Here is a 115,343-nt window from a genome sequence, read left to right on the forward strand (position 1 = left end):
CCATGGTAAGCCGTTACCTTACCATCTAGCTAATAGGACGCATAGTCATCTTGTACCGATAAATCTTTAACTAAAAAATGATGCCATCTCTTAGCATTATGGAGTATTAATCTTCATTTCTAAAGGCTATCCTCCTGTACAAGGCAGATTCTATACGCGTTACGCACCCGTTCGCCGGTCGCCGTCAGATTGCAAGCAATCTACGCTGCCCCTCGACTTGCATGTGTTAAGCCTGCCGCTAGCGTTCATCCTGAGCCAGGATCAAACTCTTCATTGTATAATCTTTAATATTATCTAATGTAAAGTCTTCAAAAGAATTTTCAGTGCAATCCAAGGATTGCGTTGTGGTAATTCTACTCTTTAATTACGCTGTCAATTTCAATATTTTCAATGAACTTTGTTAACTCTCGTTAACCTCTTGTAGAAATGTTAGAATCGAACTAACTGATTTTTTTTAAACCTTTCCAAAATTTCTTAGATCGTGTTGCTCTCAAAAGCGGATGCAAAACTAGAAAATACTTTTCGATTTTGCAAAACTTTTTTTAAAGTTTTTTTTCTTCTTTTCACCAGCCAAACACTTTGTGTTCCCAGTGAGAATCGGACTGCAAAGATACTCACTTCTTTTTGACTTATACAAGTTTTTTGAAACTTATTTTTAATCTTTTCTTAACCTCTCTTTGCCACGATATTTTAATGAACTTTACTACTTTTCAAACTTGCGTTTTTCCGTTAGCGGGTGCAAATATAGAAGCTCTTTTTGAATTGGCAATGGGTTTACCTTACTATTTTTTTTGTTTTTTGATACAGAAAAATAAGGCATTAATAATCAAACGGATAACCCCTACCCTATTCATTTAAGCTACGACACCTCCACTAATAGCAATTCCCAGTGTATCACTTTTTCTTCTTCTTCCTTCTTTTCTTTTGTTTTGCAAACATTCTTTTATACTCTTCAACATCAACAGTTCCCTTTTTGTCAGCAACAATTTCTAAGTAATTCATCTTTAACTTAGGTTCTTGAAACGGTAATGCTTCGTCAATATATGCTCTTTGCAAAATATCTTCTATCAAATAATCTTCATTCACCACAGCAGGATCGTACTTTATTTTAAGAGACAGCTTAAACAAGTTTGCCGTAGTATTATACCAAAAGGCTTTCCATCCACTTCTCAAATCCTTAATATTATTGTAAGCCGTTTTCCCAGTTTGTCTGTGAATTAGTTTCAGCAGCACCCTTCCTTCTGTCCTTGTCAATTTTTTCAAAGGATCGGTCAATTCCTTCTCTAAATACTTTTGAACTCGTTTCACATAGGCCCTTTTCTTTCTTTTCGATTTAATCCTGCTCAATCGCAAATGCAAGCTATCGATTCTTTTCGACGCCAGCACAGCGTATGGGTAGGCTTTAAACACCTTCCGCTTGAACCAAAAGTAATAATGGACATCTTTTTGTCCTGTAAACTTGTGTTTTGGCAACACAGCTACTTCTTTTAATTGTATCATCAAAGAGTCTCCGTCTTTGACCAGGTAATAATCCTCTACAAAACTGGGAATACTATCTCTTATTTGCGCATCCACAACACCACAAATCAACATAAAGGACAGTAACACTAAATTTCTCATGTAATTCGAATACTATAGTAAAATATCTTTTTCTAAAATCAGGCAATAAAGTTACTGATTTTAAAATTTCCCCAATTTCTTTTTTGTTTTATTTATTAGTTACCTTTGCTTTTCTATGAAACAGTTTCGAGTTTATCAATCATTGAAACACATTAATGAAACATCCTCTAGAATTGAGGATGCTACCGTTATTGAAGCTCCTCTGCAAATCAATATTAACAAAGAAAGTTTTACCGTTGTAATGCGAACCCCAGGTAATGACGTTTCACTTATCAGGGGGTTACTCTATGCCGAAGATGTATATCGGTCCGATGCTACCTTAGCTATCGAACAAATCGAAAGCACTGAGAATCATCACGATGTATACAATGTTACTATTCCGGCCTCAAGCCTCGGTAAAGGATATTTAACCAAAAGAAGTTTACTTTCTGTTTCTTCATGTGGAATATGCGGAAAACAAGAATTAGACAACCCGATGCCGTGTGACACGCCTTTAAAGAATTCACAACCATTAGAAGCTCGCCACATTCACGAATTATATCGTGTTATGCAGGCCGAACAAAACTTATTTAACGATACGGGAGGATCACATGCATGTGCTCTTTTTTCAGGTCAGCGAGAATTCTTGATTTGCCATGAAGACATAGGTCGTCATAATGCCGTCGATAAATGCATTGGAGGACTACTTCAACAAGGTGTGTTGGCTGATGCCAAAATTATGATTGTTAGTGGACGTGTTTCTTATGAGATCGTAACCAAAGCTTTTTTTGCCAAAATTTCTATTATTATTGCCGTATCGGCATGTTCGAGTTTGGCTATCGATTTTGCCAAAGAATTTGGCATTTGCTTAATTGGTTTTTGCCGACAACCTAAAATGACTATCTACTCAAATCCTCAATACATACTACTATGAGTACACAGAAAAACACCAAGGCTCAACCGCCAGAAAAATTAACAGGTATCGAATTAACAGATATTCCTAAAAGTGCGGTAGGCACAAAGGCCATAGCCTCAGCACTGAATCACGTATTTACAGAAACCGGTGTGGCAAGAGGTATTGGGCTATTAAAAAATTTAAACCAGACCTATGGCTTTGATTGTCCTGGATGCGCTTGGCCTGATCCAGACGAAAAACGTGCATTTTTAGCAGAGTACTGTGAAAATGGTGCCAAAGCCATTGCAGAAGAAGCTACTAAAAACAAGGTTAGTCCGATGTTTTTCAGTACTCATTCCGTGGATGAGCTTGCCGAACTTTCGGACTATGAAATTGGGAAAAGCGGTAGAATTACCCATCCCATGCTGTTACAACCAGGCGCTAGTCATTACGAAGAAATTTCGTGGAACGAGGCTTTTCAGTTGATTGGCGAGGAATTAAATTCTTTGAATTCACCCGACGAAGCCATCTTTTACACTTCTGGAAGAACGAGTAACGAAGCCGCCTACTTATACCAACTTTTTGTAAGGCAATTTGGGACTAACAATTTACCAGACTGCTCGAATATGTGTCATGAGAGTAGCGGTTCTGGACTCGCAGAAACCCTTGGTATCGGAAAAGGATCTGTAACCTTAGACGATTTTAATCATGCAGACCTGGTTATCGTGATGGGACAAAACCCGGGCACCAATCACCCGAGAATGCTCTCTGCATTAAGTGAAACGAAAAAGAACGGAGGAAAAATTATTACTGTAAACCCACTCCCAGAGGTGGGACTACTCAATTATAAAGATCCACAGAATCCCCTAAAATGGATAGGAAAAGGTCAAGATTTAACTGATTTATTTCTGCAAGTTAAGATAAACGGAGATGTTGCGCTACTTAAGATTATCCTGAAGTTAATGAAGGAAAAAGAGGAAGAACAACCCAACTCCGTGTTTAATCACGAATTTATACAAGAGTACACCGATGGATTCGAGGCTTTCATTGCCGACTTAGACAATTACACCATTGATGAGCTCTTACCTCAAACTGGATTAAAACTTCCGGAGATTAAAAAAGCTACGCAGTTAATAATGAATAATGACAATATTATTATCTGTTGGGCGATGGGGCTTACTCAGCACAAAAATGCTGTGGATAATATTCGAGAGGTTGTCAATTTGTTATTAGTTAAAGGTAGCATTGGTAAAAAAGGAGCTGGTACCTGTCCGGTTAGAGGACACTCCAATGTTCAGGGTGATCGTACCATGGGAATATGGGAAAAACCCAAAGAAGTATTTTTGCAAGCCTTGGAAAAGGAGTTTGAATTTAACGCTCCAAGAAAACACGGTTATGACGTAGTACATGCCATCCAAGCGATGCACGCAGAGAAAGCCAAGGTATTTATTGGTATGGGCGGGAATTTTATTTCTGCTACTCCAGACACGGAGTACACCGCAGAGGCACTTCGCAATTGTTCGCTAACGGTCCACGTGTCAACGAAACTCAACAGAAGTCATCTTATTCACGGAAAGCGCGCACTGATACTGCCATGTTTAGGCCGATCTGAGCAAGATCACCAAGCTTCAGGACCACAATTTGTTTCCGTTGAAAACTCTATGGGTGTGGTACACCAATCATCGGGTCATTTAAGCCCTTGCTCTCCTGCCCTGCTCAGTGAGCCCGCCATCGTTGCTGGGATGGCAGCCGCCACCCTAAAAAACTCAAAGGTAAACTGGTCACATTTGGTAAGCAATTACGATTTTATTCGTGAAAAAATCGAAGCGACCATCGCAGGATTTGACAACTACAACGAGCGCGTCCGACAAAAAGGAGGTTTTTACCTTCCGAATAATGCGAGAGCCAAGGATTTTAAACCAACACATACAGGAAAAGCCAATTTTACTATAAACCAACCTTCAGACATTGCACTTCAGGAAGGGGAATTTATTTTGATGACCATTCGAACTCATGACCAATACAACACCACTATATACGGACTAAACGATCGTTATCGCGGAGTGCTTAACGAACGTCGTGTTCTATTTATGAATAGTGAGGATATGAAAGACCTAGGATTATCAAAAATGGATTTGGTTGACTTGACTAGTCATTTCGAAGGTACCAAGCGAACCGCTGCTAAGTTTTTAGTTATTCCTTACAGTATTCCGAGACAATGTACTGCCACCTATTTTCCAGAAGCCAATGTTTTAGTACCGATACGCAGCACAGCAAGGATCAGCAACACGCCTGCCTCAAAAGGAGTAGTGATTACCATAGCAAAACACAAATAAAAAAAGATTTGTATTTTAGTACGCAGAAATCAACTTATTAAATACAGGGGTTATGCCATTTATTGAAGAATCTAAGTATCAGCTCATGCAACAAGACATGGATGATACGAAGTTAAAATTAGAAGCTGCTGAGCGAGAAATCACAGAATTTGAAGAGCAATTTGCTCATCAAAAACAAAAATCGAGAACATTTATTATTCTCTTGGGAATATTCTTTGGTTTGGCCTGCGGTATTATCTTTTTAATGTTAAACGGAACAATTGGCACCTCTGGAAAATCGGAAGCAAAAGAAATAAACATCACGGCTATCAAAGCCAAAGAAGCACAACGCGTCATTGACAGTTTACGCCGCTTGGAGCGCAGTAAAAAAGCAAAAACAGTAGACAATAACAGTTTAACTGCTACCAACATTGACTCCCAATCGGATAAGGTGCGTTCAAAAACCAATGGAAAAACTATTTACTCTGTTCAAATTGGCGTTTTTTCAAAATCAAAAAATCCAATGATCTCTTCTGATCTGACGGCTGGAATCATCGCTCCTGCTGACGGATATTTTAAGTATTCTGTGGGCTTGTTTACCACCTTAAAAGAAGCAAAAAATATGCGTCGAGAGTTAGTGAAAATTGGATTTGACGATGCCTTTGTCGCTTCTTATATCAACGGAAAAAGACAAAAAATTCACCATTAAAATTTAGATTTTAACCTTAATGTTAACAAACTTTTTAAAGAGAACACTCATGCTAGGATGTATCATGAGTGTTCATTTTTTTTACGCTCAACAATTAGTACCCAGCAAAAAAGAACAAAAGGCTTTTGCCCAAATTGATTTCTTACCAATAAAAATGCCTGGTAATGAAGTAGCCATGGATTATGCTGGAATTCACTACAACGCTTTTCTGAACGATTGGAGTTATGCAGGACTCGGTTTTTACGGAGCTGTTGGAGGTATCAGAGGAGGCTTCTTTACCCTTGGAGTAAATCTAGGAGTACGTCATCATATTACGAAATCACTATTCGTAGACGGAGGAATCCACTTCGGAGGTGGTGGAGGCGCCGCAGCTCCTGACGGTGGTGGAGCCTTCATACTCCCCCATCTAAACTTGGGGTATGATTTTGGTAAGTTTTCTGCTACCGCTGGATATAGTTATGTGGATTTCTTTGACGGAGGTACTATTCAAAGCAGTCAGGTAAATGTAGCGGTGCAAATTCCCTTAAATTTCAGTCATGCTTCCCTTAAAAATCGAGAAATGCGCTTGGATGAGGCAACACTCACTGCATCTCCTTGGGGGCAGCTGGGTAAACGCGCTTCCCTCCTCGTTCACTTAAACAATTTAAGAGTAACCAAAGGAAGCTATACAGGTCGTACCATACGTCTTGCTGGTTTTGAATTCAATTCTTATTTTACCGATAACTTCTTTTATTTTATTAAAGCCGATGGAGCCTATCACGGGATACGTGCCGGTTATATGGACATCTTAGTCGGTGCAGGGTATCACCTTTCAATGAATAAAAATCGAACCAATCTCCTCGCTAAATTCGGTATAGGTGCTGGCGGTGGTGGCGGTGTCGATACCAAAGGTGGTTTTTTAATTTACCCAGACATTTCGCTTGAACAAAAATTATACGACAATCTATACCTAAGTATCAATAAGGGGTATTTGATGAGTCCTGACAGTCATTTTGTTAGTTCTTCATACGGTATTGGGATGAAGTATTACGTTGATCAAGGAGGAAGTAAATCAAATCAAATAGCCTTTTCAGAAGGTGTATTCAAAGGAATTGAGGTGATCGTAAAACACGATTATTACCCAGGAGCTCAGCGCGATCCTGGATACTCGCAAGACATGCATCAAATAGCCATGCAATTAAACTTCTTCTTTAACAAATACATTTACGGAACCGGTCAGACTGCTTTTGCTAATTTCGGTGATGCCGGAGCATACGCAGAAGGAATTGTAGGTTTAGGAGTCAAAAGTCCGATGTTGTTAAACAACCGTGCATCTTTCTTTGCACAAGTTTTAGGAGGAGCTGCTGGTGGTGGTGGCATTAGTACCGGCCAAGGTTTGATATTTAAACCTAGTGTAGGGATCAACTATGAAGTTTTCGATGCCTTAGCACTACGTGCGGGAGTTGGATATGTCAAAGCTAGAGGTGGTGCCTTAAACACTCACTTCTACAATTTTGGACTGAGTTATCGCTTTTCACTACTCAGCATGAAAAAATAGCCATTCCCAACATCATAAATCACAAAAAAACGCTCGTACTATCCAGGTCACGAGCGTTTTTCTATTTGTTTTGAACTATACTTCTATTATTTTTTCCTTTTTGCTGCTTGTACTAAAAACATAGGTATAGAGCCACATGAGTGTAAATGTCGGGATGACATCCAAGCCAGGCATGGCTTCTTCGATAAAGGAAATAGCCGCCGCTATTTTCCCTTTTCCTCCTTTGTACATCTTAGCCATTATCAAAGCCGATACCGGTGCCCAAACGATATCCGTGAACTCCGCTAGTACAGGAATCACAAAAGACAGGTATCCTATGGCATCCAGCAACAAACTGAATACCAGTTTAAGGTATTTGTTCTCTTTATTCATGTATTTTTGTTAGATTATTTACTGAGTAAGTTACAAATTTCGCGCCAAAAATAATTGTCGATTCCGACAGAATACAATAAGTTTGTTTTATAAGATATATTTTAATGAAATTCAACGATTTTTTAGATCATTTAACCCATATCAAGAACAAAGAATTAGGAGGACTTGATGCTCAGTTTAAGTTGGCTCCTGCATTGAGAAAAAAGTACTCTGAATCAATGATTCGCTCCAAGTCGCCAAGGAGAGCTGCTGTTTTAGCACTGTTTTACCCTGATGAGACGCAAACCACTCGTTTTTTACTCACGGAGCGTGCCAGTTACAAGGGAACCCATTCAGCCCAAGTGAGTTTTCCGGGTGGAAAAACAGACCTTACAGATATAGATTTACAAGCTACGGCTTTACGAGAAACTGATGAAGAAGTCGGGTTAGTACCGAGTGAAATAACTGTTTTTAGACAATTGACAGATACCTACATCCCTCCTAGCAATTTCCTAGTGGCCCCTTTTATGGGCTATTGCACCAACAAACCTAGCTTTGTTCCGAATGAAGAAGTAGCGAACATTATTGAAGTTCCACTACTAGATTTGTTAGATGAGCAATCTCTGACAAGCATGACAATGCAAACATCGTATATGGACAAAATTGAAGTACCTTGCTTTAAATTAAACGATTACATTGTTTGGGGAGCTACAGCCATGATGTTAGCAGAAATTAAAGACCTAATTAAGTAATGTCATCTTCATTTTCTTTTGTAATTTAGCATTACTAATAAAACTTAAGTTATATTATGCCCTTATTTAAAAGGAATCCTTTTGGTCATATTTTATGGATAAAAAAATGGCTCATCCGCATACTCGGTGTTATTTCACACGGACGTTACAGACGTTTTAATGAATTGCAAATCGAGGGGTCTGAAATTATCAGACAATTGCCAGAGCAGAACGTTTTATTCATCTCCAATCATCAAACCTACTTTGCTGATGTTGCGGCTATGTTTCACGTTTTTAATGCTGCTTTAAAAGGAAGAGTCGACAATATCAAAAATATTGGCTATATATGGCACCCTAAATTAAACGTTTATTATATCGCTGCTGGGGAAACAATGCGATCGGGATTGCTTCCGAAAATTTTTGCCTACACGGGTTCCGTTTCTATTGACAGAACTTGGCGTAGTGCTGGAAAGAATGTAAACAGACAAGTGAAGTTGTCAGATATTTCGAATATCGGTAAAGCGTTAAATGACGGTTGGGTAGTAACCTTTCCTCAAGGAACTACCACGGCTTTTAAACCGATTCGACGAGGAACGGCTCATATCATCAAAACCTACAAACCAGTGGTAGTACCTATTGTAATTGATGGATTCCGAAGGTCTTTTGATAAAAAAGGACTGCAAATCAAAAAGCGCAACGTATTGCAATCAATGATCATTAAAGATCCCTTAGACATCGACTATGACAACGAGAGTATTGAAAGTATCGTTGAAAAAATCGAGTACGCAATCGAGCAGCATCCATCATTTTTAAAGGTTTTAACCCCTGAGCAATTAAAAGAACAAGAAGAGCTTAACGAGAAGAGAAAATTCTGGAGCTAGTTCACCTAATAAAGAGATACAGTTATGGCGAAAGACACCATTTTAAACGAACAGTCATTAGACTTTTTAGAACGTTATTTAAACAACGCCTCTCCTACGGGATACGAATGGAGTGGTCAAGAAATATGGATGGATTATTTACGTCCTTACGTAGATGAATTCATTACCGACACTTATGGAAGTGCTGTTGGAGTGATTAATCCAGATGCTCCCTACAAAGTTGTCATTGAAGGGCATGCAGACGAGATTTCGTGGTATGTAAATTACATCACAGACAACGGATTGATATATGTAATCCGCAACGGAGGAAGTGATCATCAAATAGCACCGAGTAAAATCGTAGATATTCATACCAAGAATGGGATTGTTAAAGGAGTGTTTGGATGGCCAGCAATTCACACCCGTAACCGAGCAAAGGAGGAAGCTCCAAAACTCGACAACATCTTTATCGACTGCGGATGCTCAAGCAAGGAAGAAGTGGAAAAATTAGGGATTCACGTGGGCTGTGTTATCACATATCCCGATACCTTCCATGTATTAAATGGAGATAAATTTGTTTGCCGTGCCTTGGATAACCGTATGGGTGGATTTATGATTGCTGAAGTAGCGCGTTTACTTCACGAAAACAAAAAGGAATTACCTTTCGGGCTTTATATTACCAATTCGGTTCAAGAAGAGATTGGTTTGCGCGGTGCAGAAATGATTACAGAAAGAATTAAGCCCAATGTAGCTATCGTAACAGACGTTACCCATGACACTACTACACCGATGATCGACAAGAAAAAAGAAGGTCATTTGGAAATGGGTAAAGGTCCTGTGATTGCCTATGCCCCAGCCGTTCAACAAAAACTTCGCGATTTAATTATCGATGCAGCCGAGGCCAATGCTATTCCTTTCCAACGATCAGCACTGTCAAGAGCGACCGGAACTGACACCGATGCTTTTGCCTACAGTAATGGAGGAGTTGCCTCAGCGTTGATATCACTACCATTGCGCTATATGCACACCACTGTTGAAATGGTACACCGAGAAGACGTCGAAAACGTTATTAAAATGATTTACCAGAGTCTTTTAAAAATAGAAGCTGGTGATGATTTTTCTTATTTTAAATAGTTAACCAATGAAAATGCTATCTCAAACACCTTCTTGTGATAGCATTTTTTATTTTCATTTATTATGAATACGAACTCCTTTTTAGGCCTTCGGACCACTATCTATAAAGTTTCAGATTTAAATACGGCAAAGCAATGGTACGAAAAGGCTTTTCAGTGCTCTCCCTATTTTGATGAAGACTACTATGTAGGATTTTCCGTTGGTGGCTATGAGTTAGGATTACAACCGAACACCGGAGCCAACTCCAAAGAATCCTCACACAATGTAGTGAGCTATTGGGGCTGCGACGCTATCCATGAAAAGTACGATTATCTGTTGAGTATTGGCGCAAAGCCACATGAAGCTCCTTTTGACGTCGGAGGAGGCATAATTACCGCCACTGTGCTTGATCCTTTTAACAATATACTAGGGCTTATTTACAACCCTCATTTTAACTCAGACATAGCAAATTAATGGATGAACTCATAGATATACTGGATGAACACGGTCGATATACCGGTAAAACTTGCTTAAAATCGGAAGCACATGCCAAAGGCTTTTTTCATCCAACCATACACGTTTGGATTTATACCCAAGAAGGGCAACTGCTCCTACAAAAAAGATCCATGCAAAAAAAGGTTTTTCCTGGACTCTGGGACATCTCTGTAGCTGGACATATAGGAGCTGGCGAAGCCATTACGACGGCCGCTGTACGAGAAATAAAGGAAGAAATTGATTTTGACATACCAGAAGAGGCCCTGTTAAAGATAGGTACCAGAAAGCACGAAGTTAAGCACCCAAATGGCATCATCGACAATGAATACCACCATGTCTTTATCGTTGAATTAACCGTACCCATATCTCAATTAAACCGTCAAGTTTCAGAGGTAGATGCCATAGAATTATTTGACTTGGACCTACTTTTACATACTGCTGATCACGAAAATATACTGCTACCGCAATATCAAGAATACTATGATTATGTGCATTCTAAAATTGAAGCACAAATAAAAAAGCGATAATCGGTAAGACTATCGCTTTTTTACTATATAGATGACTAGTGTTAAGAACTTCGCGGGATTAGTATCGTGATAGTTGTCCCTTGACCTATTTCACTATCAAACAGAAGTTTTCCTAAATTCTTTTTCACTAAGGTTTGACATAACAACAATCCCAGCCCTACTCCTTCCGATCTATTAATTTTATCGATGGTAAGATCGTTTAGTGCATTTATTTTTTCTAACTGTTCAGGGGCAATCCCCATTCCAGAATCACGCACTGAAATAAACGCCGTTGACTCATCATGAATACCAGTAGCCACATGAATTTCTCCAGCACCGCCCATGTACTTTACTGCGTTGTCAAGCAGGTTTCTCAGTACTATTTTTATGGATTCTTTGTCCACTACTACTAAGGCATTTTCCAAATGCTCCTGCATGGAAATAGCATTTGCCTCTAGTAGGGACTCATAATCATAGCAGACGTGCTGCACCAACGGACGCAATGCGTACTCCTTTGTTTCAAACAGCATCTGATTACTTTGTTCCAGAGACCAATGCAATACATTATTCAACAAACGGCTCGTACTATCGGTAACAGCAATCGCTGCATCAACAGTTGTTTTAGCCGCTTCCAAATCTCCATGGGTAATAGCTGTTTGCAAGGAAACCTGCTTCGCTTTGATCGTATTTATAGGTGATCTCAAATCGTGAGAAACCACTGAAAATAAATAGTCCTTCGTTTTATTTGCGAGGTTTAACGCTTCCTTTTGCTCCGATATCAGCTCGTGTTGATGCTTCAATTTACGATACAGATACACCAAAAAGCCAATAAACACCAACAAGCCAGAAGCTCCGATGATTAAACTGGTTTGCACCACTCTGTGTCGTTTAATTTTCTCATCCTGCAAGGCTATTTCTTGTTGCTTTTGTGCTACTGCCGATTTTTTATCTTTTTCGGTAAGCTCCCATACACGATCACGATTCCAAATTGAATCTTTCCATCGAATGAGTTCTTTATAATACCTGACGCTTTCCTTGTAATTTTTTGCATTACCCTCAACAATTGCCATGTTATAAGCAGTATTTTGCTTTAACTCCAAGTCGGAGTACTTATTGGCTAACTGATAGGATTCTTTAAAAAGCTGTATTGCTTCATCATCTAAATACTGATTGTAATACAGATTTGCAAATTCCATTTTAGCCTGCAAAATTGCCGCGGTATCTGTAGGTTCAATAAGCTCTAAGCTTTTATTAAATTCAGTTTTAGCTGCCGGATATTGTTTTTGATGAAAATAGCACAATGCCAAATTGTGCAGCATGGCTCTCTTTTGGTTTGTTTTCCCTTCTGAGTACGCCTTTAACCAATAAGTTATGTTAGTTGTTGCCTCCTCGTATTTACGCAAACTAAAATTGACATTTCCTTCCAAATAGCATTTGGTATCGACATAACTAGAATTATCCTCGATTTCGCTCAGTGATTGCAGGGCTTTTTTATAAAAACCTTTCGAGTAAGCACTGTACGCAAGAATACAATTTAAATAGTTTCTTTCCTCCTTGTTTTTGGTTATGCTCAAAGCTTGGTTGGCATATGTATAGCAAGAATCAAATTGCTGAGCGACATAAAACTTATGCGCTTTACTAAAAAAAGGAGAAGTACTGGTTTTACGAATACGTTCTCCCTTTTCAAATAAGGTTAATTTCCTCTCTCCCATACCGCTTTGAGCATACCCAGCTGTGCTCATGATTATCATTAGCACAACGAGTATTTTAAATCTCAAAAGCTTTGTTTTATAAGGTTGGAGGTGGTACTTTCACAGGTGTCGTAATAGTACCTCTGTCCGTTTCCGGATCATCATTTTGCTCTCTTACATAAATCATATCAACAGGAGTAGTTCCTTCTGGCAATACGTAGCTAAATTTAATATAGTACAAATCGTAAAGCTCGCTTGTATTTTTCATATTAAATTCAATTCTAAAATCGCGACTCAAGTTTTCCTGAATTCCCCCTTCTCTGTTTTCAGTTTTTACAACAGCTACTCCGTAGTAGTTTAAATACAAAACATTTGACATCAAAGCTACTGAATTTACAACCTCAGGTCCGATAACAACAGGATTAAACTCTCCTGACGGAATATAAGCTAATGCTGTTACTGTAAAACCTGATTTCCCTTCAATTGTAGTAGCTTCAGCATTGACCAATGGCCCATCAGCTATTAAATTTTGAGGAATGTTGGTATCAAATGCTTGAAATGCGTCGAGCGTAATGTTCAACTGCTGAGTGTTTACCGCGTTTTCCATACTTTTTAGATATTTTTGGTTTAACGTTTGTCTCAAATTTACAATAAAAATTGAATTTGGTTTGCTAAGTAGTAGAGTTTAACGAAAAAAATCCAAAGTACCGAGTAAACGATACTAGCTTGGCCTTTCGGAGGCCATTATTTTTCGACAATGCTTCTAAATGTCAAATTAATACGGGGAGTCGTTACCTTTTTGGTCGGAGGTAGTCGGTGCAACCAGAAATCTTGTGTTTCATCTTTCATAACTAACAAAGATCCGTTTTGAAGTACCAAAGAAACCACTTGTTTGGTGTTTTTATGTTTAAAGGCAAATTTACGTTCCGCTCCTAGTGTTAGTGATGCAATGGCTCCATGTTTTTTTAAGTCCTTTTCGCCATCTGAATGCCAAGCCATTCCTTCCGAACCATCGTGATAGAGGTTTAGTAAACAAGAGTTGTAGGTTTCATTGGTTTCCTTTTCTACTATTTTTTTTAACTCCAACAAATCTTCTGTAAAAGGAAGTGCTGTTTTGGTTGTATTGGAGTACGAATACTCAAAAGCTTTGGAAGCATACCACGCAACTTTTCTTTTTGTCACCATCCTTTTACCAAAAATAATGGCTTCGTCATTTTTCCATTGAATTGTCTGCCACAGTTTTTGATAATAGTGTTTACAAGCCTCGTTGTCTAACACCAAACCGTAGTACAGCACTGTACCTTGTTCGGGTAACAAATTTTGAGGTTCTCTTTCAAATTGAGTAAATAAATCCATACGACTACTTTAAATCAAAGATAGCATTTCTGTTTGAGTTGCTGCTATCTATTTTGTATACAGCTACCTTAGAAATTAAAACCAGGTATGCTTGATTTCGATATGCTACTGCCTTCTTACCCACTCAAAACCACGATAAAGAACCAATCATCGACACTTATAGATGCCTCGGCTATAACTCCACAGCTCAACCGAGAAGGCGTTGTATCTTTGAAATGTCAATGAAACATAAAGTAAACGGCGCCGAACAGAAAAGCCGTCCCTAAAAAGAAACATTGATCGCTAAACAAGAGAAAACATCGAAAAAGAAAACAGGTAGCTCCTTCGTGAAACATAAAGTAAACAGTAGCACTGTCCCTAAAAAGAAACACGATTTTGAGTACAGCATTTGACTGTGGAAATGACTACGTTTTGCCTGAAATATTCCTAGTTGTCATTTCGCTCTGAATGGATATAAGAAAAGTAGCATCGACCCAACAGCATTATCCTACTCAATGTCAAGGTTGTTTGTTGTTAACACAACACCCCTTGTCTAAATATTCGCACTTTTATTCAATTACTTTACGATTTATCACTCAAACTTATCAGCTATTTCTCATACTAATCATTAATTGAAATTTCTTCAATAACGATCTCAGCCCTTCCCCTTCTGGCTACATTTTACATTCCATAATGTGCAAACCACAGCATTTTTCATAGAGAACTCCTCTTAATTTATTAGGTGTTTTTTCGGTGTCTAGCATTGACATTGTTGTTTTGTTTTTATAATTTTTGATTCATAAATCAAAAGAATCACTCAACGCTAACTACATCTACGCTTTTCAATTACTTGCTTGTCGTTGATTATTGTTATTCAAAGAATATTTCATTGTTATTACCTTAACAATAAACTATTTAAATGGGGAATGATTATTAGAACTTCAATCCCTCCAAACTAGGTTACAAAAAAAACACCTCATAAAAGGTGTTTTTTTGTTTAGTATATGATAAAAGCACAACTACTTTTTATCTTTTAATAATTTCTGAACTAGTGATTCAAGTTTTTCAATTTTCTTTGCCTGATCTTCAGGCTTTAATTGCTGTTTTATAAGCGCTATTTTGCTTTCTTTTAATTCTTGAATTTCTTTTTCTTGTTCAATAGTGTATAAAGTCAGCTCCTCTATTTTTTTAATAATTGGATTTGAAAGCTTCCGACATTCACCCCATTCTTCTTTATTTCCTTAGCTGATGCAATTTCTGGTAAATGCTTTCCTTTTTTGAACTATCTAGGAAGTTTCTGGCTTTAACACACTAAATTACCTCTAGAAAAAACCTCTAAACCCCCAATCATTACCAGTAAACAAAAGCTAATCCCACGTATTTCCGATAAACATACAAGAAGCTAGCATTATGGGTTATCTAGGAGTCATGGTAATTTGGGAGGGATGCTTATAGTCCTCAATTTTTCAGCGTAGAAAGCGCTACAGCAATTTTACCATTTTCGTTAAGTAAGGTAAAACCTTACTTTTTTTACGGTTTTTTAAAAGTTTTCTTATTTAATTTCTCCTATGTTTGAGAAACTTTAAATACTAACCATTATGTTAAAAAACATTTCAAATATTGGTACTCCTTTAAACAAATCAGAACAACAAGAGATTAAAGGAGGCTTTCGTCTTATCGTATGTCATTCTTGTGAGCCTTTACCTCCAGGATATGCTTGTATGAATGATGTTATTTGCGGAGATATATAATCCTTTTATGAATTACTCCTACTTATTAAGTAGGAGTTCATTTTACTCCTGTTATAGTACACAATTGATTTGAATCACAGATACATTCTAATACTGTTTCACTTTCTCTCTTTGCTGTTTTTCTGTGATTAGAAGCTATGCTACAAGCACATCTTTGCAACCACCTCATTTTTAGCATTATTAAAACCAGCTCAACCTCGCTAAGAATACCCTCAAACAATTATACATTTAAAGTTAATTTCAGAAAATGAAAAACTATTTCAAATAAAATCCATTATTTTCTTTAAATTTGAAAATAAACCTATATTTGCAAGGTTCAAGTTGAACACCTTTTCAATTTTAGGGTAGCATTTAGTTTTTTTGAGTCTTATCTCTTCTTACCTGTTTTATTTCATTTTACTTTATTTTTTTAAGTGTTAAACATATTTTAACCGCATTACTTATTCTGTTGTTTTTTAGAAACATTTTTATTTAAGGCTATTGGTAGTTCTTCTTTAACAATACAAATATTTACAATTTAAAATTCAACCATCATGCAAGAAGGTACTGTAAAATTTTTCAATGACTCAAAAGGATTCGGGTTTATTACATCATCTCAATCAGGAGAAGAGATCTTTGTCCACACCACTGGTTTGATTGATGAAATCAAAGAAAACGATAAAGTCCAATTTTCTACAGAACAAGGAAGAAAAGGATTAAATGCTATTAATGTAGCGTTAGCGGCCTATTAATCAAGCAAGTAACAAAAGACTATTTTCTAGTTATTTCAACTTAAAGCACTACTTATCACAACATGAGGGCTGTGAAAAAGGGATGAAAAACCTACAAACACCTGGGTATTCTTTTCTTCTATTTCGTACCCTGTACGTGTCTAAAAACAGTAGAAACTATTTCATAAGGTTCTTCAATACAAGAACACTCCCCCTAAATTATCAATATTTTTTGATTACTTCTTACTTATATTCTCAAAACATCAAGTATGAGTTAAGAAAAACTCAATCACTTTAGACCAAAAAAATGACAAATAACATAGAGTTCTAATTTCAAACTCTTTCCAATAAAAAACAACAATGAAAAAGATCAAGAATAAACCTAAAATAAAAAAATTTCAAGTATAAAAAACCCTTCGAGCCTAGTAAAAAAAGCAACCGCAATTAAAAGGGTACTTTCATTTTAGAATCTACTTTTGATACTTCATCACTTCACTCGAAACTAAAGGCTAACATTAAAGCGCAAGGTTACAAACATCTTACCGAAATTCAAGATCGATCAATTGACCACATACTAAAGAAAAAAAACCTAATTGGAATTGCCTCTACGGGAACAGGAAAAAATGGAGCCTTTTTAATTCCAATTATACAGCAAATTTTAACACATAGAAACACTTCTGCATTAGTTATAGTTCCTACGAGGGAACTGGCTCAACAAGTTCAAGATGAATTCCTTTCCTTAACAAAAGGACTTGACTTATACTCCTCTTGCTTTATAGGAGGAATCAATATTAAAAAGGATATTTCAAAAGCTAAAAAGAAAAACCATCTAATAGTCGCTACTCCAGGAAGATTAAATGATCTAATCTATCGCAATGAAATCAATATTAAACACACGAGTATTTTAGTTCTAGATGAATTTGACAGAATGTTAGACATGGGCTTCATAAATGATGTACGCAAAATTTCTTCGGAAATGTCCAACCGAAATCAAACAGTTCTTTTTTCTGCAACCGTTGCAATACAACAAGAAAAACTCATTAAAGAATTTATAGAAAATCCAATCCGAATAAATGCATCGTCGGTTCTGAATTCTAGTGATAACGTTGACCAAGAAATCATTAAGGTGACTGAATCACAAAACAAGTTTGAACTACTCTTAAAACTACTCAATAAAAACCCTCTTGAAAAAATAATTCTCTTCGCAGAAACCAAAACAACTGCTGATAAAATAAGTAAAAAACTCATAAAATCAGGTTTTCTCTCGGACGCAATACACGGTGGTAAATCACAAAATTATCGCAATAAAGTTATTTAAGTCAGGAAAAACTAACATACTGGTTGCTACAGATATTGCAGCACGAGAAATAGATATTGACAATGTATCACTTGTAATTAATTACCAAATCCCTATGAGTATGGACAGTTACATCCATCGAATTGGAAGAACAGGAAGAGCAGGAAAAACTGGGGAAGCATTTACTTTTATTAACTAATCGAAAAAACGATGTCAACAAAATCACAAATCACCTTCAATAAAAAACAAAAAGAAAAACTTAAAGCTCAAAAGAAGAAGCTGAAGTTAGAAAAACGTGAATCTAAAAAGAAACAAAACAAAACAGGATTAGAAATCAACTGGGCTATCGCTCCGAAAAACAACACGTTAACACCTATAGAAAAGGAGTTAAAAGAATCAAATAGGCTGAACCATTTAAGCAAGTCATAGCATAACGCTTTGCAATGGTTCGATATTTGGATTGAAAACGGATGCATACCTTAGTTGTTTTAGCAATAACAACCAACTCCGCCAAGACTTAACTGTAAAATTGAATGTTCAATTCTTTAGCTAAGTCTTTGGTATTTATAAAGCGCTTATTAATTAATTAATAAATAAACTAATCCTTCCTAGTTTAACTATAAACACCGAGTCCTGAAGACAAAAATAACCTCCGTACAAAATTAACAGGAACCAGCCCTCCTTATTTAGCAGAAAAAATGTTTAGTAAGTAAAATCAATAAGACTACTATTGTTTTTTATTTTTGATTACACTATTTTAATTTTGTAGAAAAGGAAAAATCAGTTGAAACCTCTTCATTTACTCTCTTAGACTTCTATGAGCGTTTTTAACTGAATGGATAAACCAATTTTAAATTAATGATTACTATAAATATTACGGCAAAAGATACCAAAGGAACTGTTCATCAAATTCAAGACACCATTGGTGGTACTATTACCGAAAACTGGGGCGAGTATGTTTTACATGTCAACAATGAAATTGCTTTTGGTACTATTTCCTTTATCATGTTCGAATGGGGAGGTAGTCTTTTAGAATATAATATTACTTTTTTTGAGGATATCAAATTGGTCATGGACACCTCTGAATTCAACCCTATACATTTCACGTATACAACGGAAGGTCACTGTTTTCACAAATTTGAATTAGAAGACAAAAAAAGAAAGCTGGAGCAATTTCAGTCCGTTATCATAACAAGTAAAGACGGAGGCTATAATTATGGGTATTTTGACAAGAATGTAAAAATACACATCAACGTCATTCAGGTGAGCAGAGTAAAATTTATAAAAAAGAGACTCAATGACGCATCTGTATTAAACCAAAAGTTGTACGAAGTATTCCATGATCAACATCATGAAAGAGTATTTGCTTATTACGGAACCTATAATTTAAAATTAGCCAATCTCATTAAACAGTTAAACGCCATTAAACAAAAAGGGATTATTCGTATTATGATGAAAGAAGGTATCGTTTATCAAATTTTATCAGCTCACATGGTACAACACAATAGAGATGTAAATAAGAAAAAAGAACCCACAACTTCCCTTCTAAAAAAAGAAATAAAACTCGTCCGAAAAATTGCCAATAAGATATCAAAAAATGTATCTGAAGATTATAATGTTGAGGACATAGCTAATGAGTTAGGGATTCCCCAAGCAAAGTTACAAGAGGGATTTAAACTGTTATTTTCCAGAACCGTAATAGAATACATTAGGCATGTCCGTTTAGAAAAAGCTAGAGAACTATTGAATAGCACAGATTATAATATTTCTCAAGTAGTATATTCTATTGGCTTTAGTAGCCGAAGTTATTTTTCTAAAATTTTTAAAAGAAAATACGGTATTAGTCCAAGTGAGTTTTTAAAAAATAAACAAGAATCGAAGATAAAACTCAGTTAATTTTCTAAAAAATATCACCAGAAAATAATAAACGGCCTTTTCGACCGTATCTTAAAAATACATGCCTTCATTTAGGAAGCTATTTTCTGTATATCGAACTTTGTCTCATAGGGTTTTGAAATCAAATAATCAATTTCTTCTTTGGTGGACTCCGTATTCAGCCAAATTCTTTTAAATACATCAGGAATCTGCAATGGCATTGTTTCGTGCAAATTATTTATAGAATTTAGTTGTTCACTGGGATTGACACTAATAATTGAACATGTGTAAAAACCATCACGAGTATAGTTGTATACACCCGCGAGATAAAAAGGTTTCCTATCTGGTTTTTCTACTAAGTACTTCTCTACTGTATTTGCACGTAGCTCATAGGTATAAAAACCTGTTACGACCACCAAACACCTTCTTTTAAGCAAGGCATCTCTATACAAAACACTGTTATTAATCTCATTAGCCCTAACATAGAGAGTGGATTTTAAACGTTGAAATTTACGCCAAGACTCCTCATACATTTGCGGTAAAGCTCCCCAAATTCCAAAAGAAATTTCCAGTGGAGTTTCCATTAGTAGGATATTAATGTTTTGCTCTTTTAAGCCATCAATTTTCCGTCTTGGCCTATAAAGTTTTGGGTATCTCAGTTTTGATCGCGTGAAATCTTCTATTAAAGACTTACTTGCCAGATTTGATAATTTATACATTTTAAAAACTATTATTATTTAGGCAATACAAAATTAGCCTCTCGAATTAAAACATTTTAACGCTACAAGGATACATATTAACTCATATCATATAACCTTACACAGTTCCTTTTACATCTATACATTAAAAAATTGGTCAAATACACTCTTGACCCTAACTATAGATTAGTTGTACTATTAACACAAAAAAAGCCAAACACCGGGTTATAATTCAACAAATTAACATTTTTAGACAGTCTTTTTATTAAATGAGCAAAGGTCTACACTAAATGAGTCAAAACACCATCTAGAATCTCTCTAATTTTGTAATGAGTTTATACTTAAGCTCAACTCTATCAGATGTTAATAAAGTACGCATCTTAATAAAGAAGTTACTTGTAACTAAAACATAAACCTCATGAAAAATTTAATTATTGGTTTGGCTATTTTAATTCCAACCGCATTAATATCACAAGAAAATGCATCTAACAACGAGTACATCGAAACTACGTCCATTGAAAAAATCACTGCGCTGGAAGACGGAAAAATTACCACTAAAAAAGTGAAAATTGTCACTCGAGAGGAAGAAGCCGTGCTGTTTGATCCTCACCAAAAAAATGAATTAAACCAAGACCGGATTGCATCTCCTATTGAAATTACCAAAGTGCTGATGACGGATAAAGATGAGGACAGCTATTACGATACGGTAGATAAGCTTGATATCGTTCTTGCTAAAGAAAAAACTGCACTTGATGGAGAGCCTATAGACTCGATTAATCATCAAGCAGTTCAAACCATTGAAACCAATCGTCTTAATCTTACCGGTGAAGGATACTTTAACGAACAAGGAGACTATCTCTTGATCTATTTTGATTCCGACGACCAGGAACAGAAAGTTCTTAAATTAAGTGATGTTTTCTAATCCTCGGTTACACTCCACTTCCAAAAACAACAAGCAAATAGCCTTTTTTGAAACCATTGAATTCAACAAAATTAACGCTATAGGCACATAGGAAATGAGCTAATAACTCTAGGAAAAGAGCAAAGGTAAGCACCTATATACAGGTACTTTTGCCTTGCAACAAATTATTAACTTTTAATAAAGCAAATTATGACATACTTAAATATAAACGAAGAAAACACCTTATTAGTAGCGAAAGAATTAAACCAATTATTAGCGGATTACCACGTTTACTATCAAAAATTGAGAAATTTCCATTGGAATATTGTCGGTAAAAACTTCTTTGAATTGCACGAAAAGTTCGAACAAATGTATACCGATGCCAGAACCAAAATCGATGAGATCGCAGAAAGAATCTTAACCTTACAGTATCACCCTGTGAGCCGATATAGTAGGTATTTAAAAATATCATCTATCACGGAGGAAACTCCTTTCCAAACCGATACTGATATGGTAAAAATTTTATTAGACGACCATAAAACACTGTTAAAACAAATGCACAGCGTTGTAAAAAAAGCCAATGAAGTGGAAGACGAAGGGACCTTAGATCTTATAGGAAAATACATTGGTGAATTAGAAAAAAACAGCTGGATGTTAAACGCCTGGAATACAAACACAGAAGCTCAATTAAAGGAAGACATCATTCTGTCCTAACGAGAATAACAGCTAAAAATATGCATAGCGTAGGTTTAGCAATACCTTCATAAGGTCAAGCTATTCTTGTCAAATTCGTTTAAGAGCAGGAAATAAATTTTCAATTAAACTACTTACAACACAAGCTGCCTTTTATGAAGAGCAGCATACGAAAGTAAAAATCACCAATTAAACACCACAGGCATCAAACACATGAATTTTAAAGACACACTAAATAAGTTACATCAAGCTTTACTCAACCATTGAAATGAACTTATCGAACAAGTTCCCAAATTAATAACAGCAATTATAATTCTTAGTATAGGTTTTTTACTAGCTAACTTCATCTCGTCTCTTTTCAAAAAGACAATTTCAATCAGAACACAAGACCCTTTAATTATTAATTTTTTAACTAAAACGGTCAAACTATCATTAATTACGATTCTAATACTATTTGCTTTGAAAATTGCAGGTTTGGGCTCAATTGCTACCGGATTAATTACTGCGGCAGGTGCCTCTGCTGTAATTATTGGATTCGCTTTTAAAAACATTGGTGAGAACTTTATTTCTGGAGTAATACTATCATTCAACAAGCCCTTTTACATTAATGATACCGTAATGATTGGAGATATTTTTGGTAAAGTCAAAAACATTGAATTTAGATATACTAAGTTAAAAACTTTTGACGGTCGAGATGTTTACATTCCCAATAGCGATATTATCAAAAATGCTGTTTACAATTACACTGAAGACGGTTTTTTCAGATCGGATTTTATCGTAGGAATAGACTATAATGACGACATAGACATCGCAAAAAAACTCATTATTAATGCAGTGACAAACACAAAAGGTGTCGTCAACACGAACAGTCATCAATGTTTTGTAACAGTCGACGCATTAGGAGTTAGTACTGTTGATTTAAAAGTACTATTCTGGACTAAAACAAAAGAATACAAACGTGCGGCTTCCGAAATTAAGAGTGATGTTATTAAAAACGTGAAAAACACATTGACTAACAGCGGAATTTCTATGCCTGCCGATATTAAAGAAATTAAATTCTATGATTCGAATAAAAACATTGCTGACACTTTAAGAAAGGTATAGTATACAGCTTTTGTAAAAATACCTCTACTCACAATTAATTAGAATTATATGATACGCTTTCAAACAAATAATAAACCTATAACTAAAGTAGTCACTAAACTAGAGTCTTGGTGGGAAAACTTCGTAAACAACATTCCGAATATAACGGTAGCAGTACTCGTACTTGTACTTTCTTTTTATGTAGCTCAAAAAATCAGTTCGTGGTTGTACAAACTGATTATCAAAAAAATACAAAAAGCAGCGATTAGTAATGTTATTTCGAAAGCTACAGCTGTATTTATAATAGTTTTAGGTTTGATTTTAGCTTTAAGTGTCTTGAACTTAAACGAAGCACTAGCCTCTTTATTGACCGGTGCTGGTATTGCTGGTGCCGTGGTTGGTTTGGCTTTACAAGGTACATTGTCTAATACTCTTTCAGGAATAATCCTGTCTTTTAAAAGCAAAATTGGTATTGGCGACTGGATAGAAACCAACGGTTATTCAGGTGAAGTAATGGATATTAATTTAAAGGAGGTTACCTTAAAAAGTGTTGACAATCATACCGTAATCATTCCTAATAAGATGATTATTGAAAACCCTCTAAAAAATCTTTCTTTAACGAACAACATGAGGGTATTTATAAACTGTGGAGTTGCTTATGATTCCAATCTTGAAAAAGTAGAAAACCTGACTAAAAATACGATCCGGACCACTGTCGAGCAAATAGACTCAAAAAAGAATATTGAATTCTATTATACAGAATTTGGGGCGAGCTCTATTAATTTTGTATGCCGATTTTGGATTCGTGGGGGAAGCATACTAGACAGAAAAAAAGCAAAAAGTATTGCCATAAAGAATATCAAAAAGGTGTTTTCAGAAGAAAACATTTCCATACCATTCCCTATAACTACTATTCACTTAAAACAGCCTGGTTTTGCAAAAACCACTATTTCAAAACTGTAAAAAACATTTCAGAATATGAAACTTATATACATAAAAAGAAAAACACAAACAGAAAATAGGTTTTCCCCCGGCATGGGAAGGCTGATCACGAAAGTTACCTATATAAGAAAATACTTTCTAGGCCTTCCTTTTAAAACACTACATAAGTACAGAGAAACCTATTATGGTAAAGTAAAGGATTGCGATGAATGCAATTTATACGCATAATAGTTATGGCCCCCGGATTACTTATGTTAATGGTTGTAAGAAGCTTCTTACAACCATTTCTTTTTTCTAAAATACAATACAAGCGCTGCGAATATCAACAGCATAGCTCCTAGCACACAATAGTAACCGTATTTAGTTTTAAGCTCAGGCATATTTTCAAAATTCATTCCGTAAACACCTACTATAAATGTCAGTGGGATAAAAATTGTAGAAATGATGGTCAATACCTTCATAATACTATTCATTTTATTACTTACCGTTGTCATATACATATCCATAAGTCCCCAAATCATTTCTCTTGTAACATCGATATTCTCACTTATAAGTACGATCTGATCTTGCAAATCCCTGTAATAATTAATCGTTTTTTCATTAATGATTTCCGATTCTGACTTGACGATTCGTCCGATAACTTCCCTAGAAGGAAAAATATTCTTTCTAACTCTTAATATTTCATTCTTCAGTAATTGGATATCTTTAGTAACCGTATCACTAACATTTTCAGTGAATAGTAAATTTTCTAAAAGCTCTACCTTATCCCCTATAGCGTCTATTACAACAAAATAATTATCGATAATAGCATCCATCAAAGCAAAACCTAGGTAGTCAGCTCCAGAATTTCTAATTCTAGACTTTTCCTTTCGTAATCGCGTTCTAACACTTTCAAAGACATCTTTTTCAGATTCTTGAAACGTCACCACATAATCGTCTCCTATTACCATAGAAACATGTTCACTGACCATGGTTTTTTGATCATTTAAATACAGCATTTTCATGACGATGAATAGGTAAGAATCATACTCATCAATTTTAGGCCTCTGGCCCGTATCCACAATATCTTCTAAAATTAACGGATGCAACTCGAAGAAGTTCCCCAGCTTCACAATACTTTCGGTATTACTAAGTCCATTTACATTAATCCACGTAATGGCTCCGTCTTCTATACTTTTAATTGCTTCATCAACGAGTTTTGTAGTTACAGTACTGCAGCTAGCGCTTGCGTAATTAATTATATCGATACTTACCTTTAGATCTTCTTTACTTCCTTGATAAATAACTTCTCCTGGAGCTTTTCCAATACTTTTACTTCCTTTCCTTCTAGATATTTTACGCATACTTACTATATAATTGGGTTATCATACACCGTTACCATCGGCTACAAACTAATCATCTGATTCATAAACACATTACCACACTATCCTGGATAATCATGTAAACAAGTTATCAAGAGCACGTTTAATGCTCGAAATTAGAGTGCACAAATAGGCAATCCATATTTCAAATTGGTCTTGGATACCCTTGTTCAGATTCTCCGAAACTAGGATAACAAAGATACCGCCATATAACTTTTCAGTTTACTGCCTCCGTACTTTTGGAGATTTAAACTACTCGTTACCAAACACATTACTACAGCCGCTTTTGGTTGCATACAACGAATACCTAATACAATCAGACTAGGCACAGCTCAGAATACAATTTTTAGAGCAAATTCCAATTAAACGGCTATATCTTCGGTTTCAATTTTATTATTAAGAACAGGGACTTTCGAAACTAAAGCGAGTCCAAAGGTCAACACTCCTAATCTACCTATAAACATTAAAAACGAAATGACAATTTTACTTACAGGGGTTAATTCAGGAGTAATTCCTGTCGACAGACCGACAGTACTCAACGCAGAACTACATTCAAAAACTATTTGTGCCAAACTAAAATTCGCTCCATCAAAAATCAAAACTATCCAAACCCCTAAGATAAGAATGACAGTATAAAAAATACTCGAAGCCACTGCTAAATATATTTTTGTATCTGGTATTTGTTTGGATAAAAAACGAATCCTTTTTTGTCTTTTTAAGATTGCAACCAGAACAGCATACAGCGCAGTAACTGATGTTGTTTTAATCCCGCCTCCTGTTCCCGCTGGCGATGCTCCGATTACCATTACAATTATCAAAATAAATACCGAAGTAGATTTTAAACTACTTAAATCATAAGTATTAAAACCAACCGTGGTATGAGCTGAAACCACTTGAAAAAAAGAAAGTTCTATTCCATCGGAACCTTGGGCGAAGAAATTCACATCGGATACAAACATCATCAATGTTGGAAAAATTATAAAAGTAATGGTCGCAACCAGGATGATTTTTGAGGTTAATGTCACCTTACTTCTTTTTCTCCACAATTTCAACCAAAAATCAGACAGTACTATAAATCCTATTGACCCGAATAATGACAAAACCACTATAGTATTCGTAATGAGACTATTTGTATTAAAATCAACCAGAGAATTGTTAAAAAGGCTAAAACCCGCAGTACAAAAAGCCGACACGCTATGAAAAACTGCATTCCACAAAGGATTTGCAACACCTGCATCTTTAAATCCAACATACAAAAATACAGCGCCGATTATCTCTATTAAAAGAGTAAAAACAAATACTGAATAAATAAAAGCTACTTGTGGGTACTTTTGAGGTAAACTGAACTCTAAATTTAATAACTTCTTTGAAATCAAAGGTAAGTAACTATGTTTTCTTAGTAAGATAAAGGAACAAAGTGCCATATAGCCAACACCTCCTAATTGAATAAAAAAGAGACTAATCAATTTTCCAATAAAGGAATAGGTTTCATTAAAGTTACCAGGGGCTAACCCAGTTGTACTTACTATTGAAACTGAAAAGAAAATATGGTCTATCAGAGAAACATCTTGCTGTCTTGAAAAAGGAAGCAATAATATAAAAAAGCACAATAGCGTCAATAAGAAATAACCACCTATCAAAAACAGCACGAATTTTTTTTCATTCCTTAATAAAGCTCTTATGTATGTAGATATTCTCATTTTTTTAGGGTATAATACAAAGATAAAAATACAGATGAAAGTACTCGAATTGTTTTAGGTATGGCTGAAAATTCCGCCAGGCGAAAAAATGCAGCGCTCAAACTCGGCAATATATTTTAGAGCTAACGAAAATTAAGATTTATTATAATCACAAAAGCTTTAAATAAAAACACCCTTCTTTTTCAATAAACAGCCTAGATTAACGTAAACTTTAGCCCCCCGGAAAAGGAGATTCCCTGCTCCAAATCTAGGGCAATATAACCAACTCATTACTACTCGTAAACCATGCTGTTATGTTTTCTAGTTTTCATGTAACGCACATTAAACTAGTATACTGCCCTCTGCACAGACCTCTGTCACTTGTCCAAACACCTATATCACATACAAGCAGTCCTCCTGTTTTTTTGTGTCAATGGAACATTAAGTACACAGCATTATAGGAATTAAGAAGTCAGAATAACGCATTTCTTCATACCTTAAAAATACGACGCACTAGTTTATAATAAACTAAAAACAATTGTAATTTTGAGAAAATTCTAAAATTAAACAGTTCTAAACCGGGCAAGCCTACAAACGTTGTGGAAATTTCCTTTTAACTAATAAAGATACTTAAACATGGAGGCCTATACGACATAGTAAGAATGGTAAAATCAGTAAGCAATATTTATATGCTTATGTGAGCACAATTACTTTAGTTTTCAACAAATTGAATTCTAATTCTCGATCTGTCTTCTATATGATACAGTTCCATTTCTTTTGTAATGTTTTTCACAATTTCATCAGGAGACACTCCCATACTTTTCGCGTAAAAATCATTTCCAGAAGTATAAAAATTCAAATAGTCGGTATCCTTCAATTTTTTAAAAGTATCCCAAGCTGCTATTGTCAGTGTTTTTTTGTTATTAAAGAAATGAAAGGCAAAAAATTCTCTTTCATCTTTCATATCAATTCCATATTGAGTAAACTCTTTTGCCGTACCAACTTGAAAAAGAATTTGGTCATCAATCCATAGATTAATAGCTATATACTTTATATTTCTTTTTCTAGAATCAATTATTCCATTTAAAATAAAATCTGATAAACTGTCTTTTTTAGTTATCAGCTTTCTTAGTATGCGTAACATTTCTGATTTTTGTGCTAGCTTGTTATATCCAATCAAATATAGAGGTAATCTGGCATCTATTAAAGATATTCAAACAAAACAGTTAGGTGCGTCCGAAAAATGTATCCTAACAAAATGATGTCAGATAACAATTCTGCTCTTGAAACATCGGAGAACCTACTCTTTTATCATGTCTTGTTTTTTCTATTTTAGCTAAAAAATTCCACTATGTTAATACTTGCTATAATTGCCCTAATTTTGACTGCTCTATGTATACGTCCAAATAGGAAATCTCATAAAACTGAATCAAATTATTTCAAGAGAAAATTCAAAAAGTAACTACTATTATTCAACTTTTTGATTAGTTATCCAATGCTATACATTGACATTCAAAACCAGTTAACACTGTCATAACTTTATTGCTTTACTTTAACATGAAGGCTTCACGTCCTTTTGGTTGGTTTTCGCTTCATCAGGATGCTACTATTTGTCTTATTGGATTGTGTATCGTACATCGCATGTATTACAATTTGAGCTAAAGTCATGAGGTTTTCACTAGTTCTCTTCATTGTAACTAATTTTTATATACTTAACTTATTAAATCTCGAACATAAAAAAACACCTCATCAGAGGTGTTTTATGGTAAGAAAATGTTGTTTTATTAACGTTATAACTCACCTAAATTTTAATGTAGATTAGGTTCTGTTGTAAAACGATTTTTTATAACACGCAGTATTACATAATAAGCATAGGCGAAGAGAATATAGATTAAAATTCTCAATGCTATATGTTTAAACATATAAAACGCTGTAAACTTATCTAAAACACTACTTTTATACTCAGGATCCAATGATTCCCAGTGCTTTCTACTGTCATAAGCTAAAAATCCACTATAACGTTCCCAAGTAAAGGCTAATAAGAACACCAAGATCAATCTCGGCAGTATGTTTCTTTTAATTTTGTTCAGGCGTAGTAATTGTGTCAGTACTACATGAATTAGAGGAATCATCCAATAACCTAACCAATGCTCCCCAAACAAATTATGAATTTCTTCAGCGCTATTTGGCAAGTCAGTTATTGTTAACAGTAAAATTGATTTTGTAATTAAGATTCCAACAAAAAAAAGTCCAGAATGAATCAAGAAATCCGTGCATACGTCATCAAATTGATGTCTACTCTTGTTTCTTATAAATATAGAAGCAAAAAAGAATATCACGGTGTAATAAAAATATGATAGAAAAATATCAGATTCAATTACTTTTAAAATGAGGTTTAAATTTTCAATCATCTACTGTATTTCATAGCGTTTTGTACAATTGTTGTTTAAGAAATACGTTACGAATTTCGTTTAAAAATTAGAGCTAGTAGTTACCTGGTGTGGATGTAACAACTTCAGATCTACTGACATTGTCGTTCTATATGGTTTCCCACTAACTTCTTACTCAGTCCCTATTCCATTTTTAAAAAGTTGAAACCAATTTTTAATATCCTTTACTCCACACAATTCACTTTTTTCAAAATCTCACCTGCAAATTCAATCGGTGTAATTCCTTTAGCCGTAACTAAATTATTGTCAGTTACGGCAAATTCATCTTTATAGTATTCCTTTCCATTATATTATTTGTAAAATATGTATTACTAATGACGACTTGCATAAGTAGTAGTAGTGGGTAGCGATTTCGGCTCATGAACTTTCTAGTTTTACACTAAATTTTGTTTTCTTCTTTTGCTTTATCACTAAAACCACTATTACTTACATCTATTGTGTTACTTGTTATTCTGCTTTTAATTTAAATAAATCAAAAGCATTTGCCTTAGGCTTATACCCCACTTTTTCAATCGTTTCAGTAATGTCTAATCTTTTATATCGATTATTGGAGATTGCATTTAGTATTTCGTATTTCAAGTTTTCTGTTTGAATACATTTATCCAACAATTGATTACAATCATCTGGATGCAAAAATGCGCTCAAATCTCTAGCATTCATTTCTGAAAAGTCACTTGGAAATTCATAGGCTCCAATCCTTAGGCATATTACAGAAATATTCTCTTGAAATGCATAGTAAGCTCCCAAAGCCTCACCGAAACATTTTGAAACTCCGTAGAAATTTTTCGGTCTCACTGGCATATTTTTATTAATCTGAATATCTTCTGAATATCCTTCTATCGTTTGAGCACTACTAGCAAAAATTACTCTCCTGCAATTTGCCAGGGTGGCGGCTTCAAATATGTTTTTTGAGCCAATCATATTTGCATTTAGTACCTCATCAAAACTAGAATCCGGACTGGCGATCCCTGCTAAATGTATGATAGTATCAATTCCAACACATAACGCCTTACATGCCTCTAAATCTGTCAAGTCTGCTTTTACGATTTTAACATTTTTAGGATAAACATCAGCTTTCAATACAATATCTGCAACCGTAATATCATACTTATCCCAAAAATTTTTGATGAAATATTGAGCGATTTTACCAAATCCTCCTGTAATTAATATTCTTTTTTTCATATGCTTGTCCTAATTGGTTACTAATTATCTGTATATAAAAAAATTACGTCAACAACTTCCTACCTAACTTAAAGAACGACCTAATTATAGGTCATAATCTTTCTAGCTAAATTAGAAAAAATAATATACAGTACAGTTTTTTAAACTTCCATTTACTTTAGCCCTGGACATAAAAAACACCTCTTCATAGATGTTTTTAGCAAGTTATTTATTCTAGTATTTAAGCTAATTAATCAGACGCAAAAACGAGATAAAATACATACAGAAAAAAAACTTATTTCCCCTATTTGAAACTATCCTTTTAACCATAGGTGGAAGCTCCGTCAATAATACTTTCCTTTCGTTGAAGTTTATCTCGTTGTTTTTTTGTCATGACTCTATAATCCATAGTAATTAACTTTTTAATAATAAAGAACCACATAAAAGGAATTATCCAAATCATAATAGAATTCAAGACCTTTTGACGTTTATCAAGTACTTTATTAGTATAAATAATTAGTTGGAATTTCAGTGTAAAAGACAGATAGATGAAAATAGCAATCGTAATTTTTGTCTTAGAGTTCACAGCAAAATATTAATTTTAAGAAGCTTATATATAAGGCTTTTCTTGTGTTCAAAATTTCTATCAAAAATAAACAATAATATATATTAATCTCACTTCATTGATGTCAATAACTTTTCAGTTTTTTGGATCTGAAAAACTTACAGGTATAAAATGTTTCTAATTGGTTTATCGATTTACTCGATAAGCCTTTTAATACTATCTCCATTTTAAGTTCATCCAACAGTGTAGTCTATTCTTTAGAGGAAATTGATTGGATATCTAAAATTTCTTTTGATGTTAGGCTACGAGACTTTAATTCTTCAATTAAACTTTCAGAAGATGCTTCGTGTAAATGTTCTTCTATATCAACATTTACATCTACTTCAATTTTTGCCATATTCTACTGTTTTTAGGTTTGATTATATTTGTGCATGTTTGATTATTTCCTTTATATATTTCTTTGTCTCTTAATACTTCGTGGTATAGGAAAATTCCTTTACGTAATAATATATGGTAGTGAAGAAGATGTAAAAAAATATGTTGATGATTGGGATGATGATTCAGGTGTCATTTAACTAATCTTATTTTATAATTCGTTTACTAAATCTTGGACATAAAAAAACACCTTAATTAAGGTGCTTTGTGGTAAGATGATATGTTTTACTAATGGTTAGTATATGGTGCGTATCCCGAAGGGTATGCACTATAAACCTTGTTAGCTTGCGTTTTCTTTTTCCTCTTTATCTAATTCAATAATCATATTGTCAAAATTGGAATACTTTGGTTCAAACTCATCAAAAACTTCGTGATCCCACAGAACAATAGGATAGTCGCCGTTTTGATTTTCAACAGTTGTATCAAAACACAATAATCCCCAATCACTCCAGTTTGCAAACGGTATTCTTCCTGTATCAATTAAAAACTCTCTTGGATATCCGTCAAATATCATTTCGGAAAGTGAAGCTCTCCAAATTCTGGCAGGATGCTCGCAAAATGAGCATTCTCCAATTTGAAGTTCATAGAAATGCTTATACTTTAGGAATTTCGTGTAAGATTCAGGTAGATTGTGACCAAGTCTCGATTCAAATTCTTTTATTTCCTCATCAGTGACTGTGCTCTGAATTGGATACCAAATTCTCCATTCTTCATTTTTATCTTGATTTGGGTCAGACATTTCCGATACTATCTGTTCTGGAAGTTTATTTAACTCAATTGATATAAGTTCGTCAAGATATTTGTCTATTATTTTTTCCATTTTATTCAATGCAAGCTAACTAGTGGATATGCGCAATTACTCATATTTCTCTTTCAAATATAATTATTTTCTTACCACAATTATGTCAAAGAACTTTTCCGTTTTTAAGGTAACGGAGAACCTACTCTTATTTTATAATTCGATTACTAAACTCTTGGACATAAAAAAACACCTTAATTAAGGTGCTTTGTGGTAAGATGATATGTTTTACTCACGTTTTGGCTAAGCTGCGTTTTAATGCAGTTTAGGTGTTGTTGTAGCCAGTATTTTAGTCCCACCACAACCAAATACCGTTCATTTCCTTAATCATAAGTTTTAAATTTTCTACTTCGCCAACACCTTGGTCAACAGAGTCAGGGCAGAATTCATAAACTTCGTTAGCAAAAGCGTCCAAATCATTTGGCAATTTTTTAAATTTCAGTTCAAGCCAATCTCTTCCGCAACCAATCAAAGTCAGTCCAAATTTATCATTCCATTCCGATATTTTTTTTACGATGTCCTCATTTTCGTAGTCGTGGTTAATTCCGTCAGTTCTTCTATATCGTAAAATATCAAGGTCATTTGTTCCTTTTATAACTCCTATACTTTTTGAATCTTCTTCTCCCGTAAAAGCAAAAATTAAATATCCTTTTGCTCTAAATTTTTCTTTTAATTTTTTAACAATCGAATTCGCTTTTTCTTCTGAAGTGTTTGAGTGAATTCCATTAAAAAATTCATCCAATACATCCGCTGTTTCTTGGTCAATTGCAGGCAACTGAATTAATTCATTTTTTGTTTCGTTTTTTAATTCATTCATAAGTTCGATATTGAAATCCAACTTATTCACTAATTCAGTTTCTTTCGGTGTTAAGTTTTTTGCTCCACACCCAAAGAATGATAAAATTCCCATAAGCATTAATATTTTTTTCATTCAGTTGAGTTTTTCTCGTATTGGCTACAACTTGTTTATATACGCATAAAATACATCGTTATACATCCAAATTGGTGTTTAAAAGATGTATTTAGGTGCTATTATACAAATATAAAAAACCTTACCACAATTATGTCAAAGAACTTTTCCGTTTTTTTAGGTATCGGAGAACCTACAATTAGTTTAATATTTGATTATCTAAAAAGTTCTCAAAATCATTACCAAATAAATGATAGATACTATCAAACTCCTTTGATTTTTCATTCCAAATAGAAGGACAACTTTGTGTTTCAGTATATAGACCATTGTCATACTCAAACTCTCCATCTATTAATTCAATTACATCACCAGCTTTCAGATTACCAAACCTTAAAGATTTAGTGTATTTGATGCCAATTTTAATTTTGGTACCAACTTCCAATTTTTCTTTTAATTGATCTATCGTTGTGTTTTTCATCTTAATTACTCTTTTGCTTTATTTTGTTTTTGCTAATTTTGAAACTCAAACAAACAATTCACTATGAAAAAAAATTTTAGGTTCTTAATGATGCTTTTATTATTAGTTTCTTTAATACTTGTTTTAACTTATTCTACTACATTTATCTTTTTAGCTTGCTCTATAGTAATAGCATTAGGAATGACATACATAAATGAAGAAAACTAAACCTACTGTTTTTAGGTTTGATTATTTACTTTATATATTTCTTGCTCTCTTAATACTTCGTGGTATAGGAAAATTCCTTTACGTAATAATATATGGTAGTGAAGAAGATGTAAAAAAATATGTTGATGATTGGGATGATGATTCAGGTGTCATTTAACTACAATTAAAATGACACAACCCAGTGCTGGTTAAACAAAATCTTAAACACAAAAAAACACCTTTATCAAGGTGCCTTGTGGTAAGTGCCATCTTACTTTTCTTTGACGACCAAAACATATCTTCTAACAGTCCGTTAAAAGGCAGGTTACTTGTCCCTTATGAAGAACTGACTTTCGCAATTCTAATGGAATTCAGAATCGATCGAATCCGTAGTAATTACAAATATATGGTATCACATCAGTTTTAGTTTTTAGAATAACTTTGTGTATGTAACTCTACAATTTCAACTGAGATATTTTCTATGTTATATTTTGATAGCACACATTTTAAGATCCTTTCACTCAAATCTTTTTTTTGAATGTCTGTTCTGCCCTCAAGTATTTTGACTGTTATATGAATAAAGGATTTTTCAACTCCACCAACCAAATAAACATCAATCGGTAATGCTCTTGTTTTAATTGTTTTTTTATCAAATAATCCAGAGTTTTCTATCTCTGTGTTTACTATCCTAACTGTGTCAAGAATCTCTTTTGCGTTTTCAATATCACTAGAATATTCAATTATACAGTGCGGCATATTATTTTCATTTAAATTTGTTGCTAATGTAATGTATCTGCACAAAGATATCTCCTAGCTCATACATGATCCCAGTTACCTACATCTTTTTAGTTTTTTAGGTATCGGGAAAAACTACAAACGTGCTTTATTTTATTTTTACTATTATTACCCCGAACACCACTATGAACAACTTTCTTTGGAATATATATGGTCGTCTCTTACCAATGGAAATTAGTTGTTTTCATTTTTATAATACCACAAAAACCTATCTCTTAATCTTATTCGCGTATCTTTGCTTTTATGGATAAGGAAATCAAAAAAATAATTGCAATTTCATTAGTATTAATACTAGTATCAATTGTGTTCACTGTTTCTGTGATCTTTTACTTGTTCCCCTTTTTTTGGTATCCCTAGTTAAGCTACCTATTTTTTTCGTTTTTATTAGTAAGCTCCTCCTGAAGAAACCAACATCAACAGTCTTCCTTTGTCACTCACCGAAAGCTAATTGCCACTCATCCAAATACTGATAAAACAACCGAACTGTCATCGTATCTTTGAAGTGTCAATGAAACATAAAGTAAACAGCGCCGAACAGATAAGCCGTCCCTAAAAAGAAACATTGAACCACAAAAAAAACCTTTATTCACAAGGAAAAATTTATTTAGTTGCCACCACAGTTGCCATTATTTAGATATTTGTACAATTTTTACGTAGTAATCATTTTCGAACAAAGAAAGTAAAATATTTTCATAGAAAGCTCTATCTACAACCTAAATGGTATTCATTAGGAATGAGTAGTAGTTTCGAACACCAGAAATTAAACCTTTTGGGTTAGAAATCATAGCTAGATTACTAAGAACTCTAGCAAGGTTCAATCCAAATCTCGCATAATTTTGCATCATGTACGCAAAATATTTTTCCATACTCATAAAAACTCAGGGTGTACCACATTTAGATGGTGACCAATGGCGAAGACTCCAAAATATCGGCGCTGTAGAGTATCATATTCAAAGAATAAATGATATGGGGGTGAAACACTCTCTATTCAAAGAGGTCATGAAAGAACAGTCCAAACTAGATAGACTAACGAAGAAACTCCCTCCGGAAGAATTAATACGTGAGATGATCGAGCTTTCTAGATAAAAATTTCATAAAAATAATGAATTGACCAAAAGGTATTTTAAAGAAAGTACTATTGATAGCATAAAGCGACTCCTTTAAATAGCTGGTAAAGTTTCTTGATAGTATTATAATCCGAAAATAGAAAAGTACCCGTTTTTAATTAAAAAAGTACATTTTTTTGAAAAAAAATAGTTGTTGTATAGTTTTTCTAATTGGCATAATCACATGTTTATAATGACATTTAAACACTGTTTAAAGAATTGTTAAGACTCAGGGATAACCCTGAGTTTTTTTATGGTAAAAGTAGGTGTATTCAAATCCGAAATGTATTCTTAAATTTGAATATCAGTGATTTGAGTCAAGATATTTTATTTATAAGATTACGTAATCACGTAATAATCTATAAAAAGTTGTTCCTATCATTGTAAAAATTAGCCAAAACAAAATATTATGAAAAAATTATTTTTATGTCTCGCAATTGTATTTTTCGCTAGTTGTTCGGATAATGATCAAGTTAAAGACAATTTAGACTTGAGTAATTTAGATTTATCCGAGGTCAACTTTGGATTCGACAAAGACATCGTAGTGGATTTAAATGTAAACGATAGCGATGCAATTGCAAAGCTAAGTAATCAACTAATCGATGAAGCTGACCAACTGATCGATAACAACCCAAAAAAGGTTGTTGTTTTCAATCTTACTTTGGATAACACTACCAAAAAAGTCACAATTTCAGATGTTACGACACATGACTTTACAAAAGTGAAACGTGGTGATCCGATTGAAGATTTGATCGGTTCTTGTCCTGATGGATGGACTCATGAAGGGAACTGTAGCAGTGCGAGTTGTGTAAAACAGAAAGTTGCAGCGGTATTGTTAAAAGTCAAAGGGTCTGGAGATTGTCAAAGAGTCGAGGTCTCGAGAGGAATGTTTAGTGCAACCGTATGCTCACAAAGTTGTGATTAATCATAAAAAGAACTTATTTATATGTAAAAAGAGGGGTATATCCCTCTTTTTTTTGAATACAATTAACCTTAATATGAATAGTCTGAGTAGAAAGTCAGAACAACCGCTTCTTGAACCCTATCGATGCTCTTTTTTGAGTATCGAAACCAAGTTCTATAATATCGCCTTGTTTGTTTTGAACTCCTACGTTTACTTCAAACGAGGCCTTATCAAATTGTGTTGACGTGGTGACTTTACCCCCTAAGAATACACCAAACTTTGGAGTTACCGTTTTTGTAACTGTCTTCTTATAAAACGAGACCTTTCTGGGTGCCAGAACATAGTTGAATTTAATTTGCTCAAGAGAACCTTTTGTTTCTGCTTTCACAGTCGCCGTAAGAACGGAATCTTTAAAAATCTCTTCATACTTACGAATTTTAGAAGCGAATAGTAACTCTCGTAATATTGTAACACTATCGGCTTTTTCACCATACTTTTTTTCAAGTTCTTTAATAATCTCTTTGTACTTCTCATCATTTGAGATAACCTTGTATTGAGTTATTACTTTTTCTCTAGGTTCATGAATAGTAAAACTATTCTGAGCCCCTGGTAATTCTTTATAGACAATAATGCTGTCGACTCTAACTTTTGCAGACTTGCCAGAAAAAGAGTTTCCCCCTCCTCCGAAAAAAATCAGAAGGAGGAGAAAAACTATTACCCCGATATAAATTAAATCCTTATTCATTACTGATCAATTATCATTAACTCAAATTCAACCGGTGCAACCTCTAATAACTGCTTCATGGCATTCTTACTGTTAATAACATCACGATAACCATCTTTATCAATATCCTTGAATCCCGTTCCGAGCAATATACATCCTCGGGTATCTCGATAAAAATTACCAAAGTGTATCAAAATGTAATCTCTTCCCTCGACTCCTAATAAAATATAGTGCTCACCATACTTCCTAGAAGTTCTTCGTTTACACAGGTATTTTCCAGCATTAATCCTACTAATAGAACGGGCATTCCCCCTATCTGGAAGTTCTAGTGTTTTCAAAGACAAAACTACCTCCCCATCATTAATAAACACAACCTCACCTAAGGTTTGCTTCTCTTCTTCTTTTAACCTACTCAGTGTCGCTATCATCATCATTCAATTCTTTTCTTTGTTTCTCGGTTTTGAGCTCCTCCTGCTCGACTTGCTCTTGCCCTTTTTGAACGGCTTGAATATTAAGCCTATGCTGTTTCCATTCCTTGCTTACAGCTCCTAGAACTCTCACCACTCCATAAATAGAGCCAATGACCACCGTAACTTTACTTGGAGGTTTGCTAAGCAAGGAATGAAAGAAATCTTCACTTGTAAAACTACCCTCAAGCAATACAAGGGAGCTCAACCCGAAGGAATAGCCAAAGACCCAATTCAAAACTATTATGGCTTTGTCGGTAACTATCGTTAATATCGATGTCATAATTTTTCGGGGGTTTATAGTTTAAGATTTCTTTTCACTGACAGTTAATGGCTCTAAATGAATCATCGATTGCTTAACATGAACGGCCTCGTCTAAGCTAAATACACCAGCTCTCTGTGCTTTTTCCGCTACACTAAACAAAATTCTTAAAGATTCCTGTTGATCCTTGTTTAACTCTACTACATTCGTTTTTTTATTAACTTCCGTCTTCATTTATCTTGATTATTAAATTTTCGTTGCGTTTATCTTTAGCCATTCACTTGAAGATATCCTTATGTACATTGCTTCAGAACCCGGATTTTTATTGACTAAAATTGTCTTAATAGGATTTTTTGAAGAAGGATAATGTACGTTTAACGCAGCGCTATTTAAAGCACCGCCTAACGTAACAACATGAATATTTGGGATGTTTCCAACGTAAGCAAAACCACTATCATTGTTGAGTTGGCTTGTTTTTGTTGGAATTTTAGAGAGTATCCAATCTTTCCTTACCACTTTATTTCCGGGACCATTGTCCATTTGTGCCATTGATTCTAGAATCAAGATTGGATTCCTTGCCTGAATGGTGTCTTCAAAGAATACTGGTGCCTCGAATTTTACTTCCTCGGAAACGGAACCTGCTTGGAATTTCAAATACCTATCATCATGATGGTGATTCAATAACGAATACCTACCATCAATATTTACTGAGCTCGTTTTCGAATCATTTAAAACAGCCGTAAAAGTACCGTTGGCAGTATTGAAATTTAAACCATTTAGAAATACATCAGCGGTATCCCCTAAATCAGTAAAAGGCGCAGTCAAAGTTGTTCCGTCAATCTTGGTTAAGGTTAGTATCTTATTCCTATCTCCTGTAATCGCAATAGATAAAATATCTCTATTGAGAGAGCTCTGAAGGTTCGTGATTTTACTAATAGGCAATTCCGGAATAAAACCTAGACCAATCTTCACGTTTGAATCAAGTCCTAAATAGCCATTCGCAACATTTTTCTCGGATTTTAGTTGTAACCCGTTTAGCGAAGACTGTAAATTTGTAATCTTACTTATTGGCAACTCAGGAATAAAAACTTCATTAATTTTTTTATTGGCACCTAGCCCTAAATATCCATTAGCGATATTCCGTTCTGAACGTAATTGGAACTTGCTTAAATCTGGACTTTGCAACGGAAATTTAACTGCTTTTTTCTTCTTTGGAGAGTATACTGGAATCAACATTCCATCCTCATACCCATCATTGTCCTCTAACAAATTAATAGGCTTTGACTTTTTACTTTGATTTTGTAAATAGTCATGTATTTCTTTTATCTTTTCTTCAACTCCTTTCGACATAACTCACTGCATTACACAAATATAACCAATTATTTAAAACTGATCTAAATAACGGATTTAATTTATTATCATTCAACATTTTCTTAACTTTATACTATGTTATTTTGGTTGGTCTTAGCGTACTTATTTATCCGTGGCGGAATGTTTATTTCTAAAGCTTTCGTCAACAATTTCCCTGTTGATTCATACAGAGAAAGTGAATCCAACATCACAATAAATAACTACCATCTTCATATTACTGAGAATCAATTACAGGAATTCACTAATAAGAAATAAACCCATCTGACTCGCCAAGGATCAAACTTGGAATATCAATAGCATAACTACTGTCCGGTTTCACAAAAGAATTCACATTATAGCCACTGCCAGCCTTTATCAATTTGGCTTTCAATGTGTATAGATTACTGACTCCTTGCCTTTCCGATTCTGGTTTTTCGGCAACCTTATAACTAACACCGTTAATAATTAAATTACTATGGTATGTAGCTAATTCCACTTTCTTTTTCAATTCTTTTGTTAAAGGCAAAAACTCAAAAGTATCTCCCTCATAATACTCAGCACTAATTAAACTCACTTGACTATCTCCTTTGTGGATTTCCGATTCTGAAATTGAAGTATCAATGATGTTGGCGACGGGAATTCTCAACACATGGTTTATCCCAGTCTCATAGAATACATCATCATTTTTATCATTAAAATATCGTATTTCAACACATTCAGCATGTACTTTCTTAATCTCTAATAACTCAGATACCCATTCCTTCTTTGGCAATTTGGGGTCCTCAAGAACAACCTTTACTCTCAAGTTTTTGTTTTCATAATCGGAACAATCTAACTTAAACTCATAGAGATTAAATGGCCTTAAATCGTAAATACTTTTCACCTTTGTTACTATGGGAGAACCTTTGTAATTGTAGTCTACTTCAACCACTTCTGCCCTTTTAATTTCATCAAAAAGAACACTCTTTATTTCCAATGCTCCAACCTTATCCAACTGAATAACGCTTCCAACTCGATACCAAGATGGACGAGAACCATTAAGCTCGTAACTTCCTATTGCAGTGCCACTATCATATCCGTATTTACTTCCCGAAGTAAAATATATACCGGCCTTTCCATTTGGCCTCTGGTACACAACACAATCTCTATAATCCTTGAGACCTAAATACTCTCTTGGCTTGGTAACTAACAAGGGCTGTTCACCTGCAGAACTCAACACAAAAGCCTTAACAGTATCATAATTGGTCCTAAGCTGTGTCGTTAGAACGTCATTGGTTTGAAATCGCTGAATTTCATAATGTGATATTGCATCATTACTTTCGTTAGATAGTGTATTTTCATCAGTCTTGAAGACCTTAATTCCGTCCCAGACCTCTCTTTGCGCGTATCGTATAGAATTTGCTTTAGGAATATGATAGTACGGTGATTTACTCACCAACTCCTTTACTTCAAACTGTTTGGTAACTTGGCATCCGAACTGATCTCTTACATACCCCCAATATTTGCCATCGGCAACATTGTCAAAAACGTTATTGGAAGAGAAATCGACACCGTTAATTGAATATTCTAGAACTAGACCTGTAGTCCCGTTTAAAGAACTATAATTTACTGTTACAGATTTACCTAAAACTGAAACACCTAAGTTCATTTCAAGCAATCTAGGTGGTGTTTTAATAACTGTACTTACAATCTGGTTTAGCGCAGTACTCCTCGCTGTAAAAGTGAATGTTTCACCACGCAAAAAACTAAAAACAACAGGGGTAACTGAATTGTCCTTTACAAATGGGGATGTTATTTTATCTACCAGATGACTCGTTGAAATAGTTACGTTCACTTCTGAGCACACATTACTACCTCGGGAAATAGTGGCACTATTAAGGACTAGAGTAGGAATATTACTATTCTGATTAGTCTTCTTAAAAACGACTCCTGGATTCATGCTACTCTCATTCTTGAATATCAAATTGTCAACATTAGATTGAATAATAACCTTTCCGGGCTCCACAGATTCAGTAAGAACCTCCAAAACATCAAGCCCCTTAATCCCCTGAGCATAATTCAATGCGTCATAATTTGGGCGCTTAAACGGCTGAAAACTTTCATGAATAACATCGTTCGGAGTTCCTAACTGGTTATGATGCGGATCTATCCATGTTACTGAAAAGTCCTTTATTTTACCATCTAATTCAGTTTGAAACTCAATTCTATCATTTAGGTTCATTTTGGGTAATGTTACCTCCAATATACTTCTTGCCATTCTCCTACATTTATTTATTTGCTAACAACACCTTCCAAGTGCCTTTTCCTGATTCCTTGACCTCGAACATATACCCATAGCGGTAGATGTCTTCAGCAACTTTAAATTTTACTATTCCATAAAACACATATCTCTCCTCTCCATCTATCACTACTTTACTTCGAAGTTTTTTACTCAATGAGAAATCTACCTTGTGAGTGAACTTAGCCCAATAGGGTTGAAATTTAGCACGTCCATAACTCTTTACTTGCTTAGCTCCTCCCTCATGTAATAAAGAGCTACCTTTCTCTTGGGACTTCAAATTAACATTGCAATTCGCGCTAGTATAACGAATATAGCTCTCCGGATAACTGAATAAACTACTCGCTAAGAAAAGACTTCTTCTATCCCTCATTCGCCCTGGTGTAAACCTTAAATTCGTCGCTGTATTCGGATCATAAACCCCCTCTGGTTCTAACTCAAAATCATCCTGCCATTTTCTTTCCAAAAGAATATAATCTGAACCTTTTTTTGTGTCTAAGAAAAATGAATCTAGATCATACTGAGTATCTGCCTGTGGATGAGTTTTCTTATGTTTTCTTCTGGCAAACTCAACAGCTGAAGAATCAGCACGAACTTTAGACAACAATGTGTAATCCTTTTCGATATTATCCAGCTCATTTGTATACGAAACTTTTCCGTTGTACTCACCGATTCCCGTAGCTTCTTCATAACCATCCCCTCCCTTTTCGTATCCAAATGTGTAGCCTGAGTACACAAAATCAATGGCTGGAGAAATTTCCAAATCTTCAACAATGTTCGGTAATTCAACAGTAACACTTGACATGTAAAAAAAATCTAGCCCCTCAATACGAACTCGCTCTTTGAAACCTATCTTTTCTATCATAGTCCCAATACCACACGTAGCGTTCAAACTTGTTTTTAAATCCTTAAAAGATATCGACGCTCGCTTATCGTCTTTTGCCGAATTAAACCCTCGAATTGCAAGGCCATTCGTTACCGCTACACCTCCAAATATGCCGTCTTTTTTATATCCATACTCTTTTCTACCAAACAATTCAGAATAAAATATTTTAGGTTTACCGGTGATGATTTCAATTTGTTTTTCCAAAACATCATGTATATAGATACACGGAGCTTTAGTCGTCTCTACTACGGAATCCTCTGAAATAATAACTGAACCATCAGCATTATAAAAGTCATGTTGGAAGAACCCAGGATCGTCACGGAAAAGCCCGCCTCCTCCGAAGACTCCTCCTGTTACACAAATTAATGCCATACTATCGCCTTTTTCTAACAAAAGACTCTCGTTAAGCGAGAATGACACCTTCCTTTTATTATGATTTAATGGAGCGGGGTCAACATATAACTCAATATCCCTTTTAGTGTTAAACTCTAAACCTCCTTTATAGATTCTAAATATGATCTTTAAATACTCTGCGCCTTTGGGGTCATCTATTAATACAGGGTTAATCCAGCAGGACATATCTATGATTACTTTCAATTTCTTTTTCCTATCACTATTAAGATAGAAAATTTGACTTGAATCTGGTTTATTAGTTGATTTATCAAACTCACTTACACTAGGGGTAACAATATGCTCTTTATCTGAATTACTCTCTATTTTAAACGGAAAATGAGCTATTGCCATTCTTGTATTTCCTCGAGTCTTGATACGAGTTTTTGTTACTGAACTTCCAGCTTTAATTGTACTCTTCAAAAATATTTTCCTTCCCTCTAAAGCGATAGTTTGCTTCAAAACAGGATTAATATTATTTCCGTACAAGTCAATTACTCTGTTGTATTCTAAATTCTGCCCTCCTTTTGACTTTACCACTTTTGCAATTCCCCCCTCTTCAATTTTTACTGATAAAATCCCCTTCTTATCCTTAAATTTAATCAAGTCTAAAAAGTAGACATCTTGGTAAAAGTCAAAGGAATTTGTAGGATTTTCTTTAACTATTGTGTAACGTATTTTAGCTTTTTCTCCGTATAATTTAATCGTCTGAAGAATATACTCTCGTCCAACTCCAAAAAACCTTACATCTTTGGCATTCTTAGATATAAATTCGTTGTCATCTTTACTCCTGGTAATTTGCTTGTCAGCACTTTTCCAACCTTTAGGCTCTTCAATTAATTTCGGTTTCGAATCCCCTTCATACTGCAAATAATGTTGCTCTATATCTCTATTCAATGTTATCAAGCTCATAACTAAAACTTTGTGTATTCTTGTGGTATTTCGACGTTAATATTGTTAACAGTTTTGGCGCCGAGCAGACTTGAATTGATAGCCCCAACTATATCTCTTTTTAAATTATGATTATTGTTTTCAATAGCCTTAGCTATAACAGTTTCATTCATCTTTTGAACTGTAACCATCTCTTGGTAATTCCTTGCTTTTCTTGCCTGATTATTTAAGCCAGAAATTGTCATTTTGTCAAAAATATTCTGATAATAAGCAACCTTACTTCCTTTTGAATAGTACGTGTCTACATCCTTATGAACAACATCATCGGCTTCCAAATATGTCAAAGTCGGAATGTTGGGAGTTAAATATGCCCTTCCATCTTTCTTTTCAATTACCTCATGAACAAAACCATCTCCTACCTCGGCAATTTCATTTTTACCCTTGCCACGACCTGTTTTGTACTTTGGTATTGGTTGAGCTAGAATTGTCGCCATTTGTGCCGCCCCCATAGCCCCAACAATCCAAGCCAATGGGATACCAAAAAACCCAGCTTCCCCTATTGTTTTGGTAATGGCTTGAGCTGTATTTATACTAGCTTGAGCAAATGCACTTGCTTTATTGAAAATCGCTTTCTTTCTTTGCTCAGACCTTTTCTTTTTCTCTAACTTATCCCTCTCTAAATCCCTTTTCTTTTCAATATTTTCACGCTTTTGGCCTGTGACATATTCATTCTCCAGAATCTTATTGTACTTGGTGTCATGAGCGGAAATCTCATCATCAATTTTCTGAATATTTGAATCAAATAAAGCCCCGGAAAGGTCACTTAGTACTGAATTTAGCTGTGAGGAAATCTGAGCTATTTTATTAACCTTCTCCTTGGTCTTTTGTATCTCAGTTTTATTCTTTTCCAAGAAATCTGTTAGAGATAAATCTGAAATCTGCCTCTTTAGTTCCGCAAGCTTTGCCTCATTTTTGGCTCTTTCGACAGCACTAAGCTTATCAGAAGTTAAAAGTTTTTCAATAGCTCCTACTTGCGTATTTAAGGCATCTAGTGCGTACTTTTTCTTTATTTCCGCTATCCTTCGTTCACGTTCCTCGACAGCATTCTCGTGATTAGCATAAACCCCTTCCTTCTTCTCAAAAGCTTTATTTACGTTTTCAAGCTCATTCTGGAGTTCCTTTTCTTTCTCGAACTTTTTCTTTTCTGCTAGATCAACAATTCTTTTGAACTCAATTTCGTCCTCCTTATCCTCCTTATTCTTAGTAATAGCCTTCTTCTTAGCTTCGTACTGCTTAATTACAAGCAACTCTTCATTTCCTAATTTGTCAAGGAACGCCTTTTTCTCTTCGCCATCTTTTAAATACTGAACGACCTCTTCTCTAATAAACCCCTTTCTAATGGCTAGTTTATTAACAGCCGTCTCAAATGCGAGTTCTTCTTCTAACTTACTTGACTTCTTCAACGCTAAGAGTCGCTCCTTTTCCGACTTCTTGGTGTTTTCGATAATTTCCTTTTGAAAGGAAATATCCTGAGCTATTAAAAACTTCTTCAAGTTGAAAGTCCCATTCAATCGTTTCACCCTCTCAGATTCCAACTTCCTTTCCAAATCACCGGTCTTCTTAATAGCTTTGGTTACACCTGTAATTTGCTTTAATTCTCTTTTATAAGCAGCTATTTTTTTACGAGTCTCCTTGATTTCATCAGCTTTCTTTTTAGTTAGATTTTCATATCCATTTTTTGTTAGACTTTTTAATCTCGCTTCCTGCTCTTTTATTTGAGCTGTTAATTTTCGAACAATAAGAACTTCATCAGCTTTACTTTTCGCCTCTTTAATACTAGCTGTTTTTTGCTTTTGCCTTGCGTTTTTAACACCTGTTATCGATGCTATTAAATCTTCATTTTTCTCAATACTTATAGTTGTTTCAGCAATTTCTTTCTTTATACTTTCTTCTTTTTCCCCAAAGGCCAACTCTTGCCTCTTAGTTAATTTAGTTTCTGCTATCCTGATTTTGTTCATTTTACTCATCGTAGTAGTCACTTTATACAACTCACCGTTTACCTTTTTATAAGCACTACCTAAACTCCTGACACTAACCACATTCCCATTTTCCTTAGACAGCTCATTAAAGGCCGATAGTTCTTTTTTTAGATTCTTCAACGAGTTTTGCAATTCATCATTCTGTATTTTTGCCTTCAGAGTAGTATTTGAGTTTTGAAGCTTAATGAACTCTCTAACCTTTTTACCGTTAATCTCTACGGAATCCCCTAAATCATTGATTCCAGAAACTACGCCAGGTATATCTGTTGCAAGCTTGTTTACTATTTTATTGAATTCTTTTTGCTCCTGGACATTTAGATTCGTTTTTGATTTTAGCACATCATATCGGTCTATCATTTCTTCCAACTCATTGTTTGCCTTACTGGTTTTCTCTGCTTGTTCTAAAAACTCATCATTCCCCTTATTTAATTCTTGTGCAACCTGTGCTGAACTTCTACTTAACTTTTCGAACAACGCAACTAACCCTGTGATGGCAAACAAAGCAATTCCCAAGGCATTCGCTCTTAAAACTTTATTTAGCTTTCCAAAGGCTAATGCCGTTTTACTAACCCCTTTTGCAGAAGCCAAAGACGCAGTCCTTGACAATATGAATTGATGATTCATTAAACTCGTTTGGACCCGAGATAAATAAACCATTAATCTGTATGCTATATACGCAGAGGTAACAACCTTTAAAGAGTTTAGAATTTGAGAAAGGTTACTTGAAAGGTACTTTATTGCATTAGACAGTTTTCCAGAATAATTCGATGATTCGTTCAACTGAAGAATATATCCCTCCCATGCTGATTTCAACAACTGTAGTGAGCCATCAAGAGTATTCAATTCCTTTTCAGCCATGGTTTTTGCAGTACCACCAGCATTTTGTAATTCAACATCTAATTCTTTAGCCTTTTCTATATTTTTCGCCAATACTGAGGCGGAAACAGCAGCTTTTTTTCCAAATTGATCATTGGCTTCTGTTAATCGGTCTTGACTCTTCTTAATTTCTTCAATGATTTCAGAATATTTTAAACCTTTTCCAGCACTATCTATAAAAATATTTCTAAGTGAAGTTGAAGAGGAAGATACATCAATACCTGCATCAGATAATTTTCCCATCAAAGCGACTAGTCTTGTGAATCGAATTCCTGCTTCATTAGCCGCTCCTGCAACAATTGGAATCCCTGTTTTAAGCTTTTCGAAATTCAATGCACTTTTAGCCGTTGCTAAAGACATGATATCTAAAACCTTCGGCGCATCTGTAGTGCTTAATTCATCAAATGTCTTTATAACTGCACCTGTTAACTCTGCGGTTTCATCTAACTTGGCATTCATCGCTATCGAGCCCTCTATAGATGGTTCTGTTAAAGCTATAATTTCCTTTTGCTTAAAACCTAATCGAGCATAAGCTATCTGTAATTGAGTAACTTCATTTGCTGTTTTGACGGTCTCGCTCCCTAATCTTACAGCATCGTCTGTCAACGCCTTTATTTCTTTACGTTCGACCTGCAGAACAGAAGCCAAGGTTGCATTTGCCTTTTCAAAATCTTTGACTATCCTAAGGGCATCTTTCATCACTTGAACATAGAGAAAAGCACCTCCAACCAGACCTAAAGCAGAAGCCATATTTTTTGCTGCAGCACTTGCCGATTGCATGGCCTTTCCGTAGTTACCTACATTCCTTTGAAATTGTCCGACATTCGCGTCAACTCGCTTCAATGCTGAATCTAATTTGACTATTTGATCACGTAGCCTTTTGGCATTTTTAGACGTCTCTCCTTCAACTAAAGCAACATCCTTGTATCTTCTTCTTAGTTTTGTTAATCGGACAGATAACTTATCATATTCAGAAGACAACTTTGAAGACAAAACAGCTGATTCCCGCTTACCCCTATTTAATAATCTTTGTTCGTAGCGCTCCTTTTCTGTAAGCCTAATTCCTGATCTTTGGACCTGTTGCTTCTTCTTAGATAGATCAATTTGCTTCCTTTCCGTGTCTATTTTTGATTGCTCTAGTTTATGCAGAGCTGTTTTGGCTAGAGTTACCTTCTTGGATAACTCCGCTTCTTTTTTCAAAGTATTGAGTAAATCTTTTCGGTTTGGTGCATTTTTCAATTTCTTAGCCACCTCCAACTGAGCTAAAGCCGATTCCTTCATCGCTTCAAAAACCTTTTTAGTTCTCTCAATCTCCTCGATACCCGGCTTTAAACTTTCGGCTATTCTTTCTCCAATTGTGAAAATACGCTCATCAATTGTTTCTTTAAATTCTATCTTCCCCTTTGCCATTCTCCAACATCTTCATCTTCTGATTACCCAACTTCAACAACGCACAATACTGCATCATGGTAATAGTATTCGTATCTATAAATCCTGCACCGGTAATTATTCCATAACTCAGTATAACTTCATCTATATTACCTTTTTCTAATCCTTCCGGTTCCTCCTGAGAAACCAATAACTCTAATTCGTTCTGGTATTTTTTCAACCTAACTAACTCAGACTCGTTGTTCGATAATATTCGCTTTAAATCGATATTATAATCTCCTGCAGAAAAACTATAACCTTCTGCCTCTAACGCTTCAATAAGTTCACTATCTTTTCTTGAGAGGTCCATAAAAAGAGTATCGAGCACTAGGTCAATTGCTTCCTTTTTTCTGATGGTAGATTCAATGTTTCGAATCAATTCGAAAACCCTCTTCTTCTGGTTATTTTGAGTTAATTCTTCAAACTCATGCTCAATATTCTCAAACCTTTTCTGTAAAGTTTCTGAATCTAAATCATTTTCATCAGTAATGAGTTCATACTTCCCAGATTCTGAAATCTGAAAATAAAGCTTAATCGGTATTGTATCTGCTGTATATATCACCCTATCAATTTCTCTCTAAAATACCTTGTAAAAAAAGGCAGTAGTCTAGTTTCTACCACCTTTTGTATGTCTTTTTCTTGAAGACCAAAAATGTTTTCTGACATCAAATTTTGAAGAACCTCCTTTCTTTTTGAATCTTTGGTGTCGAAAAACACACTATCTTTTTCTACCTTGGCAAATAATCCGTCTAAAAAATCCCCGGAATCCAATAAGTCGAAAGGTTCTCCCCTCTTCTTTTTACCATCTGTCAATATTTCTGTCATGGGTGAGTAAAAACCAATTGGATTTCCAAAAACATCTTCACTTTCATCATGTAGAGTAGCTCTGTTGTAAGCCGCCAATTCCTCCTCTAAAGACCTAATGAATTTGTACAGATCATTTCTAATTTTCTTCCGAGTGAGCTTCTTTGCTCTTTGTTGAAACTCAAATATATTTGCCATTGCAGACGCAACCTTAATTAGTTAGTGGCAACCTCAATTTTCAACAGGTCTACTACTTCAAACATAATATTTGGCTTTATATCCACACCTAACATTCCCACAGTAAAACCACTAGCGAAACCTGTTCCTTTGATTTCGTATGTTCCGTTTGAAGGCTCAAAGGTTATCCCGGTTGGACGAACATTCTTTCCAGAAGTATTGTTAAGGAATATTTTCTTTGTGTCTAAATCTTTAACCAAAGCTCCTTCCGAGTAGGCTTTAAAAACGATTGAAGTGGCACTAGCATGAATTTGCTTTAATTCAACATCGAAGATTCCTTCTAAATCTTCTTTGGTTAGATTGCTTTTAGTTACAACCGCTCTCTCTACATCCGTTTTTGAATCAAAAACAATTTCCCCTTTTACGTATGGAACTTTCTCTTTGGTAGCACGTAAACGAGTCACATTGATTGAAGTAATTTTTCTTCCTCGTACCTTTACTCCATCTGTATCGTAGACACCTGAATAATCGCCATCCTGGTTATATTCAAACAACTCGTTATACTCACTCTCCTCATAGGATTGCAACGCATTGAATGCAGGAATTGAAATGTAACATTCGAAAGTGATTTTTTCGACTCCATTTTCAATTACTTTCGAAAATGAACCGCTTTCAAATTTCTTGTCTTCAGTACTTGCATCGGCCAACTCGTGCACTTCAAATAACGGAACTAAGCTTTTAGCTCCAATTGCTTCTCGAAATTTATCTCTATTCTCAAAGTCTGCCACTGATGCAAAAGCAAATCCATTTGACAACACAGGAATTCTTAACTTACTTTCAAGGGCTTGTCTCTTAAAACCCGTATTCTTGTACTTTTTTTTATCTTTTTCGTACAAATTGATATATGTACCCATAATTTTAATTTTTGAAATAATGATTATTGTGAATTGAGTAATTCAAATCAAAGGTGAAGCTCATAAAATGATAAGGTTGCATGTCTATCAAGGATGTTTCGTACCCTTTTAACACACTTTGTCCCTTTACAACTCTCAAATCTTCTAATCCTTTACATTTTAAAAGTTCCAAAACTTTAATTCTAGCCTCTTCGTCCAAACGATGTTTTCTTTCCTTGTAAACCTTTTCTAAATTCAATAAAAAGACGACAGTGACCTCAGTTACTAATTGACTAAATCTTTCAATCGTTTTTTCGGAATCTATGAAAAAGAATCTTCCATTTGATTTTGAATCATTAATCACTAGTGCATCCATATAGTCCCTTTCTTCGGAAAAGAGCATTAATCTATTACCTATTGATTCCGCTCTTCCAAATGCCTCTACTTTCCATTCTTTAATACCAGAATACAGGTAGTTCTGAATTTCTTGGATTCTTAAGTCTATACCGACAGGATTATCCAATTCATGCAAGTTCTGGTTAACTACCATCTATCTACTCCATTTATTTTAGGTTTAAGCAACACCTTTGGGAAAAGAATAGCTTTAAGCGCTTTTACAGACTGTAAATACTGATACTTTAACCCAACAGATGTAATCTTTCCATTGTCATTCTTAGTGCCTTCTAGCTCAATTTTAAGCTTCTGGTAGGATTTCTCCTTTTGCTTTACATTGATATTTACTCGTTGGGTGGTAACTGACAACTGAAGTACCTGGACCGCCATTGCCAGCATTAATGATTTGTCAAAACCTGACTGATACTTAGTAATCATATCATCATATTTTTTGCTGTAATCAGCCTTCAAGTTACTATCAAAGACATCCTCTAATACTCGATTAACGGCCTTCAACACCATTCTTCTCAAATACAGGTTAAATTCTACTTTGGTAATTTCTGGAATTGGCTGACTGTAAAAAATATCTTCAAGAGTAACCAATTCATGCCCGTCCTGATAAGCTTTTTCGTTCTCTTTGGCTTGTAAATCTGACTCAAGAATGGTAGCAAGCTCCCCGAAAGGAGCGCGCCACTTTATTCTTCGAACTAAAAGGTTTATGGAATCACTTGTGTACATAAAAACTCTTATGCTCCTAGTTTTTTACGCAACTCTGCTTCCTGTTCATCAGATAATTCGTTTATCTTCTTGATTAGCGTCTCATCTTTGATGTTAGACTTTACAGTTACGCCAAGTTCCTTAACAGCGTTGACAACTGAGGTTTTCACTAATTCTTTGTCCCAAATGGTAATCTTTGTGTCACCTTCCACCTCTCCGGAAGTAACCTCTTGAGCCTCTTCTGTATTTATATAAAAGAATGAATCAACATTCTGAAGAACAGGAATTACCAATGCTTGACCTGCAGTCTTCTCGCTGACTGGATCAGTAGTTCCTGATTTACTAATTAAAATATATTTGTTAGGCTTAGCATAGGATACTCCTTGTTGAGGAAAAGCTTCCTCCGCCAATGTACTATAAACCAAAGAACCTACTTTAATTCCTTTGGTCATAACTATCATGTTTGGAGTCCACCCCTGCGTAGTTGTGTTTTTACCATCCTTTTGATGAACAAATGTACGATCCACAACCCTTAATTCTAATTTCAACTTTTTCTTTATTACCACAGCTAAATGCTCTTCATCCAAAACTGGAATGCTATTGCCTACAAAATTCATATTAAAAGCATGTTGCTCTCTAATCTGCTTGTTTTGACACATTAATTCAACGGTATCTGAATTCATCCAAATATGAGTAGGTATTTCTCCTTTTGCTTTGGCTCCCTTCAATACTCTTCGTAAATCATCAATTGGCCTTGCCTCTTCAGAACTCCATTTAATAGAAGATCCAAATTGATTTGATCGGGGAATATTATAATCAATTCTAATACCATGTCCCACATTGGTTTCATCCTTGATCAAGGTATAACCTGAAGATAAACCTAATAAAAACGCCTCTTCAATAGTTTCTTTAATACCAAAAATACAGGACTCAACATCAGCGAATAGTTTTGTTGCTAACTGTTTTATCATCCCGGGCATACTCTTTAATATCCTGAGATTATTCATCTGCTTTTCATTCAAAACAAATTTCAAACCTATTTTAGGAATATCTCCAGTGGCGTTTTGAATCGCTCCTCTTGATTTCAATGGTAATGGAGAATCAAATGAAACTACATCGGCCGTCACGCGACTATAATTACCCGAGATTGAATCATAGGTCATATCAACAGAATAATCCTCTGTGAGCATTTGTTCATGAAGATATTTTGGCTCCTCTTTTGACCCATTTACCTTTTCATAATATGCTTTTGATACTTTTTTAAAGTACTTCTTAATAACATCTTTAAAATGTGATACACTTGTCATTAGTCAATCTGATTTTGGATACCTAATTTTTGAAGAACCGCCAATGACTCTGCATTGAACTTATATTTCAAGGTATTGTTATTAATAATTCCTAGAGTCATTACACCAACCGATGGTTTGGCTTTACTTGTAGTTGAAACTACAACTCCCACTAGTTTTTCATGTAATGATCCATCTACTGGTTGAGGCTTAAACACTCCTCTTTCCTTTATTACTCCATGGCCTGCATAGATATAATTATCTGGAAAACCTGTCGTATCTAATACAGTTCCTCCTTCCTTACCATGGATATACTTTTTGATAGCAATACTATCATTGCCTCCACGGAACATTTCTTTCTTTGTGCTTAGATCTAATTCCATTCTAATTTTAATTTTAATTTATAATATCCAAAATATCATCATCCGAAACCTCCACATCTCCAATTGGATTGGGAAGACCTTTATCTCCGATCTCCTTACTTACAATATCTTGACGAAATTTTGTAGTCTCTTCTAGCGCAGATTTAATTTGCTCCTCAATAGAGGTCTCTGAATCGACATCAATCAGTCGATTAAACCACTTTTCGTCTTTAAATTCAGTTGGAATCTCAGAATCTTTCCAAAGCTTTTTTGCCTCAGACAACTTTGAATCAACCAATGTTTTGGACTCTACAGCTTCAACTTTGGCAATGATCGTTTTAGCCCACTCAGGTACAACGTCGTCATCCTCTTCATTCGGCTTTTGCTCCTTTTTAGTGTTTTTCTTGTAAGTTTCAATCCCCTTTGTCATTCTGCGGTCAAAATCACTTTTGGCTTCGGGATTGTCCTTTAGAAAATCATCTAATGTCTTAGGCTTTTCGGTTTTGTGAAGTTTTTCTAGCTTAGCTACAACACCTTCAATATCACTTTCCTCTTCAATCGAAATGAAATTTACTAGCTCCTTGGTTAGACCTTTCGCTGAAAGTGCTAGCTCAAGTTTCTTTCTTAATTCTTCATTCATGATAATGTTAAATATTTAGATAATAATTATTTAGTACTAAATTACTCCTGCTTTACCTAACGGAGAAGCTTTTTGCATAACTATTCCGATAGGGTGAGTAAAATTTTGCTTTAATAGTTCGTAGATGCGTTTTTCACTAATAAACAGATGGTAGTTTGATAATTCCTTGACTGCTTGTGAAATTTTTATCTCTGGATCATTCTTTGGTAACCAGACTTCTAGAAAGTACCTGATATACTCAATTCTAGCCCCTAACAACTTAACATCTCTCTTCATACCCTGCGTCTTAAATTCTTTTTTGGCTGATATAGCCCTAACGAAATAATCTTTATTCCCCTTCATCCGGTTTCTTTTCAACTTTAACTGAACTCTTTTCTGCTTCAATCTTTTTCATTTCCTCATCGGTATTAGCTTTCCCAAGGAGTTCAATTGCGGTTTCTCGAGACATAATATTCCCTGTTACTGCCGTTGTAAGTGTAGTAACTAATCCAGCTAAATCGCTTGGAAGTATGCTTGAAAACTGAACATCGTAGTGAAGCCCCTCAGAGGCTTTTTTTAAGCTCATATCAACCTTAGTGGTAATTCCAGAAATAATAACATTGATAATTCTTTGAATATCTGTCCTGTTGTCGCCTTCATTCATTTTAGCCTTAAGAATAGATCCTAAGAACATTAACTCCAATGCTACTCCCGATACATTACCAATCCCTTTAAGGTTGTTGAAACTCAGGTTTGGAGTATCTGAAAGCGAGTAAATAAGGTTTTCTAAAGTTTTTTGCTCGAGCTCAACCGATTTGGGCGCATTGTCATGGGTCAAGAACTTTGCATCTCCAAACATTGGTTTGTCATCTTCATCGTACCCTAATGGAGCATTAAGCATTTTACCGTCAGAATCTCTATCCGGCATCCCTTGAACCTCTCCTTTGGTAAACAACAATGGAGAACCAGAATAGTTATTTGAAGCTCCTAATTTTGAAACAGAAGTTTCATACCTATCAATTAATTCCTTCACATCATCATATTCAGGTTGACTTTGACTAAAATAGATTACAGGAATTTTAGAAAAACTATGAGAGTCTCTTGACTCCAAAGTCCATGAGTTCGTTTTTTTGTACTTGTAAACTTTAGTTTCATCAAAAGCCCACAAGTTTTCTACATCTTTACCGTTTATCTTGGTTTTGAAGGACCAAACAAACAATACCATATCTCCAAACTCATCGAACACAGGCCAAAAGGAACCTGACTCATAGCTAAGCACCTTACATTTAATCTTATTCTCAGCGCCAGAAATTTTCTTAACATGAAAAACCAATGCGGATTGCGTCTCGCTCCTTTGATATTCCTTTATTTTCTGTAATTTAGAATCCAGACGGCATTCTTTCCATACATCTTCTACGGCTTCCGTCAATGCATTAACTTCTGAAGGCTTTAATACTACTGGATTTCCGAATTCAAAAGCAACACTCGTTCGAACAATTTTTTTATTGAACGAGATAGGGGTTCGAATCGCTTTAACTGTTCTGTCATTTCCATTCTCATCTTTAACTGTCTTGTCTTTTTGTGTAAAGCCAATTTGAGTATCTCGAATAGTTCTGTCTTTTTTGAAGTATTCTTTGTGTAAGTTTTCTAAAAACTCTTTATCCTTTTTCGCACTTGAAATCTTCGTTAATAAATCATCAGTTAAGCTCCCTGATTTAATTTTGTCTAATAGTTTCATCATCATTAAATATTAATTCCTAACTCGCCTAAACTTCTAGCTTTTGTTCTTCTGGTCTTCTTCTTCTTTCTTCCGGTGTATTTGTTGTATTGTTCTTTGTAGTATTCACATAAGAAATAGTCATCGGTATCGGTTAAGTGCCCGTATTTCTCGTAAGTTATTTTTGTAACTGGGTGTTTCGTTTTTTCCTTATGCTTTGTTCCGTCAGAGGCTTCCTTAACACTCTCGTAATCATCTATAGTCTTTGGGCATTTAGACGAGACGTAATACGATACTCCCGGTATATTGAATGCGAAAATGTCATTGATAAATTCCCCGCGATCATGTGGATTTGGGTTTTTGGTAGGTAACCTCCTAGTATACGAGTAATCATGGTCCTCCAAATAGTCCTCAACAATAGTGAAGAAATTCTGACCTTTCTCTAACTTGGCATCAGCCTTTAATGAAGTCCTGTCTCCGTAGATAAATATCTTCTTGTTATGATCTCTGTATTTCTTTACAAAAGCCTTAAGGGCGTGTCTTAAAGTGTTTCTTGGATGCTCAAGGCAGATTTCGTCGATTTTCCATGTGGCTAAACCTTCGCCTTGATATACTGAGAGTGATACATAAGGGTTCGTATTTTCATCAAAGGAAATATGTAATGGCAATTCTAAACTATATTCATTATCCTGAACATTATTCTCCGCTTTGAAAGATTTGTAGAACTCTCCACCACGATTAAGCTTACCCCAATTACCTAAAGCATAAATTGAAAAGAAGTTGTAATCAGTCTTCTTGTCTAGCTCGAAATCGGCTATAGTTTGTATGTCCTCAAATCCAAACTTCCCACATGGTGAACCAACAACCCAGAAGTTATTTAAATATGTGGATTTAATTACAACGAAGTTCGGAGGATAAACCTTTCCTTTTACCTTTACTTCCCCTCCTTCCCACTTCTCAGTTACATGAGTGTACTTTTCATCAATGTTAAGTCTTAAAACTCCATTGTGGTCCACTAGAGAATTAGAAAGCTCATTTCTCTCTTCGTTGTCGAATACTTTCTTCTTTATCCAATGCTCCTTGTCAATTGGATTAAACATGCAGATAATCTGCTGTCCTGCCATTCCTCTTAATCGCTTCCTTATCTGCTTAAAGTCCGCAAAATCGAATTCTGAGACTTCTTCCAATACAACTCTCTTAAAAGATGAGATTCCTTTAATCTTTTCGGGATCATCCAGACCTTTAAATACTATTTGTGCACCATTGATACACTTTATCTTCTTCGCTTGAATTATAAAGAAATGCTCAAGGTTCAAAGAATATATGATGTTCTTGAAATCCTTGTAAATAGTTTCGTCTATTGTCGCGGACACCTTCCGAAAAACTAAAGTATCTGACCCCTCAATTAAGGAAGCAATTATGATAATGGCTTGAGCTACTGAATACGACTTTGCAGAACTAGAGCCTCCATAACACCAAATAAATCTTCGATGTATGTTTCTCAACTCTTTCTCCAAATGATGAAAGTTTGGATTAAATAACTTCCAATTGAACTTCAACTTTACTCTCGGCATCCCCTATCTCTCCTCTATACTTCTTCTTCCTACTCCTCTTCTTCTCCTCCTACGTAAAAAGTGGTAACATCTGCCTTTACCTCTTTCTTATCTGTCATTCCGTTCAGCCTTTGAGTAATACTTGGATTATAGACATTGAGCAACCCTCCAACAACCTGGTCCTCGCGTATTTCATTTTTTATACGCAAACAGACTGGAATGAAGTCCTTGTATAATCCATCTTGATTTTTGAAATATTGAACAATACACCCGTACGGCTCATAACAAAAAGTTTTGAAGCCTTCCATTATCTTTGGCACCTTCAACTCTACATCTCTTCTAGTCCCTTCCTTTCCTGCAAAGTAAACCTTTATCCATTCCTTGGATTGTCTCCTTAAGTCTTCTTTGTATTGCTCAAAAGCTCTGTACAAATCCTCCGGTCTTTTGAATATCCGTGTAGGGTGAATGTTTCCATTCTTCTCTCCTTTCGCCATCTTCCTTCTTTCTCCTTTTAAATAGTTCTACATCGATACTTTCAATTGCTTATCCTCGGATGCCTGAAGAACGGCTGCACCAATTAAACTGTAATCAGTTGTCTCCCTCATTTCACCCTCGATATTGACAAACACTTTACATTCTTGAATAAGTATATTGTTCATAGTATATCAATACTTGAATTTGTTAATGAATAAAAATCTGTAAGTAAAAAATCGGTGCTCTAGAGCGAGCTAAAAATCTATGTGCCTAAAGGGATTAGGGCTTAAATCGCTAGTAACAAATATACGAAAACAAAGACAAATTGACAAATTGACAAATTAATTTCCGGAGTCTTAATATAACACAAAAAATACTATTACATTGATTTACCAAAAAAGAAAATTATTTTTTTAACTTTAAGACTTTAATCTTATATTTATGAACCTGCTTAAGTCTTAGTCTATGGATTTCCAAAACATCAATATACTATGGAAATCAATAATTCGATCAACCTGATTAAGGCTCTCAAAATTAAAGGAGAGATTCATACGTCTCTCCTTTTCAATTGTTTATTTTACCATTTCTCACCGGCTTTGTAGGTAAAACAAAAAAACTGTTTAAAACCAATGATAAAAAATACGATTTAGGTGTTTTTCCTTTATCTAGTATTAATATAAAAACCTATCTTTCACAAAAGAATTATAATAGCCAACTATATCAATGCTCATCTATTCATATGGAACTCAAAAATGATATAGTTGGTTTCAAAATCACTCCAAAACCAAATTGGTTCACTCAAGTTTTAAACGCATTTCCTCTCTAAATAAATAATTTATATCAAAAAGAGGTGAGACAATTTTATCAAAAAAATTATCTCACCTTCCACTAAAAACAGACCTGAATGATTCTAAGTTAATAAAAACAACACTATTTCCGCATTTTTTTCGACCATTGGCTATTTAGTAAAGTTAATATGACATTAACCTAAGTTGAACTCCGGTTAACTTCTTCAATCTTTTTAATTACAAAAAAAATTGAATTATTTGTAAGGATAACCTCGAATGACGACTAATAAGTTTTCTTTGCAACAATTTCAGTTTAGTTCAAAGAAGTTTAAGGGGATAAAAGACTGTCACAAGTGACAGTCTTGTTTTTTAAGAGTAAAAACAACTTTAAAAATAGATGACCTTAGTAATAACAACATTACTTTCTCATATATGTATTAACCATAACTTTACACGTAATAGATAATTCATTCATAGCTTTACAAAAATTTAAGTATCAACAATACTTAATTAAAACCCTTCAAGTTACTGCACCATTATTGGTGCAGTTTTATTCATTATATTTACTGTATGAGAATTTTTATTATAGAAAAAAATAAGCTAGGTGACTTTGAACAGGCGATTAAACAATATTCAAAATTTAGTGAAGTTTCATTTAAAATTAGTAATCATGGTCCCAAACGATTAAAAGTTAAAATAACTAATTCCATGGCATCAACACAGCAATCGGTAGATGAGTTTATTAAATATCTTCAAGAAAATTACAACTTTCAATACTTATAATCAATTTATCAACTAAGCAATATTACTATTCTAAAATAAATAAAACTAATCATCTTAGCTTCAAATTTCATTATAATGAAGCCCAGTTTAAACTTAATTTAACATAAAAAAAAATATTTGTTCTATCTTTAAGGAAGAAATTAAGATTATAAATTAAAAGTTCAAAAGAAATCGTCCCTTCTCAATTTAATTTATAACTCTAATAAAGTTAGTAAATATTTATTTCGGCTAGTTATATCTTTTTTTGATTAGATCTAAAAAAACTTAGTGTACTATGATATAACTAGCCTTTTAATTTAGATTTCATAGATATTTGTTTTTATTTTCCTAAAAGAGTATTTTATAAGAGTCGTGACAAATACAATTTTAAGGATCCCCATCTAATTTAGTTTCAATCCTAAGAAATAACAAGAACAAATTGTACGTTTAATATTGGAACGCCTTATACATTACATTTCAAAAGAGTTATAATGAAGAACTTTATATGTCTACTTTTGTCATAAGGATTAAGTTAAGGTTATTTTTCTATCTTTATTCTAAATAATTTTTACGAAGGTCTACAAATACGTTAACAATTTTTTAAGTAGTAAACTTAGAAAACAAATACCAGCTTTATTCATATTTCGAGCATTCAACTAACGATAAATTTATATTTTCTTTATACTTTTAATTTTTTAATGTGTAAATTTTATCTGAGAACATCCTTAATCTCATCTATTTTGACAAACATTGCCTTCGCAAATGGGCATAGAGGAAGGATTTTAATATTTTTTTCTCTAGCCATATCAACTATTTTATAGAGTAGCTTCTTTCCAACACCTAATCCTTTAAAATCCTTGTTTACTTCTGTGTGATCAATTATAATGAAATCACCGTTAGTAATGGAATATGTCATTGTACCTGCTTTCTTACCATTATCACTAGCCAAAGCGATACCTTTACTAACTTGCTCTTTAATTGTTATTTTCATTTTTTAAAATTTTATTTCAGTTGTTAATACAAAATGATACAAATTATCATTTAAATTAATATCCTGAAGAAAAGCACCAGGAAATATGACATTCGATTCTAGTTCGAAAGACAAAAAATCACCCATATTATATTCTATTATCACTCCAAACTGGTTCCCTATAAACCTGCTCTCATTTAAAGATGGATAATCTAATGTTAGAGATGGACCATACACCCCATCAAATTTAGAATACCTCCAAAACGCAACGTAATCAAACTCCAAACTAAATTTACCAATTTTGGTGTTAAAATAAGGATGAATATCTATAAGATTCGAAGGTCCAAAACGAGCTACGCGTCCAAAATAAGCCCCCCTAGGATACAAACCGTCGAACGTATTTAGTATTTTATCATTACTCCCTCCACTTATTAATTCCGTTTTAACTCCTAACTCCCCAAATAAAAATTGTCTTTCAATATTAAAAGAAACTGTCCAAGCACTTATATTTTGGTTTTCAAACTTTCCGAATTGATAAACAAATTCATTATTATATGTAAAACCGTTCTTCCAGTTACCAAAATGTCTTAAACCTAGAGAAAATCGTTCATCATCTCCAAAGCCTGAACTCCAGGTTTTGTTTTCTTCAATTTTATACAAAAAATAGAGATCGGTATTAGTGTTCTTTGACCAATTTTGAGTCCAATACAGCGCACTTAAACTCTCTTTTAATTGCAAATATTTATTATCAAAAACACCAATTTCTGGCCTTACCGGAAATGAGTAAAACGAAAATATCTTCGTTCTATCATCTTCAAAGGACACCTTTAACATATCAAATGATAATCTAACATTTGGTCCTTCTCTAACATCTACTAACCTACCACTTCCTAGCCTCATGTTTTGTCTTCCAATTAAAACACTCCAATTCTTATTTATTATATATCTGATAAACAATTGATTGATATTTAATTCGTCTTTATCCACAGGAGTTATAATCTTCTTACTATGAATTAAACTGGAATTTAGCTCTCCAAAAAACTCCAATTTATTTCCAATTTTCATATGACTATGTAACATCAAACGATGTAAATACCATGCATCCGTTTCTTGCCTTGTGGTGCCATTAAATTGTTCGTTAATGAAAGTTTCTATTTGAAAACGATAACTTCCACCAAACCTTAAACTTATATTTTCAGAAATCTTAATATTCCTTATATTATCGTAAAAAGAACCAGTTTTTTCTACTTTTATTTGATCATTCTGCCTCAATAAGCCATAAGAGATATTATCTACATCATTCTGTGCAAAGGAAAGATTGTAAAAACTAGTTAAAACTATAATTACCCGCAATTTCTTCATTTCCTAAAATTTTCTAATTAAAAGTACCCCCATAATTAAAAAAGCAACACCAAGTAAACGTTTCCAATTTATATGTTTTACCGGTAGATCAAACAAGCCGAAATGATCAAAAGCAATTGATAAAGCCATTTGTCCCGCGACAACTAATGAAAATGTAAGTGCAGTTCCCAATTTCGGAGCCAAGATAATCACCACAGCAACATAGAACGCCCCTAATAATCCAGCAAACCAAACCCATGGAGAAACAGTTTTCACATTTATCAAAAACGAAAAATCAAACTTTAAAATAAAGAGGTAAATAAACAACCCAATCGTTCCTATTAAAAACGATGCAAAAGCCGCGAAAATTGGTTGATGTACAGATTTTCCTAGTTGAATGTTTAATCCAGCTTGTAAAGGTAAAACTGCCCCTGCTATTATAGCTAAAGCAATAAATATTAATTGTTGTTTCATGATTTAAAAAGCTTAAAATCTAAATTATATTTTCCAGGCTCTAAATAAAGGATAAAGCCAAAAATGATAGAATACTTTAAAAGAATATCTTGATATACTCGTCCATCATTAAAATGGAATAATACTAATCCTTCTAATGTTATACTTAAAATAGCTTGTATCGCAAGTCTAGTAAAAATGCCTATCGATAAAAAAACTCAACATACATTAACAAAAGCAGTAACAACAGTACTTGCGCTTCCTATTATTCCTAAAGAATCAGTTTTTTTCACTGTTTTACTAAAATCTAATAATTTCGGCAGTCCCTGAACTCTGAAAAGCGCAAACGCAACCGAAGCCAAACGAAATTTAACATATTGAGCCCTCATATTTTACTCGTTTTAATAAAAAGGACTAATACCAAAAATATCAGTCCTTTTTGATTAAATTACTTACTGCTTTACAAACTGAAGGTCTATCAATAATTTAATTTTATCACCAACAACAATACTTCCAGCTTCTGTAACTGCACTCCATGTTAATCCAAAGTCTTTACGATTAATTGTTCCAATAATTTCAAAACCTGCCTTTGTTTGTCCATAAGGATCAACAGCAACACCATTAAAATCTACATCCAAACTAATTGGTTTCATGACATCTTTAATTGTTAAATTTCCATTTAATCTATTTCCATCAAAAGAAGTTGATTCAAATTTCATTTCTGGATACTTATCTGCATTAAAAAAGTCTTCCGACTTTAAATGAGCGTCTCGATCTCCATTTTTCGTGTTTATAGAATCTATTTTAGCTGTAAAACCAAAATTTGCGTCCTTAAAATTATCTTCTTCTGTAGCAACCGAGGCGTCGAAATTTTCGAAATATCCTGTTACGGTTGAAATCATCATATGCTTTACTTTAAACGCTACTTCAGAATGAGCTGTATCTACGTTCCATGTTGTTTTTACTCTTGTTTCCATTTGTATATTCCTATTTAAAATTTTATAATTTATTTTTTTGATAACCTCCAAAGTATTTTACTGGCGACCAGCTTGGAATAGGTTCAGGTATTTTCGGACTTAAATTTGAAAACTCCTCTTTGCCATAAACCACTTTTCCTCCGACCACTGTTAATACAGAGGTTAACTCTTTGATTTGCTTTTCAGGTACTGTGAAATAATCATTTGAAAGGATTGCAAAATCAGCATACATTCCATTTTCTAAAGTTCCTTTTACATTTTCTTCATTTGAAACCCAAGCGCTCCCTTTGGTATATAAATACAAAGCTTCTTCTCTAGTAAGTTTATTTTCTTCTGAAGCTAATTGAAAATCTCCAACAGTTTTTCCTGTAACTAACCAGTATAAAGCTGGCCAGGGATTATAACTTGCTACCCGAGTTCCATCCGTTCCTGCACCAACAGGAATTCCAATTTCCATCATTTTCTTAACCGGTGGAGCTGATTTTGCTTTTTCAGCTCCATATCTCTCCACAAAATACTCACCTGCATACGCCATTCTAGCTTGAATTGCGATTCCTCCATTTAGTGCTTTGATTCGAATTAAATCTTCGTCCTTGACTGTTTCTGCATGATCAAACAACCAACGTTTTGTTGCTAATTTCCCATTTGTTTCTTGATTTACTTCCTCAAAAACATCTAACATTAGAGAAATTGTTTCTCCATAAGTTGCATGAATTCTAAATGGCCAATCATTATCAACATGCAAACGAACAATACGTTTTAAGTCTTTTCGCCAAGTTGGCCTATCTCTATCCAATAATGGTTGTTCTGCCAAAAAATTCTCAAAATCTCCTGCACTCCATGCTAAAAACTCTCCTCCTCCTTCTAATTCATAACCATGATCTAAATGAATTTCACCGTTATGACCAACTTCATTACTCTCCATCCATTCTGTAAACTCCTCATATTCTTCTCCTTTATTTTGAGGAAATAAAAAATATGATAAACGAATTGGCATTTCGCCAGCATCAGCCAATGCTTTTGTTCCTGAATAATCTTTTGGGAATTTATGTCCACCGCCTCCGGCATCAATTCCACTGGTTAATCCGAAACTATTGAGTTCATGATAAAACTGTTTTGTTCCATTTTCCATTTCTTCTTGAGTTAAAGAAGGAAGACTTCCGATACGTGCATATAAAATAGTTGGATTTGGATCGGCAATTAAAACACCTGTTAGCTTTCCATCCGGACCTTTTTGAAATTCAGAACCTTTAGGAGCTTTTGTATTTTCATCAATTCCGAGAGCATCTAAACCTGCTTGATTCAAATACCCCTGACTGTATAAAAGCAAAACATAAGTAGGAACATTTCCAGTTGCTTGGTTTAACTCTTCCATAGTGAATAATCGTTTTTCCTCAAACTGAAAAGGACTCCAACCTCCAATAACTCTTACCCATTGACCTTTAGGAGTTCTTCTTGCTTGTTCTTTCAACATTTCCAAAGCTCTCTTCAATGTTTTAACTCCATCCCAACGAACTTCTGAATTAAAAAAACGCCCTCCACGAGTTAAGTGTAAATGAGAATCATTTAAACCTGGAATAATTGTTCTTCCGTTTGCATTAAGAATTTGTGTATCTTGATGTTTAAGTTTTTGAATTTCTTCATTCGATCCAGTTGCCAGAACTTTTCCTTCCTTCACTGCAATCGCTTCTGCCATTGTTCCGTTCGTATCCATAACTGCTACCTTAGCATTGGTAACTATTAAATCTGCAACTTCAGAAGATTCTTTAGTTTTTCCCTTTTTCGAATCATTATCACAAGAGGTAAATAAAAGAAGTAAAAGTAAGAACGAAATAATGTGTTTTATAGTTTTCTGTTCCATTGTATTTATAAATTGTTTTTTCTTATCATCTAAATGATGTAGATAAACATTCTTTAATTGAATGTTTAATTGTTAGTATAGTAATCAGGATTGTAAATCATAGTTACCTTCTACTAGAGAATGACACTTACAGAACCTAATATCATCGATTCTATAAAGGTTTTATAGATTGGGGTTTTCATTAAAGGCTTGCCATCTTTCTTAGAATACCATTCAATATTAATGAATGCAGTTGGGGCACACCTCTCTTCCAACACTGATAATCATCTACTTTTGCTAAATATATACCTCCATAATCCAAAAAAACATTGATTAGATGATTCCACGTATTTTTGTCATCTTGTTTTTGGATATCGGTGTCGATTTTAATTTTGAATAAAAAGGCATCATCGAATAAGTGTCATTATACTAAATAATAGTAAAACCAAGTCCCTATAAGGTATATAGGGACAATCGGAAAATTATCTTTTCGCTTCTTCTTTAGACCATTTCTGCATAGTCTTGATGTAATCAATACCTAAGCCATAAGCTCCTCCATATCTTTTAGCTAAAGCATTTACGGCTTGATAGTCTTCAGAGCGAGCCCAGTCTCTGTAATTTTCAAGTAGGTATTGCATTGAAGTCATTGGAATTACGCCTGCTTGAATCATACGAGTCATTGCCATATCATGAGCTTCTTGAGAAACCGCTCCAGAAGCATCAGAGATCACATAAACTTGGTAACCATCTTCTAGAGCAGACAAGGCTGCTAGTGTCGTACATACTTCTGTCCATAATCCAGCAATTACAAGTCTTTTCTTGCCTGTTTTCTTAACGGCTTTAACAAAATTGGTATCTTCCCAAGAGTTCATTGTAGAACGGTCAATATAGCTCTTTTCGTTAGGATAGTACTCCCTAATTTCCGGGAATACAGGACCAGAGAACGTACGCTCACCAACTGTTGTAATTATGGTCGGAATTTTAAAAAGTTTTGAAGTTCCTGCAAGCAAACCAACGTTATTTCTTAATTCTTCAACTGGCTGAGACTCTACAGCAAAAGCCATCTGGCCTTCATGATCAATTAAAATAAGGGCGTGATTCCCAGGGTTTAAAATTTGTTTGGCTGCATTTGCTGGATTGTTTACTGGGTTAGGGTTGTACTGTTTCCATTGTGCAAATGATAACGTACTTACTAAAATTGCGGCGATAGTTAATCTAATTGTTTTCATATTTAATTGATTTTTGTCTATAAAGACTGTTATTATTTTTTTATAAATGTTAATATTTACTAGTTCATTGGTACTTCCATCAATAGGATTTCAGCATTTGAGTCAGCATGGATATCTAAGCTATCAACATCCCATATTCCAAATCCATCACGGGTATTTAATCCTTGATTGTTTATCGTTACATCTCCTTTTAAAACAAAAGCGTACACTCCATTTCTATCTGAATTTTTAAGAGTATAATCAATTGACTTTCCTTGATCTAATTTTGTCATATGAAACCATGCGTCTTGATGTAGCCAAACTCCAGCATCATCAGGGTCTGGAGAAACAACTTGTTGTAATTGGTTTTCTCGATCAGCTATATTTAAAGTGATTTGATCATATCTTGGTTCAACAGATTTCTCTTTTGGAAACACCCAGATTTGTAGAAATTTTACCTGCTTATCTTTATTCTTATTATACTCAGAATGTGTAACTCCCGTTCCTGCACTCATTACTTGAATATCACCAGACTTAATTACTGCGGTATTTCCCATACTATCTTTATGTTCTAAATCCCCTTCCATTGGAATAGAAATGATTTCCATATCTCTATGAGGATGCGTTCCAAATCCCATTCCTGGTGCAACAATATCATCATTCAATACGCGAAGCATTCCAAAATGCATTCTTTCTGGATTATGATAATTGGCAAAACTAAATGTATGTTTTGATTGTAACCATCCGTGGTTAGCATTACCCCTTGTATCAGCTTTGTGAATTACTGTATTCATTGTTTTATTTTCTTTATTAGGTAAATGATTGTATCCTATTTTCTCTGACTCTTTTGTATTGCTGTTAGCTAATGCTGAAACTCCGACTAAAGATGCCGTGCTGCCAGCTAGTGCTTTCTTTAAAAATTCTTTACGTTTCATTTTTTCTATTTTCCATATCTATAAGCTATTCTTGTGCCACAAACGTAAATACCTGATTAACAAGCTTTTAATACTGATACGCGACATTTAAAATTTCCTTATTATTAGAATTACCTAATATTTAAGAAAAATCAACTACTTTTAAGGAAGTTATTTTTATTGAACATGACAGATTTTAAAGAAGACTTAGTTAAAGAATGGTTAGTTGATAATTTGCCTTACGAGGTTATGTGGATGAATGAAAAAGGTAATATTGTATATGCAAACTCAAAGTTTAATCAGCGTCTAGGCTATACAAAATCAGAGATTCTGAAACTTTCAATTTTTGATATTAACCCTACTACAACCGAAGCAAGTTGGAAAAAACATTGGAAATTAGTAGAAGAAAATAAAGAACATAATTTTAAGGCTATTCACAAAAACAAGAATGGAAAATTCTATGATGTTGAAGTTTCTACTCAATTTTTCTCAAATAACAGAAAGAAATTAATCTGTGCCATCGTGAATGATATTACCGAATCTAGTTTCTATAAAAAACTCCTAGATAATGCAGAAAAAATGGCGAACGTTGGTGGATGGAAGTTAAATTTACAAGATGGGTCTTTAATTACAACGTCGGTAGCTTTAACAACATTTAAAACTGAAGACAAAGATTGTCTATTTCCAGCACGTGTTATTCATTTCTTTAAAGATTCAGAAAAATACAAAGAATTATTACGTAATGTAATTCGAAATGGTGTTGAATTTGATCAAGTTTTGGAAACTAAAGAGAGTCCGTCTAGGTATATCCGATGCAGTGCAAAACCAGTCTTAAAAGGGAACAAAATTTATAAGGTTATTGGTATTTACCAAGACGTCACCGATCAGCGAATAAAGGAGAAAAGATTACAGTTTTTCAAAGAAATTATAAATAATGCTGAGGACCTGGTATATGTATATAATAAAAATGGAGACTTAATTCACTACAGTAACTCCGTTTTACATCAATTAGGATTTTCTAAAAAACAGTTAGACAACTTTACAATTTTTGACTTAGATATTACCGTAAATAAAAATTGGTGGAAAGAACATTTTGACGAGATTATCGAAAAAGGGTCACTTCACTTTGAATGGCTTATAACAAGAAAAGATGGAACTAAATTCCCGGTGGAAATTACGGCGAATCACATTCATTATAATAACGAAGAATATAATTGTGCCATTGTTCGTGATATAAGCGAAAGAAAAGCAAGAGATCTGAAACTTTATGAAGCAATCGAGGAAATTAAGTCTTTAAAAAATCGATTAGAATCAGAAAACGAATATTTACAAGAAGAAATTAATAAAAATTTTAATTTTGATAATATTATCTGTAAAAGTGAATCTTATGAAGAAATATTGAAACAAGTCTATAAAGTGGCTACAACTGAAACAACCGTTCTAATTACTGGAGAATCGGGAACAGGAAAAGAATTGCTTGCTAGTGCCGTACATAATAATAGTCTACGAAAAGAACGCCCATTAATTAAAATCAACTGTGCAACACTTCCTAAAGAATTAATTGAAAGTGAATTATTCGGGCATAAAAAAGGAGCGTTTACAGGTGCTATTTCAGATAAGATTGGTAAATTCACTTTAGCTGATGGAGGAACTATTTTTCTTGATGAAATAGGCGAAATGCCGATAGATTTACAACCCAAATTACTTCGTGTATTACAGGAAGGAGAATTCGATCAGTTAGGAGGAAGTAAAACTCAATCTGTAAATGTTCGAGTAATTGCTGCAACTAATAGAAACTTAGAAGAAATGACAAAGAATGGAACCTTTAGAGAAGACTTATACTATAGACTAAATGTTTTCCCAATTCATAATATTCCTCTACGAGCAAGAAAAGAAGATATCCCACTCTTAGCTCAATTCTTTCTCGATAAGTATAGTGCTAAAACAGGAAAAACATTTAAAAGATTATCAAAAAAAACAATTACAGCATTAACTAATTACAATTTCCCAGGAAATATTAGAGAATTAGAAAATTTGATTGAAAGGGCTGTTATAATTGAAAATGGTACAACTCTAAACCCTGGAACCTGGTTACCAAAAGAATCTATTGAGATTAAAAATGATTCATTTAAATCTTTTGAATCTATGCAGAAAGATTACATTGTAAAAGTACTAGAATACACCAAATGGCGTGTTAGTGGAACTAAAGGAGCTGCTACTATATTAAACATGAATCCAAAGACATTATTTGCAAAAATGAAAAAACTAGGAATTGAAAAAGAAATTAAATTGAAAAACTAGCATTACAAGATTGATCATTTAACATTACGAAGCTTCTTTCTTATACTAATCATAACTATTACTTCACATATAATCGTTGATTAATTCATTAATTTAAGAAGCATTTTAATTCAAGGTAAATAATTACCCTATAATCAACTCTACCATGATTGGTGCAATAATATTAACAAAATTTAAAGTATAAGTATTATTATGAACATAGAATTAACTATCTGACTTTGAACAAGCACTTAAGATATCTAACGGCTAGTGAAATTCACTAAAAATCATTCACCATGGTGCAAGAAGATCAAACGTGAAAATAACTAACTCAACAACGACACAAGAACCTGTTAACCTTCTTCAAAAAAATTATAATTTTCAATACTTTTAATCAACTTAGCAACTTAGATTAGTAATATTACTGTCCTAAACTTAAGGGAATGATTAATACAATTATGACATCTAAATCTACTCAAAAATAATATCGTTTACTTTTATTAAAAATCTTCTAAAAATATTTATTACAAAATAACTTGTTATGGCTACTCCTATGAAAAGTATCCCATTAGCTCCAATAGAATCATGTAGAAAAGTTAAAATCCTATATAATTTTCCTTTTTCATAAAAACCAGTCATAAAAAATTTAAAATATGCTAGTATCGTTATTAAAATCACTCCTAAAACCCAAAAACCATTATTATTGTAGAATATTTTTTTTAAAGTTCCCTCTCTCTTAATACTTCTTTTTAACGATGTATTAGCAGCGATAAATTCACCTATTTTATGCGCTAAAGCTCTACTCTCAAAAACAAAATAAACCACTTCGGTCTCTTTTCCATTATAACATAATTTAATCTTATTGGAACCTTCATTCATTTCTACCTTTTTAATTGAAGAATAGTTAACCTTAGCATCATTGTTTAAATATTTATCTGTATCTGTATTTATTCTTGCTTTAAGTGAAATTTCATCTGTAAACTTTTCTGAACTAAACCATAAAGAATTATCTTCCAGTAACAGGGTTTTAGTAAATGTACCTCTTAAACTAATTATTTTATTCATCATACAACATCTTTTTTTAGACTAAAAAATTTATCCAAATTATTAGATGCTTTAAAATGTAAAATGTTACAATCTCCTCTAATACTTTTAAAACTTACCATGATCATGTCAATGAACGTTTTCCGTTTTTAAGGTGTCGGAGAACCTACTCTTATTTTATAATTCGATTACTAAACTCTTGGACATAAAAAAACACCTTAATTAAGGTGCTTTGTGGTAAGATGATATGTTCTACTAACTTGTTTGTATAAGATTTTTTGCGTTGATTAAGCGACTAATTTAGTAAATACAAACTGAATAGAAAATCCGCGAGGATTTTCGTAAGTAAGCTTGTACCAGCAATTAATTTTATACGGTGTTTTATACAGTTAATTTCTTTATATTCTTCTTTTTATACAAAAATAGTAATTCCATATATTAAGGAAGAAAATAGTAAAATACATATTTGATATTTATGCATTTTCCAAGTTAAATTACCTAAAACAGCTGAGGCTATTCTCAATTGCTCAAATTTTGAACTTACATTATTTGAATCTAAATCTTTTTGAGAAATTAAATTAAGGTCTTTAAATACAGTCTTATAAAATATTTTCCACGAGTTTTCTTTAGAGATATCTATGATGTGGTCTTTACTTAATCCAGATGTTTTATTATGTTTTTTATAGTGTTTTTTTCTTATAAATGATAGATGTCTAGTTATTCTAAAATCAAATAATCTACTTAAAATTGAAATAAAACCAAAAAGAACAGAAATAAAAATGAAGAAAAGGCATATTAAATATAGCGTCAAAACAAAACTAAATTCACCATTAGAACTATATTTTGGAAATTTTTCTTTATTGGTTATTAAATAGGTTAAAAATGATATTCCGACAGTAGTGAACAAATTGATAGAGTAGCCTAATTGAGAAATTGCTTTTTCAGACCACCTAATCAATCTTTCGGAATATTCATTTGATTTTAGTTTCCATGTTTAATCTAAGTTTTTACTTAATTTAAAAAGAGTATTGTTTGAAGTTAAAAGAAGAATCTGTTTATTGTTGATAGTATCTATAGATTTAATAGTATAATTTAAATCATAATTTGATTTTTTTTCACATTCCATAACACCTTTTAAACAAGTGAAAATACTTTTTCCTTTAATGAAGTATTTAAAAGTAGAATAGTCTCCGTTAATAATATTATTACAAGTTATATGATATAATTCATTTTCTCCAAATATGTAAACATTTTTCGATTCTTCTTTTGGTTCAACAACATTATACAAACCTAAAACTGTTTTTTTAATTTTTGGCTCTGAAGACTTGTTTTCACAAGAAATAAAGACTATTAATATTAAAAGTAACTTTCTCAAAATTGTTTCGTTTTTTAATTGTATACAACGTATTTGTGTATGATTTTTTGCGGGAAAGGACGCGAGTTCTTTTCCGTTGTTGCGGAAAGATAATTAATAAGATTGAATTTCCTCTCCGGAAATTCAATCTTATTAATTATACACTTTGTTGTAAGCTGGTTTTTAGTTATAGTTTGATGCTAGTAAAATAAGAACGGCTATAAAACATAGGAAACAACTATAAATTGAAATAGTGCAAATCCATCGGTATGTTCTTAAATAAATTATATCATTTTTAGCTTGAAACTTTCTTTCAATTAGTTTGTCACTAAAACCAAAAGTATCTTTGAATACACTTTTTACATATTTAATTCCATATTCATAATTATTTTTCGCCCATTCTCCAATTCTTTTATGTTCACTCTTCAAATAATCTAAATAATACTTTTTTGACTCAGGGTTTTCTGCACTATTGTAAAGTTGAACAACATCAGAGTAGTCAAAATCAAAGTCCGATTTTATTATTTGATATATTTCATGAATGTCATTTATCTCTGTCAAGTCAGGCACTTTAGTTGGCATTATTTTCTCCATTGAAAAAGCTTCTTCTAAAATGAACATTCTATTTTGGTATTTTGTCATAAATAAAAGAGCAAAAATTCGGTATATAATTCCGCTTATAACTGTAATAATTAATAGTAATAAAGCCGTTTTCAAAATTCCTTTATCATATGTCTTATTTAAGTCCGTAATTTTAGAAACAATAAGAGTTAATGCCGTAACTGAAAACCCTACAATCCATACTAAAATTTTATCATTTTGGTTGAAGTTTAAAACAAAATTCTTTTCTGTCTTTTCTAGATTACCATACACTTTTCTCAATATTGTATCAAATGGTTTTTCCATAATTTTATTTTTAGACTTGCTTACAACGGCTTTGTATATGAAAAGTAGCAGTTTTAAAAGCTATACTTTTCAGATAGATGAAAGATAATAAAAAAGTGTAAACATAATGCTTACACTAATTCTGCTATTTTTTATATACGTTGTTAGGCACTGGGTTTTATTTTCAATTAATTTAAATTCCGATATTGACTTGGGTTTAAACCTACTTTGGATTTAAATAGTTTGTTAAATCCTTGAGGATGTTCATATCCTAAACTATAAGCAATCTGACTTACATTTTCACTTGTCCCTAATAATTTGGTTTTTGCTTTGTTAACAACATAATCTTGAATATAATCTTTTGCACTTTTACCTGTTTCTGACTTAATAAGGTCTCCCAAGTAATTAACTGAAAAATTCAGTTGTTCAGCGCACTCCTTGACAGTTAGAACGCCATTTACAATTGGTTTATCTGAATTGTAGTATTCATTCAAAATTTTGTTGTAGTCAACTAAAATATCTTTGTTTAGGTTTGTTCTTGTGAAAAATTGTCTGTCATAAAAACGTTTACTGTATTTTAATAACAAATCAATATTTGATACAATAAGTTCTTGACTATGCTTGTCTATATTTTGATTGTATTCTTCTTTAATTTTATATGTTAAATTAGTAATCGATTTTCTCTCTTTTTCTGATAAATGTAGTGCTTCGTTTAAATCGTAATTGAAAAATGAATAACTTTCTATTGATTTTCCTAATTCTGATTTTCTTATCAGATCGGGATGAAAAAGCAAGGTCCAACCTGAACTGCCTTTGATTTCTTCGTGAGATTCTACTTGAACAGTTTGATTTGGCTTTATGAACGTTAACGTGCCGTCGTCAAAATCATATGAGTTTCTGCCATAATTCATCGAGCCAGAAAAGCCTTGTTTTAAACTAATTTGATAGAAGTCAAAAATGTATTTTGCGTTCCCATAATTAAAATTTGTAATCTTATCATCTATTTGGATTACTGAAACCAAAGGATGATTTGGTTTTTCTAGCTCTAAAAAATGATGTACTTCGCTTATGGTTTTTATCCTTATAATTTCACTCATTTTTTATTCTAAAGTTTGTTCTACTCGTTTTTTTAAAGCAACATTTAATCGTTCATATGCCTTTTCGACAGGTTTTGGATTCCAGAAATTAACTCCAATTCCTTTATAATCTTCGTGAATTGTAACCTCTGTTCCGCCATTTTGTGGTTCTAAAATGTATTTATGGTTGTAGGTTAAAACCAAAGGTATTCCGCCTGACTGATTTAGTAATTTATTTGTAATGATTTGCTTTACAGTTGACGGAATTTCACTAATATTATTCTCATCTTGCGTAAATTGATAAGTAACTTTATTACCAACTTTAATCTCACCATTAACCAGTTTCATTGTAGGATTCCATTGGTCATAAGCGTTCATGTCTGTTAATACTTTCCAAACTTTTTCAGGTGTAGCATTAATTGAAATTTCGTGATGAACAGATTTTTTACCTAAAAAGTAGAGTATCAAAACTACTGCAACAAGAATAGCCACAATTAAAAACCATTTTGAAGTCAAAAAATTCATTCTATAAATATTTATTGTACCAATCTAAAATTGGTTTTGAGTTTTTACCTAACCAAGCATAAGAAGCTCCTCGCTTTTTTTCTAAATCTAACCAAAGTATTTCTTTTTCTACGTTTAGGTCATTGAAATACTGTTTTACCATTTCCATATTGGTCAATGGGTCATTAGTGTTTTGGATTACCATTGTTGGAACAGATATGTCTTTAACATAAGGCAAAAAAGCTTCACCTGTCAGATCTACATTACGTTTTTCTTTATTGTATTTGTTTCCTGATTTAATCAAGAAGTTAGGTAACCCCATAGCTTTAACAAAGTAGTCATAAGTTAATGGTTGTACAGAAATCATTGCTTTTAAATTCTTAAACTTTTTCATTTCTTCTTCCATTCCAAACGCAAAAGTTGTTGCACCTTGCCCCATACAAATTGAAAGTAATCCGATTGAAGCGTTTTTGTATTCTTCGTGTTCTGAAACAAATTTGATTGAAGCAACAATATCCTTTCGTTCTTTTAATCCCCAAGAAACCCAATCGGTTTGTTCGCTGTTTCCGTGATTTCTCATATCGAACATAAGCATAGAAAATCCGTTTTCAACTAAATATTTGGCTTGGTCGAGAAAGTGAATGTCGCTTGTCCAAAGTGCGTTTTTCATCATTCCTTTACCTTCTTGTGTAAATCCGCAACGCGAACATTGAACTCCAAAATGTGATTGAATAATTACTTTTTCGTTTCCGCCTTTAATTAACCAACCTGATAAAGTAACTCCATCAGAGGTTTTATAATTAACATCTACGTATTCAAGTCCGTATTTTTCTGGTGTTTCAAACACAGGTGATTTCCCAGGTTTAATCATTAAATCTGAAATTTGTTTTCCGAACATTTTAATAGTTTTATAAATTATAATGCAAAGTTATAGTCATCATATTTGTTCGATTTATCCAAATTCCGTATTTGCTTATCCGTTTTCCTGTTCCAACCTTGTGCCTAACGGTCTTGTGTATGAAACGTAGCGTGTAAAAAGACACTAACTTTTCGGGTTAACACAGAGCCGAATTTTTATATTTTGTTTTTAATTTTTCTCTTTTTAAAAGCCAAATTAAAAATTTGGCGGACTTTCTAAATATACATAAACCTTTCGGTTTAGCATTTATTAGCTATGTTTTATACACCGTGTTGTAAAACGTTTTTTTAATTCTTTTTTGGAAACATAATGTTCAATTCATTTAGTGAACAAGGTTTATTTCCAACATTTTTTCCAACAGCAAATTTCTCAAATTTCAGTTCCTTACTGTCAATAAGATTCTGTAAATAGTCAGTTTCTAAGCCTAACTGTTTTAATTTGTCTTTTCCCGTTTTGACATCCTCAATATTGTCTATAAAATAGTTGGCATATATCTGTACTCTAATTAGCCTTTCTTTTTCGTATATGTTCTGACTTTCTGATAATATTGATTTAGAAAATTCAATAGCTTCCTCAAAATCTCCATTAAACAACAATGTTGAAGCAATGTCAGCTTTTAAAACAAACGAATTAGGATAGTTCTCTAAAATTCTTTTTTCTACATCTAAAGCTCCTTTAAAGTCTCCCATAAACATAAGTCCTTGAGATTTTAAATAGAGTGCTTTATAATTCAGCGGATCTCTTTTTAAGCATTCTTCAAGCAAATTCATAATTTCAAAAAGATTTGGATTAGAAATTGTTCTTGAATGTGCTAAACGGAAATATAATTCTGCATTATTCGGATTTTCGCTTATCAAGGTCTCCAACAACTTATTTGCGTTCTGATAATCGTTTAGTTCTTGATAATTAGTTACCTGTTTCAATTGAGAATTTATATCAATACTTTGATACTTATTTTCATTTTGCCCTTTACATGAACACAGTAAAAAAGATAGAATTATAAATGCTATTTGTTTTCTCATTGATTTTCTTAAATGTTTTACAACTTATTTATATACGCATAAAATACATCGTTATACATCCAAATTGGTGTTTAAAAGATGTATTTAAGTGCTATTATACAAATATAAAAAACCTTACCACAATTATGTCAAAGAACTTTTCCGTTTTTAAGGTGTCGGAGAACCTACTCTTATTTTATAATTCGTTTACTAAATCTTGGACATAAAAAAACACCTCAATAAAGGGTGCTTGTGGTAAGTTGATATGTTTTCTAACGTTTTGGCTAAGCTGCGTTTTAATGCAGTTTAGGTGGTGTTAGCAAATGTTTTCTTTTTTTGATCTTCCAACCAATTACAATAAAGTGATTCCAAATTCCTTTTTTTAATTCTACTTCAATTAAATAGTTTTTTGAATCATCTTTTAGCAAATCAATAATTTCTTTGTTTACTTTAAAACTTTCTTTAACCCCTTCATATTCACACCATATTTTGTTTCCTCCTGTGAGAATTTGGGTTCTGCCTCCTTTTTCTTCATTATAAGAGTCAATTTCAAAATCAACAATTTTAAATTCTGTTTTTTCTATTTCATTTTTATTAATAATTTGGAAAGCAAAATCAGCAATTGTGTGAAATGATAAGAAAGAAAACATTGTAGCAATTACTAAAACAAATCCGAAATACATTAGTTTATTAATTAAAGTGTCATTAACTCTAAAAACATAAATAAGATTTTTTCGTTGATAAATACCCAGAGTGGCTATTCCTAAAATTATAGGCACCCAAAGAATGAATATATCATATCTAATATCACCTCCAATTAATTTTTCATCAAATAAAAGATGTTTAATAATTGTTATAACTGCAAAGAAAACAAAAAAATTATAGTGTAAATCGTCCTTTTTCTTATCAATTTCAATAAATTCTTTTTCGGTCATTTATTAATATTTGCTAACTAGTGGATATACGTAATTGCGCATATTTCGCTTTCAAATGTAATTATTTAAATAGTTGAAAAAAAAATTATCCTTTGAAAACACAGGCTACCATTGATAAATGTAATATTAATCGGTTTTTTATTTCTTGCGTTTTAGTTGAAAAAATTAAGCGTTTATATACGTATATAAACGTTTATTGGACGGATAATTATATCTTTCTTACCACAATTATGTCAAAGAACTTTTCCGTTTTTTTAGGTATCGGAGAACCTACTCTTTTGCTTTATTTTGTTTTTGCTAATTTTGAAACTCAAACAAACAATTCACTATGAAAAAAAATTTTAGGTTCTTAATGATGCTTTTATTATTAGTTTCTTTAATCCTTGTTTTAACTTATTCTACTATATTTATCTCTTTAGCTTGCTCTATAGTAATAGCATTAGGAATGACATACATAAATGAAGAAAACTAAACCTACAATTATTTTAGTTTTTGTACTTTCTTCATAATTTCAGATACTTCTGCCTCTGAAAGATGCCCTATTACATCATCTGTAATAGGTGTATCATATGTTAAACCACCTTTATGCAATACAGCTAACTCCCATAGGTTAGGGTAACCGTAACTTCCTTTGAACCTTACAACGGAAACCCCGTAGTCATTTTTGAAATTCATCACAGCTTGAACTCCATTTCCAATGTGATGTGGTTTAAATTCTAAATCGTTAAATGTTTTCATATTCGTTTAATTACAGTTATTTTTACTTACTTTTGATCCATGAATTTGATAATTATTTTGGCTAATAAGCCACCTGTTTTTGTATTTAGTTTTATTGCTATATCCCTTTGTTACCTTGCAATTTACTTAGCTAAAAAAAGGAGAAAATAACTACAGATATGTTAGAATGTATATTTTGTACATAACACCATCTTTCAACGTTGTAGATGGTTTAATCCACCATTCGCATTCTCCATACAATTGTAATACCCTTTGAATTTTATTGATCTGTTTTAAATAAAATTCATCTTTATCGATGTAAATGACATCTCCTTCAATACGAAGAAGCATTTCTCCTTCATCTACAATCTTACCGAGCTTCTCAATTAAATCTGAGTAAGTCATTTTTGTTTTCATAATTTGCTTGAATGAGGCGTAAGGAGGGTGTCATAAAACCCCTTACGCGGTTAAATGTAATTTGTAATTGTTTTGTGAATTTTGTTTTATTTATCGCACTTTCCGACGTGTGCGTTTAGAGCATTTTTGGTCTTGAATTGACGTTCGCATTTGGGACATTGCAAGCTCATGAGTTCGCTAATCTCTCGCTCCTTTTCGGTGATCTCCCGCTCTATTTCGCTTCGCCTTCGCTCTTTTTCGCTAATGACTCGCTCAAGTTCGGTAATGGTTCGCTCATGGGAAGCTTTCTCTTTGCTATATCTGGTTACAAATACGCTAATGAGGTTGAAACCTACATAGGCCATGAAGCAACTTAGAAAAACTATCACAAAGATTTCACTCGGGCTTTCCTTTTCAAATACACCAAATACTAAGAGAAGAACTACGGCATCCATGGTCGCTATTACGTAAGGAACCCATTTGTTTATTTCGTTGACTGAAACGATAAGTAAACCTGTACTTAATGCTGAACCAATGATGAATGATGTCGGAAATCTTAAATATTCATGTGCTATTACGCTTTGAAGAACATCGGAAAACAAGAACCCTAATTTTACAGCATAGCCGAAAATGTAAGCCAACACGGATATCGAAACAGTTCTTAAACTGGTCATTTTATCCTCTAGGGTTAATCTTTGATTTGATTTTATGATTTTCATTTTTCTTTGTTTTTCTTCTTGAACTTCTTTAGGTCTGATTTGATTCTTTTAGCGTAATACAGGTACTTTTCTCTGATATCCTCATTAATTCCTTTGGAGTTGAAATACATGGTTGAATAAGTGTACTTGGAACCGTTATTGTTGACTTGGATTTGCATTCCATTCCCGCTTACAACGGGAAAGATTTTCACACCATTTTTCAAACATAAACTCATCGCTTCCGATATATTCTCAAATAGCTTCATAATCAAAAGGCGTCTTTGGGGTCAATACCTGGGATGAACTGAGGACTTTCTTCTGGTGGAATTTCTCGGACAGTTTCCCTCTCCTGCTCTCTTTCAACATCTGATTGGAGATCAGAAAATAAAGTGTACTCTCCTTCAAATTTCATTCGGACTCTGCTTAAACTTCCGTTACGATTTTTCGCTATAATACATTCAGCTTGTCCCGCGCATGGTCCATAATCATCGTCGTCGTCCCATTCTGTCAATCCGTAATACTCTGGGCGGTAAAGAAAACCCACTACATCAGCATCCTGTTCGATAGCCCCAGATTCACGTAAATCTGAGAGTAAAGGGCGCTTACTTCCGCCACGAGTTTCAACCGATCGCGACAACTGAGAAAGCGCTATTACGGGAAGTTCCAATTCCTTGGCCACTTTCTTTAACCCTCTGGAAATTTTAGAAATCTCTTGCTCTCGGTTTCCGCTTCCCTTTGAGGACATCAACTGCAGGTAATCGACAAAAATTATCTTAACTCCCTTTTTGTTTTTTAGCCTTTTTGCTTTGATTTGAAATTGCTCAATTGATAGATCGGCAGTATCATCGATTTCAATTGGCAAACCTTCAAGAACTCTTTGATACTGGACGAAAATAGCATCGTCCTCAGGCGAGAGTCCGTCTTTATTGAATTTCTTGATTGGAATTTTTGTTTCCATTGAAGCGACTCTAGAAACCAAAGTTTCCTTACTCATTTCCAAGCAAAAAAAAGCGGTTGGAATATTATTCTTAGCAGTTTGAAGGGCAGATTTTAAAGCAAAAGCCGTTTTACCCATCCCGGGACGAGCCGCCAAAATAATAAGCTCTCCATTTCTCCATCCTCCCGATACCGAAGTCAACAACACAATTGGAGTTGGAAGACCTGGAGTTATCTCATTGCGGTATATTTTCAAAGCCTTATCTCTAACTTCTTCCAATACACTTCCAAAACTCACCTCTCTCGGTTTAATGGTTGAGTCACTTAGGGTATTCAGCTTATTGTAAGCCTTGTCAATGAGCTCTAAGGCATCAACTCCTTCTTCGTAAGCCTTTCTGTTTAAATCATTCGAAACTGCTATAATTTCCCTTTGAATGAACTTCTGCAAAAGAATTTTTGAATGAAAATCGACATGGGCCCCAGTGGCTACTTTTTGAGTTAATTCGATAATTTTCAAATCACCTCCCGCCTTTTCATGATCTCCTTTAGCCTTCAAATATTGGCTTATTGTAAGCATATCAACTCTCTCTGATTCGATATAAACCTCACGAATAGCATTGAAAATCAACTGGTGTTCCCGCTTGTAAAAAACCTTGGTTGTCAAAACCTCAATTGTCTCCTCAATTGCCGAGCGATCTACTAGCATTGCTCCTAATACCGCCTCCTCAAGCTCTAATGCCTGTGGCAATAAAATCACTGTTTCTGGTTGTTCCTGACTCATCGTGTTAACGGTATTCTTTGGTTAATATTCATGACTTTTGCTTCTGATTGCTGCTCAAAACGCTTACGCGCCCAGCTTCTAAAATGGGTTTGAAAATCCTCCTTTTTCTTTGAGAAATGCCCGCGCTGTTCAAGCTCCGAAACGAATTCCGTTAATTTGGTTTTCAATTCGCTTAAATCCCGAATTTTGTTTTGCTTGTTGGAAATTACCGCATTGCAAAGTCTCTCGTTCTGGAGATATTCGGTTTTTAAGGTTTCAATTGGAAAAAGAGAATCTGAAATCGAAGTCGATGTCGACGACGAATCTTTGACTTCTTCTTCATCTTCTTTAGTTTTATTTCTTTTTATTTCCTTTTGTTTTATTGTATTACTATCGTTATACGTTAGTATTAAATCCGTATTACCATCGTGTTTAATAGGTTTTTCATCAGTATCCTTTTTTTGTTTTTCCCATCGCTTTTTTACTGCCTGTCGTGCTTTCTCTGATTTACTCTGAACAATCTTCATATTGCGTTGCATTCTCTCGGAATAGAAGTGCTTACCGTCTTCGGTAAAAACAAATAGCCCAAAATCTTCAACAACAGATTTAACTAAGTCTGCACTCACACGAAAATCAAAGGCTAAAACATTATAATCTTTGATGCTCATATTTTCTTTGCATTCTCTTAATCGTTCCAAAATCATAAAATACACTCCATACCCTTCAGTCTTATGCCTCATTCGAATGGCGAGAATCTTCTCATCGTTTCGAGCATTGCTATCATGACTGAAATAATACGCTTCTTTTGTATTTGATTTCATCATTCATCTTTGAATTAAACTTGACAGTTGCGTACGATGTGCTGTCGCCGTTTAAGTTGTTACTTATTTCAAATTCTAACCGCTCTAACTCCCTTTTTAATAAGGGAATTTTGACTTCTTCAATACTTGCACTATCAACTACCTGAGAAATGAATAATTCTAAGTTTTTTTGATACTCCTGGAGCATCGTCATTTCTTCTATAGTTGTTGATAATGTCATACCCTTTCAGCCTTCTGAGCTACAATATTGTTGTAACAGTTAGAATGTTTGTCTTGCTTAAAATCTGAGTAGCAATTTGCTTTAATCTCGTCTCCGAAACGCAATGCCTTTGCCACGTCAGCCATGTGTTTTCTAAATTCTAGTACGAACTTCTTGTTCTCTGATTCATTTACCGTCCCATTGATCAAGGTTACGTCCAATACTACTAGAGCTTTTTTAAAAGGAGCTTTGCTCTTATCTATCACCTCACTTACAATTCCTACTACTTCCATTTACTCTTTTTAAAAAATGCCCTGATATCGCTCAGGGCGGGCGAGAAACAACTAACTAAAAACAAAACTTAAAATTTGTGGATAGGCAGGACTCGAACCTGCATTTGTCATAGACCAATTATGATTGTCCGTCACGATCGGAACCAATTCCACTAGTTAGAGTGGAGCGTCTACCAATTCCGCCACTATCCTTGTAAATACCCAAAACCTCATTAACTCCTTCTCTCGTAAACTCCTCTCCGTTTTGAATACCTCTTATTATTCTCCTTGCCTTCGAAATAGCCTCTTTAAGCTCTTCTTTTGACAATTTGATGATCTTATATCTACTTGATAAAGTTTCGACGTAATCAGTATAATTTTGACCGTATCGAGTAATTAAACCGTTGTAATACCCTTCTGGATTCCCTCCCAAATCAACATTGCACTCTTTGCATTGCTTATGAATGTTGTCAAGATGGAATCTCAATGTTGAATTACTCCCAACGCTTTTTTTATGCCCTCCATGAGCCTCTCTTGTGAACTTCCCTGTATTACCATGTCCACAACTTATACACCCATGCTTTTCATCTAATAATCGAGCGATACCGTTAACCAATATCTGGAGCTCTTTTTCAAATGCAGACTTTGTCTTTACTTTATTCTCTTTGATCTCGCGAGTCTTATTCGCTACTTTCCTTTTCTGTAAATCCCTCTTACCTTCTTCAGTAGATAAATTCCATTTGACAATACATGAAGCACAAAGCCCGTATCTTCGATACATTACAACTTCACCACACCCTTCAAAATCTTTGGCGTTGTTGATCCCTTTACATGCTTTAGGCTTTGTGCTAATCATCTTATGCTACTTTTTGAATAGATTTTAATTCAACTAACTTCTTTTGATTCTCTGGAATACTCATTAAAACAGTATTCATGTACTCTCTGGCTAACTTTACCATTTCCTTTAATTGGCTATTTCTTACAGAGCAATAAGAATGATGAAATACTTTTACTCTCATTTCTTCGGGAATCTCAACGAATACACCTTTAAACCAATCCAATTGCACTTGTAATGAAGACTCTTGACAAAAGGCCTCTAAGCCCTTCTCTGTGAAGATGTGGTTACATACCGTTTCAACTACTAAATCTCTTCCAATATCGTCCTTGATATTTCCTTCTTGGTCATACACGTTATGTTTCCAATCAAGGCGCTTTAACTCATCGTTTAACAATCTTGTTGGGGTGTCAACCAAAACGTAAACCAACTCAGCTTCCTTTAATTCCCATAAATCCATGTAACAATCCAATTGCCATTCATAGGCCTTATTCTTAATTGCTGTATCTGTCAAAGGAAAACTCTCGTAAGACCAAGAAGTCTTCATATCGCGAATTTTAGACTGGGCATTATCACACTCCCCATTGAAAAAATCGTTTTGTTTACGAACCTTGTTTTTGATTAAGAGCTTGTCAATTACATTTGAATAAGTAGTAAATGACTTATCCTCCTTTTGAATACCCTTATCCAGGTACTTTGCTTTAATCTTTGAGCTTCTCTTTGTTAAATGCTCGTACACTAGTTGCTCAAGATATTTTTTTGCTCCATCGGTTAAAGTGCATTTTGCGTTCTTTTTCTCGATGAGAGAACCTAAGGTTCCAAGCTGAGTAACCGTCAAAGGTTTCGCTCCTGGATTATTGTATCTTTCAAGAAGTGAGTCATGGGTTGCCTGCTGTCTAGGAGTCAAAGGTTTTGGAACACCTCCCATGATATTAACTACTGAGTGTGGACGGAATTTATAATTTTCGAACATAATTACTGCTGTGTTTCTTGGTTAAAAAGAATTCTGTTTTCTGCCTCGGTGATCTGGGCATCAAATAACCCTAATTGCTCTTTGTCAAGTGAGTTTTTAACTTCTTCAAGCTTCTCCATTGAATTGGCTCGCTGGATAAATCCTTCTATCCTGCTATTTTCCTCCTCAACACTTTCCGCTTCAATATCAATAGTTTCTGGAGCATCTATGTATTCAAATTTATCTTCTCCTCTAATAACTGCTTGGTCATACTTAACAGCTTCCTGCATCTGAATACTTAAAGGAGCGAATTTTGATAGAAGTTGCTTGATAACGGTTTTAGCCGCCATCGCTTCAAACATTTGCTTCCAATTTGAATAGCTCTTATCATAAGACTTTGAGTACTTCTGCCCGTGTTTCTTCAAATCTTCAACACTCATGTACAAGGCCTTTTCAAAACCGTTATTTAACCTTATGTAAGAAACATAACCGCCAATCTTTAAATTTTTTCTTTTTGAATCTTCAATCCATTCAAACTCCATTGCTCCAACTAATCTATCTATGCTTTTAAGTTCTCCTTCTCTTACATCTGACACATTAATTGTTCTGTATTGACCACTTCTTAATGCTAATTGAATGAATCCTTTATATCCTAATTGGAATTGCGCTTCTAGAGTATTGGTTTTGTTATTTCGATAAGGCAATACATATGCGAATCCAAGATTGTTATCCAAAGGCAAACCAAGTGAAGTTGCCTTAATAGCGGAATACATTACCGTGTTGGGAGCGCAATCTTGAAGAGAAGCGTTATTACTCACTAGAGAAACACAGTTAGTTACAAAGGTTTCCTTTCTGCTTCCTAAAACCTGCGATAAATAGTCGCTTGTTTTGTCGTTTGTCAAATAGCGATTAAATGCTACAAGACCGTTCGGTTTTTTTTCCATAATTTTGTCTTTTAAGTTAGTTTGACTTCAATTTAATTTCTAATGATTTGGAGTTAAAACCCCCGTTTTGGCGAACGGGGATTTTTTTATTTCGGAATCCCGAAACCTACATGAACCCTCCTGTTTGTTTTTAAACAATCCGAAAAGATTGAATAATAATAAGTGCACCTCTTTTTAGCTTTTTCATAAGCTCCGAGTTCTGTTTCAACATCAGTTCCAATTATTAACTCAGTGATTTTGTCCTTAATTCTTTGCGATACATCAACTCCATTTTCATTGAAGTAACTTGAGTACTCATTCATTATTTTTTAGGGTTGTGATTAGACTGAGAGGCTTTGTTTCCTATCTCTAAATTCCTCTAAATCGAATCGGGTTACTTGATAATCTCTTTTATTCTTTCTAGATGCCTGTAATTTGATCCTACCTTGATTAATTCCTCTAGTAATCCAATTAATAACTGTTGGAACCGATACTTTCATTATCCTGGATACTTCTTTGGCTGAAAGAATTTCTTTCTTTTTTTTGTTTTCATTTTCAACCTCCTGAGCTTTTCTGTACTCTTCAATAGCTGTTTTGCTCGCAAACTCAGCTACCTGTCGCGTATAAGCTTCAAAAATGTCTCTCGAGATAATAATAGTATCTTGTTTAATCTCTGTATACATGGCTCTTGATTAATTTTTGTTAAAGGGAGGCGATCATTGGGAACGCCTCCCAGAACATGAGAAAAACACGAATTACAAACAACAAACTACTCTTACCTTGAATGGTCCCCTAAACTCAGTAAGAGCTCAACAACAAATCCGTTTCTCTTTAATTTTTTCTTTAATGGAGGAAGTAGTAAACCTCCCTTATCTTTTTTGCGTGTCTTTTAAAAAAATCACTACTTTTTGAAGTTCTATTCTGCTAATATTCCGTTTTGAATCTTGATATACTTTTGCATGAACTCTATTACCTTGTCTTCCTTGTCCTCTGGCACTGACCAGAATCCCGCTCCACAAAACCAATGAGTTCTTAGTGTATTCGGTTTACGATTGAAATACTTTGATGCTTTCAACATGAAATCCGTTTTGTTTTCAATCTCTAACCACAATCGTTTTATGTTTTCTATTTTCTCCATTAAGCTACTTTGGCCAAATCAGCCTTTAATAATTGAACACCTAGTTTCTCCTCCATTTCGATTAAAGCGCTTCTTAAAGCTGTCTTGTAATCAGTCTTATCTTCGTAGTAGTACTCAACTACTGTGTAATCACTCTGTGAAAACCATCCGTCTAAAATGAATTCCTGCAATAGCAATTTCAACTTCTTTTCTCCCGTAAAAGAATGGGTAGATAATTGAGAAGTAATTCGATACCTATTTCCGTTTGGTAAAATCCCTGTGAAGTTGTTGGCTTTAAGTTTCATTTGTATAATGTTTTAAGTTAGTTTCAGTTCCTTAGATTAAGATGCTAGCAAGTTGACTATCTCCATTTCATCATTCCTCAACACTTCAAGCCTCTTATCAAGTTTCAGTTTCAATTCTGAATAAAATTGATAAGTCTTGCTAACATCTGATCTTTCATAATCACTGAGCCTCAACGCCTTCAAATTCCTTGCTATCCTAACCAACTTTAATGGATACTTAGCTTCTCTCTCAGTTAAATACTCTACATCAACAGCAACCGACAAAAACATGAAATCAGAAGATTTGAAATTGAAGCGGTAAAGATTTGTAGTGTCAACATTCTTTACGGCCTCGATTAATTCATCTAAAGACTGTACAAACGAAGTTTCTCCGGCAATCGTAATTTTTAAACCTTGACTTGCAACTCTCATGTTTAACTTTTTGAGCTCCTCTAGTTTTGAAATAATTGCAATTGCCTTCATAATTTTTTATATCTTTGTTGTTGTTGATGATACAAATATATAACTTTTGTTATATGTAAACAATAATTTATTATACTTTTTTTTATATTTTTTATGTCTGAAGTTGGTCAAAGGTTAAAAACCCTTATAAAATCAAGCGGTTACACAAATAAGAAATTCGCTGAATTGGCGGAAGTTGCACCTAACTATATAAGTATCCTTATAAGAAAAGGGGAAATATCAGATAAATTTAAATATAGTATAACTAAAATTATACCTAACGCCAACATAGATTGGTTGGAAACAGGTGAAGGATCTCCTTTACTTGAAGAAAATGAAGGTCAAACGTTATTTGAGCAAGGAAATAGCACAAACACAATCAAAGTAGGAAACATAGAAGTAAACGTCGATGAGTTTGCTTTGGCAGCAGCTCAAAACATGGACTTATTAAAGGAAAAGCCTGTATTCTACAACACTTTCGTTATCGAAGCGATCAAATTAATTAAAGAAGCTCAAAAAGGAGATGGAACTATCGACGTCTCCAAACTTGTAGGAAGAAGGTAAGTTGAGTTTGCTAACCTTTATAAACACGCCTCCAGAAATTGCTAATTTTGAAGAGACAAACCCCTATTGATTTTTGAATAAGACATACATCGTCGTACTGTTGCTCTAATTTTAAATTTTTGACATAAAAAACACCTCGAAACAGGTGTCTTGTGGTAAGATGATATATTTTACTAACGGTTCGGCTAAGCTGCGTTTTAATGCAGTTTAGGTGGTGTTGTAGTGCGTTTTGTTATTCAATTCTAGCTTCAATTATTTCTTTTTCAAGTCCTAATAATGTCATTTCAAATAAAAATTTGTGAACTTTGAAAAATAAATCCCATTGATTTTCAGTCCAAATTTTTTGTTGTTTAAAGTAAGCTCCGTGAGCTAGAGAATTTCTCAAATCCGATACATTACTCTTATTTCCACCGATACTTTCAATAAGCTCTTTTAGGTTGTTTTTAAATGATACATAAACAGGTTCTTTTCTCTCATATACTTTTGTTCCAAGATTTTTTAAACTTTCAGCTAATCTATTTTTACTATTAATGTTTTCAATCCAATGTTGTTCAATGAAAGACCATAAAGCTAATTCACTTATAAAAGTACTTGATTTTTTAATTTCTCTTAAATATTCGAAAATAGCCAAATATTCAGTTAAGTTTTTTCGGTAAATACTTTCAGTAATGTTTATGATTCTTAAAAGTTTCTCGTTTGTTATATTCTCACCACCAATTGATTCGTAATATTTAGGAGTCGCAGGTTGTTTCGTTGTATTTCCATTTTCATGTGTTACAATAATTCCCGTTTGAGAGAGGAGAGAATTGCAGAATGTTTCTGAAACAGATTTTAAAATTCTTGCAATTTTAATACTATTTTCAATATCAAATTCTGAATCATTAAAAATCCATAAACAATGGTCATAAAGACTTACATGACCATGTGAAATTTGATAAAACTTATCTCCTAGATCTTTTAATGGAGATATGCCATCAATTACTTCTTTGGATGTATAAAAATTCCAATTTCCGTGATTTCTAATGCTCAGGTCATTTTTTAGAGGATTTAAAATCCAATAAGGAGAATATTTATTCATATCATTTTTTCGGGAATGCACTACAACGGACTTGTGTATGAAACGTAGCGTGTAAAAAGACGCTAACTTTTCGGATAAACACAGAGCCGAATTTTTATATTTTCTTTTTAACTTATCAATCTTAAAAGCCAAATTTAAAAATTTGGCGGTCTTCGCAAATAAGCACAAACCTTTCGTTTTAGGACATATTAGCTATGTATTATACACGTTGTTGCCACACGTTTTTTTATTCCTCTTCTTCTAACCGTTTTAATTTTTCTTCTGTAAGTAGTTTCTTTTTAAAAACTGCTTTTTCGTTTTCTTTTAAATTGTCCAATTCGTTTTTAAAAAATTCGGCTCTTTTTACTCGAAAAGCTAACCTGAACATATGTAAATCTTCTTCGAATGGTCTTGGCATTGTTGCTAAAAGTGTATTTTGAGTCCTTTCTTTATTATAAGCTATTGATTCGTTCCATATTGCTTCAATATTTTCAACAAGCTTATTATTTATATGAGCTTTAAACTCTTCTTGTATCCCGTCGATATATTCTATTTCCGTCACTAATAATGAACCACATACAATTGAAAATAATTTATGGAATGAATATTTCAATACATCTTCGCTTGAATAGGTTTCAGGTGTATCTTCAGGTTTATGTTTTAGCAGATATTTGTTTAATTCGGGATTTATTTCATCGAGTGATTCAAAAGATGTAGCATTGTGATTATGGGCGAACTGATTTCTAATTTCCATTAGTTTTATCAGATGTTTATATTCTGTATTATCTATTTCCTCTAAATCGAATAATAAATCTATTTTGGATTTAAAGGATAGCGCACTTGATTTATTACCTAAAGTTTTTAAATTGTCAGAAGAGATTCTTAATATACTTCGGATTAAACTACTTGATGTTTGCTCCAATCTTAATAAACGAGCAATGACAAAACTTCGAAGCTCCATATTCAATGATGTCCATTTTTCTCTTTTCATTCGTGAGTTTTCTTAAATGTGTGGCAACGTTCTGTATATGGTGTCGTGGCTGACGTTAGAAAGCCATGCACTATATACTTTGTTAGCTGTAGTACTGTTAATTAGGTTTTATATTTTTAAACATTTTTTCCGCTATACCTTTAATTCTTTTCCCTTTAGTTTTTAAAATAGCATCAAACAAATCTTGATTTAATTTAGGCATTTCTTTAAAGTCTGAAAGGTCATTTCTTTCAATGAAGTTTTTGAATTTTGTGATTCCAATTCCAGAACTTAGCTTGTTCAAAATAATTTCATCATTTTGAATTCCTCTTTCAAAATAGTACTTCCACCTATCTTTTGATATTTCAGATAGTTTTTCTTCAGAAATATTAGCGGCTACAGTTGAAGTACCATACCTATTTCCAAAATAAACTACTAAATATGCTTGAAAGCAATCTAACAAAGCAGGTGAAGGGATAGTAGAACCTAAATTTGCAAGTCTTCTTATTGCTGATGGCTCATTATAGAAATTATTATAGGCAAAATGCGTTTCAACAACTACTTTCGCTGCTTTTTTAAATGTTACAGAGCGTAAATTTTCAGGAACATAATCAAAACCTTTAACCTTAAGTAAAGCATTCTTAACACCTGATGATGCAATTGTATTGCCTGATGCAGTAGCATCTCTATATGTTGTACCTACATTCCACTTATCGTTTTCTGTAATCTTACTCCAGATATGAGGTAAAATTAAATTCAGATTGGAAAGTGAATTCTCTAGTTTGGCACCTTGTTCACTTTTTATAGCTGATGTTAAGATTGTTAAAACGGTTTTTAAATAAAAAACTGGGCTATTTATAACTTGGTCTATTTGAGCATCACTTATGCTAAGACTTTCATTCAAAAGTCTGTCCCTAAAATTCGAAAACTCTAAGGCTATTGAAATATTGTCTTCCGATAAAATATACTGAATGCTTGATTTAACAATGGACATCGCAGACAATTTATCTAACTCTTCAACACTAGATGATGAAAAGTAATGAGTAATTAGTTCGTTAGCTTGTCTAAGTTTAAGTGCAGCTGTTGAGCTAATTACACCTAATTGTTCTGCTAAATTAATAGTAGAATAATCAGTAAGTGATGTATCAACAGTAGAATACTCATCAATATCTTCTCGGTTTAAAAGTTCTCCTATAAACTTCATCCCAAGTGTTGAAAGTGTTTCTTTTAGTTTTGTCATTGCCTTTTTCCAAGCAAATTCAGCAGCCATATCAAAGGCTTCCATATTAAAAGCATTCACAATGTGGGTCTGCTGTTTCGGTGATAGACTGATAGCATATGGAACAATTTCTATTGCCTCACTTTTATTTACAGGAATGATTTCTCCATCAGTTCCTTTCCATAATATTATATCCTTACTCATCTTTTTTCCAATATTTCGATTTTCCGTCTTGTGATTTATACATACAAGCAGAAAAGTTCTGAGAATTAATCATTGATTGAAAAGCTCTTGTTCTTGCTCCTCCATTTATATCTATATCGCCATCAATTTTGGGGATAAACATATGATAACCAATTATCTTTGCAGTATCTGTTAAAATTGTTATTCCATCGTGATTTAACATAGAAATTAATATTCTACTATGTGAAATAAGATTAACAGATGTGTCATTTGATTTTTCAACTTCACAATTCTGTATAAATTCTTGAAAGTTGATAGGGTTTTCTAAATAAATACAGTCATTAAATCTAGTTTTGACTGTATTTATAGTTTCTTCATTATCTTTAACTACGGCTATTAGGTTTCCGTGTCCAATTCTAATTGCTTCGTTCAGAGTTTTGCTTATAAACGTATGGACAGTCTCTTGAATATCTTCATTGCAGGAAGATGTTATATCTTCACATATATTTTGAATATCATCATTTTCTTCTAGATTATATTCGATTAAGTCCAAAGAGATTACTAGCCTACTTTGTTGTCCAATTAATTCAACGGTTTTAGAGCCAATATTTCGAATATAAGCTAAAGAGTATTCATCTTGAACAACACCAAGTTTTCCAACAGTTTGTTCATAAAGTGATGGACTAGTCTCAATTATTTCAGAATCGATAAGTCCATATTTTAAACTTTTATCTTTTATTTCGATAACAATATTCCAATTACCAACTGCTAATGGTGCACATAATTTTAGAATTTTAGAAAATTCGGAAGAAGCAAGTTCTGTCGTATTTATTATTATCTCTCTATTAGAAATTGATTTAAAATAATCCCAATCAGTAACTATAAGTATTTCAGGGTAAAGTCTTTCTCCTTCCTCATAATAATCTGATATTAGATTAATAAGTTCTAAGATACCTTCTTTTAATTCAGGCTTTCTTGTGAAGTTTTCTTCGTATAAGAATTCTCCAATGGCAGATAATGCATTTTCCTTAAGTGAATTCTTCTTTAATGGTTTTGTCATTTATTATCTGTTCGTTTCTTCAATTACGAGTGTCGTTTTGTATTACAGCTAACTTGTTTATATACGCATAAAATACGTCGTTATACAGCTTGTTTAGTTTGTAATCGATGTATTTGTATATCAATATAACTTTACTAGTTCGTAAATATAAAGATGAAAGAGTTATTACAATTACGGAAAACCGTAATAAAAGTAGGGAAAAACTATAATTTTAAACGAATAGAAAATTAGCTATAAAAAAAAGCGCCCTATTACAGGCGCTATCTTTAATGAGTTAACAAAAGCTTTGGACCAATTCAAAATCCACACTCATTACCTCTACTCTTCCCATTGATGATATTTCACATTTATGAGTATCAATGAGCTCATTTTGTCTCTTTACTTCTTCATTCGTTCGTTCTTCTAAATCTTTTGCTATTTCTTCCTTATTCTTTACTTCATCCGATAAATACCCAGATCGTTTTATCTTCTCTCTATACGACATCTTCTCACTCATTATCTAACGCATTTTTAAGTAGTTCAATTGATTTATCTTTATAAAGAAGTTTCTTTTCTTCTTTGATCATGTCATTTTCTTGAACATCCAAAAGAATAAAGTCAAACAAGTCCCTTATTAGCGACTTTAATTTTTCTTCGGAGAAAAGTATTGCATTCTGAATCAAGGCAAACAATCTGCCTGAAAGCACTGATAACACCAACATACTTCCCCAATAATAAAACCAAGGAAAATCAGGTGTACCGAATAAAACTTTTTTTGGAATAAATAAGTTGATCATAAAGTAACAGGCTACATAAAGGTACATATTAGCCCCTAGATTAACCAAAGGCCTAATATCTTCTTGAACCTTACTTACTAAATACTTTATAAATAACGCCGAGCACAACAATGATAGATTGATGCCTAATGCGTTCAAAAAAGAGGACATATATGAATATCCAAATATGCCCTTGATATCATTTACATTGAAAATTACATGTATAAATCTCGAAGTAGTCCCTATAAAGACCAAAAATGTCAGATAAATACTACTCTTGGTCGTCAGGAACCCCGTTACAATTCCTGTCATTCTGCGGGCAATCCTTCTCAGGATCGATCTTAAATTCTGTGCGATTTTGTGCCTGTCCATTTCTTTCAATTTCTTCTAATGAGTTGTCTGTACAACTACAAAATGAACCAATACTAACCACGGCTAACACCACTAACAATTTTTTCATAATCTACCTTATTTTAAATTTAAAAAGGTAAAGTTACGGCATTAATGTAGCTTTAGTAATTAGGTTTACTTTTAGTTATTAATTATTATTTAACAATTCGATACTCTGCTCAACAGGGGCGTTGAACAGCAATTTTTTTAATAAGACACTCTACAAATTTATAGGATTTTTTGTTCTCTACAACTTATCGAGACGGTTTTTTCATTTAAATCTACTTATCGTTTGCTATTTCCTTCAAGATTTTGAAGGTTTCGTCAAGCTTCTCAGGTCTAGAATTTCTGAGAGCAACCTTGGCTATATCATACATTTGCATACGAAGCTTGTAAATTCTATCCTGCTTATACTTAGTTATAAAATGAATTGCTAGAAACATCAATATTGCAGATAATATCGTTACAAACACATAACTAGCTTTGGTTAAGTCTTGAAAACTTTGGAAAATCCAAAAAAAATAGTTGAAACAAACAGATAACATAAAAGTATGCACAAGCTTAGCTCCAACATTAAATCGCTCCCTCATAAACGATTTAATGAGGTTATATATAGCATAAAAGAACACACAAGAAATCAATCCAAACCGTTCTAAAAAATGCTGAAAAGAACTAAAAACAAGGAACTTATTATTTTCAATCTTTTTTACAAACAAACTATGAGTCTTCTTCTTATCAGAATTGGCTATCTTATAATTTTCATATTCCTGAGTTCCTAAAGCTAATTTTTTAACCTTATTTAAGGCAATAGTATTCCTTCTCTTGGCCTCTTCATACTTCTTTTCTGCGAGTAATATATCTTCCCCGTAAGGTTCTATAAACTTGTGTAAGTAAAATGAGGTTGCACAAAAAATTAACACTATGTAAGTCAACACTTTCCTAATCGTCGTCTGAATCCGATGTCTGGGGCGTCCCTCCTCCTGGGTTAATGTCTCCCCCTTTGTCGATTGCTTGTTTTGCTTCCAATAACGCTTCATGCTCTGCTGTATTATCTGTACAAGAAATAAAAACTAAACTAACAGCAAACAATAGTAATACTAACTTTTTCATCATTATAAGGTATAAATTCAACCTATAAAGATACGAAAGCATACTAGTTCACAGCTTTAATTAGCTACTTCTTGCCTCCTGTTAATAATTTGATTAGCTCTAAATTGTCGTTTAATCCTAACTTCTCACGAACTCTCCTGAAATAAGTCTTTACTGAACTTAAACTAATTCCTTTTTCATAAGCTATCTCTTTATAACTATAAAATTCGATCATAGGCAAAAGCTCTAGCTCTCTATCTGATAACTGTTGAGCCAACATCTTATCCTTCAAATATTGACTTTCTTCTGTAATTGAAGAAATAGAAGGAAAATAGTTACCTCCGTGAGATATATTTATAATTGCTTTTCCCAAGTCATCATGACATCCTGCTTTGGTTAAAAAACCTTTCACATTATACCTAGACTTCATTTCTTCAATGAACTCATTACTATAATGTGCAGAAGAAACCAATACTTTAATTTCAATTTTATTTTTTTTCAAATACTCCAAGACTTGAATCCCATCAAAACGAGGCATTTCTAAATCCAAAATCAAAATATCAAACGAATGATCCTTACAATACTTAACCAAATCAACTCCGGTAGTAAATACCTTGGATATGGTTACATCATCCATTAAGTTTATAAGGGCCATATAACCTTTAACAACGACATCGTGATCCTCTGCTATTACCACTTTCAATTTACTCATGCCACAAAACTATTACTTAAAAAACTTCTTCTTGTAAACCAATTAGGTATAGGGACCATTTTTCTTAAAGATCAATAAGCACAACAAAAAAACATCTTACAGATAAACCGACATTAACCAACAACCAAACCCCATAAAAACAAAGCATTAACCTCCTAATACTATCCCATAATAAATACAAAAGAGATTTATTAAATCGAGTAATATAGTTAGAAGTTTATTTGGGGGCTATATGAATGTGCGAAAGAAAAGGGAAATTTAGTTTTTACCAAATATTGACGAAGAAGTTATAAGGATACAAAAAGTTGATCGCAACATCCACTTTAACAACCCAAAAACCAAAATTTTCTTTAATAACAAAATCAAACTATCAACATTATTCCTTCGGTACTAATTCTTTAATTTAATAGTGAAAGGAAGAAAAGATACTTTATGAAAAGTAACACCTTAAGAACTAGCCTGTAGTATAAATATCGTTCAAAAAATTTTAAACACATTGAATATTAATTTTAAAATCAGTTCAAAGCTTAAAAAAGGATATTATTTTAGACGCATATTTACCTGATGAAGTTAAAAATCAAATGAAATTTCTTAATTCTAATAAACACTCTAAAATTAATAAAAATACAAGAAGACATCAATTGTATTCATTATTTGAAATAAATGGCGGTAACTATATATTTTTTATACTTTTCATTATCACCCTTATTACATATTTCTCACATGACTTCCTACCAAATTACAATGAAAGTTATTATCTAGAAAAGAGCAACTTTGAAAAGTTAAAAAAAGAGAACACTAAGGCTTTGAAAATAATAAAAGATATAACCAAAGACACACCTGAATACAAGTCCTATATTCAAGTGAATAATCGTAAAAACAAAGCCTATAAGGAACTTTTGATTGAAATTGAACAAAATAAACTATATGGATTTAAATCAATCAAATTCTTTCTTGAGAAAATATCATTCATTTTCTTGATTTTTATCTACGCATTATTCTATTTATATAAGTCTCTAAAATGGGAACGGCATAATATAGGAAGTATTTTAATACACACTCAAATTTTAGCTGTATGCTTTTTTAATTTTTTTTGGATTTTTCAGAGATTTCAAAATGTTTCCAAAATAACATATTTGTTCATGAGCATTTTTTCTGGAGGACTAACTTCGCTTGCATTTTATTTCTTTAGTAAGTATAGAAAAGGAACATTTCAGAAATTGGAAGAAGAAAACAAGAAGGCTATAGAATCAATTAATAGGTTGGAAAAAGAAGTATTAATCAAACAAGAAGAACAAAGAGCTGAGGAAAGACAAAGAATTTCAGAAGAATTGCACGATGGGGTTTTAGGTAAGTTATTCGGAACACGTATGGGGCTAGGATTTTTAGATTTATCAAAAAATGAAAGTAAAGAAAAGTATCTAAGCTTTTTAGATGAACTACAAGAAATTGAAAAAGAGATCAGGGAGGTATCACACAAATTAAATACTAATCTGAATGGGTTAGATATTGGTTTTCTACAGATTGTAAAGCAATTATTTATTGATCGAAGTAAATTGCATGGTTTTAGTTACTCCATTCATTCGGATAAAAGTATCGATTGGAATATTGTTAATGAAATCGACAAAGTAAATCTATATCGCATAATACAAGAGTCTTTACAAAACACTATTAAACATGCTAGAGCCAAAAATGTCAATCTCTTCCTTAATAGAGAGAATAATGGTGTTCTTATTAAAATCGAAGATGATGGTAACGGTTTTGATACTTCCAAGAGTAAAACCGGAATTGGTCTTAAGAATATTCAATCAAGAGTAAAAAGGTTAAATGGTAAGTTCATAATAAGTTCAGAATTAAATAAAGGTACTGTATTGAATATTCAAATTCCAATTAGAGAAAAACTCACCAAAGAATTATAAACAAGAACACTACACCAAATATTTAGCTAACAAATTGTAATGAAAAAGGAATAATCATATTGATCATTCTCCTAAGTTTAGGACAGTAAAAATTACTTATCAAAAATAAAACATCCTTTTGACAATTTCAATGATAACTTTTATATTCGTTGTATAACAGTGATTAAACACGTTGATTTTAATCTAAAAAACACACATAAAAACCTATTATAAAGACACATAAAGCAACAACCCCATCGTAAATTAAGCACATTTGGTTTTTTGCTACCTTACGGACAGCAATACAATATATGAAAGTAGAACTCGAAATAAAAGACAAAACCAGACAAACCGAAGGACTAAAAATTGCTTCGTTCAAACGGCACATAAGAAAAACATCTCCGCACAAACACAATAGTTATATTGAATTTATATACTTAACTAAAGGAATTGGTTCACACACTATTGACACCAAAGAATATGAAATAAAACCGCCTGTAATCTTCACAATCCGAAAAGAGCAGGTTCATTTTTGGGATATCAAAGCAGAACCCAAAGGCTTTGTACTCATCATCAAAAAATCCTTTATCGACAACTGTTTGGACAAGGATATCAAACGCCTGATTTCAGAATTGAGCGCACAAACATATCTTTTTCCCAATGACAATTCTGCAATAGACATATTCAATATTCTGCTAAAAGAATATCAAGATAAAAAAAAAACCAACCAACCAATTATTGAAGGACTGTTAAAAGCACTTCTGGCAAAAATGCTAGAATCAGCAACACCATCCATTTCTAAAAACGGAAACAGCACAGTCTTTCAAAAATTCATTGACCTTTTGAGCAAAGAAAATGAACTCCTAAACAAGGTTAACCACTACGCCAAATTACTGAATATCACTCCGCAAAACCTAAATACAATTTGCAGAAAAGAAACAGGTCAATCTTCTACCGAAATTCTTTCAGAGCACATCATAAATGAAGCAAAAAGGCTTTTGCTTTATACGGACATTACCATAAACGAGATTGCTCACAGACTTAATTTCAAAGACAATTCCCATTTTTCAAAATACTTCAAACGACACGTTCACCAAACTCCAGTGAGCTTTAGATGTAGCAACAAGTAAATACCACACATTTTTCAAATAGACCATATTTCTGGTTGTATGTTGTATAATTTTACAACATTAAAATTCACGAAACATGAAATGGTCAGTATCAATTGTCGTTTTACTTCTACTTTGGTCTTCTGCAAACAAGAAAGAGCAAAATGCATAAGGCTAAAGGATAAAAGGAAGCGAACAGGAAAAAATTAAAAAACCATGAAAACTGCTTTATGGATTATGATACGGCAATAGTAGAAAAAGGCTATAGTAATCAGGAACTATATTGGACGGGACAAGACGAAAATTGGAAATACTCTGACCACCAAATTGAAAAAACACTACACTTTACAGTTAAAAAACATATCTACAAACAATTAAAAATTCAAAACTAATTATGTTCCAAAAAAAAATCAATTCAGATAACTTCAAAACCCCTATCATTATTCGCTTAATGGTTGGTCTGGTTTTTCTTTCAGAAGGAATTCAAAAATTTCTATTTCCTACCATTCGAGGTGCAGGACGATTTGAAAAAATCGGGCTTCCATCACCAGAATTTCTCGGTACTTTTGTTGGCACGTTTGAAATTGTTTGTGGTACATTTATTTTACTTGGCTTGCTTACCCGATTGGCAAGTGTTACAACACTCGTAATTATGTTGGTTGCAATTGTTACAACAAAATTAGAAATTTTAGCCAATGATGGATTTTGGATAATGATGCACAGAAGTCGAACTGATTGGGCAATGCTTTTAGGAAGTATTTTTTTAATTATTCAGGGTAGTGGAAATTGGTCACTTGACAAAAAATTATTTAAAAATGGATAAGAATTTAAAAGAAGTTGCTTTACTTTTTTTCAAATTAGGAAGTATTGCTTTTGGTGGTCCTGCGGCTCATATCGCAATGATGGAAAATCAAGTTGTGAATAAAAGAAAGTGGATGACCCATCAACATTTTCTTGACTTGGTAGGTGCTACCAATTTAATTCCAGGACCCAACTCCACAGAAATGATAATGCACTGTGGACACGAAAGAGCTGGTTGGAAAGGGTTGATTGTGGCAGGTGTTTGTTTCATTTTTCCTTCGGTAGTTATTACAATGGCTTTTGCTTGGCTTTATCAGCAATACGGACAACTTCCAAAAGTTGAGCCTTTCATTTACGGAATAAAACCAACAGTAATTGCCATTATTCTTGGAGCAGTTTACCGACTTGGAAAAAAAGCTCTTAAAAATGTAGAACTCGGAATCTTAGGAGCATTGACGTTGATTACTTGTTTGCTTGGAGTACACGAAATTTTGGCGTTGTTTACTTGCGGATTTCTCGGTTTAATTTGGCATTTAATCCGCAACTCTAAAAACAATCTGAACAGTTTCACTCCACTTGTTTTATTGCAGGTAACAGTATCAATGAGTAAGTTAAAAATTCTTTGGACTTTTGTTAAAGTCGGTGCCCTACTCTATGGAAGCGGATATGTTCTATTTGCTTATTTAGATGCAGAATTGGTCAATACAGGTTTGCTAACACGACAAGAATTAATTGATGCTGTAGCAGTTGGACAATTTACGCCTGGACCTGTTTTATCAACGGTAACATTTATCGGTTGGCAATTAGGTGGATTTTGGGGAGCAATAACAGCGACTGTCGGAATTTTTCTTCCTTCTTTCATTTTTGTTGCTATCTTAAATCCACTCATTCCAAAAATGCGGAAATCGAAAATTATTGTAGCTTTTTTAGACGCAGTTAACATTGCTGCAGTTGCCGTAATTTTAGCCGTTTGTGTAGAAATGGGAAAAGATACTTTGACCGATTGGCGAACAATAATTATTGCGGCACTAAGCATAATTTCTGTTTTTGTCTTTAAGAAGGTAAACAGTGCATTTATCGTTATTGGCGGAACATTGATAGGTTACCTAATGACATTGATATAAAAAAGCTAAAGCAGAAATCCATACACATTTACAATCCACTACAGTCAAAGCACAAGCCTATAATTACAAAAGAATGATCATTTCCCCGCAAATGGATTTGGGATATATACAGCAATCCCTCATCATTACAAACAATTCCTAAAAATGCCCAACACTCGGATATCTAAACTGATCATTCCCCTAAGTTTAGGACAGTAAAATTGCTAAGTTAAGTTATAAATCAAATGAAATTTCTTAATTCTAATAAACACTCTAAATATAAATAAACTAAATAAACCAAAATTATTTATATATTTATAATATATTTGGATAACCGCAATGCCTATATTTGGACGTTGTGGCACATTGAAAAAAACTTGAAAGACTACGAAAACATATTGAATAACATTAAACGATACGTTTCTCTTAATGAAGAAGACGAGAAACAATTCAGTTCCATCGTGAGAACTACTAATGTTAAACGCAGACAATTTATTGTGCAACCAAATTTTGTATGCTCACATCAAACTTATGTGTTGAAAGGAGCTTTTCGTAGCTATTTTGTAAATGATGATGGAATTGACCATACCATTCAATTTGCCATTGAGGATTGGTTTATAAGTGATTTCAATAGTTATATACATCAAACACCAGCGTCACTTTTTGTAGAAGCTTTGGAAGATTCCATTGTTCAGCAAATTGCCTATGAAGACGTTGAAAGAATATGTGGTGAAAACCCAAAATTTGAACGTTTCTTTAGGTTGGTTGCACAGAAATCTTTTGCATTTTCTCAAAGGCGAGTGCTTTCCAATTTAGGCAATTCTGCGGAAGAACGTTACATTGAATTTCAAAACCTTTATCCATCTATTGTACAGCGAGTACCTCAATATGCTTTGGCATCTTATCTTGGAATGTCGCCAGAATTCTTGAGTAAAATAAGAAAACGCATAGCCACAAAATCTTGAACTAGTTCAAGTAAATTTCCTAAATCAGTTCATTTTCTATTGGTCCGTAGTGTCTCACCTTTGTAGTGTCAATAATGACATAGTTTTAAAACAAAGAAAAATGAGTACACAAACACAAATACCTTCTTACGCAGAAGGTCTAACAGAATTACGATACAATTTAGGTACAATGTTACCTCAAGACGCACTAGATGTCTTTGATGCCGATGCAAAAACATTAAAATCAAATCATCAAAACATCTTAAAATTAAATGTTGGAGATAAAGCACCAAATTTTTCTTTATCCAATGCCATTGGAAAAACAACAACTTTAAAATCACTTTTAGAAAAAGGAAAAGTAGTCTTGACATTTTATAGAGGCTCTTGGTGTCCATATTGTAACTTACAATTAAATCAATATCAGCAGGTCTTAGAGGATATTAATTCTTTAGGAGCAAACTTGGTTGCTGTTTCACCTCAAACACCTGATGAGTCGCTCAACATTAAAGAAAAGAACGAATTGCAATTTGAGGTTCTAAGCGACAATGGAAATATTGTAACAAGACAATTCACAACGGTTTTTAAGAACGAAGAGACACCTATTGAAACAATGAAAGCTTTAGGTATTGATTTCGATAGTCATTACGCCGACGACTCTCAAGAATTGCCAGTTCCAGCAGTTTTTATAATAGAAAAAGACAGTACAATTTCTTTTGCAAAGTCAATTGACGGAGATTATAGAAATCGCGTAGAAGCTTCAGATATTATTAATTCACTTAAAAAATAGAACAATGAATACAACAATTCAAAAAATAACAGGAGCCTTCTTAGCCCTTTTAATGGTGATTTTTGGTTTAAATAAATTTCTCGGATTTATTCCAGTTGAACCACCAGCAGACCCGATTGCACAACAATTTATGGGTGCAATGTTTTCTACATACTTATTTAAAATGGTCGCTATCGCTGAAATAGTTGGAGGAATACTCTTAGTTATTCCAAAAACCAGATTTGTAGGTTGGTTAATTCTTCTTCCTCTAATATTTAATATCGTTGCTTTTCACGTAGCTCACGATTTTATTGGAAACGGAATATGGTTGTTACCAACACTTTTATTTATTGCCATAGGCTACTTCTTTAAAGTCAATATTAATTCACTAATAAAAGAATAACTATGAAAAAGAAAATTTGGCTTATAACAGGAATTTCTAGCGGATTGGGCAAAGCCCTTGCTCAATCTGCAATGGAATCGGAATGTTTTGTAATAGGAACATTTAGAAAGCAATCACAAGTTGATGCATTTAATGCTCAAAACAAGGGAAATGGTTTTGCTTTTAAACTTAACGTTACAAATGAAACTGATATTGAAAGAACAGTAGAAAACATTATATCTAAATTTGGCAGTATTGATGTTTTAGTCAATAATGCAGGAGTAGGTTTTGTTGGAGCGATTGAAGAGACTTCAATGGAAGAAGCAAGAGAAGTGTTTGAAGCAAATTTCTTTGGCACTTTAAAACTAACACAAGCTGTTCTACCTTTTATGCGAAAAGAAAAGACAGGACATATTGTTCAAATTTCATCGCACGGAGGAATAAAGGCGTTTGCAGGTTTTGGAATTTATAATGCGAGTAAATTTGCTTTAGAAGGTTTTAGTGAGGCATTGGCTCAAGAAATTGAACCTCTAGGTATAAAAGTTTCAATAGTAGAGCCAGGGCCATTCCGAACAAATTTTTCCGGAAAAGGACTTGGAGAAGCTATTAAGGTAATTGACGACTATTCTGAAACAGCAGGAGCGTTCAGAAGCAAACTAAAAGGAGTTGATGGAAAACAAGAAGGAGACCCCACAAAAGCATCTAAAGCGATTATCGATTTGGTCAATTCTAAAAACCCGACACTTCGCTTACCTCTTGGAAAGGTTGCGTTAATGACTATCGGAATGAAATTGGATAGCGTAAAATCGGATTTGGAAACGAATAGAAAAACAGCTGAAACTGCTGTATATGAATAAACAGAAAAGCGCAAAACATAAGTTTGCGCTTTTTTATTAAAACTATTATAACTTTGATACACTTCGCTCCTAGTAAATTATGCCCCCCACCTCGAAACCATCTTAATTCTATGTGTGATTGGCAATAAAAAAAAGGGAGCTCTAAGAGCCCCCTTAATTAAATTAGATTCTATATTTTTTTTCTATATAATGCATACATTTCATCATAACAATACTCATACCATACTTTTTAGAGTTAACAAAGGCTAAAACCAAGTGAATGGTCCCTATTATCAATCCAAGCTTAGTTGTAAAGTAAAAAGTAATAAGAAGTATGAAAATAATAATTCTTATAATGTCTAATGTTATTTTTTTCGATGCTATCAAATACCCACCCTTCAACAATGTCTTGATTTCCAACAATATGTGAATACAACACTTAAACTACATGTTTCATCTAAACCTAGTACTTGTTTATCACACTCATCTAATATTGTATTACGAATTTTCAATCTAAGAAAACTAAAAATCATATTAACTTAGCAAGTTTACTGCCCTAAACTGAGAGGAATGATCAAAGTTTTACTTAATCATAAATTTTGTCTATGAATTTTGAATTTAACAATCTTGCAACTGCCATATAATTAGGTTTAAATCTAATTTTATCACCAACTTTATATTTCACCTCACCTGAAGTCTTTCTATTTGCTCCAACATCGATAACTATCATATCTGAAGTAATACCAACAAAAGACAAATCCTTATCTTCAACTTCAATATCTTTTTTATCTACATCTAATAACCCAAAATCTAGTATGGCTTTATATGATGTTTCTTGTACATTGTTTTCATCAAATTCTACAGTATGACCTATATTAGCATCACTAATAACACCGTCCGGAACTAGATGCTTCTCTTTCAACTCGATAATATTAGCATAAAACTCAAAAGTATCTGTATTTAAACCTTTGAATTTCTCTCCACTCAATGGACTAATTCCGAAAAAAATGGCCTCTCCAATTCTAAAATGATTAATATCCTTTGGTATGACTTTGTTTTCTACTAAAGGAAGCGTAATCGATGTTCCTCCAGATATAAATTTCAAATTCTTTTGGAATTTTGCTGAAATAAGCTCCTTATAAAGAGATAATTGCAGCAGCTTATCATAGGAAGGCTCTACCCCATACATACAACCTAGGTTGGAACCAATCCCTATTACCTCAATATTTGAAAGGTTAAAAACTTTTCTATAGAACTCTAAAATATCTTCTCTATTCACACCTTCTCTTAACTCTCCTAATTCAATCATAATAACAATTTTATGTATGATTCCTTGGCGTTTCGCAGAACAATTTAAAGCCTCGATTGTAGGCAATGAACTGTTTAAAGAAATATCTGCATACTTTACTATTTCATCTGAATAAATTACAGCAGGTGGTTTTATATATATTGTTTTGATATTGGGTATTACTTCTCTCAAGTTTCTTAAACTAGTTAACCTAGAATCTCCAACAGAATGTATATTTGAAATCAATTCTTTAGTCAATATTTTTTTCAAAAACACTTTATCACCTGAAAATACTTTAGTAACTAGACTCCATTCAATATTGTTACTTTTAAAATAGCTATTTAGATAATGTATATTCTCTCTAATTCTTTCTGTATGTATTATTAATTCTGCCATACACTACCTTCGTTTTTCAATTACATGAACAATTACGAACACCAGTAATGCTGCCGTAATTCCAAAAAAGTTCGCGTCCAAACCTAAAGGCAGTTCAAAATTACTTAGAATTAACATCAAGGTAACCATACCTCCTGTAATCATTGAATAAATTGCTGCTTTAGAAGAGGGCTTTTCTAATATAAGACTACCTAAAACGGGAATCAGTAGTCCTGAAACCATAAAAGAGTAAGAATATAGCATCAACTCCAACACATTATGCATAACAGTTGCTAATAAAATCGCAATACCTCCAATTGCAAATGTAATAACTTGGGTATTTTTGATACTCACAGTCTTTTTAAAATAACCAAAGATGTCAGTTGTTAAATTTCCTGAAGCTGCCATTAAACAACTATCAGCTGTTGACATGATAGCAGAGAAATATGCGGACATCATCAGTCCCATTAAGCCAACCGGCAATATAGTTCTTAACAAAAGGGGCAATCCCAATTCTGCATCTAAAACCTGATCCCCTGGACCAAAGCCTATCGAAGTGAACATCCCTTGCTCATAAGCAACTCTGGAAAATAAACCCAAAGCCACCCCCATAAAAGCCATTATTGGATACTCAAAAAAACCTGCAATTTTCCATGCTTTCCTCGCAGTATTCTCATCTTTACAAGCATATATCCTTTGATAAAGCGTCATTCCTACAAACCAAATCGGGACAATCGTAATAATCCAATTAAATAAATCTATAAACTTTATATTATTCAATGACAAAAAACTTGGAGGAACTGCTTCTTTAATCGCATTCCATCCTCCTATTTCAATATATCCCATTGGAATACCAATCCCTACTAATCCTACCATCAAAATAATCCACTGAATTGTATCTGTATAGATAACCGCTTTTATTCCCCCTATCACAGTATATACCACGGCAATAACTCCCATAATTAGAACAGCTTTAGTTATAGAAATAGACGGAAAAGTAGCTGAAGCCAGTTTTGCTCCAGCCAATATTTGAGAGCTTGTAAACCCAATATAGCCAATTAAGGAGATCACACCTGCTAATAGAGCAACCTTCTTATTATAATGAAAAGCTAAAGTTTCCGGGAAAGTAAGGAATTTATGTTTCTTTGCTATTGGATAAATTTTAGGAATTAAAAAAACGGCGCTCACCCACGCCCCCAAGAGTCCAGTAAAAAGCATCCAGCTTCCTGATAACCCCATTAAAAAACCTAAACCGCCTAGTCCGATAGAAAATCCACCACCAACATCTGTGGCAACAACAGAAAGACCTATATGGCCCGCAGACATGTTCCTACCACCAACGTAGTAATCTTCTTGAGATTTATTCTTATTTAAGAAATAGACACCAACTCCTAACATAAAAACCAGGTAGCCTAAAAAAATTATTAAATCAACTATATGAATATCCATATTTTTTGTTTTTAAGTGAAAAAAGTAGAGTCATATTAAGCCCCATACTTAAATAAAATTCATGTGCAAAATTTGGTAACATAACACTGCTGTAAACCATACTTTACTTCTCTTTTTCAGAATATAACTGTTGTTTATACTCGGCTTTTTGCTTTTCTTCACGACGAAGAATTGATGGCTTTGAAAAATGTTTTCTTTTTCTTAACTCTTTTATTACTTTAGTATTCCTGTGCTTTATTTTATACCTTTTAAGAGCCTTTTCGATTCTCTCTCCGTCTTTAACTATTATTCTCAGCATACTTTTAATTATTTATTATTTAACCTAGATAAGTCTTCAGCATATTTGACTTCGAACTATGCTTCAACTTTCTAATCGCTCTTTCTTTAATCTGGCGAACACGCTCCCTTGTCAGATCAAATTCAAAACCTATTTCTGTTAAACTTACAGGCGTATTACCCTCTAAACCAAAGAACATCTTAATTACATCCGATTCTCTTGGGGATAAAGTATTAATAGCTCTAGAAATTTCAATTTTTAACGACTCCAACATTAACTCTTGATCTCCATTGGGTAATTCACCTGAATTATAGACGTCATACAAATTAGAAGTCTCTCCTTCAACTAAAGGTGCATCCATAGATATGTGCCTTCCTGAATTTTTTAAAGACTGTTTTACATCATCGATAGTCATATCAAGCTCCTTTGAAATCTCTTCAGCAGATGGAGTCCTCTGCATCTCCTGCTCAATTCGAGCTATAGCTTTATTTATCTTGTTTATACTTCCAATTTTGTTTAATGGAAGCCTTACAATTCTGGACTGCTCCGCCAAAGCTTGTAGAATAGATTGCCTAATCCACCATACTGCATATGAAATAAACTTAAAGCCTCGAGTTTCATCAAATCGCCTTGCTGCTTTAACCAACCCTATATTTCCTTCATTTATCAAATCCGGTAGCTTCAAACCTTGATTCTGATATTGTTTAGCAACGGATACAACAAAACGCAGATTAGCATTAACTAATTTTTCTAACGCAATCTGATCCCCTGACCTAACTCTTTGTGCGAGTTCAACCTCTTCATCAGCCGTAATTAGATCAATCTTACTCACATCCTGTAAGTATTTATCCAATGACTTAGTTTCTCTATTCGTTACTTGTTTTGTTATCTTTAATTGCCTCATGATATCATTATCGTTTCAAACGCATCTCCAAATATGGGTTTGTAAACCCTAATTTTTCGTATAAAAATATTGCTGGATTATCCTTTTCAACATGTAAAGCAATATCTCCTTTACAATTTTCTATAGCAAACTGCATTAACTTTTTACCTAAGCCCTTACCTCGATAATTTTTATGAGTTGCAATGTACACTAGAATATTTTCAGGTATATATTCACCCATTCCAGTCTTATTCATAACTACTGCCCCTATCAATTCATTATCATTCTCTAAAGTAAATACGTATCCTCCTAAGCCCTTATTCTCTTGAGCTGAATACTTTATTGCTTTTTGAATTGCACTTTTAGGATCTCCATACTCCTCTAGATGAATACACAGAAAATCAGCTACTTTTTCAACTTGTTCTGCCGTAATTCTATTAATGGTATCGTAAATTTTATATTTCATTTATGTATATAGTTATTTTAATTCTTAAAAAACATTAATAATCAACCTGCTCATTGAAGTAACAACCAACTATGCAAGCACCAGAAAATAACATTTATCTATAGATAGGAAAATCTATTATTTAATTAGAAAACAAATGCGTACTATTATTTAGATATTAGCACATTTTTATTTCTTATGAAACAAAAAAATGCATAACATTTAAGTCTCATGACTTGAACTAATAGAAATACTAGTTGCTTATTGAAAACAAAAAGTTAACTATCAAGACTTTATAAAGTAAGTGTAGGTGGGATAAATTTATCCGATTGATTTCGGAAAACGAGAAAATTAAAACTAAAAATCCGTTTGTTTTTTTTGTCTTTAAGTTTTTTTATCATATATGACGTAAAATTAAGCATTTATGATGTAATTAAAAAACTTTTCTTCCATATAGTGCAAAAAGAAGGTTTTAAAGCATATCTATATCTGAAAATGATTATTGCCCTAATCTAAGGACAGTAAAAATCATTCATCAAAATTAAAAAATCACATATTGAAATACGATGAAGTATTTCTTTCACAATAAAATTTAGCTCAATGAAAATTGAGCTAATTGTAAATGGTGATTTCCTCATCGGTTCTTTTACTGATGAACGTTTAATGTTGATGTTTTTATTAATAAGTTTAAGGTTTTTCTAACTCTAGTTTTTTAAGTCTGGCTTGAATGTCGAGAAGTTTTTTGTTTAGCGATTTTAACGCTTCAATTTCCTTAGCTTGACGAGCTATTTCTTTCTCTTGTTGTATGGTATAAAGCGTTAATTCTTCTATTTTTTGAAGTAATTTAGCATCCATTTCTCCTAAAAAGATACCATTTTCTTCTACTTCTTTGGCACTGGGAATACCTTCTAGGTGTCCTTTTTCTTTAATGTGTTCTTCTACTTCCTTTAGTGTGGGAAGTTTATATGAGTCGTAAAAAACAAAATCGGACCATCCAGTTTCGACTTTTATTTCTTTGGCTCTAATATTTCCATTTACAGAAAGTTTCCAATTTCCTGTGTTGAGTGTGCCTATACCGACATTTCCTCCTTGATTAGCTAAGTAAATATTACCGTTTTTGTTGTAATTTAGATATATAGAACCGTCATGGGTGCCTGCCATTAAGTGTAAGATTCCGTCAGATGATCTTCCGATGATTTTTGAATAGCCTGTAATAGCGCTTTCTTCGTTATTACCCTCATAAATTATGTCGTTTCCACTATCTAAAATTGATTTCCAAGAATACCAGGTATTTCCTCCTGATGAGTAATCAGCAAATCGAATTTTTAAACGGGGTATCGTATGACCTTTAAAAATCTGATAAGAATATCCGTAGCCATTACTACTATTGGTATATCCCAAAAGAGAGCCATAATTAGCGGGATAGTTACTTCCATCATTAGAAACAAATCCACTATAAATTTGATTCAATGGGGTTTGTGATGGGGTTGTGTGATTTTTTCCTTGATAGGATTGATTGAATTGAGCATGGATACCAGAAGTGATTCCTAGTGCCAGGATAAATAGAATTTTTTTCATAACGTTTTTTTGATTTCAACAGGACAAAGGTAATTAAAAAAATGGTACCCGTTGTGCATTTTAAATAATGCTGATTTTAATGTTGTTAATGTTTCTTTCAAAGACTTGTAAGCTTCCCAAAAAACCGCACTGTTTAAAAGTAGAAAATCTGAACTTTTGATACTCTTTTCAATGTATTCATTGGGAGATATATAATAATTTCATGAACTACTCCTACTTATTAGTTAGTAGTTCATTTTACCACTGTTGTAATTAATATTTGATGTGATCCACAATATAAATTCTATTGCCGTTTCGCTTAATTTATTTTCTATTTTTCTTTCATTAAGAGTCCTAATTCCATCCATTTGTTTATCTAAAAAGATACCAGAAAACGAAACATACCATACATTAACAATAAGAGTTACTAGTCCATAAATGATATGTAAACCCAATCATATTTTGGTAACTTTCTATTGACTCTTATCTAGTCTTTTGTATCGTTATAGGCTAAAACCCAATATTCATATCTAAGAAAAATTAATCATACACTTTTTTATCCTTATAATACTCCTTCCAGTGAGCTAGAAGCTTCTCTGCATGTTCAGTTGGTGTAACCTTAATATATGTCAAAAAACTATGTTCTGTTGTATGACCGGTGATCTGCATTATTGACAAAACAGGGAAATTCATATTATATAGATTAGTGGCGAATGATCTACGACAAGTATGAGAACTAATAAGCTTATACTTTGGGAAAAAATCTACTTTTTTCCTGTAAGTTTCATTTTTTAAGTCCTTAACAATCATTCCGCCTTTTACTCTTTCAACAAGCCCTACTTCTTTACATACATCCTTTATATACATATTAAACGAAAATTTGGAAAGCATCCTTGGCATCCCTCTTTTTCTGATGACTTCTTTAATATGATGATGTAGAGGAATTACAACTGATACACCAGAACTATCTTTTGTTTTCTGTGGTGTAACTTTAATAAATTCATCATGTATATTAATTTCGGGGAGATTAATTAGATCTGAAACTCTTAATCCTGTCCATAGCCCAATAATAGCCATATCTCTACAATTTTCAAGATGTATATTCCCGGAAAAATCATGAAGAAATATACGTTCAATTTCACTCTCATTTAATGCTATAGATAGACTTTTTTCTTTTCGAACAGTAAAATTTGAACTTTTAAAATCTTGGTGTGGATGATATCCAAATTCCTCAGCTTTACTTAAGAAAACTTTAACATTCTTCACATAAGTTCCAACACTATTTACGGCAAATCCCTTCTCATATATGAAATAATCACAAAACATATCATACATCTTAATATCAAAACCATCAATTCTAATTCTTTTTTTTAGGAATTTCTCGAATTCTAAAATCTTCTTATTAGTAGATTTATACTCTCTTATCTTTTCAGATGTATATTTCCTTTTGGTCTTCCTATTTGTAGAATTTGGAGCTTTTTCTATAAAATCATTAACAAAATCGGTTAAGAATATGTAACTACGATTTCTATTCTCTCTATCTTTAAACTCCCTATCAAATAACTCCTTAAGAACTTGTTTAGTAATTGAAGTTTTTTCGATATCTAACCTATCAATTGTTTTATCTAAAAAGTTCACAAACTCTTGTAACCTTCTATTAATAGAGCTCAAATCTGACCGTCCTCTTTTTACAATAGCCATTTTTGATTTTCTATCCCAATCTTGTGGTAATATTTTAAGCCCCGTCGAAAAAACGAACCTACCTTCACGCTTTGAGATAAAATACCGAAGAATTATTAAAGTACTCTTTTCAGAGTTAGGTTCTTTTAAACTAAAATACATGTCTAATTATTTAATTGATCAAATCCATACAAAAATACACAGTTGCCACTTTAGTTACCATTATTTTGAACTTTACTTTTATATTTACGAAAAATACAATAAACTAAATAATGACAGAAAACCTCATTTTATAGCCGAAAACACGAGGATACTTTAGTTAAACATAAAAATCATAAAACTGAAGACAGTTTGTAATATGTTCCTAAAAAGAAACACGAATTTCAAGTTTAACCTTACCTCTTATCACATATACAATACTTTTGCCTCATCGGCAGCTCTACCTACACAGTGAGCACTCCGAATCCTATCCAACTCATTTTTTGAACCTTTATTTATCCTCAGTAATTCACCTCGTCTCTACTCTATGCTTAGTATTTAAGAACATAGGTTTATAATAAACGCTAATACTTTCCCATTCACCGACAGCTAATTGTCACTCATCCAAATACCGATAAAACAACCGAACTGACATCGTATCTTTGAAGTGTCAATGAAACATAAAGTAAACAGCGCCGAACAGATAAGCCGTCCCTAAAAAGAAACATTGATCGCTAGACAAAAGAAAACATCGAAAAAGAAAACAAGGTAACACCCTCGTGAAACATAAAGTAAACAGTAGCACTGTCCCTAAAAAGAAACACGACCCAAAGTAATGTAGTTCCTGAGTTACCTGTCAAGTACTGAAATAGCGCTACCGCACAAGGTAGTACCACCATTCTTCAATCGCCAAGTTCCTGGCACTCAACAAATGTTCACAACTTTCTAGATTCCTCAATTAATTTCTTTGTGAATTGAAAGGTTGTTTTCTATTTTTGCTTAGTAAATAATAGAGCTCAATGGAACATTTTATCGTATCAGCAAGAAAGTATCGTCCTCAAAACTTTGAAGATGTGGTAGGGCAGCAAGCCATCACCAATACCCTTGAAAATGCTATAAAAAACAATCATTTAGCGCAGGCTTTGTTATTTACAGGACCTCGAGGTGTGGGTAAAACTTCTTGTGCTCGTATTTTGGCGAAACGTATTAATCAAGAAGATGCTGGCAATAGTGAAGATGAGGATTTTGCATTTAATATCTTCGAGTTAGATGCTGCTTCGAATAACTCTGTTGACGATATTAGAAACTTAACTGATCAAGTTCGTATTCCCCCTCAAACAGGAAAATACAAAGTTTATATTATTGACGAGGTGCACATGCTCTCACAGGCCGCTTTTAACGCATTTCTGAAGACCTTAGAGGAACCACCCGCTCATGCTATTTTTATTTTAGCGACCACCGAAAAGCACAAAATCATCCCAACGATACTCTCAAGGTGTCAAATTTTTGATTTCAAACGAATCAGTGTACTGGACGCCAAAGAGTACCTTAAAACTATTTGTAGTAGAGAAGGAATAACCGCTGACGATGATGCTTTACACATCATTGCGCAGAAAGCAGATGGTGCCATGCGTGATGCGCTTTCTATTTTTGACCGCGTTGTAAGTTTTTCTGGAACTGAACTAACACGAGCAGCCGTTACTCAAAACCTCAATGTTTTAGATTACGACGTGTATTTCGAAATGACCGATTTATTAGTTGAAAATAAAATCCCGGAAGTTTTAATTGCCTACAATGCTGTTTTAGCCAAAGGATTTGAAGGACAGCACTTCATTACAGGATTGGCAAGTCATTTCCGCGATTTATTAGTTGCTAAAGATACGGCTACCATCAGTTTGCTCGAAGTTGGGGATAGTACCAAAAAGAAATACCTGGAACAGGCAAGTAAAACTGGACTGCAATTTTTACTACAGGCCATAGACAAAGCCAATGATTGTGACCTTAAATATCGAGGAAGTAAAAATCAACGCCTACTGGTTGAACTTTGTTTGATGCAAATTGCCTCTATCAATTTTGATGGAGCAAAAAAAAAATCTAGCAACTACATAATACCGGCTACCTTTTTCACGGCGCTAGTCCCTACAAAAGCAAAAGTACCTGCTAAAGCAGTTACTGATGTCATTCAGGAAGCAGCAGGAGCCGTTAAAGTCCCTGTTACCAATACACAAGAAGCTCCTAACCAAACTGTTCAGGAAACCAATAGACCTCCTTTGCTTAAGAACATCAAACGTCGTACTTCGGCATTTTCTTTGAAGAATGTTCACCAAAAGAAGGAATTTAAAGGCGGTAATGATGAGGAAAATTACGACAACCACCCGAGAACACCGTTTACCCACGACCAGTTAAAAGATGCTTGGAGAAAGTACTATTTTAAACTTCAAGACATGGGAGAACGCAGCATCGCCGCTGTGATTGCTTCAGGAGAACCACAATTACTAGAAAACTTTAAGGTATTATTTTCTGTTCCTAATGAATTGATGAAAAATCAACTTCAAAAAGGAAAACCCAAACTACTGCGCTTTGTGCGCGAAAAGCTCAACAACTACGGTATTGATATCCAAGTTACCGTCAATGCAGTTGAAGAAAAAAAGTTTGCTTATACCCCGCATGAAAAGTTCGAAAAACTAAAGGAGAAAAATCCGATGATCGCACAATTGAAGTCCACCTTTGGTTTAGATTTATAAAATGTTAGTGTCTTACTGTAACATATTCAAAGGAACTACTACCAATAACTATATCACAGGCTATGGATTATTTTTTTGGAACCTTTGTTTTAATACTTTGTGCGTACCTCTACAGCAGATACGACAAAAAGAAACGGTATAGAAAACTACGACGTGTTTTGCATCGTACTTGGGGCAAACCTGTTAAGAACAACCTTATCGACTTTTCTTTAGTTCGAGCTTATTTTGAGCATAAATCCACCTCTAAAAACAGTACGACAATTCGTGTAAGCGATCAGGTAACTGACGATTTAGACCTACACGACGTTTTTATTCGCCTTAATAAAACACGTTCTAAAATAGGTACTCAATATTTGTACTACCTGTTGAGAACCGAAGGCACTGCTCAACAACTGCAACACTTTAATACCCTCAGAACTGCATTTAGCAAGCAACCTGAACTCGCAATCAATTGCCAGCTAGCGCTATCAGAACTCGGACATTCCAAGGTTTATTATTTCGAGCAACTGATTCACGGAGCTCCCATTAAACCTTCAAAATATCACCTTGCCATCCAAGTCATGACTGTATTCACCATGGCATTGCTGGTCGGGAGTTTTTTTATGCCGATTTTGAGTCTGGGGCTAATCCCAATTTTAGCTATCAATACCGTTGTGCACTACGCTAACAAAAGCAATTTGCATTACTATCTGAACGGGGTTACCCAACTAAACAAAGCCCTAAGCATTGCTAAATCACTCTACAAAAACGAGCTTATTTCCAAGCATTTCGGAACCATGCCTTGCTTTTCCAAGTTGGAGAAGATGAAATTAAAGACAGAATTTATCGCTTTTGAAAATCATATTGATAATGAATTTTTATTTGCCTTTTGGATGGTTTCCGAAATTATCAAGATACTGTTCAACATAGAATACTTAGCTTTCTTTAGCTTTACCAAAGACCTAAGTACTCAACAACAGTCTTTAGATGACCTCTTTTGCTTTTTAGGGGAGATTGACAGCGCATTAGCCATCGCTTCAGTACTCGCGGAAGATACGAGTACCTGTATGCCCGTTTTTACCGAACGTACAGTGGCTATAAAAAACTTGTACCACCCACTGCTTGAAAACCCCGTAACCAACAGCCTCCAATTGGAAGGAGACAGTGTTCTGCTCACGGGCTCAAACATGTCAGGAAAAACTACATTTATCAGAACAGTTGCCGTTAACGCCTTGCTTGCACAGCGATTTCATTTTGCCTTTGCTACGAGTTACCGTGCTCCTTTTTACAGGGTACTATCGTCGATTCGCATTAGCGATAATTTACAAGAAAACACAAGTTATTTTTTGGCCGAAGTCCAAACTGTTAAAACCTTGCTCGAAGCCGCTGATGGCGATAGACCTTGTTTATTTGTCTTAGATGAGCTTTTAAAAGGAACCAACACTGCTGAACGAGTTTCTGCTGCCTTTGCCATCTTAAAATACCTAAACCAAACACAACATACAGTATTTGCCGCAACACACGATTTAGAATTGACATCTCTACTAAAAAACTACGGGTACCTACCCTATCATTTTAAGGAGTCTGTTGCCGGTGGAGGTCTTATTTTCGATTACAAATTACAAGAAGGAATCTTACAAAAAAGTAATGCTATCGAAGTACTCAAATCAAATGAGTACCCCAATAGCATTCTCGAAGATGCTAGGGCTACAAGAGCCCAATATTTTAATCAAAAGTAACCTTTTTCCCTAGGTATACAATGCTGTCATTTTCATGAACACTGCTGCGTTCCACTTCAGGTATCACTGCTAATGTTTTTGAGTTCTTTAAGAACAACGGAATTGCCTTGCGTTCCGCAGTTATCAAATTCAACTTCTCCTGATAATCATCGAACGACTTCACCGGTGCCTCGTGAATAGACGGATAGTCACGCGCACTTTCATTCAAATTGATATAGTCGTCATTTGGCGTAAACAACATGTCTTCATTTTCACACTGTTTTTCACGTGCTTCGTTCTGTGAAGCCAGTCGATACGTTCCTCGCTCACCATAAATGGCAGAAAACTGATTAATCGCGTATTTGTTTACTTCATCACTTCCCGTCATGGCAATCAAATACCCTACGTCATTTAACTCTGCATCATCATCAATGGTGTCGTTGTATATATCAATATCGAAGGCTTCAATTCCTAAATTTCTCGCCTCTTCAATATAACTTTTATTCTGATCGAGGAGTACTACTCTTCGACCATTACCTATCAAATACTTTGCTATCACACGCGCTGCATCTGAAGCTCCAATCATTACAATGGCTTCTGATCGCGTTAAGAAAACTCCCACGATTTTTGCAAACAAACGGGCAGTAGTAGCATTCAGTAATACCGTTCCTAGCACAATCATAAACACCAACGGGGTGATATATTCCGCCCCTTCTACACCTTGCTTCATCAATTTGGTCCCAAAAAGAGAAGCAATCCCTGCAGCCACAATACCTCGTGGCCCTACCCAACTGATAAATAATTTCTCGTTGAGTTTCAGCGTTGAACCATAAGTACTCAGAAATACTGCTAATGGTCGGATCACAAACACTACAGCAGCAAATAAATACAACGCTTTCCAGTTAAATACCAAAAGGAGCTGATCTATGTTCATATTGGCCGCGAGTAGAATAAAAAGAATAGAAATCAGCAATACCGATAACGATTCTTTAAAATACAACAGTTC

The 115,343-nt window shown here is 33.7% G+C and carries 116 protein-coding genes, 1 rRNA gene and 4 pseudogenes (1 of these 121 running past the window's edge); 34 read left to right on the forward strand and 87 right to left on the reverse strand.

Annotated features, from left to right (window positions below; genetic code table 11):
- Together ACXAG7_RS05895 and ACXAG7_RS05900 are read right to left on the reverse strand one after the other, a co-directional pair.
- A 16S ribosomal RNA gene (locus tag ACXAG7_RS05895) occupies positions 1–277 on the reverse strand; the annotation flags it as partial.
- Between the two features lie 617 nt (positions 278–894).
- On the reverse strand, positions 895–1,620 hold the full coding sequence (locus ACXAG7_RS05900) for a DUF4294 domain-containing protein (protein ID WP_408043462.1): 726 nt from the start codon (positions 1,618–1,620) through the stop codon (positions 895–897).
- 115 nt (positions 1,621–1,735) lie between these two features.
- Between ACXAG7_RS05900 and fdhD the strand changes: the two genes are divergently transcribed.
- The 4 genes from fdhD to ACXAG7_RS05920 are packed head-to-tail and all read left to right on the forward strand — an operon-like array spanning position 1,736 to position 7,055.
- Complete coding sequence (gene fdhD, locus ACXAG7_RS05905) at positions 1,736–2,533, forward strand: formate dehydrogenase accessory sulfurtransferase FdhD (RefSeq protein ID WP_476666266.1); 798 nt, start codon at positions 1,736–1,738, stop codon at positions 2,531–2,533.
- Entirely contained in the window at positions 2,530–4,830 is a 2,301-nt protein-coding gene (locus tag ACXAG7_RS05910) for an FdhF/YdeP family oxidoreductase (protein ID WP_476666267.1), read from the forward strand. Before fdhD ends, ACXAG7_RS05910 begins: the two co-directional genes overlap by 4 nt.
- A gap of 52 nt (positions 4,831–4,882) precedes the next feature.
- Positions 4,883–5,518 (forward strand): SPOR domain-containing protein, encoded by a 636-nt coding sequence (locus tag ACXAG7_RS05915; protein ID WP_476666268.1) that lies wholly within the window; start codon positions 4,883–4,885, stop codon positions 5,516–5,518.
- A gap of 19 nt (positions 5,519–5,537) precedes the next feature.
- Positions 5,538–7,055 carry a hypothetical protein gene (locus ACXAG7_RS05920; protein WP_476666269.1) on the forward strand — a complete coding sequence of 506 codons (1,518 nt, stop codon included), beginning with the start codon at positions 5,538–5,540 and terminating at the stop codon, positions 7,053–7,055.
- A 75-nt stretch (positions 7,056–7,130) separates the two neighbouring features.
- Here ACXAG7_RS05920 and ACXAG7_RS05925 read toward each other — a convergent pair whose 3' ends face one another.
- Positions 7,131–7,427, reverse strand: coding sequence for a hypothetical protein (locus ACXAG7_RS05925; protein WP_408043457.1), 297 nt, complete (start codon positions 7,425–7,427; stop codon positions 7,131–7,133).
- 104 nt (positions 7,428–7,531) lie between these two features.
- Here ACXAG7_RS05925 and ACXAG7_RS05930 point away from each other — a divergent pair, with 104 nt between their 5' ends.
- The 5 genes from ACXAG7_RS05930 to ACXAG7_RS05950 all read left to right on the forward strand — a co-directional run bounded on the left by ACXAG7_RS05930 (position 7,532) and on the right by ACXAG7_RS05950 (position 11,132).
- Positions 7,532–8,158 (forward strand): NUDIX hydrolase, encoded by a 627-nt coding sequence (locus ACXAG7_RS05930; protein ID WP_476666270.1) that lies wholly within the window; start codon positions 7,532–7,534, stop codon positions 8,156–8,158.
- A gap of 56 nt (positions 8,159–8,214) precedes the next feature.
- Positions 8,215–9,018, forward strand: a complete 804-nt coding sequence (locus tag ACXAG7_RS05935) for a lysophospholipid acyltransferase family protein (protein ID WP_408043455.1) — start codon at positions 8,215–8,217, stop codon at positions 9,016–9,018.
- Positions 9,019–9,042: 24 nt separating this feature from the next.
- A complete protein-coding gene (locus tag ACXAG7_RS05940) occupies positions 9,043–10,131 on the forward strand; it encodes a M42 family metallopeptidase (protein WP_408043454.1) in 1,089 nt (362 codons plus the stop codon).
- 63 nt (positions 10,132–10,194) lie between these two features.
- Entirely contained in the window at positions 10,195–10,584 is a 390-nt protein-coding gene (locus ACXAG7_RS05945) for a VOC family protein (RefSeq protein WP_476666271.1), read from the forward strand.
- On the forward strand, positions 10,584–11,132 hold the full coding sequence (locus ACXAG7_RS05950) for an NUDIX hydrolase (protein ID WP_476666272.1): 549 nt from the start codon (positions 10,584–10,586) through the stop codon (positions 11,130–11,132). The genes ACXAG7_RS05945 and ACXAG7_RS05950 overlap by 1 nt, the downstream gene beginning before the upstream one ends.
- Before the next feature lie 41 nt (positions 11,133–11,173).
- Here ACXAG7_RS05950 and ACXAG7_RS05955 read toward each other — a convergent pair whose 3' ends face one another.
- From ACXAG7_RS05955 to ACXAG7_RS05965, 3 genes are all read right to left on the reverse strand, one after another.
- Positions 11,174–12,889: a tetratricopeptide repeat-containing sensor histidine kinase gene (locus ACXAG7_RS05955; protein ID WP_476666273.1), complete on the reverse strand. Its 1,716-nt coding sequence runs from the start codon at positions 12,887–12,889 to the stop codon at positions 11,174–11,176.
- A gap of 10 nt (positions 12,890–12,899) precedes the next feature.
- Positions 12,900–13,409, reverse strand: a complete 510-nt coding sequence (locus tag ACXAG7_RS05960) for a hypothetical protein (RefSeq protein ID WP_408043450.1) — start codon at positions 13,407–13,409, stop codon at positions 12,900–12,902.
- A gap of 137 nt (positions 13,410–13,546) precedes the next feature.
- On the reverse strand, positions 13,547–14,158 hold the full coding sequence (locus tag ACXAG7_RS05965; RefSeq protein WP_476666274.1) for an alpha-ketoglutarate-dependent dioxygenase AlkB family protein: 612 nt from the start codon (positions 14,156–14,158) through the stop codon (positions 13,547–13,549).
- 1,577 nt (positions 14,159–15,735) lie between these two features.
- Between ACXAG7_RS05965 and ACXAG7_RS05970 the strand changes: the two genes are divergently transcribed.
- From ACXAG7_RS05970 to ACXAG7_RS05990, 5 genes and pseudogenes are all read left to right on the forward strand, one after another.
- Positions 15,736–15,888 (forward strand): hypothetical protein, encoded by a 153-nt coding sequence (locus ACXAG7_RS05970; protein ID WP_408043447.1) that lies wholly within the window; start codon positions 15,736–15,738, stop codon positions 15,886–15,888.
- A 533-nt stretch (positions 15,889–16,421) separates the two neighbouring features.
- Positions 16,422–16,619, forward strand: coding sequence for a cold-shock protein (locus tag ACXAG7_RS05975; RefSeq protein WP_476666275.1), 198 nt, complete (start codon positions 16,422–16,424; stop codon positions 16,617–16,619).
- Positions 16,620–17,196: 577 nt separating this feature from the next.
- A pseudogene (locus ACXAG7_RS05980) lies at positions 17,197–18,094 on the forward strand (DEAD/DEAH box helicase).
- Positions 18,095–18,105: 11 nt separating this feature from the next.
- A complete protein-coding gene (locus tag ACXAG7_RS05985; protein WP_408043445.1) occupies positions 18,106–18,324 on the forward strand; it encodes a hypothetical protein in 219 nt (72 codons plus the stop codon).
- A gap of 429 nt (positions 18,325–18,753) precedes the next feature.
- Positions 18,754–19,791 (forward strand): helix-turn-helix domain-containing protein, encoded by a 1,038-nt coding sequence (locus ACXAG7_RS05990; RefSeq protein ID WP_408043444.1) that lies wholly within the window; start codon positions 18,754–18,756, stop codon positions 19,789–19,791.
- Between the two features lie 71 nt (positions 19,792–19,862).
- On the opposite strand, the gene ACXAG7_RS05995 is transcribed toward ACXAG7_RS05990, so the two are convergent.
- Entirely contained in the window at positions 19,863–20,489 is a 627-nt protein-coding gene (locus ACXAG7_RS05995) for an SOS response-associated peptidase family protein (protein WP_476666276.1), read from the reverse strand.
- Positions 20,490–20,886: 397 nt separating this feature from the next.
- On the opposite strand from ACXAG7_RS05995, the gene ACXAG7_RS06000 reads away from it, so the two are divergent.
- The 5 genes and pseudogenes from ACXAG7_RS06000 to ACXAG7_RS06020 all read left to right on the forward strand — a co-directional run bounded on the left by ACXAG7_RS06000 (position 20,887) and on the right by ACXAG7_RS06020 (position 24,108).
- Positions 20,887–21,390, forward strand: a complete 504-nt coding sequence (locus tag ACXAG7_RS06000; protein ID WP_476666277.1) for a hypothetical protein — start codon at positions 20,887–20,889, stop codon at positions 21,388–21,390.
- Positions 21,391–21,579: 189 nt separating this feature from the next.
- Positions 21,580–22,083: a Dps family protein gene (locus tag ACXAG7_RS06005; RefSeq protein WP_408043441.1), complete on the forward strand. Its 504-nt coding sequence runs from the start codon at positions 21,580–21,582 to the stop codon at positions 22,081–22,083.
- Positions 22,084–22,338: 255 nt separating this feature from the next.
- A pseudogene (locus tag ACXAG7_RS06010) lies at positions 22,339–22,419 on the forward strand (mechanosensitive ion channel family protein); the annotation flags it as partial.
- A gap of 102 nt (positions 22,420–22,521) precedes the next feature.
- Entirely contained in the window at positions 22,522–23,166 is a 645-nt protein-coding gene (locus ACXAG7_RS06015; protein ID WP_408043440.1) for a mechanosensitive ion channel family protein, read from the forward strand.
- Between the two features lie 204 nt (positions 23,167–23,370).
- The gene (locus ACXAG7_RS06020; protein WP_476666278.1) at positions 23,371–24,108 is read left to right on the forward strand and encodes a mechanosensitive ion channel family protein; all 738 of its coding nucleotides are present in this window, start codon (positions 23,371–23,373) and stop codon (positions 24,106–24,108) included.
- Positions 24,109–24,362: 254 nt separating this feature from the next.
- On the opposite strand, the gene corA is transcribed toward ACXAG7_RS06020, so the two are convergent.
- The 9 genes from corA to ACXAG7_RS06065 form a co-directional block, all read right to left on the reverse strand.
- A complete protein-coding gene (gene corA / locus ACXAG7_RS06025) occupies positions 24,363–25,430 on the reverse strand; it encodes a magnesium/cobalt transporter CorA (protein ID WP_408043438.1) in 1,068 nt (355 codons plus the stop codon).
- A 380-nt stretch (positions 25,431–25,810) separates the two neighbouring features.
- Complete coding sequence (locus ACXAG7_RS06030) at positions 25,811–27,148, reverse strand: TrkH family potassium uptake protein (protein ID WP_476666279.1); 1,338 nt, start codon at positions 27,146–27,148, stop codon at positions 25,811–25,813.
- 691 nt (positions 27,149–27,839) lie between these two features.
- On the reverse strand, positions 27,840–28,271 hold the full coding sequence (locus ACXAG7_RS06035; RefSeq protein WP_476666280.1) for a hypothetical protein: 432 nt from the start codon (positions 28,269–28,271) through the stop codon (positions 27,840–27,842).
- A gap of 664 nt (positions 28,272–28,935) precedes the next feature.
- A complete protein-coding gene (locus ACXAG7_RS06040) occupies positions 28,936–29,538 on the reverse strand; it encodes a hypothetical protein (protein ID WP_476666281.1) in 603 nt (200 codons plus the stop codon).
- A gap of 486 nt (positions 29,539–30,024) precedes the next feature.
- The gene (locus tag ACXAG7_RS06045) at positions 30,025–30,759 is read right to left on the reverse strand and encodes an NAD-dependent epimerase/dehydratase family protein (protein ID WP_476666282.1); all 735 of its coding nucleotides are present in this window, start codon (positions 30,757–30,759) and stop codon (positions 30,025–30,027) included.
- Positions 30,760–31,553: 794 nt separating this feature from the next.
- Positions 31,554–31,700 (reverse strand): hypothetical protein, encoded by a 147-nt coding sequence (locus ACXAG7_RS06050; protein WP_476666283.1) that lies wholly within the window; start codon positions 31,698–31,700, stop codon positions 31,554–31,556.
- Between the two features lie 318 nt (positions 31,701–32,018).
- Positions 32,019–32,558 (reverse strand): SMI1/KNR4 family protein, encoded by a 540-nt coding sequence (locus tag ACXAG7_RS06055; RefSeq protein ID WP_476666284.1) that lies wholly within the window; start codon positions 32,556–32,558, stop codon positions 32,019–32,021.
- A gap of 268 nt (positions 32,559–32,826) precedes the next feature.
- Complete coding sequence (locus ACXAG7_RS06060; protein WP_476666285.1) at positions 32,827–33,468, reverse strand: DUF4253 domain-containing protein; 642 nt, start codon at positions 33,466–33,468, stop codon at positions 32,827–32,829.
- Between the two features lie 178 nt (positions 33,469–33,646).
- Complete coding sequence (locus ACXAG7_RS06065) at positions 33,647–33,925, reverse strand: hypothetical protein (RefSeq protein WP_476666286.1); 279 nt, start codon at positions 33,923–33,925, stop codon at positions 33,647–33,649.
- A gap of 193 nt (positions 33,926–34,118) precedes the next feature.
- On the opposite strand from ACXAG7_RS06065, the gene ACXAG7_RS06070 reads away from it, so the two are divergent.
- Positions 34,119–34,289 carry a hypothetical protein gene (locus ACXAG7_RS06070; RefSeq protein WP_408043426.1) on the forward strand — a complete coding sequence of 57 codons (171 nt, stop codon included), beginning with the start codon at positions 34,119–34,121 and terminating at the stop codon, positions 34,287–34,289.
- A gap of 245 nt (positions 34,290–34,534) precedes the next feature.
- Here ACXAG7_RS06070 and ACXAG7_RS06075 read toward each other — a convergent pair whose 3' ends face one another.
- The gene (locus ACXAG7_RS06075) at positions 34,535–34,867 is read right to left on the reverse strand and encodes a 5-carboxymethyl-2-hydroxymuconate Delta-isomerase (RefSeq protein WP_476666287.1); all 333 of its coding nucleotides are present in this window, start codon (positions 34,865–34,867) and stop codon (positions 34,535–34,537) included.
- A gap of 1,554 nt (positions 34,868–36,421) precedes the next feature.
- Between ACXAG7_RS06075 and ACXAG7_RS06080 the strand changes: the two genes are divergently transcribed.
- On the forward strand, positions 36,422–36,937 hold the full coding sequence (locus tag ACXAG7_RS06080; RefSeq protein ID WP_476666288.1) for a hypothetical protein: 516 nt from the start codon (positions 36,422–36,424) through the stop codon (positions 36,935–36,937).
- Positions 36,938–37,031: 94 nt separating this feature from the next.
- Here ACXAG7_RS06080 and ACXAG7_RS06085 read toward each other — a convergent pair whose 3' ends face one another.
- The 20 genes from ACXAG7_RS06085 to ACXAG7_RS06180 all read right to left on the reverse strand — a co-directional run bounded on the left by ACXAG7_RS06085 (position 37,032) and on the right by ACXAG7_RS06180 (position 57,522).
- On the reverse strand, positions 37,032–37,661 hold the full coding sequence (locus ACXAG7_RS06085; RefSeq protein ID WP_476666289.1) for a hypothetical protein: 630 nt from the start codon (positions 37,659–37,661) through the stop codon (positions 37,032–37,034).
- The gene (locus ACXAG7_RS06090) at positions 37,661–38,074 is read right to left on the reverse strand and encodes a DUF5675 family protein (RefSeq protein ID WP_476666290.1); all 414 of its coding nucleotides are present in this window, start codon (positions 38,072–38,074) and stop codon (positions 37,661–37,663) included. Before ACXAG7_RS06090 ends, ACXAG7_RS06085 begins: the two co-directional genes overlap by 1 nt.
- Positions 38,049–38,390, reverse strand: coding sequence for a hypothetical protein (locus tag ACXAG7_RS06095; RefSeq protein WP_408044190.1), 342 nt, complete (start codon positions 38,388–38,390; stop codon positions 38,049–38,051). The genes ACXAG7_RS06090 and ACXAG7_RS06095 overlap by 26 nt, the downstream gene beginning before the upstream one ends.
- Before the next feature lie 21 nt (positions 38,391–38,411).
- Complete coding sequence (locus ACXAG7_RS06100) at positions 38,412–38,603, reverse strand: hypothetical protein (protein ID WP_476666291.1); 192 nt, start codon at positions 38,601–38,603, stop codon at positions 38,412–38,414.
- Positions 38,604–38,615: 12 nt separating this feature from the next.
- Complete coding sequence (locus ACXAG7_RS06105) at positions 38,616–39,719, reverse strand: hypothetical protein (RefSeq protein WP_476666292.1); 1,104 nt, start codon at positions 39,717–39,719, stop codon at positions 38,616–38,618.
- Positions 39,720–39,981: 262 nt separating this feature from the next.
- Complete coding sequence (locus tag ACXAG7_RS06110) at positions 39,982–41,976, reverse strand: hypothetical protein (RefSeq protein WP_476666293.1); 1,995 nt, start codon at positions 41,974–41,976, stop codon at positions 39,982–39,984.
- A gap of 10 nt (positions 41,977–41,986) precedes the next feature.
- Complete coding sequence (locus ACXAG7_RS06115; RefSeq protein ID WP_476666294.1) at positions 41,987–44,185, reverse strand: hypothetical protein; 2,199 nt, start codon at positions 44,183–44,185, stop codon at positions 41,987–41,989.
- 2 nt (positions 44,186–44,187) lie between these two features.
- Entirely contained in the window at positions 44,188–48,489 is a 4,302-nt protein-coding gene (locus ACXAG7_RS06120; RefSeq protein ID WP_476666295.1) for a phage tail tape measure protein, read from the reverse strand.
- Positions 48,464–49,069: a hypothetical protein gene (locus ACXAG7_RS06125; RefSeq protein WP_476666296.1), complete on the reverse strand. Its 606-nt coding sequence runs from the start codon at positions 49,067–49,069 to the stop codon at positions 48,464–48,466. Before ACXAG7_RS06125 ends, ACXAG7_RS06120 begins: the two co-directional genes overlap by 26 nt.
- A complete protein-coding gene (locus tag ACXAG7_RS06130; protein WP_476666297.1) occupies positions 49,066–49,509 on the reverse strand; it encodes a hypothetical protein in 444 nt (147 codons plus the stop codon). Before ACXAG7_RS06130 ends, ACXAG7_RS06125 begins: the two co-directional genes overlap by 4 nt.
- Positions 49,510–49,526: 17 nt before the next feature.
- Entirely contained in the window at positions 49,527–50,402 is an 876-nt protein-coding gene (locus tag ACXAG7_RS06135) for a hypothetical protein (RefSeq protein WP_476666298.1), read from the reverse strand.
- A gap of 4 nt (positions 50,403–50,406) precedes the next feature.
- Positions 50,407–50,931 carry a hypothetical protein gene (locus ACXAG7_RS06140; protein ID WP_476666299.1) on the reverse strand — a complete coding sequence of 175 codons (525 nt, stop codon included), beginning with the start codon at positions 50,929–50,931 and terminating at the stop codon, positions 50,407–50,409.
- Complete coding sequence (locus ACXAG7_RS06145) at positions 50,925–51,512, reverse strand: hypothetical protein (RefSeq protein ID WP_476666300.1); 588 nt, start codon at positions 51,510–51,512, stop codon at positions 50,925–50,927. Before ACXAG7_RS06145 ends, ACXAG7_RS06140 begins: the two co-directional genes overlap by 7 nt.
- A gap of 8 nt (positions 51,513–51,520) precedes the next feature.
- The gene (locus ACXAG7_RS06150; protein ID WP_476666301.1) at positions 51,521–52,798 is read right to left on the reverse strand and encodes a major capsid protein; all 1,278 of its coding nucleotides are present in this window, start codon (positions 52,796–52,798) and stop codon (positions 51,521–51,523) included.
- Positions 52,798–53,160: a hypothetical protein gene (locus tag ACXAG7_RS06155; protein ID WP_408044202.1), complete on the reverse strand. Its 363-nt coding sequence runs from the start codon at positions 53,158–53,160 to the stop codon at positions 52,798–52,800. Before ACXAG7_RS06155 ends, ACXAG7_RS06150 begins: the two co-directional genes overlap by 1 nt.
- A 13-nt stretch (positions 53,161–53,173) precedes the next feature.
- Complete coding sequence (locus tag ACXAG7_RS06160; RefSeq protein ID WP_476666302.1) at positions 53,174–53,779, reverse strand: hypothetical protein; 606 nt, start codon at positions 53,777–53,779, stop codon at positions 53,174–53,176.
- Positions 53,780–53,815: 36 nt separating this feature from the next.
- Entirely contained in the window at positions 53,816–54,121 is a 306-nt protein-coding gene (locus ACXAG7_RS06165; RefSeq protein ID WP_476666303.1) for a hypothetical protein, read from the reverse strand.
- Entirely contained in the window at positions 54,108–55,502 is a 1,395-nt protein-coding gene (locus ACXAG7_RS06170; protein ID WP_476666304.1) for a phage portal protein, read from the reverse strand. The genes ACXAG7_RS06165 and ACXAG7_RS06170 overlap by 14 nt, the downstream gene beginning before the upstream one ends.
- Positions 55,502–56,992 carry a PBSX family phage terminase large subunit gene (locus ACXAG7_RS06175; RefSeq protein WP_476666305.1) on the reverse strand — a complete coding sequence of 497 codons (1,491 nt, stop codon included), beginning with the start codon at positions 56,990–56,992 and terminating at the stop codon, positions 55,502–55,504. The genes ACXAG7_RS06170 and ACXAG7_RS06175 overlap by 1 nt, the downstream gene beginning before the upstream one ends.
- 86 nt (positions 56,993–57,078) lie before the next feature.
- Positions 57,079–57,522, reverse strand: coding sequence for a hypothetical protein (locus tag ACXAG7_RS06180; protein ID WP_476666306.1), 444 nt, complete (start codon positions 57,520–57,522; stop codon positions 57,079–57,081).
- 1,338 nt (positions 57,523–58,860) lie between these two features.
- On the opposite strand from ACXAG7_RS06180, the gene ACXAG7_RS06185 reads away from it, so the two are divergent.
- Positions 58,861–59,073 carry a hypothetical protein gene (locus ACXAG7_RS06185; protein ID WP_476666307.1) on the forward strand — a complete coding sequence of 71 codons (213 nt, stop codon included), beginning with the start codon at positions 58,861–58,863 and terminating at the stop codon, positions 59,071–59,073.
- Between the two features lie 688 nt (positions 59,074–59,761).
- On the opposite strand, the gene ACXAG7_RS06190 is transcribed toward ACXAG7_RS06185, so the two are convergent.
- The 7 genes from ACXAG7_RS06190 to ACXAG7_RS06220 all read right to left on the reverse strand — a co-directional run bounded on the left by ACXAG7_RS06190 (position 59,762) and on the right by ACXAG7_RS06220 (position 66,635).
- Positions 59,762–60,043, reverse strand: a complete 282-nt coding sequence (locus tag ACXAG7_RS06190) for a GNAT family N-acetyltransferase (RefSeq protein ID WP_476666308.1) — start codon at positions 60,041–60,043, stop codon at positions 59,762–59,764.
- Between the two features lie 3 nt (positions 60,044–60,046).
- Positions 60,047–61,384, reverse strand: a complete 1,338-nt coding sequence (locus ACXAG7_RS06195) for an alginate export family protein (RefSeq protein WP_476666309.1) — start codon at positions 61,382–61,384, stop codon at positions 60,047–60,049.
- Between the two features lie 3 nt (positions 61,385–61,387).
- Positions 61,388–61,837, reverse strand: a complete 450-nt coding sequence (locus ACXAG7_RS06200) for a DMT family transporter (protein ID WP_476666310.1) — start codon at positions 61,835–61,837, stop codon at positions 61,388–61,390.
- Positions 61,838–62,268: 431 nt separating this feature from the next.
- A complete protein-coding gene (locus ACXAG7_RS06205; RefSeq protein WP_476666311.1) occupies positions 62,269–62,793 on the reverse strand; it encodes a YceI family protein in 525 nt (174 codons plus the stop codon).
- A gap of 22 nt (positions 62,794–62,815) precedes the next feature.
- Positions 62,816–64,654, reverse strand: a complete 1,839-nt coding sequence (locus ACXAG7_RS06210; RefSeq protein WP_476666312.1) for an amidohydrolase — start codon at positions 64,652–64,654, stop codon at positions 62,816–62,818.
- 461 nt (positions 64,655–65,115) lie between these two features.
- Complete coding sequence (locus ACXAG7_RS06215) at positions 65,116–65,862, reverse strand: hydrolase (RefSeq protein ID WP_476666313.1); 747 nt, start codon at positions 65,860–65,862, stop codon at positions 65,116–65,118.
- 59 nt (positions 65,863–65,921) lie between these two features.
- Positions 65,922–66,635, reverse strand: coding sequence for a pirin family protein (locus ACXAG7_RS06220; protein WP_476666540.1), 714 nt, complete (start codon positions 66,633–66,635; stop codon positions 65,922–65,924).
- A gap of 306 nt (positions 66,636–66,941) precedes the next feature.
- Between ACXAG7_RS06220 and ACXAG7_RS06225 the strand changes: the two genes are divergently transcribed.
- Positions 66,942–69,056, forward strand: a complete 2,115-nt coding sequence (locus ACXAG7_RS06225; RefSeq protein ID WP_476666314.1) for a sigma 54-interacting transcriptional regulator — start codon at positions 66,942–66,944, stop codon at positions 69,054–69,056.
- 450 nt (positions 69,057–69,506) lie between these two features.
- Here ACXAG7_RS06225 and ACXAG7_RS06230 read toward each other — a convergent pair whose 3' ends face one another.
- The 26 genes and pseudogenes from ACXAG7_RS06230 to ACXAG7_RS06355 form a co-directional block, all read right to left on the reverse strand.
- Positions 69,507–70,103: a hypothetical protein gene (locus ACXAG7_RS06230; RefSeq protein ID WP_476666315.1), complete on the reverse strand. Its 597-nt coding sequence runs from the start codon at positions 70,101–70,103 to the stop codon at positions 69,507–69,509.
- A 388-nt stretch (positions 70,104–70,491) separates the two neighbouring features.
- Positions 70,492–70,986, reverse strand: a complete 495-nt coding sequence (locus ACXAG7_RS06235) for a hypothetical protein (protein ID WP_476666316.1) — start codon at positions 70,984–70,986, stop codon at positions 70,492–70,494.
- 87 nt (positions 70,987–71,073) lie between these two features.
- Positions 71,074–71,454 carry a hypothetical protein gene (locus ACXAG7_RS06240; RefSeq protein ID WP_476666317.1) on the reverse strand — a complete coding sequence of 127 codons (381 nt, stop codon included), beginning with the start codon at positions 71,452–71,454 and terminating at the stop codon, positions 71,074–71,076.
- A 162-nt stretch (positions 71,455–71,616) separates the two neighbouring features.
- Positions 71,617–72,339, reverse strand: coding sequence for a hypothetical protein (locus ACXAG7_RS06245; RefSeq protein WP_476666318.1), 723 nt, complete (start codon positions 72,337–72,339; stop codon positions 71,617–71,619).
- A 167-nt stretch (positions 72,340–72,506) separates the two neighbouring features.
- The gene (locus ACXAG7_RS06250) at positions 72,507–73,415 is read right to left on the reverse strand and encodes a helix-turn-helix domain-containing protein (protein ID WP_476666319.1); all 909 of its coding nucleotides are present in this window, start codon (positions 73,413–73,415) and stop codon (positions 72,507–72,509) included.
- 3 nt (positions 73,416–73,418) lie between these two features.
- Entirely contained in the window at positions 73,419–73,919 is a 501-nt protein-coding gene (locus ACXAG7_RS06255; RefSeq protein ID WP_476666320.1) for an SRPBCC family protein, read from the reverse strand.
- Position 73,920: 1 nt separating this feature from the next.
- Positions 73,921–74,796, reverse strand: coding sequence for an alpha/beta hydrolase (locus ACXAG7_RS06260; protein ID WP_476666321.1), 876 nt, complete (start codon positions 74,794–74,796; stop codon positions 73,921–73,923).
- A 308-nt stretch (positions 74,797–75,104) separates the two neighbouring features.
- On the reverse strand, positions 75,105–75,839 hold the full coding sequence (locus ACXAG7_RS06265) for a tetratricopeptide repeat protein (RefSeq protein WP_476666322.1): 735 nt from the start codon (positions 75,837–75,839) through the stop codon (positions 75,105–75,107).
- 275 nt (positions 75,840–76,114) lie between these two features.
- Positions 76,115–76,753 (reverse strand): hypothetical protein, encoded by a 639-nt coding sequence (locus ACXAG7_RS06270; RefSeq protein WP_476666323.1) that lies wholly within the window; start codon positions 76,751–76,753, stop codon positions 76,115–76,117.
- Positions 76,754–77,233: 480 nt separating this feature from the next.
- On the reverse strand, positions 77,234–77,491 hold the full coding sequence (locus tag ACXAG7_RS06275) for a hypothetical protein (protein WP_476666324.1): 258 nt from the start codon (positions 77,489–77,491) through the stop codon (positions 77,234–77,236).
- A 150-nt stretch (positions 77,492–77,641) separates the two neighbouring features.
- The gene (locus ACXAG7_RS06280) at positions 77,642–77,887 is read right to left on the reverse strand and encodes a hypothetical protein (protein WP_476666325.1); all 246 of its coding nucleotides are present in this window, start codon (positions 77,885–77,887) and stop codon (positions 77,642–77,644) included.
- An 86-nt stretch (positions 77,888–77,973) separates the two neighbouring features.
- Positions 77,974–78,585 carry a hypothetical protein gene (locus tag ACXAG7_RS06285; protein WP_476666326.1) on the reverse strand — a complete coding sequence of 204 codons (612 nt, stop codon included), beginning with the start codon at positions 78,583–78,585 and terminating at the stop codon, positions 77,974–77,976.
- A complete protein-coding gene (locus ACXAG7_RS06290) occupies positions 78,582–78,830 on the reverse strand; it encodes a hypothetical protein (protein ID WP_408044228.1) in 249 nt (82 codons plus the stop codon). The genes ACXAG7_RS06285 and ACXAG7_RS06290 overlap by 4 nt, the downstream gene beginning before the upstream one ends.
- Positions 78,831–78,832: 2 nt before the next feature.
- Complete coding sequence (gene dnaB, locus ACXAG7_RS06295) at positions 78,833–80,281, reverse strand: replicative DNA helicase (protein ID WP_476666327.1); 1,449 nt, start codon at positions 80,279–80,281, stop codon at positions 78,833–78,835.
- Positions 80,278–81,084: a Lin1244/Lin1753 domain-containing protein gene (locus ACXAG7_RS06300; protein ID WP_476666328.1), complete on the reverse strand. Its 807-nt coding sequence runs from the start codon at positions 81,082–81,084 to the stop codon at positions 80,278–80,280. Before ACXAG7_RS06300 ends, dnaB begins: the two co-directional genes overlap by 4 nt.
- Positions 81,041–81,301, reverse strand: a complete 261-nt coding sequence (locus ACXAG7_RS06305) for a hypothetical protein (protein ID WP_476666329.1) — start codon at positions 81,299–81,301, stop codon at positions 81,041–81,043. Before ACXAG7_RS06305 ends, ACXAG7_RS06300 begins: the two co-directional genes overlap by 44 nt.
- The gene (locus tag ACXAG7_RS06310) at positions 81,298–81,573 is read right to left on the reverse strand and encodes a hypothetical protein (RefSeq protein WP_476666330.1); all 276 of its coding nucleotides are present in this window, start codon (positions 81,571–81,573) and stop codon (positions 81,298–81,300) included. Before ACXAG7_RS06310 ends, ACXAG7_RS06305 begins: the two co-directional genes overlap by 4 nt.
- Positions 81,574–81,651: 78 nt before the next feature.
- Positions 81,652–81,764: pseudogene (locus tag ACXAG7_RS06315) on the reverse strand.
- 65 nt (positions 81,765–81,829) lie between these two features.
- Positions 81,830–82,408: pseudogene (locus tag ACXAG7_RS06320) on the reverse strand (recombination protein NinG); the annotation flags it as partial.
- A 1-nt stretch (position 82,409) separates the two neighbouring features.
- Positions 82,410–83,360: a hypothetical protein gene (locus tag ACXAG7_RS06325; protein ID WP_476666331.1), complete on the reverse strand. Its 951-nt coding sequence runs from the start codon at positions 83,358–83,360 to the stop codon at positions 82,410–82,412.
- A gap of 2 nt (positions 83,361–83,362) precedes the next feature.
- Complete coding sequence (locus ACXAG7_RS06330; RefSeq protein WP_476666332.1) at positions 83,363–84,283, reverse strand: recombinase RecT; 921 nt, start codon at positions 84,281–84,283, stop codon at positions 83,363–83,365.
- An 86-nt stretch (positions 84,284–84,369) separates the two neighbouring features.
- A complete protein-coding gene (locus tag ACXAG7_RS06335) occupies positions 84,370–84,585 on the reverse strand; it encodes a hypothetical protein (protein ID WP_476666333.1) in 216 nt (71 codons plus the stop codon).
- Between the two features lie 18 nt (positions 84,586–84,603).
- The gene (locus ACXAG7_RS06340; RefSeq protein WP_476666334.1) at positions 84,604–84,945 is read right to left on the reverse strand and encodes a helix-turn-helix domain-containing protein; all 342 of its coding nucleotides are present in this window, start codon (positions 84,943–84,945) and stop codon (positions 84,604–84,606) included.
- A gap of 233 nt (positions 84,946–85,178) precedes the next feature.
- Entirely contained in the window at positions 85,179–85,400 is a 222-nt protein-coding gene (locus ACXAG7_RS06345; protein ID WP_476666335.1) for a hypothetical protein, read from the reverse strand.
- Positions 85,400–85,684 (reverse strand): hypothetical protein, encoded by a 285-nt coding sequence (locus ACXAG7_RS06350; protein ID WP_408044238.1) that lies wholly within the window; start codon positions 85,682–85,684, stop codon positions 85,400–85,402. Before ACXAG7_RS06350 ends, ACXAG7_RS06345 begins: the two co-directional genes overlap by 1 nt.
- Positions 85,685–85,720: 36 nt before the next feature.
- A complete protein-coding gene (locus ACXAG7_RS06355; protein WP_476666336.1) occupies positions 85,721–86,146 on the reverse strand; it encodes a hypothetical protein in 426 nt (141 codons plus the stop codon).
- Positions 86,147–86,239: 93 nt separating this feature from the next.
- On the opposite strand from ACXAG7_RS06355, the gene ACXAG7_RS06360 reads away from it, so the two are divergent.
- Positions 86,240–86,689, forward strand: coding sequence for a hypothetical protein (locus ACXAG7_RS06360; protein ID WP_476666337.1), 450 nt, complete (start codon positions 86,240–86,242; stop codon positions 86,687–86,689).
- Positions 86,690–86,921: 232 nt separating this feature from the next.
- On the opposite strand, the gene ACXAG7_RS06365 is transcribed toward ACXAG7_RS06360, so the two are convergent.
- The 9 genes from ACXAG7_RS06365 to ACXAG7_RS06405 form a co-directional block, all read right to left on the reverse strand.
- Positions 86,922–87,767 carry a hypothetical protein gene (locus tag ACXAG7_RS06365; RefSeq protein WP_476666338.1) on the reverse strand — a complete coding sequence of 282 codons (846 nt, stop codon included), beginning with the start codon at positions 87,765–87,767 and terminating at the stop codon, positions 86,922–86,924.
- A gap of 226 nt (positions 87,768–87,993) precedes the next feature.
- Positions 87,994–88,737: a hypothetical protein gene (locus ACXAG7_RS06370; RefSeq protein WP_476666339.1), complete on the reverse strand. Its 744-nt coding sequence runs from the start codon at positions 88,735–88,737 to the stop codon at positions 87,994–87,996.
- 97 nt (positions 88,738–88,834) lie between these two features.
- Positions 88,835–90,139: a hypothetical protein gene (locus ACXAG7_RS06375; RefSeq protein WP_476666340.1), complete on the reverse strand. Its 1,305-nt coding sequence runs from the start codon at positions 90,137–90,139 to the stop codon at positions 88,835–88,837.
- Positions 90,132–91,178, reverse strand: coding sequence for a hypothetical protein (locus tag ACXAG7_RS06380; protein ID WP_476666341.1), 1,047 nt, complete (start codon positions 91,176–91,178; stop codon positions 90,132–90,134). Before ACXAG7_RS06380 ends, ACXAG7_RS06375 begins: the two co-directional genes overlap by 8 nt.
- Before the next feature lie 274 nt (positions 91,179–91,452).
- A complete protein-coding gene (locus tag ACXAG7_RS06385) occupies positions 91,453–91,674 on the reverse strand; it encodes a hypothetical protein (protein WP_476666342.1) in 222 nt (73 codons plus the stop codon).
- On the reverse strand, positions 91,667–92,092 hold the full coding sequence (locus ACXAG7_RS06390; protein WP_476666343.1) for a hypothetical protein: 426 nt from the start codon (positions 92,090–92,092) through the stop codon (positions 91,667–91,669). Before ACXAG7_RS06390 ends, ACXAG7_RS06385 begins: the two co-directional genes overlap by 8 nt.
- Before the next feature lie 112 nt (positions 92,093–92,204).
- Entirely contained in the window at positions 92,205–92,393 is a 189-nt protein-coding gene (locus ACXAG7_RS06395) for a hypothetical protein (protein WP_476666344.1), read from the reverse strand.
- A 211-nt stretch (positions 92,394–92,604) separates the two neighbouring features.
- Complete coding sequence (locus tag ACXAG7_RS06400) at positions 92,605–93,360, reverse strand: hypothetical protein (protein WP_476666345.1); 756 nt, start codon at positions 93,358–93,360, stop codon at positions 92,605–92,607.
- Between the two features lie 137 nt (positions 93,361–93,497).
- The gene (locus tag ACXAG7_RS06405) at positions 93,498–94,124 is read right to left on the reverse strand and encodes a response regulator transcription factor (protein ID WP_476666346.1); all 627 of its coding nucleotides are present in this window, start codon (positions 94,122–94,124) and stop codon (positions 93,498–93,500) included.
- A 581-nt stretch (positions 94,125–94,705) separates the two neighbouring features.
- Between ACXAG7_RS06405 and ACXAG7_RS06410 the strand changes: the two genes are divergently transcribed.
- The 8 genes from ACXAG7_RS06410 (at position 94,706) to ACXAG7_RS06445 (ending at position 101,984) form a co-directional block, all read left to right on the forward strand.
- Positions 94,706–96,043 (forward strand): sensor histidine kinase, encoded by a 1,338-nt coding sequence (locus tag ACXAG7_RS06410; protein ID WP_476666347.1) that lies wholly within the window; start codon positions 94,706–94,708, stop codon positions 96,041–96,043.
- A gap of 290 nt (positions 96,044–96,333) precedes the next feature.
- On the forward strand, positions 96,334–97,152 hold the full coding sequence (locus ACXAG7_RS06415) for a helix-turn-helix domain-containing protein (RefSeq protein ID WP_476666348.1): 819 nt from the start codon (positions 96,334–96,336) through the stop codon (positions 97,150–97,152).
- Between the two features lie 373 nt (positions 97,153–97,525).
- Positions 97,526–97,954 (forward strand): DoxX family protein, encoded by a 429-nt coding sequence (locus ACXAG7_RS06420; RefSeq protein ID WP_476666349.1) that lies wholly within the window; start codon positions 97,526–97,528, stop codon positions 97,952–97,954.
- Positions 97,947–99,056: a chromate efflux transporter gene (gene chrA / locus ACXAG7_RS06425; protein ID WP_476666350.1), complete on the forward strand. Its 1,110-nt coding sequence runs from the start codon at positions 97,947–97,949 to the stop codon at positions 99,054–99,056. The genes ACXAG7_RS06420 and chrA overlap by 8 nt, the downstream gene beginning before the upstream one ends.
- A 356-nt stretch (positions 99,057–99,412) precedes the next feature.
- Positions 99,413–100,000, forward strand: a complete 588-nt coding sequence (locus ACXAG7_RS06430; RefSeq protein ID WP_476666351.1) for a Crp/Fnr family transcriptional regulator — start codon at positions 99,413–99,415, stop codon at positions 99,998–100,000.
- A 100-nt stretch (positions 100,001–100,100) separates the two neighbouring features.
- Positions 100,101–100,766 carry a peroxiredoxin-like family protein gene (locus ACXAG7_RS06435; RefSeq protein ID WP_476666352.1) on the forward strand — a complete coding sequence of 222 codons (666 nt, stop codon included), beginning with the start codon at positions 100,101–100,103 and terminating at the stop codon, positions 100,764–100,766.
- Positions 100,767–100,770: 4 nt separating this feature from the next.
- Positions 100,771–101,148: a hypothetical protein gene (locus ACXAG7_RS06440; RefSeq protein WP_476666353.1), complete on the forward strand. Its 378-nt coding sequence runs from the start codon at positions 100,771–100,773 to the stop codon at positions 101,146–101,148.
- A 2-nt stretch (positions 101,149–101,150) separates the two neighbouring features.
- Positions 101,151–101,984: an oxidoreductase gene (locus ACXAG7_RS06445; protein ID WP_476666354.1), complete on the forward strand. Its 834-nt coding sequence runs from the start codon at positions 101,151–101,153 to the stop codon at positions 101,982–101,984.
- Positions 101,985–102,549: 565 nt separating this feature from the next.
- On the opposite strand, the gene ACXAG7_RS06450 is transcribed toward ACXAG7_RS06445, so the two are convergent.
- The 7 genes from ACXAG7_RS06450 to ACXAG7_RS06480 form a co-directional block, all read right to left on the reverse strand.
- Positions 102,550–103,647, reverse strand: coding sequence for an alanine racemase (locus ACXAG7_RS06450; protein ID WP_476666355.1), 1,098 nt, complete (start codon positions 103,645–103,647; stop codon positions 102,550–102,552).
- Between the two features lie 3 nt (positions 103,648–103,650).
- Positions 103,651–105,075 carry a sodium:solute symporter family protein gene (locus ACXAG7_RS06455; RefSeq protein WP_476666356.1) on the reverse strand — a complete coding sequence of 475 codons (1,425 nt, stop codon included), beginning with the start codon at positions 105,073–105,075 and terminating at the stop codon, positions 103,651–103,653.
- A 103-nt stretch (positions 105,076–105,178) separates the two neighbouring features.
- Positions 105,179–105,373, reverse strand: coding sequence for a 30S ribosomal protein S21 (gene rpsU, locus ACXAG7_RS06460; RefSeq protein ID WP_476666357.1), 195 nt, complete (start codon positions 105,371–105,373; stop codon positions 105,179–105,181).
- A gap of 19 nt (positions 105,374–105,392) precedes the next feature.
- Positions 105,393–106,256, reverse strand: coding sequence for a sigma-70 family RNA polymerase sigma factor (locus tag ACXAG7_RS06465; protein WP_476666358.1), 864 nt, complete (start codon positions 106,254–106,256; stop codon positions 105,393–105,395).
- 7 nt (positions 106,257–106,263) lie between these two features.
- A complete protein-coding gene (locus tag ACXAG7_RS06470; RefSeq protein WP_476666359.1) occupies positions 106,264–106,701 on the reverse strand; it encodes a GNAT family N-acetyltransferase in 438 nt (145 codons plus the stop codon).
- Positions 106,702–107,367: 666 nt separating this feature from the next.
- Positions 107,368–108,258, reverse strand: a complete 891-nt coding sequence (locus tag ACXAG7_RS06475) for a hypothetical protein (RefSeq protein WP_476666360.1) — start codon at positions 108,256–108,258, stop codon at positions 107,368–107,370.
- A gap of 519 nt (positions 108,259–108,777) precedes the next feature.
- Complete coding sequence (locus ACXAG7_RS06480) at positions 108,778–110,079, reverse strand: tyrosine-type recombinase/integrase (protein ID WP_476666361.1); 1,302 nt, start codon at positions 110,077–110,079, stop codon at positions 108,778–108,780.
- A gap of 836 nt (positions 110,080–110,915) precedes the next feature.
- Here ACXAG7_RS06480 and dnaX point away from each other — a divergent pair.
- Both dnaX and ACXAG7_RS06490 read left to right on the forward strand, forming a co-directional pair.
- Positions 110,916–112,640: a DNA polymerase III subunit gamma/tau gene (dnaX, locus tag ACXAG7_RS06485; RefSeq protein ID WP_476666362.1), complete on the forward strand. Its 1,725-nt coding sequence runs from the start codon at positions 110,916–110,918 to the stop codon at positions 112,638–112,640.
- A 62-nt stretch (positions 112,641–112,702) separates the two neighbouring features.
- Positions 112,703–114,358, forward strand: a complete 1,656-nt coding sequence (locus ACXAG7_RS06490; RefSeq protein WP_476666363.1) for a MutS-related protein — start codon at positions 112,703–112,705, stop codon at positions 114,356–114,358.
- Here ACXAG7_RS06490 and ACXAG7_RS06495 read toward each other — a convergent pair.
- A protein-coding gene (locus tag ACXAG7_RS06495) for a cation:proton antiporter (protein ID WP_476666364.1) crosses the window boundary here: on the reverse strand, positions 114,345–115,343 show its 3' portion. The gene runs 822 nt beyond the window's last position; the window shows 999 of its 1,821 coding nt (coding positions 823–1,821); its start codon lies beyond the right edge, outside the window; the stop codon is at positions 114,345–114,347. The genes ACXAG7_RS06490 and ACXAG7_RS06495 overlap by 14 nt on opposite strands.

The organism is Tenacibaculum sp. AWR4_210 (assembly GCF_056160945.1).

Bases quoted from the DNA above. Each gene is read 5' to 3' on its own strand.
- ACXAG7_RS05900 (WP_408043462.1), bottom strand. From the start codon at position 1,620: ATGAGAAATTTAGTGTTACTGTCCTTTATGTTGATTTGTGGTGTTGTG.
- fdhD (WP_476666266.1), top strand. From the start codon at position 1,736: ATGAAACAGTTTCGAGTTTATCAATCATTGAAACACATTAATGAAACA.
- ACXAG7_RS05910 (WP_476666267.1), top strand. From the start codon at position 2,530: ATGAGTACACAGAAAAACACCAAGGCTCAACCGCCAGAAAAATTAACA.
- ACXAG7_RS05915 (WP_476666268.1), top strand. From the start codon at position 4,883: ATGCCATTTATTGAAGAATCTAAGTATCAGCTCATGCAACAAGACATG.
- ACXAG7_RS05920 (WP_476666269.1), top strand. From the start codon at position 5,538: ATGTTAACAAACTTTTTAAAGAGAACACTCATGCTAGGATGTATCATG.
- ACXAG7_RS05925 (WP_408043457.1), bottom strand. From the start codon at position 7,427: ATGAATAAAGAGAACAAATACCTTAAACTGGTATTCAGTTTGTTGCTG.
- ACXAG7_RS05930 (WP_476666270.1), top strand. From the start codon at position 7,532: ATGAAATTCAACGATTTTTTAGATCATTTAACCCATATCAAGAACAAA.
- ACXAG7_RS05935 (WP_408043455.1), top strand. From the start codon at position 8,215: ATGCCCTTATTTAAAAGGAATCCTTTTGGTCATATTTTATGGATAAAA.
- ACXAG7_RS05940 (WP_408043454.1), top strand. From the start codon at position 9,043: ATGGCGAAAGACACCATTTTAAACGAACAGTCATTAGACTTTTTAGAA.
- ACXAG7_RS05945 (WP_476666271.1), top strand. From the start codon at position 10,195: ATGAATACGAACTCCTTTTTAGGCCTTCGGACCACTATCTATAAAGTT.
- ACXAG7_RS05950 (WP_476666272.1), top strand. From the start codon at position 10,584: ATGGATGAACTCATAGATATACTGGATGAACACGGTCGATATACCGGT.
- ACXAG7_RS05960 (WP_408043450.1), bottom strand. From the start codon at position 13,409: ATGGAAAACGCGGTAAACACTCAGCAGTTGAACATTACGCTCGACGCA.
- ACXAG7_RS05965 (WP_476666274.1), bottom strand. From the start codon at position 14,158: ATGGATTTATTTACTCAATTTGAAAGAGAACCTCAAAATTTGTTACCC.
- ACXAG7_RS05970 (WP_408043447.1), top strand. From the start codon at position 15,736: ATGTTAAAAAACATTTCAAATATTGGTACTCCTTTAAACAAATCAGAA.
- ACXAG7_RS05975 (WP_476666275.1), top strand. From the start codon at position 16,422: ATGCAAGAAGGTACTGTAAAATTTTTCAATGACTCAAAAGGATTCGGG.
- ACXAG7_RS05985 (WP_408043445.1), top strand. From the start codon at position 18,106: ATGTCAACAAAATCACAAATCACCTTCAATAAAAAACAAAAAGAAAAA.
- ACXAG7_RS05990 (WP_408043444.1), top strand. From the start codon at position 18,754: ATGATTACTATAAATATTACGGCAAAAGATACCAAAGGAACTGTTCAT.
- ACXAG7_RS05995 (WP_476666276.1), bottom strand. From the start codon at position 20,489: ATGTATAAATTATCAAATCTGGCAAGTAAGTCTTTAATAGAAGATTTC.
- ACXAG7_RS06000 (WP_476666277.1), top strand. From the start codon at position 20,887: ATGAAAAATTTAATTATTGGTTTGGCTATTTTAATTCCAACCGCATTA.
- ACXAG7_RS06005 (WP_408043441.1), top strand. From the start codon at position 21,580: ATGACATACTTAAATATAAACGAAGAAAACACCTTATTAGTAGCGAAA.
- corA (WP_408043438.1), bottom strand. From the start codon at position 25,430: ATGCGTAAAATATCTAGAAGGAAAGGAAGTAAAAGTATTGGAAAAGCT.
- ACXAG7_RS06030 (WP_476666279.1), bottom strand. From the start codon at position 27,148: ATGAGAATATCTACATACATAAGAGCTTTATTAAGGAATGAAAAAAAA.
- ACXAG7_RS06035 (WP_476666280.1), bottom strand. From the start codon at position 28,271: ATGTTACGCATACTAAGAAAGCTGATAACTAAAAAAGACAGTTTATCA.
- ACXAG7_RS06040 (WP_476666281.1), bottom strand. From the start codon at position 29,538: ATGATTGAAAATTTAAACCTCATTTTAAAAGTAATTGAATCTGATATT.
- ACXAG7_RS06045 (WP_476666282.1), bottom strand. From the start codon at position 30,759: ATGAAAAAAAGAATATTAATTACAGGAGGATTTGGTAAAATCGCTCAA.
- ACXAG7_RS06050 (WP_476666283.1), bottom strand. From the start codon at position 31,700: ATGGCAAAAATTGAAGTAGATGTAAATGTTGATATAGAAGAACATTTA.
- ACXAG7_RS06055 (WP_476666284.1), bottom strand. From the start codon at position 32,558: ATGGAAAAAATAATAGACAAATATCTTGACGAACTTATATCAATTGAG.
- ACXAG7_RS06060 (WP_476666285.1), bottom strand. From the start codon at position 33,468: ATGAAAAAAATATTAATGCTTATGGGAATTTTATCATTCTTTGGGTGT.
- ACXAG7_RS06065 (WP_476666286.1), bottom strand. From the start codon at position 33,925: ATGAAAAACACAACGATAGATCAATTAAAAGAAAAATTGGAAGTTGGT.
- ACXAG7_RS06070 (WP_408043426.1), top strand. From the start codon at position 34,119: ATGAAGAAAACTAAACCTACTGTTTTTAGGTTTGATTATTTACTTTAT.
- ACXAG7_RS06075 (WP_476666287.1), bottom strand. From the start codon at position 34,867: ATGCCGCACTGTATAATTGAATATTCTAGTGATATTGAAAACGCAAAA.
- ACXAG7_RS06080 (WP_476666288.1), top strand. From the start codon at position 36,422: ATGAAAAAATTATTTTTATGTCTCGCAATTGTATTTTTCGCTAGTTGT.
- ACXAG7_RS06085 (WP_476666289.1), bottom strand. From the start codon at position 37,661: ATGAATAAGGATTTAATTTATATCGGGGTAATAGTTTTTCTCCTCCTT.
- ACXAG7_RS06090 (WP_476666290.1), bottom strand. From the start codon at position 38,074: ATGATGATGATAGCGACACTGAGTAGGTTAAAAGAAGAAGAGAAGCAA.
- ACXAG7_RS06095 (WP_408044190.1), bottom strand. From the start codon at position 38,390: ATGACATCGATATTAACGATAGTTACCGACAAAGCCATAATAGTTTTG.
- ACXAG7_RS06100 (WP_476666291.1), bottom strand. From the start codon at position 38,603: ATGAAGACGGAAGTTAATAAAAAAACGAATGTAGTAGAGTTAAACAAG.
- ACXAG7_RS06105 (WP_476666292.1), bottom strand. From the start codon at position 39,719: ATGTCGAAAGGAGTTGAAGAAAAGATAAAAGAAATACATGACTATTTA.
- ACXAG7_RS06110 (WP_476666293.1), bottom strand. From the start codon at position 41,976: ATGGCAAGAAGTATATTGGAGGTAACATTACCCAAAATGAACCTAAAT.
- ACXAG7_RS06115 (WP_476666294.1), bottom strand. From the start codon at position 44,185: ATGAGCTTGATAACATTGAATAGAGATATAGAGCAACATTATTTGCAG.
- ACXAG7_RS06120 (WP_476666295.1), bottom strand. From the start codon at position 48,489: ATGGCAAAGGGGAAGATAGAATTTAAAGAAACAATTGATGAGCGTATT.
- ACXAG7_RS06130 (WP_476666297.1), bottom strand. From the start codon at position 49,509: ATGGCAAATATATTTGAGTTTCAACAAAGAGCAAAGAAGCTCACTCGG.
- ACXAG7_RS06135 (WP_476666298.1), bottom strand. From the start codon at position 50,402: ATGGGTACATATATCAATTTGTACGAAAAAGATAAAAAAAAGTACAAG.
- ACXAG7_RS06140 (WP_476666299.1), bottom strand. From the start codon at position 50,931: ATGGTAGTTAACCAGAACTTGCATGAATTGGATAATCCTGTCGGTATA.
- ACXAG7_RS06145 (WP_476666300.1), bottom strand. From the start codon at position 51,512: ATGTACACAAGTGATTCCATAAACCTTTTAGTTCGAAGAATAAAGTGG.
- ACXAG7_RS06150 (WP_476666301.1), bottom strand. From the start codon at position 52,798: ATGACAAGTGTATCACATTTTAAAGATGTTATTAAGAAGTACTTTAAA.
- ACXAG7_RS06155 (WP_408044202.1), bottom strand. From the start codon at position 53,160: ATGGAATTAGATCTAAGCACAAAGAAAGAAATGTTCCGTGGAGGCAAT.
- ACXAG7_RS06160 (WP_476666302.1), bottom strand. From the start codon at position 53,779: ATGAATGAAGAATTAAGAAAGAAACTTGAGCTAGCACTTTCAGCGAAA.
- ACXAG7_RS06165 (WP_476666303.1), bottom strand. From the start codon at position 54,121: ATGAAGGGGAATAAAGATTATTTCGTTAGGGCTATATCAGCCAAAAAA.
- ACXAG7_RS06170 (WP_476666304.1), bottom strand. From the start codon at position 55,502: ATGATGATGAAACTATTAGACAAAATTAAATCAGGGAGCTTAACTGAT.
- ACXAG7_RS06180 (WP_476666306.1), bottom strand. From the start codon at position 57,522: ATGGCGAAAGGAGAGAAGAATGGAAACATTCACCCTACACGGATATTC.
- ACXAG7_RS06185 (WP_476666307.1), top strand. From the start codon at position 58,861: ATGAGAATTTTTATTATAGAAAAAAATAAGCTAGGTGACTTTGAACAG.
- ACXAG7_RS06190 (WP_476666308.1), bottom strand. From the start codon at position 60,043: ATGAAAATAACAATTAAAGAGCAAGTTAGTAAAGGTATCGCTTTGGCT.
- ACXAG7_RS06195 (WP_476666309.1), bottom strand. From the start codon at position 61,384: ATGAAGAAATTGCGGGTAATTATAGTTTTAACTAGTTTTTACAATCTT.
- ACXAG7_RS06200 (WP_476666310.1), bottom strand. From the start codon at position 61,837: ATGAAACAACAATTAATATTTATTGCTTTAGCTATAATAGCAGGGGCA.
- ACXAG7_RS06205 (WP_476666311.1), bottom strand. From the start codon at position 62,793: ATGGAAACAAGAGTAAAAACAACATGGAACGTAGATACAGCTCATTCT.
- ACXAG7_RS06210 (WP_476666312.1), bottom strand. From the start codon at position 64,654: ATGGAACAGAAAACTATAAAACACATTATTTCGTTCTTACTTTTACTT.
- ACXAG7_RS06215 (WP_476666313.1), bottom strand. From the start codon at position 65,862: ATGAAAACAATTAGATTAACTATCGCCGCAATTTTAGTAAGTACGTTA.
- ACXAG7_RS06220 (WP_476666540.1), bottom strand. From the start codon at position 66,635: ATGAATACAGTAATTCACAAAGCTGATACAAGGGGTAATGCTAACCAC.
- ACXAG7_RS06225 (WP_476666314.1), top strand. From the start codon at position 66,942: ATGACAGATTTTAAAGAAGACTTAGTTAAAGAATGGTTAGTTGATAAT.
- ACXAG7_RS06230 (WP_476666315.1), bottom strand. From the start codon at position 70,103: ATGATGAATAAAATAATTAGTTTAAGAGGTACATTTACTAAAACCCTG.
- ACXAG7_RS06245 (WP_476666318.1), bottom strand. From the start codon at position 72,339: ATGGAAAAACCATTTGATACAATATTGAGAAAAGTGTATGGTAATCTA.
- ACXAG7_RS06250 (WP_476666319.1), bottom strand. From the start codon at position 73,415: ATGAGTGAAATTATAAGGATAAAAACCATAAGCGAAGTACATCATTTT.
- ACXAG7_RS06255 (WP_476666320.1), bottom strand. From the start codon at position 73,919: ATGAATTTTTTGACTTCAAAATGGTTTTTAATTGTGGCTATTCTTGTT.
- ACXAG7_RS06260 (WP_476666321.1), bottom strand. From the start codon at position 74,796: ATGTTCGGAAAACAAATTTCAGATTTAATGATTAAACCTGGGAAATCA.
- ACXAG7_RS06265 (WP_476666322.1), bottom strand. From the start codon at position 75,839: ATGAGAAAACAAATAGCATTTATAATTCTATCTTTTTTACTGTGTTCA.
- ACXAG7_RS06270 (WP_476666323.1), bottom strand. From the start codon at position 76,753: ATGACCGAAAAAGAATTTATTGAAATTGATAAGAAAAAGGACGATTTA.
- ACXAG7_RS06275 (WP_476666324.1), bottom strand. From the start codon at position 77,491: ATGAAAACATTTAACGATTTAGAATTTAAACCACATCACATTGGAAAT.
- ACXAG7_RS06280 (WP_476666325.1), bottom strand. From the start codon at position 77,887: ATGAAAACAAAAATGACTTACTCAGATTTAATTGAGAAGCTCGGTAAG.
- ACXAG7_RS06285 (WP_476666326.1), bottom strand. From the start codon at position 78,585: ATGAAAATCATAAAATCAAATCAAAGATTAACCCTAGAGGATAAAATG.
- ACXAG7_RS06290 (WP_408044228.1), bottom strand. From the start codon at position 78,830: ATGAAGCTATTTGAGAATATATCGGAAGCGATGAGTTTATGTTTGAAA.
- dnaB (WP_476666327.1), bottom strand. From the start codon at position 80,281: ATGAGTCAGGAACAACCAGAAACAGTGATTTTATTGCCACAGGCATTA.
- ACXAG7_RS06300 (WP_476666328.1), bottom strand. From the start codon at position 81,084: ATGATGAAATCAAATACAAAAGAAGCGTATTATTTCAGTCATGATAGC.
- ACXAG7_RS06305 (WP_476666329.1), bottom strand. From the start codon at position 81,301: ATGACATTATCAACAACTATAGAAGAAATGACGATGCTCCAGGAGTAT.
- ACXAG7_RS06310 (WP_476666330.1), bottom strand. From the start codon at position 81,573: ATGGAAGTAGTAGGAATTGTAAGTGAGGTGATAGATAAGAGCAAAGCT.
- ACXAG7_RS06325 (WP_476666331.1), bottom strand. From the start codon at position 83,360: ATGTTCGAAAATTATAAATTCCGTCCACACTCAGTAGTTAATATCATG.
- ACXAG7_RS06330 (WP_476666332.1), bottom strand. From the start codon at position 84,283: ATGGAAAAAAAACCGAACGGTCTTGTAGCATTTAATCGCTATTTGACA.
- ACXAG7_RS06335 (WP_476666333.1), bottom strand. From the start codon at position 84,585: ATGAATGAGTACTCAAGTTACTTCAATGAAAATGGAGTTGATGTATCG.
- ACXAG7_RS06340 (WP_476666334.1), bottom strand. From the start codon at position 84,945: ATGTATACAGAGATTAAACAAGATACTATTATTATCTCGAGAGACATT.
- ACXAG7_RS06345 (WP_476666335.1), bottom strand. From the start codon at position 85,400: ATGGAGAAAATAGAAAACATAAAACGATTGTGGTTAGAGATTGAAAAC.
- ACXAG7_RS06350 (WP_408044238.1), bottom strand. From the start codon at position 85,684: ATGAAACTTAAAGCCAACAACTTCACAGGGATTTTACCAAACGGAAAT.
- ACXAG7_RS06355 (WP_476666336.1), bottom strand. From the start codon at position 86,146: ATGAAGGCAATTGCAATTATTTCAAAACTAGAGGAGCTCAAAAAGTTA.
- ACXAG7_RS06360 (WP_476666337.1), top strand. From the start codon at position 86,240: ATGTCTGAAGTTGGTCAAAGGTTAAAAACCCTTATAAAATCAAGCGGT.
- ACXAG7_RS06365 (WP_476666338.1), bottom strand. From the start codon at position 87,767: ATGAATAAATATTCTCCTTATTGGATTTTAAATCCTCTAAAAAATGAC.
- ACXAG7_RS06370 (WP_476666339.1), bottom strand. From the start codon at position 88,737: ATGAAAAGAGAAAAATGGACATCATTGAATATGGAGCTTCGAAGTTTT.
- ACXAG7_RS06375 (WP_476666340.1), bottom strand. From the start codon at position 90,139: ATGAGTAAGGATATAATATTATGGAAAGGAACTGATGGAGAAATCATT.
- ACXAG7_RS06380 (WP_476666341.1), bottom strand. From the start codon at position 91,178: ATGACAAAACCATTAAAGAAGAATTCACTTAAGGAAAATGCATTATCT.
- ACXAG7_RS06385 (WP_476666342.1), bottom strand. From the start codon at position 91,674: ATGAGTGAGAAGATGTCGTATAGAGAGAAGATAAAACGATCTGGGTAT.
- ACXAG7_RS06395 (WP_476666344.1), bottom strand. From the start codon at position 92,393: ATGAAAAAATTGTTAGTGGTGTTAGCCGTGGTTAGTATTGGTTCATTT.
- ACXAG7_RS06400 (WP_476666345.1), bottom strand. From the start codon at position 93,360: ATGAAGCGTTATTGGAAGCAAAACAAGCAATCGACAAAGGGGGAGACA.
- ACXAG7_RS06405 (WP_476666346.1), bottom strand. From the start codon at position 94,124: ATGAGTAAATTGAAAGTGGTAATAGCAGAGGATCACGATGTCGTTGTT.
- ACXAG7_RS06410 (WP_476666347.1), top strand. From the start codon at position 94,706: ATGAAATTTCTTAATTCTAATAAACACTCTAAAATTAATAAAAATACA.
- ACXAG7_RS06415 (WP_476666348.1), top strand. From the start codon at position 96,334: ATGAAAGTAGAACTCGAAATAAAAGACAAAACCAGACAAACCGAAGGA.
- ACXAG7_RS06420 (WP_476666349.1), top strand. From the start codon at position 97,526: ATGTTCCAAAAAAAAATCAATTCAGATAACTTCAAAACCCCTATCATT.
- chrA (WP_476666350.1), top strand. From the start codon at position 97,947: ATGGATAAGAATTTAAAAGAAGTTGCTTTACTTTTTTTCAAATTAGGA.
- ACXAG7_RS06435 (WP_476666352.1), top strand. From the start codon at position 100,101: ATGAGTACACAAACACAAATACCTTCTTACGCAGAAGGTCTAACAGAA.
- ACXAG7_RS06440 (WP_476666353.1), top strand. From the start codon at position 100,771: ATGAATACAACAATTCAAAAAATAACAGGAGCCTTCTTAGCCCTTTTA.
- ACXAG7_RS06445 (WP_476666354.1), top strand. From the start codon at position 101,151: ATGAAAAAGAAAATTTGGCTTATAACAGGAATTTCTAGCGGATTGGGC.
- ACXAG7_RS06450 (WP_476666355.1), bottom strand. From the start codon at position 103,647: ATGGCAGAATTAATAATACATACAGAAAGAATTAGAGAGAATATACAT.
- ACXAG7_RS06455 (WP_476666356.1), bottom strand. From the start codon at position 105,075: ATGGATATTCATATAGTTGATTTAATAATTTTTTTAGGCTACCTGGTT.
- rpsU (WP_476666357.1), bottom strand. From the start codon at position 105,373: ATGCTGAGAATAATAGTTAAAGACGGAGAGAGAATCGAAAAGGCTCTT.
- ACXAG7_RS06465 (WP_476666358.1), bottom strand. From the start codon at position 106,256: ATGAGGCAATTAAAGATAACAAAACAAGTAACGAATAGAGAAACTAAG.
- ACXAG7_RS06470 (WP_476666359.1), bottom strand. From the start codon at position 106,701: ATGAAATATAAAATTTACGATACCATTAATAGAATTACGGCAGAACAA.
- ACXAG7_RS06475 (WP_476666360.1), bottom strand. From the start codon at position 108,258: ATGAAAAAAATTCTATTTATCCTGGCACTAGGAATCACTTCTGGTATC.
- ACXAG7_RS06480 (WP_476666361.1), bottom strand. From the start codon at position 110,079: ATGTATTTTAGTTTAAAAGAACCTAACTCTGAAAAGAGTACTTTAATA.
- dnaX (WP_476666362.1), top strand. From the start codon at position 110,916: ATGGAACATTTTATCGTATCAGCAAGAAAGTATCGTCCTCAAAACTTT.
- ACXAG7_RS06490 (WP_476666363.1), top strand. From the start codon at position 112,703: ATGGATTATTTTTTTGGAACCTTTGTTTTAATACTTTGTGCGTACCTC.